At 69.2% G+C, this 100,754-nt stretch carries 104 protein-coding genes, 1 tRNA gene and 1 pseudogene; 58 read left to right on the top strand and 48 right to left on the bottom strand.

The annotated features are described in order from the left end of the window. The 13 genes and pseudogenes from AB7E83_RS11625 to AB7E83_RS11565 all read right to left on the bottom strand — a co-directional run. A pseudogene (locus AB7E83_RS11625) lies at window positions 1-4,328 on the bottom strand (hypothetical protein); the annotation flags it as partial. Window positions 4,329-4,359: 31 nt separating this feature from the next. Continuing rightward, window positions 4,360-5,010 carry a hypothetical protein gene (locus tag AB7E83_RS11620; protein WP_428569379.1) on the bottom strand — a complete coding sequence of 217 codons (651 nt, stop codon included), beginning with the start codon at window positions 5,008-5,010 and terminating at the stop codon, window positions 4,360-4,362. Window positions 5,011-5,143: 133 nt separating this feature from the next. Further along, the gene (ccmI, locus tag AB7E83_RS11615; RefSeq protein ID WP_428569376.1) at window positions 5,144-6,409 is read right to left on the bottom strand and encodes a c-type cytochrome biogenesis protein CcmI; all 1,266 of its coding nucleotides are present in this window, start codon (window positions 6,407-6,409) and stop codon (window positions 5,144-5,146) included. Beyond that, window positions 6,406-6,879, bottom strand: a complete 474-nt coding sequence (locus tag AB7E83_RS11610; RefSeq protein ID WP_428569375.1) for a cytochrome c-type biogenesis protein — start codon at window positions 6,877-6,879, stop codon at window positions 6,406-6,408. Before AB7E83_RS11610 ends, ccmI begins: the two co-directional genes overlap by 4 nt. Beyond that, window positions 6,876-7,406, bottom strand: coding sequence for a DsbE family thiol:disulfide interchange protein (locus AB7E83_RS11605; RefSeq protein WP_428569372.1), 531 nt, complete (start codon window positions 7,404-7,406; stop codon window positions 6,876-6,878). Before AB7E83_RS11605 ends, AB7E83_RS11610 begins: the two co-directional genes overlap by 4 nt. Before the next feature lie 7 nt (window positions 7,407-7,413). Further along, complete coding sequence (locus AB7E83_RS11600; protein WP_428569369.1) at window positions 7,414-9,357, bottom strand: heme lyase CcmF/NrfE family subunit; 1,944 nt, start codon at window positions 9,355-9,357, stop codon at window positions 7,414-7,416. Further along, on the bottom strand, window positions 9,354-9,839 hold the full coding sequence (gene ccmE / locus AB7E83_RS11595) for a cytochrome c maturation protein CcmE (RefSeq protein ID WP_428569367.1): 486 nt from the start codon (window positions 9,837-9,839) through the stop codon (window positions 9,354-9,356). The genes AB7E83_RS11600 and ccmE overlap by 4 nt, the downstream gene beginning before the upstream one ends. Then, on the bottom strand, window positions 9,836-10,024 hold the full coding sequence (ccmD, locus tag AB7E83_RS11590) for a heme exporter protein CcmD (RefSeq protein WP_428569390.1): 189 nt from the start codon (window positions 10,022-10,024) through the stop codon (window positions 9,836-9,838). Before ccmD ends, ccmE begins: the two co-directional genes overlap by 4 nt. A 5-nt stretch (window positions 10,025-10,029) precedes the next feature. After that, window positions 10,030-10,794, bottom strand: a complete 765-nt coding sequence (ccmC, locus tag AB7E83_RS11585) for a heme ABC transporter permease CcmC (RefSeq protein WP_428569364.1) — start codon at window positions 10,792-10,794, stop codon at window positions 10,030-10,032. After that, a complete protein-coding gene (gene ccmB, locus AB7E83_RS11580; RefSeq protein WP_428569361.1) occupies window positions 10,791-11,444 on the bottom strand; it encodes a heme exporter protein CcmB in 654 nt (217 codons plus the stop codon). Before ccmB ends, ccmC begins: the two co-directional genes overlap by 4 nt. An 8-nt stretch (window positions 11,445-11,452) precedes the next feature. Further along, entirely contained in the window at window positions 11,453-12,058 is a 606-nt protein-coding gene (ccmA, locus tag AB7E83_RS11575; RefSeq protein WP_428569359.1) for a cytochrome c biogenesis heme-transporting ATPase CcmA, read from the bottom strand. A gap of 75 nt (window positions 12,059-12,133) precedes the next feature. After that, complete coding sequence (locus AB7E83_RS11570) at window positions 12,134-12,481, bottom strand: VanZ family protein (protein ID WP_428569356.1); 348 nt, start codon at window positions 12,479-12,481, stop codon at window positions 12,134-12,136. Continuing rightward, entirely contained in the window at window positions 12,478-12,720 is a 243-nt protein-coding gene (locus AB7E83_RS11565; protein WP_428569354.1) for a hypothetical protein, read from the bottom strand. The genes AB7E83_RS11570 and AB7E83_RS11565 overlap by 4 nt, the downstream gene beginning before the upstream one ends. A 43-nt stretch (window positions 12,721-12,763) precedes the next feature. Here AB7E83_RS11565 and AB7E83_RS11560 point away from each other — a divergent pair, with 43 nt between their 5' ends. Continuing rightward, complete coding sequence (locus AB7E83_RS11560) at window positions 12,764-13,366, top strand: DedA family protein (RefSeq protein WP_428569351.1); 603 nt, start codon at window positions 12,764-12,766, stop codon at window positions 13,364-13,366. A 30-nt stretch (window positions 13,367-13,396) separates the two neighbouring features. On the opposite strand, the gene AB7E83_RS11555 is transcribed toward AB7E83_RS11560, so the two are convergent. After that, a complete protein-coding gene (locus tag AB7E83_RS11555) occupies window positions 13,397-13,702 on the bottom strand; it encodes a PilZ domain-containing protein (protein WP_428569349.1) in 306 nt (101 codons plus the stop codon). 157 nt (window positions 13,703-13,859) lie between these two features. Between AB7E83_RS11555 and AB7E83_RS11550 the strand changes: the two genes are divergently transcribed. From AB7E83_RS11550 to AB7E83_RS11500, 11 genes are all read left to right on the top strand, one after another. Further along, window positions 13,860-16,265, top strand: coding sequence for an ATP-binding protein (locus tag AB7E83_RS11550; protein WP_428569346.1), 2,406 nt, complete (start codon window positions 13,860-13,862; stop codon window positions 16,263-16,265). Window positions 16,266-16,327: 62 nt separating this feature from the next. Further along, the gene (locus tag AB7E83_RS11545; RefSeq protein ID WP_428569343.1) at window positions 16,328-17,434 is read left to right on the top strand and encodes an S-(hydroxymethyl)glutathione dehydrogenase/class III alcohol dehydrogenase; all 1,107 of its coding nucleotides are present in this window, start codon (window positions 16,328-16,330) and stop codon (window positions 17,432-17,434) included. 2 nt (window positions 17,435-17,436) lie between these two features. Beyond that, entirely contained in the window at window positions 17,437-18,282 is an 846-nt protein-coding gene (gene fghA / locus AB7E83_RS11540; protein WP_428569340.1) for an S-formylglutathione hydrolase, read from the top strand. Window positions 18,283-18,376: 94 nt separating this feature from the next. Further along, entirely contained in the window at window positions 18,377-18,994 is a 618-nt protein-coding gene (locus AB7E83_RS11535) for a hemerythrin domain-containing protein (protein WP_428569338.1), read from the top strand. A gap of 103 nt (window positions 18,995-19,097) precedes the next feature. Continuing rightward, window positions 19,098-20,297 carry an FAS1-like dehydratase domain-containing protein gene (locus AB7E83_RS11530; RefSeq protein ID WP_428569337.1) on the top strand — a complete coding sequence of 400 codons (1,200 nt, stop codon included), beginning with the start codon at window positions 19,098-19,100 and terminating at the stop codon, window positions 20,295-20,297. Between the two features lie 37 nt (window positions 20,298-20,334). Beyond that, window positions 20,335-21,543, top strand: a complete 1,209-nt coding sequence (locus tag AB7E83_RS11525) for a CaiB/BaiF CoA transferase family protein (RefSeq protein WP_428569334.1) — start codon at window positions 20,335-20,337, stop codon at window positions 21,541-21,543. Further along, the gene (locus tag AB7E83_RS11520) at window positions 21,543-23,612 is read left to right on the top strand and encodes an acetate--CoA ligase family protein (protein ID WP_428569331.1); all 2,070 of its coding nucleotides are present in this window, start codon (window positions 21,543-21,545) and stop codon (window positions 23,610-23,612) included. Before AB7E83_RS11525 ends, AB7E83_RS11520 begins: the two co-directional genes overlap by 1 nt. After that, a complete protein-coding gene (locus AB7E83_RS11515) occupies window positions 23,609-24,385 on the top strand; it encodes an SDR family NAD(P)-dependent oxidoreductase (RefSeq protein WP_428569328.1) in 777 nt (258 codons plus the stop codon). Before AB7E83_RS11520 ends, AB7E83_RS11515 begins: the two co-directional genes overlap by 4 nt. A gap of 16 nt (window positions 24,386-24,401) precedes the next feature. Beyond that, entirely contained in the window at window positions 24,402-25,796 is a 1,395-nt protein-coding gene (locus AB7E83_RS11510) for an MmgE/PrpD family protein (RefSeq protein ID WP_428569325.1), read from the top strand. Between the two features lie 64 nt (window positions 25,797-25,860). After that, entirely contained in the window at window positions 25,861-26,829 is a 969-nt protein-coding gene (locus AB7E83_RS11505; RefSeq protein ID WP_428569322.1) for a Bug family tripartite tricarboxylate transporter substrate binding protein, read from the top strand. A gap of 10 nt (window positions 26,830-26,839) precedes the next feature. Continuing rightward, window positions 26,840-27,574: a GntR family transcriptional regulator gene (locus AB7E83_RS11500; RefSeq protein ID WP_428569319.1), complete on the top strand. Its 735-nt coding sequence runs from the start codon at window positions 26,840-26,842 to the stop codon at window positions 27,572-27,574. A 31-nt stretch (window positions 27,575-27,605) separates the two neighbouring features. Here AB7E83_RS11500 and AB7E83_RS11495 read toward each other — a convergent pair whose 3' ends face one another. Both AB7E83_RS11495 and AB7E83_RS11490 read right to left on the bottom strand, forming a co-directional pair. Then, window positions 27,606-29,021, bottom strand: coding sequence for a 3-oxoacid CoA-transferase (locus AB7E83_RS11495; protein WP_428569317.1), 1,416 nt, complete (start codon window positions 29,019-29,021; stop codon window positions 27,606-27,608). 16 nt (window positions 29,022-29,037) lie between these two features. Further along, entirely contained in the window at window positions 29,038-30,222 is a 1,185-nt protein-coding gene (locus AB7E83_RS11490) for an acyl-CoA dehydrogenase family protein (RefSeq protein WP_428569315.1), read from the bottom strand. Between the two features lie 97 nt (window positions 30,223-30,319). Here AB7E83_RS11490 and AB7E83_RS11485 point away from each other — a divergent pair, with 97 nt between their 5' ends. Beyond that, window positions 30,320-31,453, top strand: a complete 1,134-nt coding sequence (locus tag AB7E83_RS11485; RefSeq protein WP_428569312.1) for a CaiB/BaiF CoA transferase family protein — start codon at window positions 30,320-30,322, stop codon at window positions 31,451-31,453. A 64-nt stretch (window positions 31,454-31,517) separates the two neighbouring features. After that, a complete protein-coding gene (locus tag AB7E83_RS11480; protein WP_428569309.1) occupies window positions 31,518-33,365 on the top strand; it encodes an amidase in 1,848 nt (615 codons plus the stop codon). Window positions 33,366-33,419: 54 nt separating this feature from the next. On the opposite strand, the gene AB7E83_RS11475 is transcribed toward AB7E83_RS11480, so the two are convergent. The 8 genes from AB7E83_RS11475 to AB7E83_RS11440 all read right to left on the bottom strand — a co-directional run bounded on the left by AB7E83_RS11475 (window position 33,420) and on the right by AB7E83_RS11440 (window position 39,976). Next, window positions 33,420-33,495, bottom strand: a tRNA-Lys gene (locus tag AB7E83_RS11475). Between the two features lie 39 nt (window positions 33,496-33,534). After that, window positions 33,535-34,266, bottom strand: a complete 732-nt coding sequence (locus AB7E83_RS11470; RefSeq protein WP_428569387.1) for a tRNA threonylcarbamoyladenosine dehydratase — start codon at window positions 34,264-34,266, stop codon at window positions 33,535-33,537. Between the two features lie 148 nt (window positions 34,267-34,414). Further along, a complete protein-coding gene (locus AB7E83_RS11465; RefSeq protein WP_428569306.1) occupies window positions 34,415-35,518 on the bottom strand; it encodes a YeeE/YedE family protein in 1,104 nt (367 codons plus the stop codon). A 93-nt stretch (window positions 35,519-35,611) separates the two neighbouring features. Then, window positions 35,612-36,412, bottom strand: a complete 801-nt coding sequence (gene ybgF, locus AB7E83_RS11460; RefSeq protein ID WP_428569304.1) for a tol-pal system protein YbgF — start codon at window positions 36,410-36,412, stop codon at window positions 35,612-35,614. Beyond that, the gene (gene pal / locus AB7E83_RS11455) at window positions 36,409-36,963 is read right to left on the bottom strand and encodes a peptidoglycan-associated lipoprotein Pal (RefSeq protein WP_428569302.1); all 555 of its coding nucleotides are present in this window, start codon (window positions 36,961-36,963) and stop codon (window positions 36,409-36,411) included. The genes ybgF and pal overlap by 4 nt, the downstream gene beginning before the upstream one ends. 37 nt (window positions 36,964-37,000) lie before the next feature. After that, window positions 37,001-38,299 carry a Tol-Pal system beta propeller repeat protein TolB gene (gene tolB, locus AB7E83_RS11450; RefSeq protein WP_428569299.1) on the bottom strand — a complete coding sequence of 433 codons (1,299 nt, stop codon included), beginning with the start codon at window positions 38,297-38,299 and terminating at the stop codon, window positions 37,001-37,003. A gap of 5 nt (window positions 38,300-38,304) precedes the next feature. Then, complete coding sequence (locus AB7E83_RS11445; RefSeq protein ID WP_428569296.1) at window positions 38,305-39,162, bottom strand: glycosyltransferase family 2 protein; 858 nt, start codon at window positions 39,160-39,162, stop codon at window positions 38,305-38,307. Window positions 39,163-39,172: 10 nt separating this feature from the next. Continuing rightward, window positions 39,173-39,976: a glycosyltransferase family 2 protein gene (locus AB7E83_RS11440; RefSeq protein WP_428569294.1), complete on the bottom strand. Its 804-nt coding sequence runs from the start codon at window positions 39,974-39,976 to the stop codon at window positions 39,173-39,175. Between the two features lie 11 nt (window positions 39,977-39,987). On the opposite strand from AB7E83_RS11440, the gene msbA reads away from it, so the two are divergent. The 3 genes from msbA to AB7E83_RS11425 are packed head-to-tail and all read left to right on the top strand — an operon-like array spanning window position 39,988 to window position 43,978. Next, entirely contained in the window at window positions 39,988-41,745 is a 1,758-nt protein-coding gene (gene msbA, locus AB7E83_RS11435) for a lipid A export permease/ATP-binding protein MsbA (protein ID WP_428569291.1), read from the top strand. Beyond that, window positions 41,745-42,917, top strand: coding sequence for an O-antigen ligase family protein (locus AB7E83_RS11430; RefSeq protein ID WP_428569288.1), 1,173 nt, complete (start codon window positions 41,745-41,747; stop codon window positions 42,915-42,917). The genes msbA and AB7E83_RS11430 overlap by 1 nt, the downstream gene beginning before the upstream one ends. Next, entirely contained in the window at window positions 42,914-43,978 is a 1,065-nt protein-coding gene (locus AB7E83_RS11425) for a glycosyltransferase family 9 protein (protein ID WP_428569285.1), read from the top strand. The genes AB7E83_RS11430 and AB7E83_RS11425 overlap by 4 nt, the downstream gene beginning before the upstream one ends. Here AB7E83_RS11425 and AB7E83_RS11420 read toward each other — a convergent pair. The 3 genes from AB7E83_RS11420 to rng all read right to left on the bottom strand — a co-directional run bounded on the left by AB7E83_RS11420 (window position 43,972) and on the right by rng (window position 46,169). After that, window positions 43,972-44,388 (bottom strand): type II toxin-antitoxin system VapC family toxin, encoded by a 417-nt coding sequence (locus tag AB7E83_RS11420; RefSeq protein ID WP_428569282.1) that lies wholly within the window; start codon window positions 44,386-44,388, stop codon window positions 43,972-43,974. The two genes, AB7E83_RS11425 and AB7E83_RS11420, sit on opposite strands and share 7 nt — an antisense overlap. Beyond that, on the bottom strand, window positions 44,385-44,636 hold the full coding sequence (locus AB7E83_RS11415) for a type II toxin-antitoxin system Phd/YefM family antitoxin (protein WP_428569384.1): 252 nt from the start codon (window positions 44,634-44,636) through the stop codon (window positions 44,385-44,387). Before AB7E83_RS11415 ends, AB7E83_RS11420 begins: the two co-directional genes overlap by 4 nt. 63 nt (window positions 44,637-44,699) lie before the next feature. Next, complete coding sequence (gene rng / locus AB7E83_RS11410; protein WP_428569279.1) at window positions 44,700-46,169, bottom strand: ribonuclease G; 1,470 nt, start codon at window positions 46,167-46,169, stop codon at window positions 44,700-44,702. A gap of 96 nt (window positions 46,170-46,265) precedes the next feature. Between rng and AB7E83_RS11405 the strand changes: the two genes are divergently transcribed. Beyond that, the gene (locus tag AB7E83_RS11405; RefSeq protein WP_428569277.1) at window positions 46,266-47,699 is read left to right on the top strand and encodes a PAS domain-containing protein; all 1,434 of its coding nucleotides are present in this window, start codon (window positions 46,266-46,268) and stop codon (window positions 47,697-47,699) included. Here the strand turns inward: AB7E83_RS11405 and AB7E83_RS11400 are convergent. The 7 genes from AB7E83_RS11400 to AB7E83_RS11370 are packed head-to-tail and all read right to left on the bottom strand — an operon-like array spanning window position 47,647 to window position 52,910. Further along, complete coding sequence (locus AB7E83_RS11400; protein WP_428569275.1) at window positions 47,647-48,237, bottom strand: Maf family protein; 591 nt, start codon at window positions 48,235-48,237, stop codon at window positions 47,647-47,649. The genes AB7E83_RS11405 and AB7E83_RS11400 overlap by 53 nt on opposite strands. 36 nt (window positions 48,238-48,273) lie before the next feature. Continuing rightward, complete coding sequence (gene rlmH, locus AB7E83_RS11395; protein WP_428569272.1) at window positions 48,274-48,741, bottom strand: 23S rRNA (pseudouridine(1915)-N(3))-methyltransferase RlmH; 468 nt, start codon at window positions 48,739-48,741, stop codon at window positions 48,274-48,276. Then, window positions 48,738-49,397, bottom strand: coding sequence for a ribosome silencing factor (rsfS, locus tag AB7E83_RS11390; RefSeq protein WP_428569270.1), 660 nt, complete (start codon window positions 49,395-49,397; stop codon window positions 48,738-48,740). Before rsfS ends, rlmH begins: the two co-directional genes overlap by 4 nt. Beyond that, complete coding sequence (nadD, locus tag AB7E83_RS11385; protein ID WP_428569267.1) at window positions 49,398-49,991, bottom strand: nicotinate (nicotinamide) nucleotide adenylyltransferase; 594 nt, start codon at window positions 49,989-49,991, stop codon at window positions 49,398-49,400. It abuts the gene before it with no gap. After that, window positions 49,982-50,899 (bottom strand): oxygen-dependent coproporphyrinogen oxidase, encoded by a 918-nt coding sequence (gene hemF, locus AB7E83_RS11380; RefSeq protein WP_428569265.1) that lies wholly within the window; start codon window positions 50,897-50,899, stop codon window positions 49,982-49,984. The genes nadD and hemF overlap by 10 nt, the downstream gene beginning before the upstream one ends. Before the next feature lie 2 nt (window positions 50,900-50,901). Then, window positions 50,902-52,188, bottom strand: a complete 1,287-nt coding sequence (gene purD / locus AB7E83_RS11375) for a phosphoribosylamine--glycine ligase (RefSeq protein WP_428569262.1) — start codon at window positions 52,186-52,188, stop codon at window positions 50,902-50,904. Then, on the bottom strand, window positions 52,185-52,910 hold the full coding sequence (locus tag AB7E83_RS11370; RefSeq protein ID WP_428569260.1) for a YebC/PmpR family DNA-binding transcriptional regulator: 726 nt from the start codon (window positions 52,908-52,910) through the stop codon (window positions 52,185-52,187). Before AB7E83_RS11370 ends, purD begins: the two co-directional genes overlap by 4 nt. 120 nt (window positions 52,911-53,030) lie before the next feature. On the opposite strand from AB7E83_RS11370, the gene AB7E83_RS11365 reads away from it, so the two are divergent. The 9 genes from AB7E83_RS11365 (at window position 53,031) to AB7E83_RS11325 (ending at window position 62,677) form a co-directional block, all read left to right on the top strand. Next, window positions 53,031-54,536, top strand: a complete 1,506-nt coding sequence (locus AB7E83_RS11365; protein ID WP_428569257.1) for a helicase HerA-like C-terminal domain-containing protein — start codon at window positions 53,031-53,033, stop codon at window positions 54,534-54,536. Continuing rightward, window positions 54,533-55,495 carry a threo-3-hydroxy-L-aspartate ammonia-lyase gene (locus AB7E83_RS11360; protein ID WP_428569255.1) on the top strand — a complete coding sequence of 321 codons (963 nt, stop codon included), beginning with the start codon at window positions 54,533-54,535 and terminating at the stop codon, window positions 55,493-55,495. Before AB7E83_RS11365 ends, AB7E83_RS11360 begins: the two co-directional genes overlap by 4 nt. A 48-nt stretch (window positions 55,496-55,543) precedes the next feature. After that, complete coding sequence (upp, locus tag AB7E83_RS11355) at window positions 55,544-56,173, top strand: uracil phosphoribosyltransferase (RefSeq protein ID WP_428569253.1); 630 nt, start codon at window positions 55,544-55,546, stop codon at window positions 56,171-56,173. After that, on the top strand, window positions 56,173-57,330 hold the full coding sequence (locus AB7E83_RS11350; RefSeq protein ID WP_428569251.1) for a tetratricopeptide repeat protein: 1,158 nt from the start codon (window positions 56,173-56,175) through the stop codon (window positions 57,328-57,330). Before upp ends, AB7E83_RS11350 begins: the two co-directional genes overlap by 1 nt. Then, window positions 57,327-58,475: a HupE/UreJ family protein gene (locus AB7E83_RS11345; RefSeq protein ID WP_428569249.1), complete on the top strand. Its 1,149-nt coding sequence runs from the start codon at window positions 57,327-57,329 to the stop codon at window positions 58,473-58,475. The genes AB7E83_RS11350 and AB7E83_RS11345 overlap by 4 nt, the downstream gene beginning before the upstream one ends. Window positions 58,476-58,598: 123 nt before the next feature. Further along, on the top strand, window positions 58,599-59,867 hold the full coding sequence (locus AB7E83_RS11340) for a phospholipase D-like domain-containing protein (RefSeq protein ID WP_428569246.1): 1,269 nt from the start codon (window positions 58,599-58,601) through the stop codon (window positions 59,865-59,867). Between the two features lie 55 nt (window positions 59,868-59,922). Next, on the top strand, window positions 59,923-61,041 hold the full coding sequence (locus AB7E83_RS11335; protein ID WP_428569243.1) for an adenylate/guanylate cyclase domain-containing protein: 1,119 nt from the start codon (window positions 59,923-59,925) through the stop codon (window positions 61,039-61,041). Next, window positions 60,950-61,240: a hypothetical protein gene (locus AB7E83_RS11330; protein WP_428569240.1), complete on the top strand. Its 291-nt coding sequence runs from the start codon at window positions 60,950-60,952 to the stop codon at window positions 61,238-61,240. The genes AB7E83_RS11335 and AB7E83_RS11330 overlap by 92 nt, the downstream gene beginning before the upstream one ends. A gap of 69 nt (window positions 61,241-61,309) precedes the next feature. After that, window positions 61,310-62,677, top strand: coding sequence for an MATE family efflux transporter (locus AB7E83_RS11325; RefSeq protein ID WP_428569237.1), 1,368 nt, complete (start codon window positions 61,310-61,312; stop codon window positions 62,675-62,677). Here AB7E83_RS11325 and AB7E83_RS11320 read toward each other — a convergent pair. Beyond that, window positions 62,637-63,341, bottom strand: a complete 705-nt coding sequence (locus AB7E83_RS11320) for an aspartate/glutamate racemase family protein (protein WP_428569235.1) — start codon at window positions 63,339-63,341, stop codon at window positions 62,637-62,639. The genes AB7E83_RS11325 and AB7E83_RS11320 overlap by 41 nt on opposite strands. A 58-nt stretch (window positions 63,342-63,399) precedes the next feature. Here AB7E83_RS11320 and AB7E83_RS11315 point away from each other — a divergent pair, with 58 nt between their 5' ends. Next, window positions 63,400-63,873, top strand: coding sequence for a hypothetical protein (locus AB7E83_RS11315; RefSeq protein WP_428569232.1), 474 nt, complete (start codon window positions 63,400-63,402; stop codon window positions 63,871-63,873). 129 nt (window positions 63,874-64,002) lie between these two features. Continuing rightward, window positions 64,003-64,290, top strand: a complete 288-nt coding sequence (locus AB7E83_RS11310) for a hypothetical protein (protein WP_428569229.1) — start codon at window positions 64,003-64,005, stop codon at window positions 64,288-64,290. On the opposite strand, the gene AB7E83_RS11305 is transcribed toward AB7E83_RS11310, so the two are convergent. After that, on the bottom strand, window positions 64,273-65,442 hold the full coding sequence (locus AB7E83_RS11305; protein WP_428569226.1) for a Bcr/CflA family efflux MFS transporter: 1,170 nt from the start codon (window positions 65,440-65,442) through the stop codon (window positions 64,273-64,275). The genes AB7E83_RS11310 and AB7E83_RS11305 overlap by 18 nt on opposite strands. Before the next feature lie 152 nt (window positions 65,443-65,594). On the opposite strand from AB7E83_RS11305, the gene AB7E83_RS11300 reads away from it, so the two are divergent. The 10 genes from AB7E83_RS11300 to AB7E83_RS11255 all read left to right on the top strand — a co-directional run bounded on the left by AB7E83_RS11300 (window position 65,595) and on the right by AB7E83_RS11255 (window position 74,000). After that, window positions 65,595-66,095 (top strand): hypothetical protein, encoded by a 501-nt coding sequence (locus AB7E83_RS11300; protein ID WP_428569224.1) that lies wholly within the window; start codon window positions 65,595-65,597, stop codon window positions 66,093-66,095. A gap of 82 nt (window positions 66,096-66,177) precedes the next feature. Then, window positions 66,178-66,657 carry an EVE domain-containing protein gene (locus tag AB7E83_RS11295; RefSeq protein WP_428569221.1) on the top strand — a complete coding sequence of 160 codons (480 nt, stop codon included), beginning with the start codon at window positions 66,178-66,180 and terminating at the stop codon, window positions 66,655-66,657. A 97-nt stretch (window positions 66,658-66,754) separates the two neighbouring features. After that, complete coding sequence (locus AB7E83_RS11290; RefSeq protein ID WP_428569218.1) at window positions 66,755-67,237, top strand: YidB family protein; 483 nt, start codon at window positions 66,755-66,757, stop codon at window positions 67,235-67,237. 10 nt (window positions 67,238-67,247) lie between these two features. Continuing rightward, the gene (locus AB7E83_RS11285; protein WP_428569215.1) at window positions 67,248-68,315 is read left to right on the top strand and encodes a flavodoxin family protein; all 1,068 of its coding nucleotides are present in this window, start codon (window positions 67,248-67,250) and stop codon (window positions 68,313-68,315) included. A 133-nt stretch (window positions 68,316-68,448) separates the two neighbouring features. Beyond that, complete coding sequence (locus AB7E83_RS11280; RefSeq protein WP_428569212.1) at window positions 68,449-69,309, top strand: STAS domain-containing protein; 861 nt, start codon at window positions 68,449-68,451, stop codon at window positions 69,307-69,309. A 7-nt stretch (window positions 69,310-69,316) separates the two neighbouring features. Beyond that, window positions 69,317-69,691, top strand: coding sequence for an STAS domain-containing protein (locus AB7E83_RS11275; RefSeq protein WP_428569210.1), 375 nt, complete (start codon window positions 69,317-69,319; stop codon window positions 69,689-69,691). After that, a complete protein-coding gene (locus tag AB7E83_RS11270; RefSeq protein ID WP_428569207.1) occupies window positions 69,681-70,085 on the top strand; it encodes an anti-sigma regulatory factor in 405 nt (134 codons plus the stop codon). Before AB7E83_RS11275 ends, AB7E83_RS11270 begins: the two co-directional genes overlap by 11 nt. Beyond that, the gene (locus AB7E83_RS11265; RefSeq protein ID WP_428569205.1) at window positions 70,076-71,119 is read left to right on the top strand and encodes an ATP-binding protein; all 1,044 of its coding nucleotides are present in this window, start codon (window positions 70,076-70,078) and stop codon (window positions 71,117-71,119) included. Before AB7E83_RS11270 ends, AB7E83_RS11265 begins: the two co-directional genes overlap by 10 nt. A 2-nt stretch (window positions 71,120-71,121) precedes the next feature. Further along, the gene (locus tag AB7E83_RS11260) at window positions 71,122-71,985 is read left to right on the top strand and encodes a sensor histidine kinase (RefSeq protein WP_428569203.1); all 864 of its coding nucleotides are present in this window, start codon (window positions 71,122-71,124) and stop codon (window positions 71,983-71,985) included. Then, a complete protein-coding gene (locus tag AB7E83_RS11255) occupies window positions 71,982-74,000 on the top strand; it encodes a response regulator (RefSeq protein WP_428569200.1) in 2,019 nt (672 codons plus the stop codon). Before AB7E83_RS11260 ends, AB7E83_RS11255 begins: the two co-directional genes overlap by 4 nt. 67 nt (window positions 74,001-74,067) lie before the next feature. Here the strand turns inward: AB7E83_RS11255 and clpA are convergent, their stop codons facing one another. Beyond that, window positions 74,068-76,389, bottom strand: a complete 2,322-nt coding sequence (gene clpA, locus AB7E83_RS11250) for an ATP-dependent Clp protease ATP-binding subunit ClpA (protein WP_428569197.1) — start codon at window positions 76,387-76,389, stop codon at window positions 74,068-74,070. A 51-nt stretch (window positions 76,390-76,440) separates the two neighbouring features. After that, window positions 76,441-76,797 carry an ATP-dependent Clp protease adapter ClpS gene (gene clpS, locus AB7E83_RS11245; RefSeq protein ID WP_428569194.1) on the bottom strand — a complete coding sequence of 119 codons (357 nt, stop codon included), beginning with the start codon at window positions 76,795-76,797 and terminating at the stop codon, window positions 76,441-76,443. 210 nt (window positions 76,798-77,007) lie between these two features. Here clpS and AB7E83_RS11240 point away from each other — a divergent pair, with 210 nt between their 5' ends. Beyond that, entirely contained in the window at window positions 77,008-77,343 is a 336-nt protein-coding gene (locus AB7E83_RS11240) for a cold-shock protein (RefSeq protein ID WP_428569191.1), read from the top strand. Window positions 77,344-77,417: 74 nt separating this feature from the next. Here the strand turns inward: AB7E83_RS11240 and icd are convergent, their stop codons facing one another. Beyond that, a complete protein-coding gene (icd, locus tag AB7E83_RS11235) occupies window positions 77,418-78,671 on the bottom strand; it encodes an NADP-dependent isocitrate dehydrogenase (protein ID WP_428569188.1) in 1,254 nt (417 codons plus the stop codon). Between the two features lie 117 nt (window positions 78,672-78,788). Here icd and AB7E83_RS11230 point away from each other — a divergent pair, with 117 nt between their 5' ends. From AB7E83_RS11230 to AB7E83_RS11220, 3 genes are all read left to right on the top strand, one after another. Then, window positions 78,789-79,088, top strand: coding sequence for a hypothetical protein (locus AB7E83_RS11230; RefSeq protein ID WP_428569185.1), 300 nt, complete (start codon window positions 78,789-78,791; stop codon window positions 79,086-79,088). A gap of 173 nt (window positions 79,089-79,261) precedes the next feature. Beyond that, on the top strand, window positions 79,262-79,471 hold the full coding sequence (locus tag AB7E83_RS11225) for a hypothetical protein (protein ID WP_428569182.1): 210 nt from the start codon (window positions 79,262-79,264) through the stop codon (window positions 79,469-79,471). Between the two features lie 91 nt (window positions 79,472-79,562). Further along, window positions 79,563-80,009, top strand: a complete 447-nt coding sequence (locus AB7E83_RS11220; protein ID WP_428569179.1) for a DUF192 domain-containing protein — start codon at window positions 79,563-79,565, stop codon at window positions 80,007-80,009. 40 nt (window positions 80,010-80,049) lie between these two features. Here the strand turns inward: AB7E83_RS11220 and AB7E83_RS11215 are convergent, their stop codons facing one another. Both AB7E83_RS11215 and xseA read right to left on the bottom strand, forming a co-directional pair. Further along, window positions 80,050-80,631 (bottom strand): superoxide dismutase, encoded by a 582-nt coding sequence (locus AB7E83_RS11215; protein WP_428569177.1) that lies wholly within the window; start codon window positions 80,629-80,631, stop codon window positions 80,050-80,052. A gap of 64 nt (window positions 80,632-80,695) precedes the next feature. Further along, window positions 80,696-81,931: an exodeoxyribonuclease VII large subunit gene (gene xseA, locus AB7E83_RS11210; protein ID WP_428569174.1), complete on the bottom strand. Its 1,236-nt coding sequence runs from the start codon at window positions 81,929-81,931 to the stop codon at window positions 80,696-80,698. 351 nt (window positions 81,932-82,282) lie between these two features. Here xseA and AB7E83_RS11205 point away from each other — a divergent pair, with 351 nt between their 5' ends. The 6 genes from AB7E83_RS11205 to adk all read left to right on the top strand — a co-directional run bounded on the left by AB7E83_RS11205 (window position 82,283) and on the right by adk (window position 86,072). Further along, window positions 82,283-82,912 carry a MotA/TolQ/ExbB proton channel family protein gene (locus AB7E83_RS11205; protein ID WP_428569171.1) on the top strand — a complete coding sequence of 210 codons (630 nt, stop codon included), beginning with the start codon at window positions 82,283-82,285 and terminating at the stop codon, window positions 82,910-82,912. A gap of 7 nt (window positions 82,913-82,919) precedes the next feature. Next, window positions 82,920-83,348: an ExbD/TolR family protein gene (locus tag AB7E83_RS11200; protein ID WP_428569168.1), complete on the top strand. Its 429-nt coding sequence runs from the start codon at window positions 82,920-82,922 to the stop codon at window positions 83,346-83,348. 2 nt (window positions 83,349-83,350) lie between these two features. Beyond that, window positions 83,351-84,334 (top strand): tetraacyldisaccharide 4'-kinase, encoded by a 984-nt coding sequence (lpxK, locus tag AB7E83_RS11195; RefSeq protein WP_428569165.1) that lies wholly within the window; start codon window positions 83,351-83,353, stop codon window positions 84,332-84,334. 34 nt (window positions 84,335-84,368) lie between these two features. Beyond that, complete coding sequence (locus AB7E83_RS11190; protein WP_428569163.1) at window positions 84,369-84,575, top strand: Trm112 family protein; 207 nt, start codon at window positions 84,369-84,371, stop codon at window positions 84,573-84,575. Then, complete coding sequence (gene kdsB / locus AB7E83_RS11185) at window positions 84,575-85,333, top strand: 3-deoxy-manno-octulosonate cytidylyltransferase (protein ID WP_428569160.1); 759 nt, start codon at window positions 84,575-84,577, stop codon at window positions 85,331-85,333. Before AB7E83_RS11190 ends, kdsB begins: the two co-directional genes overlap by 1 nt. Before the next feature lie 82 nt (window positions 85,334-85,415). After that, window positions 85,416-86,072: an adenylate kinase gene (gene adk / locus AB7E83_RS11180; protein WP_428569158.1), complete on the top strand. Its 657-nt coding sequence runs from the start codon at window positions 85,416-85,418 to the stop codon at window positions 86,070-86,072. Window positions 86,073-86,100: 28 nt separating this feature from the next. Here adk and AB7E83_RS11175 read toward each other — a convergent pair whose 3' ends face one another. The 3 genes from AB7E83_RS11175 to AB7E83_RS11165 are packed head-to-tail and all read right to left on the bottom strand — an operon-like array spanning window position 86,101 to window position 87,967. Then, window positions 86,101-86,571, bottom strand: a complete 471-nt coding sequence (locus AB7E83_RS11175) for a DUF6152 family protein (RefSeq protein ID WP_428569155.1) — start codon at window positions 86,569-86,571, stop codon at window positions 86,101-86,103. A gap of 38 nt (window positions 86,572-86,609) precedes the next feature. After that, on the bottom strand, window positions 86,610-87,029 hold the full coding sequence (locus AB7E83_RS11170) for a hypothetical protein (RefSeq protein ID WP_428569154.1): 420 nt from the start codon (window positions 87,027-87,029) through the stop codon (window positions 86,610-86,612). Next, on the bottom strand, window positions 87,029-87,967 hold the full coding sequence (locus AB7E83_RS11165) for an asparaginase (RefSeq protein ID WP_428569151.1): 939 nt from the start codon (window positions 87,965-87,967) through the stop codon (window positions 87,029-87,031). The genes AB7E83_RS11170 and AB7E83_RS11165 overlap by 1 nt, the downstream gene beginning before the upstream one ends. A 50-nt stretch (window positions 87,968-88,017) precedes the next feature. On the opposite strand from AB7E83_RS11165, the gene lexA reads away from it, so the two are divergent. Both lexA and AB7E83_RS11155 read left to right on the top strand, forming a co-directional pair. After that, window positions 88,018-88,692, top strand: coding sequence for a transcriptional repressor LexA (lexA, locus tag AB7E83_RS11160; RefSeq protein ID WP_428569148.1), 675 nt, complete (start codon window positions 88,018-88,020; stop codon window positions 88,690-88,692). 124 nt (window positions 88,693-88,816) lie between these two features. After that, window positions 88,817-89,038, top strand: a complete 222-nt coding sequence (locus AB7E83_RS11155; RefSeq protein WP_428569146.1) for a hypothetical protein — start codon at window positions 88,817-88,819, stop codon at window positions 89,036-89,038. Here AB7E83_RS11155 and AB7E83_RS11150 read toward each other — a convergent pair. Next, on the bottom strand, window positions 89,011-89,529 hold the full coding sequence (locus AB7E83_RS11150; protein ID WP_428569143.1) for a DUF1993 domain-containing protein: 519 nt from the start codon (window positions 89,527-89,529) through the stop codon (window positions 89,011-89,013). The two genes, AB7E83_RS11155 and AB7E83_RS11150, sit on opposite strands and share 28 nt — an antisense overlap. A 58-nt stretch (window positions 89,530-89,587) precedes the next feature. On the opposite strand from AB7E83_RS11150, the gene AB7E83_RS11145 reads away from it, so the two are divergent. Continuing rightward, complete coding sequence (locus AB7E83_RS11145) at window positions 89,588-90,595, top strand: D-2-hydroxyacid dehydrogenase family protein (protein WP_428569140.1); 1,008 nt, start codon at window positions 89,588-89,590, stop codon at window positions 90,593-90,595. Next, window positions 90,592-91,764 carry an MFS transporter gene (locus tag AB7E83_RS11140; protein ID WP_428569382.1) on the top strand — a complete coding sequence of 391 codons (1,173 nt, stop codon included), beginning with the start codon at window positions 90,592-90,594 and terminating at the stop codon, window positions 91,762-91,764. Before AB7E83_RS11145 ends, AB7E83_RS11140 begins: the two co-directional genes overlap by 4 nt. 3 nt (window positions 91,765-91,767) lie before the next feature. Here AB7E83_RS11140 and AB7E83_RS11135 read toward each other — a convergent pair whose 3' ends face one another. Continuing rightward, complete coding sequence (locus AB7E83_RS11135; protein ID WP_428569137.1) at window positions 91,768-93,864, bottom strand: type IV pilus assembly protein FimV; 2,097 nt, start codon at window positions 93,862-93,864, stop codon at window positions 91,768-91,770. A gap of 68 nt (window positions 93,865-93,932) precedes the next feature. Between AB7E83_RS11135 and AB7E83_RS11130 the strand changes: the two genes are divergently transcribed. From AB7E83_RS11130 to AB7E83_RS11110, 5 genes are all read left to right on the top strand, one after another. Continuing rightward, the gene (locus tag AB7E83_RS11130) at window positions 93,933-95,453 is read left to right on the top strand and encodes a 3-hydroxyacyl-CoA dehydrogenase (protein ID WP_428569135.1); all 1,521 of its coding nucleotides are present in this window, start codon (window positions 93,933-93,935) and stop codon (window positions 95,451-95,453) included. A 4-nt stretch (window positions 95,454-95,457) separates the two neighbouring features. Further along, the gene (locus AB7E83_RS11125) at window positions 95,458-96,237 is read left to right on the top strand and encodes an oxepin-CoA hydrolase, alternative type (protein WP_428569133.1); all 780 of its coding nucleotides are present in this window, start codon (window positions 95,458-95,460) and stop codon (window positions 96,235-96,237) included. 19 nt (window positions 96,238-96,256) lie between these two features. Beyond that, the gene (locus AB7E83_RS11120; RefSeq protein ID WP_428569131.1) at window positions 96,257-96,976 is read left to right on the top strand and encodes a Crp/Fnr family transcriptional regulator; all 720 of its coding nucleotides are present in this window, start codon (window positions 96,257-96,259) and stop codon (window positions 96,974-96,976) included. A gap of 4 nt (window positions 96,977-96,980) precedes the next feature. Next, window positions 96,981-98,093: a phosphotransferase gene (locus AB7E83_RS11115; protein WP_428569128.1), complete on the top strand. Its 1,113-nt coding sequence runs from the start codon at window positions 96,981-96,983 to the stop codon at window positions 98,091-98,093. Window positions 98,094-98,218: 125 nt separating this feature from the next. After that, entirely contained in the window at window positions 98,219-99,493 is a 1,275-nt protein-coding gene (locus AB7E83_RS11110) for an acyl-CoA dehydrogenase family protein (protein ID WP_428569125.1), read from the top strand. A 10-nt stretch (window positions 99,494-99,503) separates the two neighbouring features. On the opposite strand, the gene AB7E83_RS11105 is transcribed toward AB7E83_RS11110, so the two are convergent. Together AB7E83_RS11105 and AB7E83_RS11100 are read right to left on the bottom strand one after the other, a co-directional pair. Beyond that, window positions 99,504-100,214: a hypothetical protein gene (locus tag AB7E83_RS11105; protein WP_428569122.1), complete on the bottom strand. Its 711-nt coding sequence runs from the start codon at window positions 100,212-100,214 to the stop codon at window positions 99,504-99,506. Between the two features lie 70 nt (window positions 100,215-100,284). Then, window positions 100,285-100,754 (bottom strand): MFS transporter (locus tag AB7E83_RS11100; RefSeq protein WP_428569119.1); only part of this gene is annotated, 470 nt, incomplete at its 5' end.

Raw genomic sequence — 100,754 nt, 5'->3', positions numbered from 1 at the left:
CTGCCCGCTGCCTCTCCGCCCGCTGCGACCTCGCCCGCTGCATCCCCGCCCGCAGCGTCCTCGCCCGCTGCCTCGCCACCCGCTGCGACCTGGCCCGCTGCCTCGCCGCCAGCTGCGTCCTGGCCCGCTGCCTCGCCGCCCGCTGCGTCCTTGCCCGCTGCATCGCCACCCGCTGCGTCCTGGCCCGCTGCATCGCCACCTGCTGCGTCCTGACCCGCTGCATCGCCGCCTGCTGCTTCCTGGCCGCCCGATGCATCGCCGCCCGCTGCGTCCTTGCCCGCTGCATCGCCACCCGCTGCGTCCTGACCCGCCGCATCGCCGCCTGCTGGTTCCTGACCCGCTGCATCTCCACCCGCTGCGTCCTGGCCTGCCGCATCGCCGCCCGCTGCGTCCTGGCCCGCCGCATCGCCACCCGCCGCGTCGCCACTCGCCGCGCCCTTGCCGGCCGGATCGCCGCCTGCGGCATCCGCTCCCGCGGCGTCGCCGCCCGCAGCGCCCTGCTCCGTGGCGCCCGCGCCTGGCGCGGCGACACTCCCAGTTCCCGGTGCAGGCGCGCCCGCGGCATTGCCGCCGGCGGCCTCCGGGGCTTTCGGCAGATCGCCGGGCGGCGCCATGTCGGTCAGGCCCTTCGCCGCACCGCGCAGGGCCGTCTGAGCCGCACCTGCCGCCGCACCGGCCAGCATCGAGGTCACGGCGTCGGCACCCACGGTCTCGCGCTCCTTGTCCTCGCCATCCTTCTTGCCGACCACGTCGGCCGTCTTCTTTTCGGAGGAAGCCTCGTCCACCTGCACGTCTTCGCGCTTCTTCGGTGCGGCGTCGCCAGCAAGCGCTTCGTCGCGCTTCGCCGCATCGCGATCCGACGCGCTGCCCGCATCCGCATCGGCCGCGACACGGTCGCGATCGGAAGGCCTGTCGCGATCGCTCGCATCGACATCGCCGACACCTTCACCGCGATCCGATCTGCTCTCGGGCGTGCCGCCGTCCCTTGCGCCACTCGGCGCACTCGCATCGGCGGTCGCGCCGACACCGCGCGAGTTCGAGCCATCGGTGTCGCGGCCCGCACCCGATGCGCCGGCCGTGGCGCCCGTCGCGCCCGCGCCGGCAGAGGTCGTGTCCGCCGACGAGCTGCCCGCGCCGGCCGCATTCGTCGATGCCGTGTCGGCGGCGGCGCCCGTCCCTTGCGAGCCGGCGCCCGCGCTCCCGCCAGTCCCCGCCGTCGCATCCGAACCCGCGGCGGCGCCCGCCGCTGAGCCCGTTCCAGCCGTCGCATCCGCACCGGCGGTGGCGCCCGACCCCGACCCCGACGTTGCGCCCGCGCCGGTTGCCGACGTCGAATCCGCACCAGCGCTTGCGCCCGCGCTTCCCCCCGCACCTGACGCATTCGCATCGGAACCCGCGCCCGCGCCCGCGCCCGCGCCCGCGCCTGCGCCTGCACCCGCACCCGCACCCGCACCCGCAGCCGCTGCCTCCGCCACAGGCTCCTCGACCTTCGGCCGGATCGTCTCGCCACCGAGCCGCACGACTTCGGCATCGAGGATCGTCTCCGCGCGGATCACGTCCACGCGCGTGGAATTCACCTGCGCCTGCGCCGCCACGACATCGGCCTTGGCCTCCTCGATGCCCGCCTGCGCGCGATCCGTCAGCGTACGCGTGTCGGCGCTCGCGGCCTCGGACGCCGCCGACACCTGGTCGCGCGACGCGATCATCTCGACCTTCAAGGCCTCCTCGGCGGCCTTGGCCTCCGCGGCGCTCGCCTGCGCTTCGTCGGTGCAGGTGCGCGCCTGCGCCGCCAGCGACTCCGACTGCGCCTTGACTTCGTCGGCGACGCCCGCGGCGCGCGCGTTCACGGCCTCGAGCTCCTGCTCGAGCTGCGCCTTCACCGCCTCGACTTCGGCCACGGCGCTCTCGACCTGCGCCTTCATCGCGTCGTACTGCGCCTGCACGTCCGCCGCGATCGCCTCCGCATCCATCACCGCCTGCTCCGCCGCTTGATTGACCTCGGCGACGGCTTCCTCGACCGTCGCCTTCAGATCTTCCGCCGCGGCCTTGACCGACTCGATGCGCGAACTCGCCTGCTCCTGCGCCGCCTCGAGCGTGGACTGCGCCTCGGCGCGGAACTGCGAGAGCTTGCCGCCCGAAGCGTCGTCGGCCTGCGCGAGCAACTGCGGCAACAGCGCCTGGCCCTCGGCCAGCAGCGCCTTCTGCGGATCGGCCAGCACGGCCTCCACGCGCGACTGCACCATGCCGACCTTCTCGCGCACCTGCGCCTCGAACGCATCGACATGCACCATCGCCTCGGAGAACGCAGCGTCAAGTTCGCCGACCTTCTCCTCCACCATGAGGATCAGGTCCGCCGCCTTGCCGACCCAGGTCTCGATCTCGCTCGCGCACATGGCGCCGAGCTCGCGCCATGCATTCGAGATCTTCGACACCAGCGCCTCGAGCGTGGAGGTCGCCTGCTGCCGCGCGGACTCGATGGCGGCGGTCAGGGCCTTCAACTGCCCGTCGAGCAGCGCGAGCGCCTGCTGCAAGCCCTCGGTGGCGCGCTGCACCGCGGCCTTCAGCGGCGCGAACGCAGCGTCGAGCTGCGTGTTCAGCGTCGTGAAGATCTGGTCGATGGCCGCGTGCAGCTGCTCCAGCAGCTGCTGCATCAGCGCCTCGACGCCCAACTGCTCCAGCGCCTGGCGCGCCGCCGCCTTCGCGTCGGCCATCGCCTGCTTCAGCGCCTCCGCCGCCTGGTCGAGCGCGCCCTCCAGGGTCTCGATCAGCGTGTCGATGGTGGCCGAGGCGGTGCGGATGCCGTCCTGCATCGTGCGCAGCAGCCCAATCAGCACATCCGCTGCCGCCTTGACCTGCGCGATCGCGGCGTCGAGCACCGGCTCGAGCGCGCGCACGAGCGCCTGGCCCTGCAGCAGCAGCGCATCGGCCGTCGTGCCGGCCTTCTGCACCGTCACCTTGGCCGAAGCGATCGCCGCGCGGACGGTTGGAATGCGGCCTTTCACGCCCATGAACAGCGTGCGCGCCGCCGCGAGCGCGGGCACCTTGACCTGGTGCTTCGTGCAGACCTCGATGGCGTTGTCGCACAACACGTCCGCCTGGTCCATCTCGGCCGAGGCCTGCGTGAGCGTGGCTTCGCATCGGGCAACGAAGGGCGGGATGGTCGCGCGGATGGTCTCGATCTGCGCGATCGCCGCGTTGATCTGGTCGCGCACGGGCTCGAACTGCAGCGGCAGGTTCTCGAGCATGACGACGGCGTCGTCGGCGTCGGCGATCAGCGCATCGAGCACGTCCTGCACGTCGCGCGCGGAGAGCTTCACCTGCGCGAGCGCCTCGCGCACGATCTCCAGGCAGCGGTTCAGCGTGGCTTCGAGCACGTCGAGCACGCCCAGCGCGTGCTCGATCATCTCCTGGACTTTCTTGAAGGCCGATTCGAGGACCTCCACGACCGCCTCGCACTTCGCGCGCGCGGCGTCGAGCAGTGCGCGCAGCTTCGCCTCGACGCTCTCGAGGATCTGCCGCAGGCTCTCCATGACCGCATTGGCCTCTTCGGCCAGCGTGTCCGAGACGCCTTGCACGGCCGCACCGAGCTCCGACAGCGGCTCGGTCGCCTTCGTGATCGCGCCGGCCGCGTTGTCCAGCGCATCCGCCGCGTCGTCGCCGATCCCCTTGAGCAGCGCGCCGACTTCCCTGGCGTCGGTCATGAGCTGCGTTCGCAGCCCGGCGAGCTGCGAGCGCGTGTCCGCCGTGACGGCGTGCGCGCGCGCGACGATCGCGGGCTTGGCGGAGAGGTCGGCGTGCGCGAGCTGCCGCACGAGCGTGCCGAGTTCGTTGCCGTGCGTGACGAACATCCGCTGCGCGTCTTCGCCCCGCTTGATGTAGCCGCGGGCGCGCTGCTCCAGGTCGCCGAGCAGCGAGGTGAAGGTGTCGAGGTTGGGCAGCTCGCTCGCGAGCGTCGCCGGCAGGTCCAGGAGCGAGGCGAGCGAGGTGGCCGTGCGTTCGGCCACGTCGAGCACGTTCTCGGCCTGCGTCGCGAGCTTGCCCGGCGCTTCGGCGGCGCTCAGGGCCGCCGCCTTGATCTCGGCCACGACCTCCTCGGCCGCCGTCTTCGCCTGCTCGATCAGCGGCATGGGGTCGAGCAGGCCGGGGATCGTGGCGAGCTCTTCGCCGATGGCGATCACGTCGTTCTTGAGCGTCTCGCCGGTCTCGACCAGCGCCTCGGAGAAGGTGACCGCTTCGGCGGCGGCGGCTTCGCCGGCTGCGACGACGGCATCCGCCACGCGCGTGGCGGCGGTGGGCAGGACTTCGGTCGCCTTGTCGATGACTTTCAAATCGGTACTTCCCTGAGACGCGACGCGGAGTTCAGGCGTCGTCGATCGATTGCTGCGCCTTGGCGACCGCCGCCTGCATGGCCGTCGTGATGTCGGGCACCTTGTTCGGCGCGGGCTCGACGTTCGCCGCGGCGGCGTCGATCTGGTCGATGGTGGCCTGAACCTGCGCGAGCGACTGCTCGATCTCGGGCAGGACTTCCGCGCCTTCGATGCGCACGTCCTCGACCAGGGGCAGAAGCGGCGCGGCAACGACCACCGCCGGCACGCTCGCGAGCGGCGGCAGCGCGCTCAAGGCCGCCGCCGCCGCGGCGGCACCCGCCGCCGGCGCGGGCGACAGCCGGGCCGGCCGCGCCTTGCGCGCCGACTCCTCGACCACCATCACCACGCCCTGCTGGATGAGCGAGGCGAGCGAATGCATCCAGCGCTCGGCCGTGGCGCCGGCGAGCGGCGCGGGGGAACTCTTCTTGAGCAGCCAGCGCAGCTCGGCCGAGGCCGACGGATCGGCGATCCAGTAGCGCAGGTAGCCGACGGCCTCGTCGGAGGTGCGGAAGCTGCGCTTCACGGACAGGGGCGGCAGCGCCTCGTCCATCCAGTCGCCGCCACCGAAGGCCGCGCCGATGCCCCGGTCGTAGAACGTGACGCGGCACGTGGGCCGCCAGAGACTGACGAGAGGGTGAAGCATGACCGTGCAACTCTGCTTGCGTTCGCGCGCGCGGTCAAGGGAAGTCGCCCTCGTGGGCCGCCTCATGCCGATGCAGGATGCGACGATGCGTGGCCTACGCCACAGTCGGGCGGACGATCCCCGGGCTTCGCGCTCAGCGCACCACCGTATCCACCTTCAGCGCCACGGCTCTCGCGCCGACCTTCACCGTCTGCGGCGGGGACGCCAGATCGCCGGGTTCGGCCCTGGCCTGGCCGGTCTTCGAGATGCGGGCTTCGACCTGCACCTCGGTGAGGCCCGAGATCCGCGCCTGCGGGCTCATGGCCAGCGAATCGTCGAGCGTGAATTGCATCGGCAGCTTGTCCGCCGGGACCTTCAGCACGGCCACCGGCATGCGCTGGCCGACCGGACGCGCGATCACCATCAGCACGTCGTTCGGCTGCATCTTCGACTTGACCGAAGCGTCGATGTCGACGGTGCCGGAGACCGTCGCGCCCGCTGCGGCAGGACTCAATGCCGCCGACTTCGCCGAGGTGGCGGGTGCTCCGCTGCCGGTGCCAGCCGCCGACGCGGGGCCCGCCGCCTTCTGCGCCCCCCTCTCCTTCGCCAGCGCGATCAGCTTGGTGAGCTCCGTCGCGGAGGTCGACTCCGGCGGCACCTGCTTCAGCAGCGTGCCCCACGCGGCCGTCGCGGTCTCGGCATCGCTGCGCCCAAGCGCCGCCACGCCCGTGAGCCATAGCGCGGTCTGGTGCGCCGGATCGGCCTTCAGGGCCTTCTGCAGCAGCAGGGTCGGCTTGCCCTCGAAGCTGTTGCCGCTCGACGAGGCCAGCACCTCGGCGTACGTGGCCAGGTCGCCCGCGCTGTTGTCGATGGAATTGCCCGCGCGTTCGAACGCCTTCGCGGATTCCGCGAGTTGCCCCATCTGCCGGTAGGTGTGCGCGAGCAGGACCCAGCCCTTGTAGTCGGTCGGGTTGGCTTCGAGCTGCGCCCGGAACTGCCCGATGGCCTGTGCGACCATCTCCTGCTGCCGCGACGCGCTCATCGCGTCGCCGCCCAGCCCGCGCGGCTCGCCGAGGACCATGTACAGCGCCGCCGCGCCGATGGGCACGGCCACGAGGATGGTCGCGAGCGTCGCCTTCGCGGCACGCGCCTTCGGCGCGGCTCCCGCAGGCTCGTCGCGCACTTCCTCCAGCGCCCGCTTCTGCAGCTCGGCGCGCGACTGCGCATGGTCCTCGGCCGAGATCGTCCCTTCGGCCAGGTCGCGGTCCAGCCGCGCCAGCGCTTCGCGGTACGCGTCCGCGTTGATCTGCCGGGCCGACACCGCCGCGGCCTCGGGCGACGGCTTGCGCAGCAGCGGGCGCAGCAGCAATGCCAGCACGACGAGCACCGCGACGACGGCGCCGATCACGAAACCGGTCATCGCCCGTCCTCCCGCAGCAGCGCCTGCGCGCGAAGGGCTTCTTCTTCGGTGAGTTCGACGTTTTCCACGACTTCCAGGCGCCGTCGGCGCAAATAGACGATGAGCACGGCGACGGCCCCGAGCAGGATGGCGAAGGGGCCGAGCCACAGCAGCAGGGTCGTGCCCTTGACCGGCGGGCGGTACAGGACGAAGTCGCCGTAACGCGCGACCATGTACTCGCGAATTTCGTTGTCGGTCTTGCCCTGCTTGATGAGCTCGCGCAACTGGCGCCGCAGGTCGTTCGCGAGGTCGGAGCGCGAGCCGGCCAGCGATTCGTTCTGGCAGACGAGGCAGCGCATCTCTTCCGAGATCGCGATGAGGCGCTGCTCGACCTTCGGGTCTTCCGCGAGCGGCGGCGCTTCCTTCGCGGCGACGGCGAAGGACAAGGAGAAGGCCGCGAAGGCCAGCAGCAGGGCGACGATGCGCTTCATGACTTCTTCAGGTCCGCGATCAGCGGCAGGATCGTTTCCTTCAGCGCATCGGGCGTGATCGGCCCGATGTGCTTGTGCCGGATCACGCCGCTCTTGTCGATGACGAAGGTCTCCGGCACGCCGTAGACGCCGTAGTCGATGCCGATGCGGCCGTCGAGGTCGACCGCGGACAGCGTGTACGGATTGCCGTGCTGCTCCAGGAACTTCAGCGCATCGGCCCGCTGGTCCTTGTAGTCGAGGCCGATCACGGGCACGACACCTGCCTTGTGGATTTCCACCAGCAGGGGATGCTCGACGCGGCAGGCCACGCACCAGGAGGCCCAGACGTTGAGCATCCAGACCTGGCCCTTCATGTCGGCCGGCGAGAAGGTCTTGTCGGCGGCATGCAGCTGCGGCACCTGGAACGCGGGCGCCGCCTTGTTCACGAGCGGCGACGGCACTTCGCTCGGGTCGCGCTGCAGGCCCACGGCCAGGAAGCCCGCGAGCACGACGAAGAGGACGAGGGGAACGAGGAAGCGGACTTTCATGCGGCCCTCACGCGGCGGCCGCGGTGACGGCCGGGGCCACGGGGGCGCGCGCCCGCACGCGCACGCGCCGCTCGAGCACGGCGCACAGCCCGCCCAGCGCCATGAGCACGCAGCCGCCCCAGATCCAGTCGACGAAGGGCTTGTGATAGACGCGCACCGCCCAGGCGCTGCCTTCGAGCGGCTCGCCGAGCGACACGTACACGTCGCGCGTGAAGCCGGTGTCGATGGCGGCTTCGGTCATCGGCATCTCGGAGGAGTCGTAGCGGCGCTTCTCGGGCCGCAGTTTGCGCAGCACCTTGCCGTCCTTCAACAACTCGAACTCGCCGCGTTGCGCCGCATAGTTGGGCCCGCGCACTTCCTTCACGCCCAGGAACCTGAACTCGTAGCCGCCCACCGTGACCGTGCTGCCGGGCTCCATGCGCACGTCTTTTTCCTGCTGCCAGCCGCCGACCATCGTGACGCCAACCACGAACACGGCCACGCCGAAGTGGCCGAGCTGCATCGCCCACCAGCCGATGGGCGGACGGCCGACGCGCAGCCGCTGGATGACCTGCAGCACCGTGGAGCCGCCGACCCAGAAAGCGAGGCCCATGCCCAGCGCGGTGAGGAAGGTCCAGTCGCCCATGACGAAGGGAATGGCGACACCCGCCACGGCGGCGATCAGCGCGACCCATTGCAGCCGCTTCGCCATCTCCTTCGCGTCCGCATGCTTCCAGCGCGCGAACGGCGCCACCGCCATCAGCAGCAGCGCGGGCACCATCACGGGCACGAAAACCGCGTTGAAGTACGGCGGTCCGACCGAGATCTTGCCGGCGCGCAGCGCGTCGATCAGCAACGGATACAGCGTGCCGAGCAGCACGGAGGCGCACGCGACCACCAGCAGCACATTGCCGAGCAGCAGCAGCGTCTCGCGCGACATGAGCGCGAACGAGCCGCCCAGCGACACCTTGGGCGCGCGCCAGGCGAAGAGCACCAGCGACGTGCCGATGACGAGCACCAGCAACACGAGGATGAAGACGCCGCGCTTCGGATCGGTCGCGAACGCATGCACCGAGGTCAGCACGCCGGAGCGGACGAGGAAGGTGCCCAGCAGCGACAGCGAGAACGCGGCGATGGCGAGCAGCACCGTCCAGTTCTTGAAGCTGCCGCGTTTTTCGGTCACCGCGAGCGAGTGGATCAGCGCGGTGCCGACGATCCAGGGCATGAACGATGCGTTCTCCACCGGGTCCCAGAACCACCAGCCGCCCCAGCCGAGTTCGTAATACGCCCACCACGAGCCGAGGGCGATGCCGAGCGTGAGGAAGATCCACGCCGCCGTGGTCCACGGACGCGACCAGCGCGCCCATGCCGCGTCGAGCCGGCCCGCGAGCAGAGCGGCGATGGCGAAGGCGAAGGCCACCGAGAAGCCGACATAGCCCATGTAGAGCATGGGCGGATGGAAGATCAGCCCTGGGTCCTGCAGCAGCGGGTTGAGGTCCCGCCCGTCCTCGGCGGCGGGCAGCAGGCGCTCGAACGGATTCGACGTGAGCAGCACGAACAGCAGCAGGCTCGCGGCCACGAGGCCGAGCACGCCGAGCACGCGCGCGACCATCGGCTCGTCGAGCGACTTCGAGAAGTACGACACCGCGTACGACCAGCCCGCGAGCATGAAGACCCACAGCAGCAGCGAGCCTTCGTGGCCGCCCCATACCGCCGAGAGCCGGTACTGCACCGGCAGCTTCGAGTTGGAATTGGTCGCCACGTACTTCACGCTGAAGTCGTTGACGTAGAAGCACCACGCGAGCGCGGCGAACGAGACCGCGACGAGCAGGAACACGGCCTGCGCCGACGGCCGTGCGAGCGAGGTCCATTCGCTGCGGCCGGTGTGCGCGCCGGCCAGGGGCAGCACGCCCTGGATCAGCGTCACGACGAGCGCGAGGATGAGCGCGAAGTGTCCGAGTTCGGCGATCATGGTTTCGCTCCGTAGGCGCCGGCCTTGCCGGGCGTGCCGCTTGTGCCGCCCGCGCCGCCGCCCGCGTTCTTCTTCGCCTGGTCGAGCGCGTGCTGCGCCTCAGGCGGCATGTAGTTCTCGTCGTGTTTCGCCAGCACTTCGGAGGCCTTGAAGTGCCCGCCCGACTCGAGCTTGCCCTGCACCACGGCGCCCTTCCCTTCCTTGAAGAGGTCGGGCAGGATGCCCGTGTACGACACCGGCACGTCGCGCGCCATGTCGGTCACGATGAAATGCACGGTGAGGTTGTCGCGCTTCACCGACCCCTCCTTCACCATGCCGCCGATGCGGAAGGTGCCCTGCGGCGTCTTGCCGGCGGCGACTTCGCTGGGCGTGACGTACAGCGCGATGTTGCTGTTCAGGGCATTGAGCACCAGCGCCGAGGCGATGCCCACCGCGGCGAGGCCCGCCACGATGATCGCGCCGCGCTTCTTCCAGTTCTTCATGGGTTCTCCCGCTCGTACTGTTCGGCGCGAGCGCGCCGTTGAATGCCTTGCACGGCGGCGGCGCGGCGGCGGCGCACGAGCAGCGGCTCGGCGACCATCGCGAGCGCGCAAACGCCGAAGCTGCCCCACACGTAGAGGCCGTAGCCGCCCATGGCGACGAAATCCGAAAAACTCGACCAGTGCATCGCCGTCACCCCCTTGAACCCTTGCCGTCATCCCCGCGAATGACGAGGTCTCTCACCCACTGCGTGTGCGCTTCGCGCTCGACGATGATCGCCCGAACGCGCATCAGCGCGACGGCGATCGAATACATCCAGAACGCCACCGCCATCAGCGCCATGCCGGCGAACATCGTGATGGCCATCGATGGCGCGCGCGTGATCGACACGGACGCGCCCTGGTGCAGCGTGTTCCACCATTTCACCGAGAAATAGATGATGGGGATGTTGACCACCCCCACGAGCGCGAGGATCGCCCCCGCCTTGTCGGCCCGCCGCGGATCGTCGATGGCCGACTGCAGGGCGATGAAGCCGAGGTAGAGGAAGAAGAGGATGAGTTCCGAGGTGAGTCGCGCATCCCACACCCACCACGTGCCCCACATCGGCTTGCCCCACAGCGCGCCGGTCCACAGCGACAGGAAGGCCATGAGCGCGCCGGTGGGCGCGAGCGCCTGCGCCATCATCGACGACAGCCGCGTGTTGAAGGCGAGGCCGAGGCCGGCCCACATCGCCATCACGAGGTAGATGAACATGGACATCCACGAGACCGGCACGTGGACGAAGATGATCCGGTAGCCCTCCCCCTGCGTCGCATCGGTGGGCGCGACGAAGAAGCCGACCCAGAGTCCGGCCACGGTAAAGATGGCCGTAAGCACCCAGAAGACGGGGATGAGTTTCCCCGCCACGGGATAAAAGGTCGCGGGGCTGGACAGCCGGAACGCGTTGAAGAGGCTCATTCGAGTGCGATCCGAAGCGCGGCCGTCGTGGCCCACGGCGCGAAGAAAAGCGAGAGCGCCAGCAGCGCCCCCAGCAGGGAAAGATGGCCGCCCGCGCCGGTGCCCGACGCCTGCGCCTGCACCGCGCCGGCGCCGAAGATCAGCGTGGGAATATAGAGCGGCAGCACGAGCAGACTGAGCAGCGCCCCGCCCCCGCGCACGCCCAGCGTGAGCGCGGCGCCGACGGAGCCGACGAGGGACAGCACCGGCGTACCGATCAGCAGGCCGGCGACGAGCACGAGCAGGGACGCGCCGTCCAGGTCGAATTGCAGTCCGAGCACGGGGGCAAGCACGACGAGCGGCAAGCCGGCCACGAGCCAGTGCGCCACCGTCTTGCCGAGCACCATGAGGGTCAGGGACGACGGCGACAGCGCCATCTGCTCCAGCGTGCCGTCGGCATGGTCCGCGGCGAACATGCGTTGCAGGCCCAGCAGGGTCGCCAGCAGCGCGCCGACCCACAGCACGCCGGGGCCGATGGTGCGCAGCAGCGTCGGCTCGGGTCCGATGCCGAGCGGGAATAGCGAGGTCACCACGACGAAGAAGAACATCGCGGTCAGTACCTCGGCCTTGCGGCGCACGGCGACGAGCAGGTCGCGCCTGACAACGGCCACCAAAGCACTCACAGTTCCACCACCGTCCCGCCTTCGAGCGGCACGGCCTGGTGGCTGGTGATCACCGCCATTCCTCCTCCATCGAGATGTCGAGACACGAGCCCCGTGAGCATGTCCACCGCGCGCGCGTCGAGCGCCGTGAACGGTTCGTCGAGGATCCAGACGCCGTGCGGCCGCGTGACGGTGCGCGCCAGCAGCACGCGGCGCTTCTGCCCCGCCGACAGCACACGCACCGGCAGGTCTTCGCGGCCGGCCAGCCCGAACCGGGCGAGCGCGGCGAGAGCCCGATCATACGGAAGCGCGCAGCCGTCCAGCTGAGCCGCAAATTGGAGGTTCTCCAGGCCGGTTAGTTCCTCCTTCAGCGCGGAATGGTGGCCCAGGTAGAGCATGTCGCGCCGCCACGCCTCGGCATCCTCGCCGATCGGCGTGCCGTTCCAGAGGACCTCGCCCTCGTCCGCCGGCGACAGGCCGGCCAGGATGCGCAGCAGGCTCGTCTTGCCCGAGCCGTTGGCGCCGCGCACATGGGCCCATTCGCCGGGCTGCAGGGTGAAGCCGACACCGGCGAACAGGGGCCGTTCGCCCCGGACGCAGGCGAGGCGTTGAACGGAGAGCATCCCCCGATTGTCCGCAAAACGAAAGACCTCCTCCGACGCGGCGCATCGCACCGCTCGACGGCAGTCAATTTCGCGTCAGGCTGCGCGGCGTCGCAGCGACTTCCACGCCGTCCACGCGAGCCAGCCGACGACGATGCCGCACGAGTCCGCGACGACGTCCACCCAGTCGCCGCTGCGATGCGGCGTGAGCGCCTGAAGCAGTTCGATGAGGACGCCGTAACCCACGAGCGCCGCAGCCACCGCACGGACCCGCTCGGGCCAGCTCGCGAGGCCCAGCACGGCCAGGGTGCCGAAGGCGAGAAGGTGATTCGCCTTGTCCCAGCCGGTGGTGGGCTGGCGCTCGTTGGGCATGAGCGCGAGGACGAGGACGGCGGCGATGCAGATCCAGAATGCCCGCCTTGCCCAGACCGGCGGGACCGTCATGCGCTGTGGCGCCAGCCGCCTTCGCCCGGGCCCGAGTTGGTGCCGGCCGTGCGGATGTACTTGTCGAGCAGTTCGGTCGCGCGGGCGCGCTTGAGTTTGACTTCGAGCACGCGCGAGATGCGCGGCTGGGGCTCGCGCCCCTCCTCGAAGGCGGCGAGCCGCTCCTTGAGTTCCGCCTCGGCACGGCGGGCCTCTTCGTCGGCGATTTTCCAGGTGTCGAACAAGGCGCGGTCCGGCATGGGTGTCGAGGATATCAGCACCGGCTTCCGGTAAGGTGCAGGCATGACGGAATGGATCATCGAACTCATCCAGCGCGGCGGCTACTTCGGCGTCGCGATGCTCATGCTGCTGGAGAACGTCTTTCCGCCGATTCCGTCGGAGCTCGTGCTGCCCTTCGCGGGATACGTCGCCGCCACGGGCGAGCTGCATCCCGCGGGCGTATGGGCCGCCGCCATCGCGGGCTCGCTGGCGGGCGCGCTGCCCTGGTACTGGGCCGGCCGCCTGCTGGGCGTGAACGGCCTGCGCGAATTCGCGCGCCGTCACGGCCGCTGGCTCACGCTGGAGCCGCACCACGTCGATGCCGCGAACGCGTGGTTCCGTCGCCACGGCCCCGCATCGGTCGGGTTCGGCCGCCTGGTGCCGACGGTGCGCAGCGTCATCTCGTTGCCGGCGGGCGTGGCGAAGATGCGGATTCACGCTTTCCTGTTCTGGTCCACCCTCGGCACCGCGGCCTGGAGCGCGCTGCTGCTGGGCGCCGGCTACATGCTGCAGTCGCGCTACGAGTCCGTGCAGGACGCGGTGGAGTGGATCGCGCGCGGCGTGCTCGTGCTGCTGGTCGGCGCGTATCTGTGGCGGGTCGCGCGGTTCGGGAAGCGGAAGGCGTAGGGAATGGCCCTGCGCTGATCGGACCCGATTTCAGATCTGAATTCTCACCGTCTCTTCCTCGAACAGCGGCGTCGCCAGTTCCGCCGCCACGCCGGTTCGCCAGCCCTGCTGCTCCACGCGCACCACGCGGCCGGTGGACGCGACCTCGTGCCGCGCCCCGTTGCTCGTGAAGCGGACGACCACGCGGACTTCGCTGCCCACTTCCATCGGGAAATGGGTCTCGAAGTAGACGCCTCTCGCACTGATGTTCGTCGCCTCGGCCCAGGACGAGTCGACCACGACGGACTGCCTGACGTCGAATCGGGGTGCAACGCGTTGGTCGACCGAGGTTTGCATGCGCGGACCCTACTCACTCGTCGGGCCGCAGGTCGCTCGAACTGTGACATTCGTGAAAACGCCACCGTTTGCGGCGTGGTGGTAACCGGTGGTTACACGCGTCACACCCTACACTTTGTCGGCACAACAACCGGAAAGCCTTGCGGGCATCAATCCGATGAAGATCGTCTGGTCCCCAAGGCTCCTCGCTGCGGCGGTCGCCGCGGCCTATCTGGTCGTCGGCGCCGGCTGGATTGTCTTTTCCGACCGTCTCGGCGAAATGCTGTTCGCCTCGGCGGCCGCGCTCGGCCGCTACCAGACGCTGAAGGGCTGGTTCTTCATCGGCGTCACGGCGCTCGTGCTCTTCTACGCGCTGGACCGGCGCGAACGGAATGACTCTCGCGATGGCGGTGGCATCCTCGCGAGCCGCCTGCGTGGCGTTCCCATCTCGATGCTGCTCGCCGGCCTCGTCGTCGCAACCGCCGTGCCCACGCTCGGACTGCTCGCCCACACGCTCATCCGGCAGACCGCCGCGTCCATCGAGTCGTCCAACCAGCTGGTGCGGCGCGTGGCCGAGAGCACGGCGCTCGACATCCGCCACCAGTTGCAGGTCCATCAGCGCCTCTTCGCGGCCGTGATGGCCGAAGGCGGCGAGGCGCCCGACTGCAGCGACATCATCAACACGACGGCGCGCCTGGAGCCGCAGATCGTGAACGTGGTGCTGTTCGCCGGCGACCGCGTCACCTGCGCGATGAGCGGCGACGAGTATCAGCCCCTGCCCGCCGGGTGGACGGGCGAGGCCCCGATCGTGAGCGCGCCATTCCGTTCGCGCCACGGGGGCGCGTGGCTCGTGGCCGTGACCCATGGCCCGCGCAGCGGCCTCACGGGCTCGATCGCCGTGCAACTCGTGCTGCCCGCGGCCACGTTCATGCCCGCGCTGCGCGGCCCGCTCGCCGACGGCAGCGCGACGACGCTGGTGCATGACTCCGGGGTGATCCTGGCCCGCTGGCCCGAAGGCGGCGCCACCGGCTCGCCGGTGCGCGACCTGGCCGCCTTCGAGCAGATGCGCAGCGGGCGCGCGACCGTGGCCATGGGGTTCGACCGGATCGAGCGCGTCTATGCGATGCGCGCCGTCGACAACGCGCCGCTCCATGTGATCGCGGGCCTGCCTTCCGATCACGTCTACGGCGCGGCGCGCGAACTCGCCCTGCGGGGCGCCGTGGTCGCGGGGGTGGTGCTGTTGCTGAGCGGCCTGCTCATCGCCTGCATCGTGCGGGCGCTGGCGGGGCCGCTGCGCGCGCTGAGCGCCACCGCGCGCCGGGTCGCGGCCGGCGACTTCACGCAACGCGCGCCGGTGGCCGGCGCCACCGAAGTGGCCGCCGTCGCGGAACAGTTCAACGCCCTCGTGGAAACGCTGCCCAAGCTGCGCAAGGAGATTGCGCTGCACGAAACGCGGCAGCGCGAGCTTCTAGCGAATCTCTCCCGCAACGTCCCCGGCGTGATCTTCCAGTTCCGCATGATGCCGGACGGCGGCAGCACGGTGCCATGGGTCAGCGGGGGGATCGTGCGCATGTTCGAGATCAGCGCCGACGATGCGGCGAAGTCGTCCGCGGCGGTGCTGGAGCGCGTTCATCCAGCCGACCGGGACCGGCTGCTGGGCGAGATGACGCGGCAAGGCGCGCTTCTCGCGCCCTGCGAATCGGTCTTCCGCGTCAACCTGCCGATGGCGGGCGAGCGGCACTACATGATGCGCGCCAACCCCGAGCCCGAGCCGGACGGCGTGGTCCTCTGGTACGGTTACACGGTCGACGTGACCGACGACGAGCATGCGCGCGAGGCGCTGCTGCAGGCCAAGCAGACGCTGGAGCAGCGCGTGGAAGAGCGCACGCGCGAACTGAAGGCCGCCAACGACGCGCTGGAGAGCTTTTCCTCTTCGGCGGCGCACGACCTGCGCGCGCCGCTCGGCGCGATCAAGGGCTTCACCACCGCCGTCGAGGAGTCGCTCGCGCGCGGCAAGTCCGACAAGGTGGGGCACTACCTCGCGCGCACCCGCGCCAATGTCGACAAGATGGAAGCGCTCGTCGAGGGCCTGCTCTCGCTCGCCCGCATCGCGAAGCCCTTGCAGGAGTCGCAGGTCGACCTGGGCCGGATGGTGGGCGAGATCGTCGCGGACATGCCTTCGGCCGCCGAGACCGTGGTGGAGCCTTTGCCGCGGGTGAATGTCGACCCCGTGCTGATGCGGCAGGTCTTCCACAACCTGCTGGCGAACGCGGTGAAGTTCACGGCAGCCGTTCCCGAGCCGCGAATCCGCGTGCATGCGACGCTCGCCCCGGGCGAAATCGCGATCGCGATCGAGGACAACGGCATCGGTTTCGACGCCGCCTTCGCCCACCGCCTGTTCGAGCCGCTCGCCCGCCTGCACAGCCACGTCGAGGGCTCGGGCCTGGGACTGTCCATCGTCCGCCGCATCGTCGAGCGTCACGGCGGCGGTGTTCGCGCCGCCGGGGAGACGGGGCGCGGCGCGGTCTTCACGTTCACGCTGCCGCTCGCGCGCGTCGTGGACGCCGACGCCGGCTCGGTGTAATCGGAGCACGAAACCGGAAATCACGCTGCCGCGTCGCGCGCGAATGCGTTAGCCTCGGGCCCATGAAAACTCGCGCAGCCGTCGCCTGGAAAGCGGGCGAACCCCTCACCGTGGAAGAACTCGACCTCGACGGCCCGCGCGCCGGCGAAGTGCTGATCGAGGTCAAGGCCACGGGCATCTGCCACACCGACTACTACACGCTCTCCGGCGCGGACCCCGAGGGACTGTTCCCCGCCGTGCTCGGCCATGAAGGCGCGGGCGTCGTCGTGGACGTCGGGCCGGGCGTGTCCACGCTGAAGCCCGGCGACCACGTCATCCCGCTCTACACGCCCGAGTGCCGTCAGTGCAAGTTCTGCCTGTCGCGCAAGACGAACCTGTGCCAGTCGATCCGCGGCACGCAGGGCAAGGGGCTCATGCCGGACGGCACCTCGCGCTTCTCGCTGAACGGAAAGCCGATCCTGCACTACATGGGCACGTCGACCTTCAGCAACTACATCGTCGCGCCCGAAATTGCGGTGGCGAAGATCCGCCCCGACGCGCCCTTCGACATGGTGTGCTACATCGGCTGCGGCGTCACCACAGGCGTCGGCGCGGTGATCTGGACGGCGAAGGTCGAGGCCGGCGCGAACGTCGCCGTGTTCGGCCTCGGGGGCATCGGCCTCAACGTGATCCAGGGCGCGAAGATGGTCGGGGCCGACAAGATCATCGGCATCGACCTCAACCCCGAGCGCGAGGCGATGGCGCGCAAGTTCGGCATGACGCACTTCCTGAATCCGAAGGACCATCCGAACATCGTCGACGCGATCGTGCAACTCACCGACGGCGGGGTCGACTACTCCTTCGAATGCATCGGCAACACCACCACCATGCGGCAGGCGCTCGAGTGCTGCCACAAGGGCTGGGGCCAGAGCGTCGTCATCGGCGTGGCCGAAGCGGGCAAGGAGATCTCGACCCGCCCGTTCCAGCTCGTGACGGGGCGCGTCTGGAAGGGCTCGGCGTTCGGCGGCGCGCGCGGGCGCACCGACGTGCCCAAGATCGTCGACTGGTACATGGAGGGCAAGCTCAATATCGACGACCTCATCACGCACAGGCTGCCGCTCGAGGACATCAACAAGGGCTTCGATCTCATGAAGTCGGGCGAGTCGATCCGCTCCGTGGTCGTGTTCTGAGGATGCCTTCGATCGCGACGCTCGAGGAGCACGCCAGCTTCGGCGGCGTGCAGGGCTTCTACGAGCATGCGTCCACGGCCTGCGGCCTGCCCATGCGCTTCGGCGTGTACCTGCCGCCCCAGTCGCGCGATGCGCCCTGCCCCGTGCTTTACTGCCTGGCCGGGCTGACCTGCAACGAGCAAACGTTCGCGATCAAGGCGGGCGCGCAGCAGTACGCCGCGCGCCACGGCCTCGCCCTCGTCACGCCGGACACCAGCCCGCGCACGAGCGGGATTGCCGGCGCCGACGCCGATTGGGACTTCGGCACGGCGGCGGGCTTCTACCTCGACGCGACCGAGGCGCCGTTCGCGGCGCACTGGCGGATGGAGACCTGGATCGTCGATGAGTTGCCCGGCTTGCTTGCCTCGAACTTCCCGCTGCGCACCGACGTCGCGGGCGTGCTCGGCCACTCGATGGGCGGTCACGGCGCGCTGACGCTCGCGCTGCGGCATCCGGGGGTGTTCCGTTCGGTCTCCGCATTCGCGCCGATCTGCGCGCCCATGCAGGTGCCGTGGGGCCGCAAGGCGTTCACGGGGTATCTGGGGTCCGACACGACCACGTGGGAAGCGCACGACGCGGTGGCCCTGATCCGAGGCGGCCGGCGCGCGCCGATGCTCCTGGTGGACCAGGGCAGCGACGACGCCTTCCTCGCCCCGCAACTGCGCCCCGACCTGCTCGAAGCCGCCTGCGCTGCGACGGGCCAGCCCCTGACCCTCGCGCGCCACGCCGGCTACGACCACGGCTACTTCTTCATCGCGAGCTTCGTCGAAAAGCACATCGCGCATCATGCGCAGGCGTTGAACTGCTGATCTGCTGATCTGCTGATCTGCTCGACTTGCGCTGGATCAACCCGCATCTAGCGGGCGCCCGCTAGATTTGGAGGCACACGGCCAAGGAAATGCCATGAGCCCCAGCACATCGAGGAGCGCCGAAGCGAGCAGGCCGCGCGGCGCGCTGCAGATCATCCGCGACGAACACACGTCGCTCGCGGCCATGCTGCGGTCGCTGCAGCAGATGATCGCGCGCGGCCCGCAGGACAAGTCGGAGCAATTCTTCGACGTCGTGCGCGCGATGCTCTTCTACATCGACGAGTTTCCCGAGAAGCAGCACCACCCGAAGGAGTCGAGCCTCCTGTTCCCGATGCTCGTGCGGGCCGCGCCGCAACTGCGGCCGGTGATCGACGGGCTCGACCAGGACCATGCGCGCGGAGAAGCGCGCGTGCGGGAGTTGCAGCACGAACTGGTCGCGTGGGAACTCCTCGGCGAGAGTCGGCGCGCAGCTTTCGAGGCCGCCGTCGGCGTCTACGTTGCCGAGTACCTGGGCCATATGAGACTCGAGGAAACGCAGCTGCTCCCGGTCGCGGAGCAGGCGCTCGATGCGAAGCAGCACGCGGAACTCGACGCCGCGTTCCGTGCGAACGCCGACCCGCTCGGGCCGGCCGGCCCGCAGCCGCGCTACGACCGCCTGTTCACGCGCATCGTCCTGCGGGCGCCGGCGCCGATCGGCCTGGGTCCGGGGTAACGAAACACTGCGCACCGCGTACTGGACGAAAGCCGTTCGTCGCCGGGACGTCTTGCTTTATGCATTTTTGCATGCAAAAATGCATAAAAGGAAATCGAGCCTCATGAACGTGAAGAATCAGGAACAGCCCCCGGCGAAACGCATGCTCAAGGCCGGCGAGGAATCCCCCGGCCTCAGCGACCAGCAGATCGAGGACGCGCGCAAGCTCATTGGCGTCTGGCTGCGCCGCGACGTCCACATGCCCGCGGTGTACGAAGCGCTCTCGCTCCACGACATCCGCCGCTGGTCGCAATACAGCGTGGGCGACGACAACCCCCTTTTCGCCGAGGCCGACTACGCCAAGCGCACGCTCTGGGGCACGGTCATCGCGCCGCCGACCTTCCTGTACACGATCGATTCCGGCATCGTCGCGCCGGGGCTGCCGGGCATCCAGTGGATCTTCGCGGGCTCGCGCTTCGAGCACTTCAAGCCGGTCCACGCCGGCGACACGATCACGGCGCGCGCGCGCCTGATCGACGTGCAGGTGAAGGAAGGCCGCAGCGTCGCGCGCTACGTGAACCAGGTGGGCGAGGTGCTGTACTACAACCAGCACGGCGACCTCGTCACGCGCTATGAAGGCGACATCTACCGCATCCCGCGCAAGCGCAGCGGCGGCGGCTTCAAGTTCGCGGTGAAGGACGCGACGGAAGCGCCCAAGCCCTACAAGTACACGCAGGAACAGATCGAGGAAATCGCGCACGGCTACCGCACCGAGGAGCGCCGCGGCGGCAACACGCGCTACTTCGAAGACGTGCAGATCGGCGACGACCTTCCCGTCGTGCAGAAGGGCCCGCTCACGCTGGTCGACATCGTCGGCTTCTACTCGGGCCGCCGCACGGTCTACAACGTGATGAAGCTCGCCTTCCTCGAGCGCGACAAGCATCCCAACAACGTCTACTACTCGCCCACGCGCAACATCCCCATGCATCCGGCCGCCGGCCATTTCGACGTGGAGATCGCGCACGAGATCGGCATGCCCAGCGCCTACGACCAGGGCTGGCAACGCCTTGGCTGGGCCGGCCACCTGCTCACCAACTGGCAGGGCGACAGCGGCTTCACGCGCAAGCTGGACGGCCGCGTGACCAAGCCCAACCTCGTGGGCGACCTCACGAAGATGCATGGCGAAGTGACCGGCAAGCGCAAGGAAAACGGCGAGGCGCTGGTCGACATCCGCTGGTGGGGCGAGAACCAGAAGGGCGAGCGCAACTGCGACGGCTCCGCGGTCGTGCGCCTGCCGAGCCGCGACGTGAGCCTGCGCAGCTGACCCCGACCGACGAACCCCCGCAATGACAAGGAAAGAAATGCGACGCCCGCTCGACGGCATCAAGGTCCTGGACCTCACGCACGGCGTGGCCGGCCCCTACTGCACGATGATCCTCGGCGATCTCGGCTGCGAAATCGTCAAGGTCGAGAAGCCCGGCCGGGGCGACGCGACGCGCTACATGAACGTGAGCGACAAGTTCCACGCCGAGATTCCGCGCGTGGGCGGCGACTACTTCCTCGCGATCAACCGCAACAAGCGCGCGATCACGCTCGAGATGAAGTCCCCCGAGGGCCGCAAGGTGTGCGAGGAACTCGCCGCCTGGGCCGACGTCGTGGTGCAGAACTTCCGCCCCGGCGTGACGAAGCGCCTGGGACTCGACTACGAGAGCCTGCGCAAGTTCAACCCGCGACTGATCTACGGCAACATCTCCGCCTACGGCACCGAGGGCGACATGGCCGAGAAGGCCGGCATGGACATCGCCGTGCAGGCGCGCTCGGGCCTGCTCAGCATCACCGGCGCGCACGGCTCGAAGGAGCCGGTGCGGCCCGGCGCCTCCATCGCCGACTTCGGCGGCGGCATCTACCTCACCACCGCGATCGTCACCGCGTTGTTCGACCGCGAACGCACGGGCGAAGGCCAGGAGGTGAGCGTGTCGCTGCTCGACGCGACCATGAGCATGCTGATCAACTACTCGGTCGCGGTGATGGACGGCAAGGCGCAGCTCGCGCCGCTCGGCTCCGGCCACCCGCAGCTCGTGCCCTACCAGGCACTGCCCACGGCCGACGGGCACGTGGTCGTCGCGACCGGCACGAACAAGACCTATCGCGAGTTCTGCGTCGCCATCGGCGAGCCGGGCCTCGCGGACGATCCGATGTTCGCCTCGAACCAGAGCCGCGTGAAGAACCGCGAGGCGCTGATCGAGAAGCTCTCCGTCGTCTTCCGCCGCAAGACCACGGCCCAGTGGATCGAGGTGCTCGAAGCGGCCGACGTGCCCTGCGCGCCGGTCAACGACCTGCAGACCGCGTTCGACGATCTCGAGGCGACTTCGCCCGGCATGACGTCGACCATCGACCACGCCGGCGTGGGCAAGTTGTCGCAGCTCGGCGTGCCCTTCCGCTTCAGCAATTGCGCGGGCGAGCTGCGCACGCCGCCGCCCATGCTGGGCGAACACACCGAGCAGGTGCTGCGCGAGCTGGGCCGCACCGACGCGCAGATCGAGGCGATGCGCGCGGCCAGGGTCATCTGATGCAGGGGCTGGACGCACTGTTCGGCGCGCGCTCCGTCGCGCTCATCGGCATCTCGGCCGATGCGCGGAAGATGACGGGCGCACCGGTCACGATCCTGAAGCAGACCGGTTTTCCCGGCGCGATCTATCCGATCAACCCGAAGTACAAGGAAATCGGCGGCCTGGCCTGCTGGCCGGACGTGGAGTCGCTGCCCGAGACGCCGGACGTCGCGATGGTCATGCTCGCCGCCGCGCGCGTGCCCGACGCGGTTCGGGCCTGCGCGCGCAAGGGCGTGCGCGCGGTGGTCGTGCTCAGCTCCGGTTTCGAGGAAACCGAGGAAGGCCACGCGCATGCGCGCGAACTCGCGGAGGTGGCGCGCGAAGCCGGCATCGCCGTGGTCGGGCCGAACTGCGAAGGCGTGTGGTCGGTGCCGCAGCGGGCCTGCCTCACGTTCGGATCGGCGGCGCGGCGCGAGGTGCTGCACGATGCGCCCATCGCCATCCTGAGCCAGAGCGGCGCGATGGCCGGCGCGCTCGCGCGTCACCTGCAGGACAGCGCCGTGGGCTGCGCCTACGTCGTGAGCGTGGGCAACGAGACCGTGCTGACCATCGCCGATTATCTGGAGTGGATGGTCGAGCGCACCGAGGTGCGCGTGGTGCTGCTGTTCATCGAGGGGCTGCGCGATGGGCAGCGGCTGCTGCGCCTCGTCGAGCGTGCGACGGCGAAGGACATGCGGGTCGTGGCCCTGAAGTCCGGCAACTCCGTGAAGGGGCTCGAGGCCGCGGCGTCGCATACCGGGAAGATGGCATCGCCTTACGCGGTGTATCGCGACTTGCTGCACGAGGCCGGCGCGATCCGGGTCGAGAGCCTGACGGAGTTGATCGAGGCGGCGGAGGTGCTGTCGGTGCTGGGCGCCCCGCCCGTACGCGGCGCGGACGGCGGCGTGTCGGTGTTCAGCATTCCCGGCGGCACGCGCGCGATGACCGCGGACGCGCTGGAGGCCCATGGCGTGCCGCTCGCGACCTTCTCGCGCGAGACCGTGGCCGCGCTCGTCGAGGCGCTGCCCGAATTCGGCGGCACCGAGAACCCGACGGATCTCACGGGACAGGTGCTCTCGCATCCCGGCCTCTTCGACAAGTGCCTGAACCTCATCGCCGACGACCCGAACACCGAGGCGCTGATCGTGCAGGTCGCCAACCGCGGCCCGCGCGACGTGATGGAGCGCGTGGAACTGCTGCGCGACGTGGCGAAGCGCAGCGGCGTGCCGCTCGTGGTGAGCTTCCTCGGCGACTCGCTGCCGGCCGCGCAGCGCACCGAGTTGCGCAAGACCGGCGTGAGCTGCGCACGCGACCCCGTGGAGGCGTCCCGCTTCCTCGGCTGGCTGTGGCGCGCGCGTGCGGCCGCGTCGCACGACGCGTTGCCGGATCGCGCCGATGCCGGCTCGTCCTCGGTGCCCGCCACCTGGCGCGAAACCGTCTCGCTGCTCGAAGACTGCGGCATGAAGGTGCCCGCGTGGCGCGTGGTCGCCGCCGGCGAAGATGCGGCCACGGCCTGCGAAGGCCTCGCCTTCCCGGTCGCCGTCAAGGCGCTGCCCGAACATGCGGATCACAAGACCGAACTGGATCTGGTGCGGCTGAACGTCGGCGAATCGCGACTCGCGGCGGAAGTCGAGGGCATCCGCAAGCGCCTCGGCCAGGCCGACGCGGGCGTGCTGGTGCAGTCCATGGATGCGGGCGGCGTCGAGGTGCTGCTGTCCGCGCTGAACAACCCGGACTTCGGCGCCATTCTCGCCATCGGCATGGGCGGCACGGCCACGGAGCTGCACGCCGACGTGGCCTACGTCGCCCTGCCGACGACGCCGGCGCGCGTGCGCAACGCGATCGAGCGGCTCAAGCTGCGCACGCTGCTCGACGGCTTCCGGGGCCGCCCGCCCGCCGACACCGAAGCCCTGCTGAAGGCGGCCGCCGCCTTCGGCGACCGCTTCGTCGCGATGGGCGATGCGGTGCGCGAACTCGAAATCAACCCGCTCTTCGTGCATGCGCGCGGCACCGGCGAAGTCGTTGCCGTCGACGCACTGGTGAAAACATGACCCACGACAACAAGCCGCTTCGAGGCCGCACCGCCATCGTCACCGGCTCCGGCCGCAACATCGGCCGCGCCATCGCGCTCGACTTCGCCCGCCAGGGCGCCAACGTCGTCATCAATGGCCACAGCAACGCGGCGGCGCTGGAAGAAGTTGCGGCCGAGGCGCGCGCGCTCGGGGTCGAAGCCATGACTGCCATCGTCGACGTGGGGGACGCCGCGGCCGTGCAGGGCATGGTGGATGCGGCGGCGCAGCGCTTCGGCAGCGTGGACATCGCCGTCTCCAACGTCTCGGTGCGCGAGCACACGCCCTTCCTCGACATCTCCGTCGACGACTGGCAGCGCGTGCTCAACACCAACCTCAGCTCGGCCTTCTACCTGGCGCGCGCCTGCCTGCCGCACATGAAGGCGAAGCGCTGGGGCCGCATCATCCACATCTCGGGCCGCGACGGCTTCTCGCCGAAGGCGAACCGCGCGCACAACGTGACGTGCAAGGCCGGCACCTTCGCGCTGGCCAAGGCCATCGCCATCGAGTTCGGCGAATTCGGCATCACCGCCAACGCCGTCGCGCCCGGCATCATCGACACCGTGCGCGACGCCGCGCACTACCCGGCAGCGGGCGACGTCAACGGCTTCGAGGCGCGCCGCCTCGCCATGCCGTTGCGCCGCCTCGGCGACGCGAACGACATCGCGGGCGCCTGCAGCTACCTCTGTTCGACGGCGGGAGGCTACGTCACGGGCCAGATCCTGCACGTCAACGGCGGCGAATTCATGTTCTGAACGCGGAGTACGCACCATGAACGCGGTCCTGAAACAAGCCTCCGAAGACAACGCCGCCGTGACGAACGCGATGGCGGCCTTCGCCCTCGCCGACGCGCGGTTTCCCGCCCTCGCGCGGTCGCGCGCGCGCGACGCGATCATCGACTGCGTGGGCTGCATGCTCGCGGGCAGCCGCGAGGCACTCGCCGCGCCGCTGCTGGCCGTGCTGCCCTCGTTCGACCAAGCGAACGAGCAGGCGACCGCGCAGCTGCTCGGCACCGAGCGCTGGGCCTCGCCCGCCGATGCCGCACTCTTCAACGGCACGATCGCGCACGCGCTCGACTACGACGACACCAACCATCCCGCGTACGCGCACCCCAGCGCGGTGATCGTGCCCGCCCTCCTCGCGCTCGCGCCACAGTGCGCGCCGAGCGGCGCGGACCTGATCGATGCGTACATCGTCGGCTTCGAAGCCTTCGGCAAGCTGGGCCGCGCGCTGAACAAGCAGCACTACAAGCGCGGCTGGCATGCGACGGGCACGTTCGGCGCACTCGCCGCCGCCCTGGCCGCGGGCCGACTGCTGAAGCTCGATCATCACCAGATGGTGATGTGCATCGGCATCGCCGCGTCGTCGGCCGCGGGCCTGCGCGCGAACTTCGGCAGCATGACCAAGCCCTTCCACGCGGGCCAGTCCGCGCGCGCCGGCCTGCTGGCCGCGCTGCTCGCGAAGCACGGCTTCGACGCGAGCGGCGAGGCGATGGACCACGCCTACGGCTTCGTGCGCGTGTTCAACGACGGCATCGGCCACGACACCGCGCACCTGCTGCGAATGGGCGAGGACCTCGAGATCCTCACCGAGCACGGACTGGCGCTGAAGCCCTTCCCCGCCTGCGGCGCGACGCACCCCGGCATCGAGGCCGCGATGCTGCTGCACAAGGACAGCGCCGGCGAGCCGCTGAAGGAGGTGCGCGCGGGTGTCTGCGAAATGGCCTTCGCGCCCTTGATCCACGTCATGCCGCATGCGCCGCTCGAAGGCAAGTTCAGCCTGCACTACTGCGTGGCCGCGGCGCTCGTCGAAGGCGACGTGGGCCTGCACAGCTTCACGCCGGAGAAGATCGCCGACCCGCGCATCCGCGCGCTGATTCCGCGCATCCGGATGGAGGTGGACGAGGACCTGCGCCACGACTCCGAGTTCGCGACGCGCATCGTCGCCGTCACCGAATCGGGCAAGCGCTTCGAGCGCTTCGTGCCGCTCGCGATGGGCAAGCCCGCGCGCTGGTTCGACGTCGAGCGCATCCGGGCGAAGTTCCGCGATTGCGCGGCGGACGTGCTGGGGAGTGCGCGGTGCGATTCCGCCTTCGCGGCCCTGCTCGACCTGGACTCCGCCGCCCCGGCGACCGCGACGCTCGCCGCGCTGCGGACCGCACGTTGAATCGAAGTTGTAGTTGAAGATGAAGTTGTAGTTGTAGTTGAAGATGACAATGAGGAACATCGACATGAACCTGAAGTCCCTACTCCTGGCCTGTGCCTCGGCCGTCGCCCTGCTCGTCCCCGCGGCGAGCGTCCTCGCGCAGGACTATCCCGCCAAGCCCGTGAAGCTGGTGAGTCCCTACGCGCCGGGCGGCTCCACGGGCGTCGTCGCGCGCCTCCTCGCGAAGAAGTTCGGCGACCAGACCGGCGGCAGCATGATCGTGGAGAACAAGCCGGGCGCCGCCAGCAACATCGGCAGCGACATGGTCGCCAAGTCGCCGCCCGACGGCTACACGCTGCTCATGGGCACCAGCAGCCTCGCGATCAATCCGACGCTGTACAAGTCGATGTCCTTCGACCCGCTGAAAGACCTCGCGCCCGTCACCGCCCTGATCAGCTCGCCCAACGTGCTGGCCGTCGATGCGTCGCTGCCGATCCGCTCGGTGAAAGAGCTGATCGACTACGCGCGGGCGAACCCCGGCAAGCTCAACTACGGCTCGTCCGGCAACGGCGCGACCAACCACATGGCGATGGAGATGCTCAAGACCATGGCCGGCGTGCAGCTCACGCACGTGCCGTTCAAGGGCGGCGGCGAAGCGCTCGCTGCGCTGCTCGGCGGACAGATCCAGGTCATGTTCAATCCCGCATCGACGCTGCAGCAGCACCACAACTCGGGCCGCATCCGCATGCTCGCGGTGACCAGCGAGAAGCGCATGGAAGGCCTCGCCCTGCCGGCGGTGTCGGAGACGCTGCCCGGCTTCGAGTCGAGCGTGTGGTTCGCGCTCTTCGCGCCGGCCGGCACGCCCGCGCCCATCATCCAGAAGCTGTCCGCCGAGACGAACAAGGCGCTCGCCGACAAGGAGTCGCTCGCGCTGCTGAAGGAGCACGGCATGCTGCCGCTGGGCGGCACGCCGGAGCAACTGCGCGCGCTGCTGCTGAAGGACACCGCGCGCTGGGCGCCGATCGTCAAGGCGTCGGGCGCCAAGGTGGACTGAGGACGCGACGATGGCGAAGGCGAAGTCGGCGGTGAGCAGCGAAGCCGAAGGCATGGAGGAAGACCTCGTCCAGAGCGTCTACCACCAGATCAAGGACTCGATCCTCGGCAATCGCCTGCGCCCCGGCAACAAGCTCACGCACCAGGCGCTGGCCGAGATGCTGGGCGTTTCGCGCACGCCGGTGCGCGAGTCGCTCGAGCGGCTCTACCAGGAAGGCTACGTCACGCGCATCCCCAACCGCGGCCATTTCGTCGCGGAGATCGACGCGCGCGAAGTGCGGGAGCTGTACGAGACGCGCGAGGCCCTCGAGTCCTACGCGGTGCAGCTGATCTTCCGCAAGGGCATCGCACCCGCGGCCGGCAAGCGGCTTGGCGCGCTCAACGAGCGCTACAAGCTGCTGTGCCAGGACAAGCTCACGCGCGAGCGGCTGCTGATGGACCGCGAGTTCCACATGGCGCTCGCCGAGGAAGCGGGCAACCAGTACCTGAGCAAGACCCTGGGCAGCGTGTTCGACCGCCTGATCCTCAAGCGCCGCGTCGAGGGCTTCCAGGACCTGCGCGGCGTCGATCCGTACAACGAGCACGTGGCGCTGCTCGCGGCCCTCGACAGCAACGACGAAGCCGCCGCGCAGAACGTGCTGCGCGACCACGTGGGCAATGCGTCGCTGCGCTTCGCGAACTATCTCGAAGTCGAGCAGGGGCCGGCGATGGCGGCGCAGCTCGAACGCCTGCACCTGCGGGCCTGAGACGCCCCGCGCGGCGGACGCGGTAACACGGCTACGCGGCGTCCGGCCCGAAGGCGTCCTGCATGACGCCCACGCGATCGGGCACGTCCACCTTCATCGGCGTCATCGCCAGCACCTCCTCGACCGTGAAGCCGCGCGCGATCTCCTGCAGCCGCAGCCGTCCGTCCACGCGCTCGAGCAGCGCGAGGTCGGTCACCACGAAGTTCACCCGCCGCGCCGCGGTCAGCGGATAGGTGCATTTCGCCACCAGCTTCGCTTCGCCGCGCCCGTCGACGTGCTCCATCGTCACGATCAGCGGCGTGCTGCCGGCCACGAGGTCCATCGCGCCGCCGATGCCGCCGCCCACCATCTGCGGCGTCGACCAGTTGGCGACGTTCGCTTCCTCGTCCACCTGATAGGCGCCGAGCACCACGGCGTCGAGCTTGCCCGAGCGCGCCATCTCGAACGACTCGATGCTGTCGAAGAACGCCGCGCCCGGGCGGATGCTCACGAACTCGCCGCTCGCGTTGTAATGGTCGCGGTCGAAGCGGGCTTCGTCTTCCAGCGGGCCGTAGCCCAGCACGCCGTTCTCGGCATGCAGCACGACGTCGCGATTCGCGACATGGTTCGCCAGCAGCGTCGGAATGCCGGTGCCGAGATTGACGTAGCTGCCGTCCGCGATGAGATGCGCGGCGCGGCGCGCGATGTCGTTGCGCGACAGGGCCGGCTTGCCGTTGTAGGTGCGAAAGGAGTCGCCGCCGCGCCGGTTCTTCTTCAAGGCCGCGATCGGCTCCGCTTCCACGGTGCGCTTCACCACGCGCGTGATGAAGATACCGGCCAAGCCGACGTCCTGCGGCGCGATCTCGCCGACCTCGACGATCTCGTCGACTTCGGCGATGGCGATGCGCGCGGCCTTCGCGAACGAGGGATTGAAGCTGATGCTGCCGCCCCGGAACTGCAGGTTGCCCGCGCGGTCGGCGCGCTGCGCGCGTACGAAGGCGTAGTCGACCGAGAGGCCCGTTTCGAACACGTAGGTTTCGCCATTGAACTCGCGCGTCTCCTTGCCTGCCGCGACGTCCGTGCCCGCGCTCGCGCGCGTGTAGAAGCCCGCGATGCCCGCGCCGCCCGCGCGCAGCCGCTCGACGAGCGTGCCTTGCGGCACGAGTTCGAGCGCGATGTCGCCGGCGGCGATCTGCCGCTCGGCCTCGGTCGGCTGGCCGGGACGCGCGGAGAACGACGCGATGAGGCGGCTCACCTGCCGGCTCTCGCACAGCGTCACGGGACGCAGCTCGCCGGGTCCGCCCAGCGAATTGCACACGAGCGTGAGGCCGCGCGTTCCCTTCTCCTTCAGCGCGGTGATCAGGCTCGACGCGAAGCCGTGGCCGACGCTGAACCCCGCCAGCGCGATGCTCGCGCCCTCGCGAATGTCGGCGATGGCCGCCTGCGGCGATGCGACAACCTTGTCCATGAGGCCTCCTTCACGCTCATTCCAGATGCCGCGTCTCCCCGCGATCCGCGTCCTTCAGCCCCAGCCGGTGCTGGCCGATCAGCAGCTTCTGCACGTGCGGCGAGCCCTCGCCGATCTCGAACAGGTTCGCGTGGGCGCGGAGGTCGCAGATGCGATATTCCTCGGCGAGCGAGTAGCCGCCGAACATCGGCCCGATCAGCTCGGCCGCCTGTTTCGCGGCCCTGCCGCAGACGTACTTCGCGATGGCCATCGCGCGGTTGGCCGGCTGGCGCGCGTTGAGCAGATCGATGGCGCTGTAGAGCGCGGCTTCGGCCGCGAACACGGACGCATCGACCTCGCCGAATTCCATCTGGATCGCCTGGAACTTGGACAGCGGCTCGCCCTTCAGCATGCGGTTGTTGACGTAGGCGGCGCCCTCTTCCAGCACGCCCTTGGCCACGCCGAGCGCCCGCGCGCCGACCGACAGGCGCCCGTACACCAGGCCCTGCATCGCGATCTTGAAACCGTCGCCTTCCTCGCCGAGCAGCATGTCCTTGTGGACGCGCAGGTCCTCGATGGAGACCTCGCAGGTGTTGAACACGCGGCTCAATCCCTGAAAGCGGATGGGCTCCGCGCGCCAGCCCGGGCACTTGCGCGGCTCGACGATGAACGCGCTCAGCGAACGATGGCCCGGCTCGCTGGAGGTGCGCGCGAACAGCACGCCGACGTCGCAACGGTTGGCGCCCGTCGCGAACATCTTCGAGCCGTTGATGACATAGTGGTCACCATCGCGCACGGCGCGCGTCTTCACGGTGTTCGCGGGGTCCGAGCCGCCGCCGGACTCGGTGAGCGACCACATGCCGATCTTGCGGCCGGCGAGCAGGTCGCGCACGAACGGCTCGGCGATGTCTTTCCGGCCGAACTCCAGGATCGTGTAGGGGCACGACATGCCCTGCTGGTTGAGCGCGACGGACAACTGCGGCGTGAGGTTGCCCATCTCGTCGGCGACGATGGCCGGTGCGCGGTAGTCCATCGCGGAGCCGCCCACGCGCTCCGGGAACCACGTGCCGAAGAAGCCGGCCGCGCCCACTTCCTCGATCAATCCTTCCGGGTAGATGCCGGTGCGCTCGGCCTCGCGCAGGCGGGGCGCGATGCGCTCCTGCAGAAAGCGACGCAGCTGCGTCCGCAGTTCGGTGTATTCGTCAGAGATCGGATGTGTCATGGGGTGATGCTTGCCCGGCGACATCTGTGCATGCCATGGGCCATGGGTTGCGTCCGGCACAATCTAGCATGCCCCGCAACCCACCGAACGACCCATCATGAAACTCGAAGGCCTGCGCGTCCTCGACCTCTCGCGCTTCCTGCCCGGTCCCTACGTGACCCTGATGATGAGCGACCACGGCGCCGAGGTCATCGCCATCGAAGCCCCCGGAGAGGGCGAACCCGCGCGCCACATCGGGCCGCGCGTCGGCGAGCACACCGTCTGGTTCCGCAACACGAACCGCGGCAAGAAAAGCCTCACGCTCGACCTGAAGAACGCCGAGGACCGGCAGTTCTTCCTCGACCTCGCGAAGGATGCCGACGTCATCGTCGAGAGCTTCCGTCCCGGCGTCGCCGCGCGGCTGGGCGTCGACTACAAGACCATCTCGGCCTTCAATCCGCGGATCGTCTATCTCTCCATCGCCGCCTTCGGCCAGACCGGCCCGCTCGCCAACGTCGCGGGGCACGACGTCGTGATCGGCGCGATCGCGGGCGTGCTGAGCCTCAACGTCGACCGCGACTCGCGGCCCGTGCTGCCGCACATGCCGGTGTCCGACATCACCGTGTCGTCGCTGGGCCTCTCGGGCGTGCTCATGGCGCTCTACCGGCGCGAGAAGACCGGCCGCGGCGACTACATCGACATGTCGATGCACGACGCGACGCTGTCGTGGGTGCCGCACACGATCGGCCCCGTGTTCGCCTGGCAGAAGCCGCCCGAGCCGAAGCTCGAACGTTCGTGGGGCGGCCATGCGTTCATCCAGATCTACGAGACGAAGGACAAGCGCTTTGTCGCGCTGTGCGGCGCCGAGAAGAAGTTCGTCGTGAATCTGCTCGAGCCCCTGGGCCGCCCCGACCTCATCGCCGCCACGCTGGAGGCGCCGGGCGCCGCGCACGAACCCGTGAAGGCATTCCTGCGCGAAGAGTTCGCGAAGCGCACGCGGGACGAATGGACCGAGTGGTTCAAGGGCCGCGACGTCGCTTTCGCGCCGGTGCTGAACCTGGTCGAAGGGGTCGCGCATCCGCAGGTGGCGGCGCGCGAGATGGTGCTGAAGGATGCGGACGGATTGCCGCAACTGGGCAACCCCATCAAGTTCCTGCACGACCCGGCGGTGATCGATACGCGGGTGCCGGGGATGGGGGAGCACGACGAGGAGTTGGGGAAGCGCCCCGCTGCGCGCGTCAGCAGTGCCTGAGGTTGCCGGGCTGGCCTGATTCTTCTGCCCAGGTGCGGCTCCACCGAGTCCCATGGGTCAGCGAATGTTCAGCGGTCGCGCGAATGAACAGGCGATCCGCAGTGTCCTTCGCGGCGCGCCTGCGCTCAGCAAGATCGTCGCTGACGCGTCGCCCCTGGAGTTGCGCGCCCAAGGCCTCCAGCTCCAGCCTCACCAATTCATTGTGGGCCGCCACCCACTGCGCGAACAGATCCTTGACTGCGTCGTTCGACACCGCACCCCTCCATGCGCTGTGAAGAAGTTGAATGACGCCAACAATATAGCTCAGGCGTTCGCGGCTTCTCTTTCGGTATTTTTCCTACTCGCGTCATCGTCGCAACAGTTCCGGCTCGCGCGTCGCGTTCGGTCCGTGAAGTGCCTAAACTCCGTGCTCATGACGAGCAAGGCAGTACCCCTCCATCGCGGCCGCCCCTGTGAACTGGATGCCGTCGACGCGCGCGCGTTGATCGGTTCGCGCGAACTGTCGCCCGTTGAACTGCTCGACGATTGCCTCGCGCGCATCGAGGAGGTCAATGGGCAGCTCAATGCCGTCGTCGCCGTGGACCACGAACGCGCGCGCCGTGAAGCTGCGGCGGCGGAGGCCGCCGTTCGGCGCGGCGACCCGCTCGGGCCCCTGCACGGATTGCCCATCGGCATCAAGGACATGATCGACACAGCCGGACTGCGCACGACTTACGGGTCGCGCGTGTACGCCGATCACGTGCCTGCGGCCGACGATCCCATCGTGGCGGCGCTGCGCGCGGCCGGCGGCATCGTCTGCTTCAAGACGAACACGCCCGAATGGGCGGCGGGCGGCAACACGTTCAATCCCGTGTATGGCGTGTCGGGCAACCCGTTCGCGCCGGAACTCACCTGCGGCGGCTCCTCGGGCGGGTCGGCGGTGGCGCTGTCCACCGGCATGCTACCGCTGGCGCATGGCTCCGACAACGCCGGGTCGCTGCGGATTCCGGCGTCCCTGTGCGGCGTCACCGGCATGCGTCCCACGGCCGGTCTCGTGCCCTCCGCCAGCCGCGCTTTCGGCCCGCTCCATTTCGCCGTCGAGGGTCCGATGGCGCGCACCGCGCGAGACACGGCCCTGCTGCTCTCCGCAATGGCACGGTTCGACCCCCTCGATCCGCTCTCCGCCCCTGTCGATCCCGCCTTGCAGAAGGCACCCCTGCCGCTGGACCTGTGCGGCCTGCGCGTTGCGTTCACGCCGGATCTGGGCGGGTTCGCCCCCATCGAGCCCGACCTCGCGGAGTTGTTCGGCCGCCGCACACGCCGGCTGCGCAGCGTGTTCCTCGAATGCGCGGACGCGTCGCCGGACTTCACCGGAGCGGACATTCTCTACGAGACGCTCCGGGCGGCAGCGTTCGTCGGAACCTGGCACGCGCGCATGCACGAGCACGGCGGCCGGTGGGGACGTCTGGTCACCGGGAACTACGAGGCGGGGCTGCGACTTTCGCAAGTCGATGTGTCCGTGGCGAATGTGGAGTGGACACGGATGTATCGGGCGGCACAGCGGTTCTTCGAGGGCTTCGACCTGCTGGTGCTGCCGACGGTGTCGGTGCGACCCTGGCCGAAGCATGAGATCTATCCCGCGCGGGTCGCGGCGCGTCCGACTTCCAATTACCTGGATTGGGTGCGCATGACCTATGCGATCACCTTGCTGAACCAGCCGTGCATCTCCATCCCCTGTGGCGTCGATGCGCAGGGGTTCCCGTTCGGCCTGCAACTGGTGGCGCGCCGCGGCCAGGATGCGTTCCTGATGCGCGCCGCGGTGGCGATCGAAAGTCTGCTGCTGCGCGATCCCGAGACGGCGCGTCCGCTCGTCGACATCGGCTGGCTCGCCGCGCAGCCGGCCTCGAACCCGTTGGCAACGCCGGTCACCTGAGCGCGGCTGCGAATGAAGAGGCGATCCGTGCCGGCGACTCCGGCGGCAAGAATCTGGTAGGACGTGGCGGGCTCGAACCGCCGACCAACGGATTAAAAGTCCGCTGCTCTACCAACTGAGCTAACGTCCCAACCTGTTTGCTGCGCATTGCACGCAGCAAAGCCCACGATTATAGCGGTGTCCCGGCGACTTTCCGCGCGGACGCCGAAGCAATGCGGTCCATCACCCATCCGGCCGCGCATTGGCCGAAGGTGGCGGTGACGCTGACCACCGATCCGTAGCCGTGGCAATTGAGCGATCCGTCGCCCTCGATCGCGCACGACGCATCGGGCGGCGCCACCGCTTCGCGACTGAAGACGCAGGCGAGGCCGATGCGCTTGCCCTCCTTCGGCGCGCCGTGGAACTTGCGCAGGCGATAGCGCAATTGCGCGAGCAAGGGGTCGTGCGTCGTGAGTGCCAGGTCGTCGATGTCGACCCGATGCGCGAGGCGCTTGCCGCCCGCCGCGCCGCATGCAATGAACATCGCGCGCGTCCTCAGCGCCCACTCGGCCATCGCCACCTTCGCCTTCACTGCATCGCACGCATCGATGACCGCGTCGACGCCCGCGGGCAGCAGGGCGGGCCAGTTCTCCGGCTCGACGAAATCCTCGACCGTCGTCACGCGGCATGCCGGATGGATCTGCGCGATGCGCTCGCGCATGGCCTGCACCTTCGCCTGCCCCACGGTGGACGCGAGCGCATGGATCTGCCGGTTGATGTTCGACTCGGCGATGTGATCGAGGTCGATCAGCGTCAGCGCGCCCACGCCGCTGCGCGCGAGCGCCTCGGCCGCCCACGAGCCGACGCCGCCGATGCCCACCACCGCGACGTGCGACGCGCGAATGGCGGCCGCACCCTGCATGCCGTACAAGCGCTCCAGTCCGCCGAAGCGGCGCCGCAGGTCGGCGGTCTCGTCGAGGTGCGTCACGCCGGGCCTCCGCCGAGCCGCCTCAAGGCGGCCCGCGCCCCCTCGGGGGGCAGCGACGACACGAAGTGCGTGGCGTGGGGGCTCACGATTTCTCCAGGCGCCACATCTGATAACGGAACGCGCCGAGCGCGCCCAGCAGGATCGCGCCCACCGCCACGAAACTCGTCGCGCTCAAGGTCGACAGTCCCGACAGGCCCTGCCCGATCGTGCAGCCCATCGCGGTGACGCCGCCCACGCCCATCAGCACGGCGCCGACGAGATGATTCGCCAGGTCCTCGGTGCCGCCGAAGCCTTCCCAGCGAAAACTCCGCATGGCGAGCGCCACGGCCGCGGACCCCGCGATCACGCCGACCACCGAGACGATGCCGACGGTCAGCACCTTGCTCTTGTCGCTGAAGAACAGGAGCCAGTCGACGGTGTACGCGACGGGCGCGACGAAGCTCAGGGCCTCGGCGCGGCCGGAGTTGGTGGCCAGGAAGGTCTCCTGCAAGGTCTCCGGATGCTCGGCCAGGTAGCCCACATGCCCGGTCGTCCACCACACGGCCGCGATGATCGCGCCGATGCCGAGACCGGCCAACAGGTTGTCGAACGTGATGAAGCCGGGACCGCGCAGCGCCCAGGCCACGAGCGCACCGCCCAGCAACACGGCAACGAGCAGACCCCCGAGCGCGGGCTGCAACCCCGTCAAGGCGGCAGCGGCCGTGGACAGCGATGCGTTCGCCCCGAAGTCCACCGCCACGCGATCCACCGTCGCCACCCGCGCCACGGCGGTGATGCCCTTGAGCGTGGCGAATGCCGAGATCGCGAGCACGACGAACACGACCACCGACTTGAGGTTTCCTCCGCCGATGCGCACGAGCGTCTTGCTGCCGCAGCCCGACGCCAGCACCATGCCGAAGCCGAAGAGCGATCCGCCGACAAGCGCCGACAGCCAGATCCAGCGGCTGGAGGCATACAGCGTCTTCGCGGGGTCCACGAGACCCGCATACGCGAGCAGCCAGAAGCCGAGCATGGCCACGCCCGCGGCCATGGCCCACTGGCGCAGGCGCGTGTAGTCGCCCATGGTGACGGCGTCGCTCACCGCGCCCATCGTGCAGAAGTGCGTGCGCTGCGCGATGGCGCCGAAAAGGAAGGAGAAAGCGAAAGCCAGTGCAAGGACTTTGCTGGCTGCAGAGGCGATGTCCATGGTCTGGATTCTGGCATCGCCCGCGAAAGGGGGCGCCGCGCACGCGCCCTCACCCCTGCCCTCTCCCGCAGGCGGGAGAGGGAGGAAGACAGGTCAGCTGCGCAGGCGGGCCAGCCGCTCCTTCGCCGCCACCGCCGCCTCGGAGTGCGGATACGCCTTCACCAGCTCGTCGAGCGTGCGGCGCGCCTGCGCGTTCTCCTTCAGTTCGATCTGGCAGTTCGCGATCGACAGCACGGCCTCGGGCGCGCGTGGATGGTCCGGCGCCTGCGAGAGCAGCGCGCGGAAGTTCAGGATGGCGCCGCGGTAGTCGCGGTTCGCATACTGCGCGTTGCCCAGCCAGAACAAGGCCACGGCGCGATAGCCGCTGCCCGGATAGCGCTGCACGAAGGAAGCGAAGGCCGTCTGCGCCGCCGGGAACTCGCCCTTGCGGAAGCTCGCCAGCGCCGCGTCGAATTCGCGCTGCTCGTTGGGGTCGGCCGTGAACTCGCGGCCGTCCACGCTCACCTTCGCGGGCTCGAACTTGCGCAGCCGGTCTTCCAGGCCCACGGCCAGGTCCTTCTGGCTGCGCTGGACGTCGGACAGCGCGCGCGTCACCGTCTCGTTCTCGCCGCGCACGCGCGCGAGGTCGCCGCGCAGCGTCTCGATTTCGCGCTGCAGGTCGAGGATGCTGCGACGCAGGGTCGCCGTGTCCTCGTTCGCGCGGCGCAGCTCCTCGGCGGAGCGGCGCAGTTCCTCGGCATGCATCGCGCGGTTCTGCTCGACGCGCTGGCGAAGTTCCAGGATCGCGCGGCGCGCCTCGTCGTCCTCGAACAGCGCGGCCGACGCGCCCGATGCGGCCGCGAGCGATGCGCAGGCCAGCACGGCCGCGCGCAGCGTCATGGCGACGGTCTTCATTGCCGGTACGCGATTTCCGCGCGGCGGTTCTGCGCCCAGGCCTGCTCGTTGCTGGCCGGGTTGGCGGGCTTTTCCTTGCCGAAGCTCACGGCCTCGACCTGCTGCTCGGCCACGCCCAGCAGGCCGAGCGAGCGCCGCACGGCCTCGGCGCGGCGCTGGCCGAGCGCGAGGTTGTATTCGCGCCCACCGCGCTCGTCGGTGTGGCCCTCGACCACGACGCGCCGGCCGTTGTTCGACTTCAGGAAGCGCGCATGCGCCTCGATGAGGTTCTGGTACTCGGGCTTGATGACGTAGCTGTCATAGTCGAACAGCACGATGCGCGCGACGTTCTGCGGCCCCTGCGCCGTCCCCGCGAGCGGATCGGCCTGCACGGGGGCGACGCGGCTTTGCGTCTGTCCGCCGGGCTGGCCGCTGCCGGTGCCGGTGCCCGCATCGGGCGCGATGGTGGCGCCACGGCGGTCCTCGACCGGGACGTCATCGAGTTTCACGCCGCTGGCGCAGCCGGCGAGCACTGCGGCCGCGAGCGCGGCGACGATCATGCGTGGATTCATCGTGTGGTTCTCCAGGATGGGGTGGATGGGAAGGCAATCACTTCTGGAACGGGCCCCAGTCGGGCTCGCGGATGTCGCCCTCGCGGCCGGCCAGGCGGGCCTTGATCTTGCCGTCGAGCGTGGTGGTCATCAGCGCCTCGCGCCCGCCCTGTCGGGTCGCGTAGACGATGAGCTTGCCGTTGGGCGCGAAGCTCGGGCTTTCGTCGGCCGTCGTGTCGGTGACCGACTGGACGTTGCCGCTCGCGAGCTCCATCACCTGCAGCTTGAAGGCGCCGCCGATGCGGGAAATATAGGCCAGCCATCGCCCGTCCGGGCTCAGTGCCGGCGAGATGTTGTAACTGCCGGTGAAGGTGACGCGCTGCGGCTCCCCGCCCGACGCGCCCATGCGGTAGATCTGGGGCGCGCCGCCGCGGTCGCTCACGAACAGGATGCTGCGGCCGTCTGCCGAGTACACGGGCTCGGTGTCGATGCCGCTCGACTGCGTGAGCCGGCGCGGCTCGCCGCCTTCGCTGCTGATCGTGTAGAGCTGCGAGCCCCCGTCGCGCGTCAGCGTGACCGCGAGCGTGCGGCCGTCGGGCGACCATGCCGGCGCGCTGTTGGAGCCGCGGAAATTCGCGATGAGCCGGCGGCGCCCGGATTGCACGTCGTGCACGTACACGACGGGCTTGCGCGATTCGAACGACACGTAGGCGAGCTGCGCGCCGTTGGCGGACCACGCGGGCGAGATGATCGGCTCGGGACTCGCGAGCGCCGATTGCGCGTTCTCGCCGTCGGCATCGGCCACCCACAGGTTGTAGCGGCTGCCGGCCTTGGTGACGTAGGAGATGCGCGTGGAGAACACGCCCTTGTCGCCGGTGAGCTTCTCGTAGATGGCGTCGGCGATGCGGTGCGCGGCCAGGCGCAGGTCGCCCGCCGTGACGGCGTAGCTCTGGCCCGTGAGCTCCTGCCCTCGCACGACGTCCCAGAGGCGGAAGCGCACGTCGAAGCGGCCGTCGGCCAGGCGCGCCACGCTGCCGACCGCGAGCGAATCGGCGCCCTTCTGGCGCCACGGGCTCACGTCGGGACGGCTCGCTTCGTCGAGCGGGCCCGCGCCGGACGGGTCGACCGCGCGGAACTGGCCGCTGCGCTCGAGGTCGGCCTGCACGATGGCGGCGATCTTCTGCGGGGCATCCGCGTCGCCGCGGAAGGGCACGACGGCGATGGGCAACTGCGTGAGGCCGATGCCGGTGACCTCGACGCGGAATTGCGCGCGGGCCGGCAGTGCGTGGAGCGCCGCGAGGCCGCCGAGCAGGCCCAGGGCCTCGCGGCGGCGGGGACGGTGTGCGGGAGGATTCATGCTGCTTAGTCTCTCGTCGGTCGATGGAGTTCAGTCACCACCGCATCCGGGGTGCGAATCGCCTCGGCCAGGCCGGCCTCGGCACGGATGATGTCGCTGCCCGTGCGCTCGCGCACGCGCTCGCGGTTCACGCTTTCGTTCGCGCGGGAATGCTCCGGGTGCCACAGATGGAACACTTCGGTCGCGAGGAAACCATTGCAGCGCGACAGGCCGAGGCGATGCAGCCGCAGCACCAGGTCGGCATCTTCATGGCCCCAGCCGGCGAAGCTTTCGTCGAAACCGTTCACTTTCTCGAAGTCGGATTTGAAGACGCCGAAATTGCAGCTGCGAATGCCCTTCCACGCGAAGCGATTCTGCATGCGCGCGGGCGCGCCCGGCCAGCGCAACAGGTGCGTCAGCTTGTTCACGTCGCCGGCCGCCCGGCGGCGCAGCCACTCGGCCGTGGACAGTCGCGACAGCGCGACCTCGCCCGCGATCACGCGCCGCGTGAAGGCCTCGCCGAGCAGCACGCGGCTGCCGTTGACGAAGCGCCCTTGCGCGGCCAGGCGTTCATGCATGGCCGCGAATCTTAGCGCGGGCACGCAGTCGCCATCGAGGAAGACGAGATAGTCGCTGCGCGCCGCGTGGGCGCCGAGGTTGCGCGCGCGCGAGGCGGTGAAGCCCGAGTCGGGGTGCCACACATGGCGCACGGGGCAGGCGAAACGCGGCAGGCCGGTGACCACTTCCTCGACCTGCTGCGGCCGCGAGCCGTCGTCGGCGATGATCACTTCATGTTGCGGACCGCACTGCCGGGCGAGCTCGCGCAGCACCGCGAGCAGTGCATCCGCGCGGTTGTACGTGAGCACGACGAAGGCGGTTTTCATGGCTGCGCCTTCAACCCCTGCGCTGCATCAGCCAGAGCTTGACGTAGCGGTAGTACGTGCCCTCGGCATTGGACACCGCGAGCAGGAAGCCCATGCGCCCGTCGAGAAAGCCGCGACGCAGGACATAGGTACGCACGAAGGCCCACAGCCCGTGCAGCACCGCCCGGCCCACCGAGCCCTTGCGCCCCTGCGCATGCAGGCGCAGCGCGCCGGCCGTGGAATAGCGGTCGAGCTTGTCGAGCACCGATTCGAAGTCGGGGAAGCTGCGATGCACGAGGTCGTGATTCAGGTGCGCGGGCGGGGCATCGGTCACGAGTCTTTCGTGGACGAGGTCGTCGGAGAAGCGCGCGGTTCCACGCTTGAACAGTCGCGTGACGCGGTCCGGGTACCAGCCCGAGTGCGCGATGAACTGCCCGCAATAGCTGGAGCGGCGCGGCATGTCCCACGCCTCGGCGGCGGGCGACTGCAAGGTGCGCAGGATCTCGTCGCGCAGTTCGGGGGTGACGCGCTCGTCGGCATCGAGCGACAACACCCACGGCTCGGTGGCGAGCGCGAGCGCGCGGTTCTTCTGCGCGCCGAAGCCGGGCCAGTCCGCGGTGACGACGACGCGCGCGCCGGCGGCGGTGGCAAGCGCGACCGTGTCGTCGGTGCTGCCGTTGTCGACGACGATGCGCTCGCGCGCGAAGGCCACCGAGGCGAGGCATTCGACGATGTTCGATGCTTCGTTGCGGGTGATGAGGATGGCGCTGAGGGGTGCGCCGGTCGGAGCGGTCGCCTCCGGAGCGGTACCGGAATCGCTGGATAATCCGCGCATGAAGCCCGATTATGCCCGCCGTGACTGAAGCCTCCGCGGGCAGCCTCGCCTTCCGCATCCGCCGCGTCTTTCCCTACATCCGGCACGTGCGCCGCTACTGGCTCGTGGTGCTGCTCGCGACGATCGTCGGCGCGGCCACGGAGCCCGCCGTGCCCGCCCTGCTGAAGCCTCTGCTGGACGAAGGATTCAACCGGCAATCGTTCAGCCCGTGGCTCGTCCCCGCCGCACTGCTCGGACTCTTCGCGATCCGCGGCGTCTCGGGCTTCATCGCCGACATCGCGCTGGCGAAGATCGCCAACGAGGGCATGGTGACGCTGCGGCGCGCTCTGTTCGGCCGGCTGCTCGATGCGCGCATGACGCTTTTTTCGCGCGAGACGGCCAGCTCGCTCTCCAACGGCATCGTGGCGGAGGTGCAGACCGGCTTCAGCCTGCTCGTGAATGCGCTCACGGCGCTGGTCAAGGACAGCCTCGCGCTGGTCGCCCTGCTCGGCTACCTGCTGTACATCAACTGGCAGCTGACCCTGGTGGTGGGCCTGATGGCGCCGGCCGTCGCGTGGCTGATGCGGACCGTGTCGCGCCGCCTGTATGGGCTGGCGAAAAGCAGCCAGGCCGCGACCATCGAGCTCACCTATGCGGTCGAGGAGAACGTGCTCGCCAACCGCGTGGTGCGGCTGCACGGCGCGCAGGAAGCGCAGGCCGGTCGCTTCGAGACGCTCAGCCAGCGGTTGCGGCGGCTCGCCATGAAGTCCGCCGTCGCGCAGGCGCTCATCACGCCGACGATGCACATGCTTTCGGCGGCGGCGCTGTCGGTGGTGATCTGCATCGCGCTCTGGCAAAGCGGCAACGCGATGACCGTGGGCGCATTCGCCTCGTTCGTCACGGCGATGCTCATGCTGATCGCACCGGTGAAGCGCCTGTCGGAGGTGACGAGTCCCATCGCGCGCGGCCTCGCGGCGCTCGAGCGTTCGCTCGACCTCGTGGAGCATTCGCCCGTCGAAGCCGGCGGCGCGTACGAGGCGGCGCGCGCGCAGGGCCGCATCGAGCTGCGGGACGTGACGGTGCAGTATCCCGATGCCGCGCGCCCCGCGCTCGCCGACTTCAGCCTCGACATCGCGCCGGGCGAAACGGTGGCCCTCGTCGGTCCCTCGGGCTCCGGCAAGACGACCCTGGCCAACCTGCTGCCGCGCTTCGTGGAACCCGCGTGCGGCGGCATCTTCGTCGACGGGCATGCGCTGCACGAATGGAATCTGGCTTCCCTGCGCCGCCAGTTCGCGATGGTGAGCCAGGACGTCGTGATGTTCAACGACACGCTCGCGGTCAACGTGGCGCTGGGCCGTGACGTCGACCGCGCGCGCGTCATGCACGCGCTGGAGGCGGCGAACCTCGGCGCGCTCGTCGCGCAGTTGCCGCAGGGCATCGATTCGCCGGTGGGCCACAATGCGGCCTCGCTGTCCGGCGGGCAGCGGCAGCGCCTGGCCATCGCCCGCGCGCTCTACAAGGACGCTCCCATCCTGATCCTCGACGAAGCCACGTCCGCCCTCGACAACGAGTCCGAGCGCATGGTGCAGGAGGCGCTGCGCCGCCTGATGACCGGCCGCACGACGCTCGTGATCGCGCACCGCCTGTCCACCATCGAGCATGCCGACCGCGTGGCCGTGCTCGACCAGGGCCGGCTTGCCGAAGTCGGCACGCATGCGCAACTGCTCGCGAGCGGCGGACTCTATGCGCGCCTGCACGCGCTGCACGACGCCGAGGGCGTGCTGCCATGATGAATTCCTCTTCCATGACGCTGGATGCGCCACCGACACCCCTCCCCGAACGCGCGCTGCAGGCGACGCTGACCGGCGGACTCGCGGCGCTCGGCGTGTTCCTGCCCTACTCCACCGCCGGCACGAGCATCGCGCTCGGGATGCTGATGCTGGTGGCGCTGGCGATGGCGCCGCGCGTGTGGCGGCTGCGGCCCTGGCGCGAGCCGATGTTCGCGATCGGCCTCGCGCTGTTGGCCTACATTGCCGCGCGCAGCATCGCGGCAGGGTGGGACCGCTCCGCCGCCGGCGTCGTGAACCACTACCACGAGCTTCTGCTGATGCCGGTGCTGTGGGCACTTTTCACGCTGTGCCCGCGACGCGACGCGTTCGTCTGGGGCCTGCTCGCGGGCTCGGTGGGGCTCGCGGTCGCGCACTGGATTCCGCTGTCGGCGGAGGTCACGACCAAGGTCGAATTGCGGCGCATCTCGGCGGGCTTCGGCCTCTCGGTGGCCGCCTTCATCCTTTTCGAGCAAGGGCGGCTCGGCCGCATGGCCAAGGTCATTGCGTACCCGGCCGCCGCGTTTCTCGCGTTCACCGTCGTGGCAGCGGTCGGCGCGCGGACGGGCTACGTCGCCGTGGCCCTGTTCGGCGCATTCGCGGCATGGCGCGCGGCGCCGGGGCGTTGGCGCTGGGCTGCCGTCGTCGGCGTCCTGGTGTCGGCCGTCGTCGTCGCGTCGCTGCTGTCGTCCATGCGCGAAAAGCGGGGCGACATCGCCAACTCCAACAAGATCCGCACGGAGCTTCTGCGGAACACGACCGAGGTGATCCGCGACCACTGGCTCGTCGGCACGGGCTGGGTCGGTTACGCGGGCGCCTACGAGGCCGTGGCGGCAGCGCGCGGCGCGCCGCCCGATGCGTACTACGCGAAGAGCGCCAACCCGCATAACGAATACCTGATGCAGTGGGCGGCGGGCGGCCTGCCGGCGTTGGCGCTCTACGCCGCGTGGCTCGCTGCGCCGCTCGTTCGCGGATGGCGGCGTCGCGGCGAGGCCGGCGCGTATGCCTCCTCCGCGGCCTGCGTCGCCGTCGCCTTCGCCGTCGCGTCGGCGCTCAACTCGATGCTGCTCGACTTCACGGAGGCGCATTTCTACGCCGCCGCGATGGCGTGGCTGCTCGCGCGGCGCGATCCATGAAGTCGGTGCTGGTCGTGGTCACGCGCCAGATCGGCGACGTGCTGCTCACGACGCCGCTGATCCGCGAAGTGCGGAGCCTGTGGCCTGAAGCGGCGGTCGACGTGCTCGGGTTCGAGGGCACGCTGGGCATGCTGGAGGGCAACCCGGACGTGCGCGAGCGGATCGCGACGCCGGCGCAACTGGGCTTCGGCGGCGCGTGGCGCCTGCTGCGGCGTCTGTGGCGGCGCTACGACCTCGTGCTCGTGGCGGACCCGGGAGATCGAGCGCATCTGTTCGGGTGGGCGGCATCGCGCGTGCGCGCGGGCGTGCTGCCCGAACGCAGCAGCAGCAACTGGTGGAAGCGGGCCTTGCTGACGCACGCCGTGGAGAGTGGCGGCGATCCTTCCGGGGTGCATATCGTCGCGGAACGCCTGTCCTTGCTCGCGCCGTGGACGTCGGCATCCCATGTCTCGAATGCCTCGCTGGTCGCGCCGGAAGGTTCGGCGTTGCCGGCCCCGCTGCAATCGCGCCTGCACGCCGGCTACATCGTCATGCACACGCCGTCGATGTGGCCGTACAAGCAGTGGCCCCTGTCCCACTTCCGCGAGCTGGCCTCCTTGCTGACCGCGGACGGTCGCCAGGTCGTGCTCACGGGCGGCCCGGGCGCGCATGACCGCGCGTGCGTCGACGCGATGAAGGGATGCGCGCCCGAATCGATGCTCGTCGACGCAGGAAGCCTGGACTTCCGCCAGCTGGCGAGATTGATCCGCGGTGCGGCGCTCTACATCGGCCCCGACACCTCGATCTCGCACCTCGCGGCCGCCTGCGATGTCCCCGTGCTCGCGATCTTCGGCCCGACGAATCCTCAGCGCTGGGCGCCCTGGCCCGGATCGGGCGTTGCCATTGCACGCCAAGCGTCGTCGCAAACGCTGCGCAACATCACCATCGTGCAGGCCGACCTCCCTTGCGTGCCCTGCGGGAAGGCGGGCTGCGAGGACCATCGGCAAAGCGGCACGGCGTGCCTGCCGGCGATCACGCCGCAGCGCGTCGCGGAGGCGGCGAGGCGGATCCTTCCTCAGTGAGGCGACCAGGGGTCGAGCACTTCGACCGGCAATCCCCTGAAGTCCTTCTTGTTCCGCGTCACGAGCACGAGGTCGTGCGCCAGTGCGGTCGCGGCGAGAAGGCTGTCGATGGTGGGCAGTGGACGACCCGCGCCCGCGACGAGCCGGCCCCAGCGATCGGCAACTGCGCCGTCGACATCCAGCACTCGACCTATGAAGAATCGAGGCAACTCGACTTCCAGCCAGTCGCGAAGCGTCGCCTGACGGCGCGCATCGCCGATGCCTTCGACACCTTTGCGGAGTTCGCCGAGCGTGAGCACGCTCAAGTACAAGGTCGAGGCCGGCCGTTCGGCAAACCAGTTCACAACCGAGGGCTGGGGCGACTTCTTCCGAAGCTCCGACAACACATTCGTGTCGACCAGGTAACTCACAGGCGGGGCGTCCGGCGGGTACTGCTCTGCTCGCGCTCGAAACGCGGCTCATCGTGCCCGGCGAGCGGCGATGCCTGCATGAAATCGACAAGCGACATCGAACCGCCGGACATCCTGTCGAAGGCCTCGCGCGACAACACCACGGCGACGGACTTGCCGTGCACCGTGATGCCTTGAGGTTCGTCCTGAGCACGCTTGACGAGCTCGGAGATCTGCGCCTTCGCTTCCTGAAGCTGCCATTGATTCACGGGAATCGCCTTGATCTGACCAGTCTGGTCAGACATTGTATTATTTTCGCGCCCCGGATGCCGTCAGAGCAGCACGATGTCGTACTGCTCCTGCCCCATCGCGCTTTCGCTTTGCAGCGAGATCGGCTTGCCGATGAAGTCCGACAGGCCCGCCAGGTGCTGGCTCTCCTCGTCCAGGAACAGCTCCACCACCCTCGGCGACGCCACCACGCGGTATTCGCGCGGATTGAACTGCCGCGCCTCGCGCAGGATCTCGCGCAGGATGTCGTAGCAGACCGTGCGCGCCGTGCGCACCGTGCCCTTGCCCATGCATGCCTCGCACGGCTCGCACAGCATGTGCGCGAGCGACTCGCGGGTGCGCTTGCGCGTCATCTCCACCAGGCCCAGCTGCGAGAAGTTGCCCGCCATCGTCTTCACGCGGTCGCGCGTGAGCTGCTTGCGGAACTCGCCGAGCACCGAGTCGCGATGGTCCTCGCGCTGCATGTCGATGAAGTCGACGATGATGATCCCGCCCAGGTTGCGCAGGCGCAGCTGGCGCGCGATGGCGTGCGCGGCCTCCAGGTTCGTCTTGAAGATCGTGTCGTCGAAGTTGCGCGAGCCGACGTAGCCGCCGGTGTTCACGTCGACCGTGGTCAGCGCCTCGGTCTGGTCGACGATCAGGTAGCCGCCCGACTTCAGGTCGACCCGGCGCCCGAGCGCCTTCGCGATTTCCTCGTCGATGTTGTACAGGTCGAAGATCGGCCGCTCGCCCTTGTACAGATGCAGCTTCGCCGCCGCCGAGGGCATGAACTCCTCGCCGAACTTCGCAAGCAGCGCATGCTGTTCGCGCGAATCGATGCGAATCGTCTGCGTGTCGCAGGTCACCAGGTCGCGCAGCACGCGCTGGATCAGGTTCAGGTCCTGGTGCAGCAGCGAGCCGGCGGGCAGCCGCGTCGCGGCCTCGCGGATGCGCGTCCAGGTCTTGCGCAGGTAGGCGATGTCCTCGGCAAGCTCGTCGTCCGACGCATCCTCGCCATTGGTGCGCAGGATGAAGCCGCCGCCCGGCGCGCCGACCAGCCGCGTGAGCCGTGCGCGCAGCGCCTCGCGCTGGTCGTGCGGAATCTTCTGCGAGATGCCGATGTGATCGTCCTGCGGCAGGAAGACGAGCAGCCGGCCCGCGATGCTCACCTGCGTCGACAGGCGCGCGCCCTTGGTGCCGATGGGGTCCTTGATGACCTGGACGAGCAGCGACTGGCCCTCGAACACCTGCTTCTCGATGGGCACCTGCGGCTGGCCCGGCCGGCCCGGCGGCTCGCCGTCGGGCTGGCGCTGCCACACGTCGGCGACGTGCAGGAAGGCCGCGCGCTCCAGGCCGATGTCGATGAACGCCGACTGCATGCCGGGCAGCACGCGCGCGACCTTGCCCAGGTAGACATTGCCGACGAGGCCGCGCTCCAGCGTGCGCTCGACGTGCAGCTCCTGCACGGCCCCATTTTCGACGATGGCGACGCGCGCCTCCTGCGGCGACCAGTTGATCAGGATGTCCTGTTGCATGTGCGGCCTCAGGATACACTGGCGCCGCCGCGCCGCGCCGCGCCGCGCGGCCGCAAGCAGCCCGCCGCACCACTCCGCATGACTCCCGCAGATTCCTTGTCCTTTCTTCAAGGCGGCGGCGCCATGGGCGAGCGCATCCGCGCGTTCGACTGGGCGTCGCATCCGCTCGGCCCGCCTGGGGACTGGCCCGCGGCGCTGAAGCTCGTGGTGAACCTGTGCCTCAGTTCCAGTTTCCCCACGGCGATCTACTGGGGGCAGGACCTTCACGTCCTGTACAACGACGCCTGGTCGGTGATTCCCGCCGACCGCCATCCGGCCGCCCTCGGCCAGCCCGCCCGCGAACTATGGTCGGACATCTGGCACGTCGTCGGACCGCATTTCGAGCGCGTTCTCGCCACCGGCGAAGGCGTGGCGCAGTACGAGGAAATGCTCCCCATGGTGCGCCACGGCGTCGCGCGCGAGACATGGTGGAACTACAGCCTGACGGCGGTACACCTGCCGGACCACACGATCGGCGGGCTCTTCAACCAGGGCAACGAAATCACCGAGACGGTCCTCGCACGCCGCCTGCGCCAGAAGGAGGTCGAACGCTGGCGCGACCTGTTCCGGCAGGCGCCCGCGGCCGTCGCGCTGCTGCGCGGGCCGGACCATGTCTTCGAGGTCGCGAACGAGGCCTACCTCCGGCTCGTCGGCCGGCCCGACGTGGTCGGCCAAGCGGTGCGCCAGGCCCTCCCCGAAGTCGTCGAGCAAGGCTTCATCGAACTCCTGGACCGCGTCTACCGCACCGGCGAGCCCTACGTCGGCGCATCCATCAAGGTGACCCTGCAGGCGCCCGGCGCGCCGAAGCCGCAGGAACACATCCTCGATTTCGTCTACCAGCCGGTGCGCGACCTGGAAGGCGCCGTGGACGGGATCTTCGTGCTCGTGACCGACGTCACGGCGCGCTCGCACGCGGAGGCGGCGCTGCGCATCAGCAACTGGCAACTCGGCGAGGAGCGCGCGCGGCTCGCCTCCATCGTCGAGGCGGAACAGCGCGCGCAGCAGGCGCTGCGCAGGTTCAACGACACGCTCGAGAAGCACGTGGCCAGCCGCACGGCGCAGCTGACGCGCACGCTCGAGACGCAAGGCGTCATGGCCGACCGCCTGCGCGCGACCTTCGAGACGAGCCTGATCTACCAGGCCTTCCTCGATCCGCAGGGCAAGCTGCTCGAGGCGAACCTGGCGTCGCTGCAGGGGATCCAGGCCCGGCTGAACGACGTCGTGGGCCTGCCGTTCTGGGAGACACCCTGGTTCGCTTCGACCGACGGCTTGCAGGAGCGCGTGCGCGCGGGCGTCGAAGCCGCCGCCTCGGGACGCAGCGTGGTGCAGGAAATCGAGCTCGACCTGCCCATCGGGCGGCGCCGCTTCGATTTCTCGCTGCGGCCGGTGCTCAACGCGAAGGGCGCGGTCGTCGGGATCGTGCCGCAGGCGGTGGACATCACCGAACGTCGGCCAACAGGGCCGCCGTCTCGAACAGGGGAAGCCCCATGATGCCGGTGAACGAGCCGTCGATGCGCGCGATGAACGCCGCGGCGCGCCCCTGCACGGCATAGGCCCCGGCCTTTCCCATCGGCTCGCCGCTCGCGACGTAGGCGCGGATCTTCGCGGGCGTGAGCGCGGCGAAGGTCACGCGCGAGATGCTCAAAGCTTCGCGCCGCGCGCCGCCCGGCCTCTGGATGGCCACGGCGGTCAGCACGCGGTGCGTCGCGCCCGAGAGCTCGCCCAGCATGCGCGCGGCGTCTTTCTCGTCGGCGGGCTTGCCGTAGATCGCGCGGCCCCGGGCGACCGTCGTGTCCGAGCAGAGAATGGGCGCGCGGGGCAGCTTGCGGCGCTTCAGCCGATCCAGCGCCGCGTCGAGCTTCAGCCGCGTGACCCGCTGCACGTAAGTGGCGGGCGATTCGCCCGGCTCCACCGCTTCGAGGCCTTCGCTGTCTTCGTCGTCGTCCGGCAGCAGCAACCTGTGCTCGATGCCCAGCTGCTCCAGCAACTGCCGGCGCCGTGGACTTCGAGAGGCGAGGTAGATGAACATCAGGCGTCATTCCCGCGGCCAAGGGGCGCGGAGGGCTTATTCACGGTGATAGGGATGGTTCGCATTGATCGACCACGCGCGGTACAACTGCTCGGCAAGCAGCACGCGCACCATCGCGTGCGGCAGCGTGAGATCGGACAGCCGGATGCGCTCGTGCGCGGCCTGCTTGAACTGCGGATCGAGCCCGTCCGGCCCGCCGATGACGATGGCGACGGTGTCGTTCTCCAGCGCCCAGTCCTTCACTTTCCGCGCGAGCGCAACGGTCGTGAGCGCGCTGCCACGCTCGTCGAGCGCGACGACGCGCGCGCCCTTCGGGATCGCGGCCTCGATGCGCTCCCGTTCGGCGGACAGCAGGGTCTGCAGCGTCTTCGAGCCGCGCGGCTCGGTCTTCACCGCCTTCAATTCGAGCCGCGACTCGGGCGGGAAGCGCTTCGCATAGTCGTCCCACGCGGTCTGCGCCCAGTCGGGAACGCGCTGGCCGACCGCGACGACGAGGAGCTTCACGAAGACTTCTTGGCGGGCGCCTTCTTCGCTGCGGGCTTCTTCGCGGGCGCTGCCGACTTCTTCGCCGGTGCCGCGGCGGACTTCCTCGCGCCCGACGCTGTTCCGCCCGGCCGCGGCGTGCCGCTCTTCTTCGCGGGCGCGCTCTTCTTCGCCGCCACTTTCGCCGCCTTCTTCGCAGCCGTCTCGGCACGCTGGATCGTCTTGACCGCCGTGCTGCGGCGCAGCGAGCCCGGCTCGGTCGATTTCTTCGCAGCCGGTTCCTTCGCTGCGGGCTTCGCCGGCTGGGGCGCGCCCAGGCGCAGGCGAATCGGCTTCTCGCCCCAGATCTCTTCGAGGTTGTAGTACTGGCGGATCGCCGGCTGCATGATGTGCGCCACGGCCGCGCCGCAGTCGACGATGATCCACTCGCCGTTGTCCTGCCCCTCCGTGCGCGGCTTGGGAAAGCCCGCCTCGCGCACCGCATCGGACACGCTCGAGGCGAGCGCCTTGGTCTGGCGGTTCGAGGTGCCCGACGCGACGATCACCCGCTCGAACAAGGGGGACAGGTGCTCGGTGTTGAACACGACGATGTCCTGTCCTTTCACATCCTCCAGGCCATCGACGATGGCGCGCTGCAGGCGTTGGGTATCTTTTTTCGCGGCGGCTTCCGTGGTCATTCAGTCAGGTTGGTAGAGGTGATGGTGGTCAATATAACTGGCTACACGGGGGTCGACCAGTACGTCGATGGCCTGCCCGGCCGCAAGACGCCTCCGTACGTCGGATGCGCTGCCCGGCAGCAGCGGCAGGCGCAGCTCGACGTGGCGCACCCCGGGAGGCAGGGCGAGCGGCGGCTGGGTCGCGCCCGCGTAGTCGCGCCGGGCGATGGCCAGCGTCGCGATTTCCGCGATGGCGGTCCACTCGCGCCACGTGGCGAACGCCGCCGCCTGGTCCTCGCCCATCACCAGGTAGAGCTCGGCGGCGGGCTCCTCGAGCCGCAGTTCGCGCAGCGTGTCGATGGTGTAGCTGGGGCCGGCGCGGCGCATCTCGCGGTCGTCCACGCGCGCCTGGGGCACGGCCGCGAAGGCGATTCGCGTCATTTCGAGGCGATGCGCCGCGTCGGTGAGCTGACGCGGCTTGTACCATGCGTCGCCGGTGGGCAGGACGTGCAACGCGTCCAGCGGCACCTGCTGCACCGCCGCGGTGGCGAGCGCCACGTGCGCGTGATGCGGCGGATCGAACGAGCCGCCGAACAGGCCGAGCTTCAAACCCACTCCCGGCGCACGATGAACTTGTCGTAGAGCTCGCGCTCGGGCGTGCCCGGCGCTTCCTCGCGGCGGTACGACCAGTTCGCCTGCGGCGGCATCGACAGCAGGATCGACTCGGTGCGGCCGCCCGACTGCAGGCCGAAGTGCGTGCCGCGGTCCCAGACGAGGTTGAACTCGACGTAGCGCCCGCGCCGGTACAGCTGGAAGTCGCGTTCGCGCTCGCCGTGCGGAATGTTCATGCGCCGCTCGACGATGGGAAGGTAGGCGCCCAGGAAGGCATCGCCCACCGAACGCTGCATCGCGAAGCTGGCCTCGAAGCCGCCTTCGGAGTGATCGTCGAAGAAGATGCCGCCGATGCCGCGCTGCTCCGCGCGATGCTTCAGGAAGAAATAATCGTCGCACCAGGCCTTGAAGCGCGGGTACAGGCCGCTGCCGTGCGGCTCCAGGGCCGACTTGCAGGCGCGATGGAAGTGAACCGCGTCCTCCTCGAAGCCGTAGTACGGCGTGAGGTCCATGCCGCCGCCGAACCAGAACACCGGCTCGCCCTCGGCAGGCAGCGCGGCGAGCATGCGCACGTTCATGTGGACCGTGGGCACGTAGGGATTGCGGGGGTGGAAAACCAGCGACACGCCCATCGCCTCGAAAGGCGCGCCGACGAGCTGCGGGCGGTGCTGCGTGGCCGAGGGCGGCAGCTTCATGCCCTGCACGTCGGAGAAACCGCAGCCGGCGCGCTCGAACACCGGGCCGTCCTCGAGGATCATCGTCGTGCCGCGGCCCTGCAAGGGCTCGCCGGGCGCCTTCTGCCAGCGGTCGACGGTGAATGCCGTGCCGTCCACGGCCGCAATGGCCTCGACGATCCGCGCCTGCAGCCCCTGCAGCCAGTCGCGCACCTGCGTCACGCGCGGATCCGCCATGCTCACCCCTTCACCGCACGATGGCCGATGTCGCGGCGGAACTGCGCGCCGTCGAACCGGATGGCATCGACCACTTCGTAGGCGCGCATCTGCGCGGCCTTCACCGTGTCGGCCAGCGCGGTGACGCACAGCACGCGCCCGCCCGTCACTACCGTGTCCTTGCCCTGCTTCGCCGTGCCGGCGTGGAAGACGACCACTTCATCCTCGGGCTGCGGCTTGAGCAGGCCCGTGATGACGTCGCCCTTGCGCGGGTTCATCGGATACCCCGCCGCGGCCATCACCACGCCGAGCGCGATGCGATGGTCCCAGTCGAGGTGGATCTGGTCGAGCGTGCCGCTCGTGGCATGCATCATCACCTCGTACAGGTCGCTCTTGAGGCGCAGCATGATCGGCTGCGTCTCGGGGTCGCCCATGCGGCAGTTGAATTCGAGCGTCTTGCACTGGCCCGCGGCGTCGATCATGAGGCCGGCGTAGAGGAAACCGGTGTACGGAATGCCGTCCTTCTCCATGCCCTCGATGGTGGGCAGGATGATCTCGCGCATGGCGCGCGCATGCACGTCGGGCGTGACCACCGGCGCGGGCGAATACGCGCCCATGCCGCCCGTGTTCGGGCCGGCGTCGCCGTCCTGCAGGCGCTTGTGGTCCTGGCTCGTCGCGAGCGCGGTGACGTTCCTGCCGTCGCACAGCACGATGAAGCTCGCCTCCTCGCCCTGCAGGAATTCCTCGATCACCACGCGCGCGCCGCCCGCGTTGTGCTGCACGCCGAGCTTGTTGTCGAGGAGCATGAAGTCGACCGCCTCGTGCGCTTCCTGCGACGTCATGGCGACGACGACACCCTTCCCCGCGGCCAGGCCGTCGGCCTTGACGACGATGGGCGCGCCCATGTGGTCGATGTAGGCATGCGCCTTGGCCGCATCGGTGAAGGTCTCGTAGCGCGCCGTCGGGATGCCGTGGCGCGCCATGAAGGCCTTGGAGAACGCCTTGGAGCTTTCCAGCTGCGCCGCCGCCTTCGTGGGACCGAAGATCCGCAGGCCGTGCGCCCGGAATTCGTCGACCACGCCTGCCGCCAGCGGCGCCTCGGGGCCGACCACCGTCAGCGCGATCCTTTCCTTCTGCGCCCATTCGCGCAGCGCCACCACGTCGGTGATGGGGACGTTTTCCAGGCGCGCGTCCGTCGCCGTGCCGCCGTTGCCGGGGGCGACGTACACCGCCTGGATCCTTTCGGACTGCGCGAGCTTCCACGCCAAGGCATGCTCCCGGCCGCCGCCGCCGATGACGAGGACCTTCATTCGGCGATTTCGGCGTTGTGGAAGACGTCTTGGACGTCGTCCAGGTCCTCCAGGATGTCCAGCAGCTTCTGCATGCGCTGCGCATCCTCGCCCGCGAGCTCGATCGTGTTCTCCGGTCGCATCGTGACCTCGGCCAGCTCGGGCTTCAGGCCCGCCGCCTCCAGCGCGTTCTTCACCGCCTCGAATTCCGCCGGGCCGGTGATGACCTCGATGGCCCCTTCCGCGTCGGTCAACACGTCCTCGGCGCCCGCTTCCAGGGCGACTTCCATCACCTTGTCTTCGCTCGTGCCGGGCGCCAGGATCAGCTGGCCGCAATGCTTGAACTGGAAGGACACCGAGCCTTCGGTGCCCATGTTGCCGCCGTACTTGCTGAAGGCGTGGCGCACCTCGGCGACGGTGCGGACCTTGTTGTCCGTCATGGTGTCGATGATGACGGCCGCGCCGCCGATGCCGTAGCCCTCGTAGCGGATTTCCTCGTAATGCACGCCTTCGAGGTTGCCCGTCGCCTTGTCGATGTTGCGCTTGATCGTGTCGGCCGGCATGTTCGCGGCCTTGGCCTTGTCCACCGCCAGCCGCAGCCGAGGGTTCGCCGAGAGGTCGCCGCCGCCCTGGCGCGCCGCGACCATGATTTCACGGATGACGCGCGTCCACACCTTGCCGCGCTTTTCGTCCTGGCGCCCCTTGCGGTGCTGAATATTCGCCCATTTGCTGTGACCAGCCATGGATTCGGTCCTTTAGCCTGTTTTGATTCCGGGCCCGATTTTACGGTTCGGCGGGCAAAACCGATTCCGGCGCCCCGCGGGTCGTGGTGCAATCGCCGGATCGAGGAAACCGAGGACGACATGCCCCAACCGCTTTTGATCGCGAAGAACGCCACCGCCGACTGCGTGCTGCTGCCCGCGCTCGCCAACCGCCACGGGCTCATCACGGGGGCCACCGGCACCGGCAAGACCGTGTCGCTGCAGAAGCTGGCCGAGAACTTCAGCGCCATCGGCGTGCCGGTGTTCATGGCCGACGTGAAGGGCGACCTCACCGGCATCAGCCAGGCCGGCAAGATCGGCGGCAAGATGGCCGCGGCCATCGCGGAGCGCAAGCTGCCCACCCCCGACCCCGTGGCGGTGCCCACGACGCTCTGGGACGTCTTCGGCGAACAGGGCCATCCCGTGCGCGCCACGATCAGCGACATGGGGCCGCTGCTGTTGTCCCGCATGCTGAACCTCAACGAGACGCAGGCGGGCGTGCTGCAGATCCTGTTCAAGATCGCCGACGCGCAAGGCATGCTGCTGCTCGACATGAAGGACCTGCGCGCGATGCTGCAGCACGTGGGCGAGAACGCGAAGGAGTTCACCACCGAGTACGGCAACATCAGCGCCGCGAGCGTGGGTGCGATCCAGCGCGGCCTGTTGCAGATCGAGGCGCAGGGCGGCGACAGATTCTTCGGCGAGCCCATGCTGAACATCCAGGACATGATCCAGACGGATGCGTCCGGCAAGGGCGTCGTCAACATCCTCGCCGCCGACAGGCTGCTCAACTCCCCTCGCCTGTACGCCACTTTCCTGCTGTGGATGCTGTCGGAACTGTTCGAGCAGCTGCCCGAGGTGGGTGACCTCGACAAGCCCAAGCTCGTGTTCTTCTTCGACGAGGCGCACCTGCTGTTCGACGAAGCGCCCAAGGTGCTGGTCGAGCGCATCGAGCTCGTCGTGCGGCTCGTGCGGTCCAAGGGCGTCGGCGTGTATTTCGTGACGCAGAACCCGCTCGACATTCCCGACAGCGTGCTCGCGCAACTGGGCAACCGGGTGCAGCATGCCCTGCGCGCCTTCACTCCCCGCGACCAGAAGGCGGTGAAGGCCACGGCCGAGACGATGCGGCCGAAGAAGGGGCTCGACATCGCCGCCGCCATCACCGAACTCGCGGTGGGCGAGGCGCTGGTGAGCTTCCTCGACGAAAAGGGACGGCCCAGCGAAACGGAGCGGGCTTACGTGATCCCGCCGGGCAGCGAGATCGGGCCGATCACGCCCGAACAGCGCAAGGCGCTGATGGCCGATTCCGTCGTGGCCGGCGTGTACGAGAAGACGCAGGACCGCGAGTCGGCGTACGAGAAGCTGAAGGGGCGCGCGGCGGAGGAGCCGTCCGCTACGTCGTCCGGCGGCAAGGGCGCGACCGCCGCCGCCACGGGCTCGATGGGCGGCCTCGGCGACATCCTCTTCGGCACCACCGGCCCGCGCGGCGGTCGCAAGGAAGGCATGCTCGAAGCGGCCGCCAAGTCCGCCGTGCGCACCATCGGCAGCAGCGTCGGGCGCGAGATCGTGCGGGGGGTGCTGGGGAGCCTGCTCGGGGGCAGGCGGTGAATTCCGGCGTGCCCGGCTACGACGACGTCGACGCGGCCGCGCGGCGCATCGAAGGCCACGCCCATCGAACACCCGTGCTGACGTCGCGCACGATCGACGAGCGCACCGGCGCTCAACTTTTCTTCAAGTGCGAGAACTTCCAGCGCATGGGCGCGTTCAAGTTCCGAGGCGGCTACAACGCGCTCGCCCGCTTCACCCCCGAGCAGAAGAAGCGCGGCGTGCTCGCGTTCTCGTCGGGCAACCATGCGCAGGCCATCGCGCTGTCGGCGAAACTGCAGGGCATTCCCGCCGCGATCATCATGCCGAGCGACGCGCCCGCCGCGAAGCTCGCCGCCACGCGCGGCTACGGTGCGGAAGTGGTCGAGTACGACCGTTTCACGCAGGACCGCGAAGCCCTGAGCCGCGAGTTGGCCGAACAGCGCGGCATGACGCTGATCCCGCCCTTCGACCATGCGGACGTGATCGCGGGCCAGGGCACGTCGGCGAAGGAACTGTTCGACGAGGTCGGCGAACTCGATGCGCTCTACGTCTGCCTCGGCGGCGGCGGGCTCACCGCGGGTTGCGCGCTCGCGGCCGAGGCGCTGTCGCCGAACTGCAAGGTCTACGGCGTCGAGCCCGAAGCCGGCAACGACGTCCAGATGTCGCTGCGGCAGGGCGAGCGCGTGAAGATCGAGGTGCCCCGCACCATCGCCGACGGCGCGCAGACGCAACAGGTGGGCGTGCTCACCTTCGACATCATCCGCCGGCGCGTGGCCGACGTCCTGACCGCGAGCGATGCCGAGCTCGTCGAGTGCATGAAGTTCTATGCCGGGCGCATGAAGATGGTCGTGGAGCCGACCGGCGCGCTGTCGCTCGCGGGCGCGCTGAAGCAGGACCTGAAGGGGCAGCGCGTCGGCATCCTCGTGAGCGGCGGCAACGTCGACATGCGGCGCTTCGCGGAGTTGCTCGCGAAACATTAGGAAGCGAGCCGTCCCAGCGTCGCCGCCGAAGCGCTCACAATGGCGGCCATGCCCACCGTCCACGTCGTCCAGCATCCCCTCGTGCAGCACAAGCTTTCGCTGATGCGCAACAAGGAGGCCAGCACCAGCAGCTTCCGCCGGCTGCTCGATGAGCTGTCGATGCTCATGGCCTACGAGGTCACGCGCGACATGCCCATGCAGGAGATCGAGATCGAGACGCCGCTCGAGACGATGAAGACCCAGGTGATCGACGGCAAGAAGCTCGTCTTCGTCTCCATCCTGCGCGCGGGCACGGGCATCCTCGACGGCATGCTCTCCGTCGTCCCCGGCGCGCGCGTTGGCCACATCGGCCTGTACCGCGACCCGAAGACGCTGAAAGCGGTGGAGTACTACTTCAAAATGCCGCAGGCCATGCAGGAGCGCGACGTGATCGTGGTCGATCCGATGCTCGCCACCGGAAATTCGGCCATTGCCGCCGTGGAGCGCCTCAAGGCGCTGCGGCCGAAGTCGATCAAGTTCGTCTGCCTGCTCACCTGCCCCGAGGGCCTGGCGGCGATGGGCAAGGCACATCCGGACGTGCCCATCTACACCGCGGCAGTGGACCGCGAGCTCAACGACCACGGCTACATCCTGCCCGGCCTCGGTGACGCCGGCGACCGCATGTTCGGGACGAAGTGATGCGCAAGGCCGCGCTCGTACTGCTCCTCGCCCTGGCAACCGCCCTCCACGCCGCCCCCTTCACGCCCGCCAACGACAACGAGGTCGTCGAGAAGCTCCCGGCGACGACCGACCCGGCCGTGCGCAACGTGCTGTCGCTGCGCCGCCAGTTGGAAGCACGGCCCGACGACGGTGCGCTGCGACTGGAGATCGCGCGCCGCTATTTCGACCTCGCCATGGCGCAGGGCGATCCGCGATACGTGGGCTATGCGCAGGCGGCGCTGGTCCCGGTCGCGCAGTCTTCGGCGGGGGACGCGCGCTACTGGCTGCTGCAAGGCATGGTGCAGCAGTACGGCCACGATTTCGACGGTGCGCTGCAGAGCCTGGCGAAGTCGGCGAGCCTCGATCCGCGTTCGGCCGAGCCGCTTGCCTGGCGTGCCGCCATCTTCATGGTGCAGGCCCGCTATGCGGAGGCGAAAGCCGAATGCGACAAGCTGGTGCCCCTGGCCGACCCGCTCTACACCCAGGGCTGCCGGGCCTACGTCCAGGCGACCACGGGCGGGCTGCGAGCAGCGTACGAGGCGCTCGACGCCGCGATGCGAGCGCGCCCCGACGTCGCGCCCGAACTCGAGCTGTGGCTGCGCACGCGCCTGGCCGAGATGGCCGTGCGGCTGCAGCAGCCGGATGCGGCGGAGGCGCATTTCCGTGCCGCGCTTCGCACGGGCGTGACCGACCAGTTCCTGCTGGGCGCCTATGCCGATTTCCTGATTGCGCGCGGGCGCGCGGGCCATGCCATCACGCTGCTGAACAACTGGGAGCGTTCGGACATCCTCCTGCTGCGCATGGCGACCGCGGGCCGCATGGCCGGCGACCCGCGCGCCCGCGACTGGGCGAAGCAGTTGCGCGAGCGCTTCGACGATGCGGCCCGCCGCGGCGACCGTCTGCACGAGCAGGAGGCGGCGCGATTCACGCTCGAGATCGAGGGCAGGCCCGACGCGGCGCTGGCGCTCGCGAAGCGCAACTACGAAAAACAGAAGGAGCCGCGCGACGCCGAGATCCTGCTTCGCGCCGCAGTGGCGGCGCGGCAGTCGCAGGCCGCGCAGGCCGCCATCGAATGGCTCCGCGCTTCGCGGTACGAGGACCCCGCGCTGGCGAAACTCGCGGAGGCGCTGAAATGAAGCGGATGTTTCTCGCCGCGATGAAACTGTCGCTCGTCCTCGTGTTCCTCGCCGCCGGCGTCCTGCCTGCCCATGCGCACAAGCCCAGCGACAGTTACCTCACCATCCAGGCGCGCGATGGCAACCGTATCGAAGTGCGTTGGGATCTGTCGCTGCGCGACCTCGACTTCGCGCTGCAGCTCGACCGCAACGGCAACGGCGAGCTCACCTGGGGCGAAGTGCGCCAGCGCACGGCGGACATTCATCGGTACGCGACCGAGCGACTCGCACTGGCCGCCGGCGACAAGCCCTGCCCGCTGCAGCCGTCGCCGAACCTGCAACTCGACCGCCACAGCGACGGCACCTACGCCGTCCTTGCCTTCGTTGCCGACTGCCCGAACCTGGTCAACGGGCTGAAGCTGCGCTATGGCGCGTTCTTCGACGTGGACGCGAGCCACCGCGGCCTGGTGCAGTGGATCGCGCCCGGCGCCCCCTCCGCGCAGGCGCTCATATTCGCGCAGACCTCGGCCGAGCAGGCGCTCGCCCTCGAAGCGCCGAGCGCGTGGGACACGCTGCGGCAATACGTCGTCGAGGGCGTGTGGCACATCTGGATCGGCTTCGACCACATCCTGTTCCTGCTGTCGCTGCTCTTGCCGGCCGTGCTCGTCCGCGCGGCGGGCCGCTGGGAGCCGGCCGCAAGCCTGCGCTCGTCCAGCCTCGAAGTGCTGAAGGTCGTGACCGCGTTCACCCTCGCCCACTCGGTGACGCTCAGCCTCGCCGCGCTCGGCGTCGTCAGCCTGCCCTCGCGCATCGTCGAGTCCGTGATCGCGGCCTCGGTCGTGCTTGCCGCGCTCAACAACCTGCGCGGCACGATCGAGCGGCGGCGCTGGGTGATGGCCTTCGCCTTCGGACTCGTCCACGGCTTCGGCTTCGCCTCGGTGCTCGCCGATCTCGGCCTGCCGCAGAACGCGCTGACGCTCGCGCTCGTCGGCTTCAACGTCGGCGTGGAGCTCGGCCAGCTCGCCATCGTGCTCGTGTTCCTGCCTCTCGCGTACGTGTTGCGCCGCACGCTGTTCTACCGGATCGGCGTGCTCGGCTTCGGCTCGCTGGCGGTGGCCGCCATCGCGGCGTGGTGGTTCGTGCAGCGGGCTTTCGACCTGGGGTAAGGCGGCGGAAGAATTCCTGTCGCGTCCAGCGCGCCACTGGGCGGGCTGAAACCGCCGGGGGCCTCGCGCCGTCGTCCTACGAAGCTCTGCCGCAGGCCGGTTTAGCCTTTCGGCAGAGCCGTCATGAAAAAGAAAATGGTCTTTCTCCTCGTCGCCGTCGTCGTCCTCGTGGGACTGCTCATCGTGAATTTTGCGTCCGGCGAAAAGAAGGTGGAGACGGACATCACCCACCTCTACACGGTGGACGATCCGCAGTTCTTCCGCTCCATGGGCCTGCTGGTCGGGCCGTCCATCCTCGACGGCAACAAGGCCACCGAACTCATCAACGGCGACGCGATCTTCTCGGCCATGCTCGAGGAAATCCGCAACGCGAAGAAGACGATCCTCTTCGAAACCTACATCTACTGGTCGGGCGGCATCGGCGAGAAATTCGCCGATGCGCTCTCCGAGCGCGCACGCGCCGGCGTGAAGGTGCATGTGCTGCTCGACTGGGTCGGCAGCGCGCGGATGAAGGACGACCTGATGCAGAAAATGAAGGACGCGGGCGTGGAGGTCGAGAAATACCATCCGCTGCGCTGGTACAACCTCGCGCGCCTGAACAACCGCACGCACCGCAAGCTGCTCATCGTGGACGGCCGCGTCGGCTTCACGGGCGGCGTAGGCATCGCCGAGGAATGGACCGGGCATGCCCAGGACCCCGAGCACTGGCGCGATTCGCACTTCCGCGTGGAGGGTCCCGTCGTGGCGCAGATGCAGAGCGTGATGCTCGACAACTGGGTCAAGACCACCGGCCGGGTGCCGCACGGCGCCGAATACTTCCCGCCACTCGTGCCCGTGGGCACGCAGAAAGCGCAGATGTTCGCAAGCTCGCCCTCGGGCGGCAGCGAGTCGATGCTGATGATGTACCTGCTGGCCATCACGGCGTCGACGCGGACCATCGATCTCTCGAGCGCGTACTTCGTGCCCGACGGCATCACGCGCCGCGCGCTCGTCGCCGCCATGAAGCGGGGCGTGCGCGTGCGCATCATCACGCCCGGCCCGAACATCGACGCGGAGACCGTGCGGCGTGCCTCGCGCGGACTCTGGGGTGAACTGCTGGAGGCCGGCGCGCAGATGTACGAGTACCAGCCGACCATGTACCATTGCAAGGTGATGATCGTCGACGGCCTGCTCACCTCCGTCGGCTCCACCAACTTCGACGTGCGCTCGTTCCGCCTCAACGACGAGGCGAACCTCAACGTCTACGACAAGGAGTTTGCCGCGCGTCAGACGCAGGTGTTCGAGGAAGACCTGAAGCACGCAAAGCGCATCACCTTCGAGCAGTGGCGCCATCGCCCCTGGAACGAGAAGCTGCACGAACACACCGTGGCCCTCCTGCAGCCTTTCCTGTGAGGCCCGTCGCGGGCTCGCGCGTCGCCGCACGAACTTGAGACCGGCAGTGCAACGGATGGATGAAGCAGTACTCGTCGTCGACAGCGATCCGGCCGCGGCCGCGCAGCTTGCCGGCGAGCTGACGCGCCACGGCCTGCGCGTGCGGACGACCCCCGGCGGCCTGGCCCTGCCCGAGGCGCTCGCTGCCTCGCAGCCCGCCGTGGTCCTCTTCAGCTACCACTTCGACCGGCCGAACGAACTGCTCGCCTGCAGCGCGGCGCGACTCGCCGTGCCGAACGCACGCATCCTCGCGGTGGGCACCATCGGCCCCGCGATGAAGTTCCTGCGCGAGTGGAACCGCACGAACCGCGTGCTCGACCGGATTCTCGAGCGGCCCATGCCCGAAGGCCAGCTGGTCGCGACCGTCGAGGAACTGCTGCGGGCGTTGCGGCTGGAGCGGGAGTCGGCATCCCGCGCCGAGCGTTTGCGCCAGTTGCTGCCCGAGGGCGCCCTGCGCGCGCTCGAGCACGAAGCGGCGGCCGACGAAGAGCTGTTCGACGCGGCGGTCGTGTTCACCGACGTCCGCCGCTCATCCGAGCTCATCGTGCGCCATGCGCCGCGCGAATTCTTCCGCCTGCTCAACGAATCCCTCACCCTGCAGAGCGCGCGAGTCCGGGCTTTCCGCGGCGCGGTGGTGAAATACACCGGAGACGGCATGATGGCGGTGTTTCGCGGCATGGGGCGCTCGCACCTCGCACTGCGCTGCGCGGCCGCCCTGGCGCAGCCGCAAGTGCAATCCGCCATGCCGTTCGGCGTGGGCGTGGCGCAGGGCCTGGTGCTGGCGGGCTTCGTCGGCGATTCGGCGGCGGCCGGGCAGCGGCGGCAGTACGACGTGATCGGCGCCACCGTCCACCTGGCCGCGCGCCTGTGTTCGCATGCGGACGCGGGCGAGGTGGTGGCAACGCAGTCGGCCCTGGCCGCGTCGGGGCTGAAGTGGAGAGGAAGGGAGATCGGACAGTTGCAGGTGCGCGGGTTCGACGCGCCGATCGACTGCGTGGCAATCCGGATGGACGAGGGGAATAACGATGGAACAACGATTCAGCGTGGACGAGGTCAGCCGGGTGCTGGACCAGGCGCTGGTGTACCAGTGCGCATGTCCGGCCCAGGTCTGCCGGGCGATCTTCGAACTGCGTGAGCTGTACGACTACCAGCGCCGCTGCGGCGAGGACACGGCGAACGACCGCGCCGTGCATGAATCGATCGCGCTGGCAACCGCGCGGTCGCACGAAGCGATGGAGGCCTGCCTGGCGGAGGTGCTGAAGCTCGAAGGCTGGGACCTGGCCACGCTGCAGATGCCCGAGGCGCTGCAGAAGAAGGTCGCCAGGCCGCTGTAGCAGCCCGCCGCGCAGGGTCGATGCCGCGCGCGGGAGCGCCGGCAGCGCGGCGGTGCCAGAATGCCGCGCATGGACGCTTCCTCCCGCGAGCACCGGCTGCTGCACGGACCGGTGCTGCCGGTCCTTTCGCGCCTCGCGCTGCCCAATATCCTGGCGATGGTCGCGACCGCCGCCGTGAGCATCGCCGAGACGGTGTACGTCGGCAGCCTCGGGCGCGATCCGCTCGCGGCAATGGCGCTCGTGTTCCCGCTCGTGATGCTGATGCAGACTTTCTCGGCCGGGGCCATGGGCGGGGGCATCTCGTCGGCCATCGCACGCGCGCTCGGGCGCGGGGACGTGGAGGCCGCGCAGTCGCTCGCGCGCCACGCGGTGGCCATCGCGGTGGTCGCCGGCCTCTCGTTCATGGTGCTGTTCCTCGTCGGCGGCGACGCGCTCTACCGCCTGCTCGGCGCGCGCGACGGCGTGCTCGAGCAGGCGCACCGCTACGCGGCGGTGTTCTTCGGCGGCATCGTCTTCACCTGGCTCGCGAATTCGCTCGTCTCGGTGATCCGCGGCACGGGCAATATGCACGTGCCCTCGCTCACCCTGGTCGCCGCCGCCGCGTTGCAGATCACGCTGGGCGCGGCCTTCGGCCTCGGGCTCGGCCCCTTCCCGCGCTGGGGCATGGCGGGCGTGGCCCTGGGCCAGACGATTGCCTTCGGCGCGGCGACGGTCTGGCTGCTCGTCTACCTGGCGCACCCGCAGCGCCGCGTGCGGCTGTCGCGCGAAGGGTGGCGCTTCCGCGCGGACCGATTCCGCGAAATCCTGCGCGTCGGCCTCGTGGCCTGCCTGTCGCCGCTGCAGACGATCCTGTGCGTGCTCGTGCTCACCGGCCTCGTGGCGCGCCTCGGCACGGACGCGCTCGCGGGCTACGGCATCGGCGCGCGCCTGGAGTTGCTCGCGATTCCCATCGCCTTCGGCGTCGGCGTCGCGACGCTGCCCATGGTGGGCATGGCTATCGGCAAGGGCAACGTCGCCCGGGCGCGCCGCGTGGCATGGGTGGGCGGCGCGCTCTCCGCCGCGCTCGTCGGCACGATGGGGCTGGTGGCCGCCGTCTGGCCGCAGCTGTGGTCGACCGCGTTCACGAGCCAGCCGGCGGTGCTGGAATCCACGGCCTCGTACCTTCGCAACGCGGGTCCCGCCTATGCCTTCATGGGCCTGGGCCTCACGATGTATTTCGCGTCGCAGGGCGCCGGCAAGGTGCTGGGCCCCGTGCTGGCCATGACGCTGCGCCTGATCGTCGTTGCCGCCGGAGGCGCGTGGCTGCTGTCGCGCGGCGCCCCGGCCTCGAGCTATTTCGCGCTCGCGGGCGTCGCGATGGTTGCGTACGGCGCCGGGGCGGCGCTTGCGGTGGCCATCACGCGCTGGGGGCCGGCGGCGCGCCAACCCGCGACTTGAGCGCGAGGACCGCGCAGTCGGGGCTGGTGAGCACGGGGCAGACCAGCTTCGCGCGCACGCGCGCGGCCGCATCGGCCATCGAGAACTGGGCGAGCAGCACGGCGTCGCGGTCGCCGCAGTCCTTCGCGGCCTCGGCGATGCGGCTGTGGTGCTCCTCCACGCGCCCCGCGCCGAGGGCGTGCATGGCCTCGGGCACGAACACGGTCCGCAGGTCGAGCGCGATGCCGCGCGCGGCCGCGAGCGCCTCGATTTCGGCCGCCATCGATGGCAGGGAGGCCTGGAAGGTCGCGACGAGCGCGAGCCTCGCGCTGCGCCCGTCGCGGCTTGCCGCCAGCGCCGCTTCGAACATCGCCTCGTTCGGCTTGAGCGTGGGCAGGCCGACGTGCGCGGCCGCCGCATCAATGGCGTCGCCGAAGGCGGAACAGGTGAAGAGGATGCCCGCGCAGCCGGTCGACGCCGCGTACCCGGCGAGCTGGCGGAACCGATCGACCATCGCGGGGCTGAGTTCGCCCGCCTCCGCCCGATCGGCGGCCAGGCTGTCGTCCAGCAGGTTCATGCGGCGGGCCTGGGGCCAGTGGCGGTCGAATGCGATCTCTACCGGGGCCACGGCCAGGGGCGTGGCATGGATGAGCGCGATGCGCGGTGCGGGACTGCTTGGATTCATGGAAGCTGCCGATCATCCGCGAAAAGACGCGCGCGCGGCAAGCTGGCATCATGGCCGCATGTTCGTCGTGCCTCCCTCGGTATCGGTGGCTTGCGCACTGGTCGCGGTCGCGGTGCTGATATCGAACGTCGCCGAGCCGCAGACGCCTTCGGACGGCTCCACGAACGTCCGCGCCGAACACGAGACCGCGACGATGCTCGAGGGCACCTGGCTGCGCGAGTACAGCGAAGCCGACGTGCGGGTCCGCCGCCTCCTGCGCCTCGCGCCCGGCGGCGAGTTCCGCGAGTCGGTGCGGGTGGTCGACGCCGCCGGGCAAGTCCACCGCATGGAGCACGAAGGCCAGTGGCTCTATGACGGCACGAACCTCAAGCGCAAATACACCCTCATGGACGGCAAGCCGCCCTCGCGGCTGAACGTGCCGTTCGCCACCTTCGAGGTCAGTTTCGCGACGCGGGACGAGTTCACGGGCGTCAATCACGTGTACCGGAATACCGTGCGCTACCGGCGGGTGGAAGCGGACCTGAGCTTTTGATGTTCACAAGCGCGAGGCTGACCGCGCCGATTTTCGCGGGTGCCCCCGAGCCGCCCAGCCACCACAACGACAGCGAATCGCGCGGCTCGTACATTCAGCTGCCCTTGCGAGTGCCGCGCGCGCGGGCCTGTGCCACGTCCGCTTCGAGCGCGGCGCGAGCGCGGCAACGAATCGTCGCTCGACAACGCGCTTTCGGCGGCGGCGGAGTTCGGCCTCTCGCGGGACGCTGGCGCCCGCATCGTCACCGAGGTCGCCGAAGGCATCGCGGGATGGAAGGACGCATTCCGCGCCTGCGGCGTCGAAGCGAAAGACATCGATTACGTCGCGCGTTTCGTCGACCGCGACGCGCTGCGCGCGCAACGGGATGCGCACGCCGCACCGAAGCCGCGCCGCGCGAAGTCACGGCCTGCGCCGTAGCGCCGCCAGCGCCGCCTGCCCGCCCAGGGTCCACATCAGCATCAGCAGGCCGACCCCCAGGTTGCCGTTGTGCGGCACGAGGCCGACCAGGAAGCCGCCGAGCGCCCCGCCCACCTGCTGCATGAGACCCGCGACGGCCGCGGCCGTGCCGGCGACGGCCGGCACGAGCCCGACGGTGCCCGTGAGCGCGGGCGGCACCACCATGCCATGGCCCACGCCGAGGATCAGCAGCGGCAGCGACAGCGCGAGCCCGGTGTTCACGCCACCCAGCGACAGGCCGACGACGAGCAGGATGCTCGACAGCGCGGTGAGCTGGCCGACCATCAACAGCCACCGCTCGCCGTGGGTGCGGATCAGCCGCGAGGTGAGCATGTTGCCGACGATGTACGAGATGCCGGGCGTCATCATGTACCAGCCCAGCATGTCCGGCTTCACGCCGTAGCCCGCGAACACCGCGGGCGCGCCCGCGAGGAAGGTATAGAACCCGCCGCTCGTGCAGGCGAGCAGCACGACGTACGGAACGAAGCCGCGGGTGCGGGCGAGCTCGAGATAGTCCAGCGAGAGCCGGCGACGCACGGTGCCCGGCGCCTTCGCCGGCGTCGACGCGAGCCCCCGCCATGCCGCGAGGAAGAGCGCCGCCGACACCGCCACGAGCAGGATGAAATTTGCCTGCCAGCCGTACTGCACGTGCAGGTGGCCGCCCACGAGCGTCGCCGTCACCGGAATCACGCCCATGCTCGCGCCGACCAGCGCCATCACCCGCGTGCGATCGTGACCCGTGTAGAGGTCCTGCACCAGCGCACGGCCCACAACCATGTTGGCCGCCGTGCCCGCGCCCTGCAGGGCCCGCGCCGCGATCAGCAGGCCGATGTTCGGCGCGAGCGCAGCGAGCAGCGCGCCGACCGCGCTCAGCACGAGCCCGAAAAGCAGCACGGGCTTGCGACCGATGCGGTCGGACCACGCGCCATGCACGAGCTGCATGCCGCCGAAGGTGACGATGTAGGCGCTGAAGGTGAGCTGCACGGCGGCCTGGCTCGCGCCGAAGATGGCGGGCCACTCCTGCATCGACGGCAGGCAGATCGTCATGGCGAGCAGGCCGAGAGAGATCTGGGCGACGAGAAGGGCGACTTGCCCGGGACGGAAATTCGGCACCGGGCGATTCTGCCCTTTGTAGGCCGGCGTCCGACAAAGGTCATCGGCAAACGCGCTACATCCGAAGGTCAGCGGTGGGCGCACTGTCGTCATTGCGCCGGCACAGCGTTGCGCCGGACTCGCTCCAATCCAATCAACAGGAGAACGAACCCATGACTGCGAAGAACCCCAACAACCGCGACCCCATCTCCGGCGAGCCCGGCGCGCACCCGGCCGGCACGGGCGCCGGCGCCGCCGCCGGCGCGGCCGCAGGCGCGGCAATTGGCTCGGTGGCGGGCCCGGTGGGCACGATGATCGGCGGCGTCGCCGGTGCGGTCGCCGGCGGCCTGGCCGGAAAGGGTGCGGCCGAGAAGGTGAACCCGACAGCCGAGGACACATACTGGCGTGACAATTACACGAAGTCGTCGACCTACAGGTCCGACTACACCTGGGACGACTACGGCCCCGCCTACCGCGCCGGCTACGACGGCTGGGGCCGCGCGGGCGCCGCGGGCGGCGACTTCGACAAGTACGAACCCACCTTGCGCAGCGAGTGGGAGCGCACCAAGGGCAAGTCGCGCATGAACTGGGAAGAAGCCAAGGCCTCGGCACGCGACGCGTGGCACCGCGTGGAGCGCGCAATCCCCGGCGACGCCGACAAGGACGGTCGCTAAGCCGTTTGCGAGGGGAACGGATGGGGGTAGGATCGCTCGCGACTCCGACCCCTTCCGACGCCCTTCGATGAAATACTGGCTGATGAAATCCGAGCCCTCCGAGGTCTCGGTCGACGATGCGCTCGCGGCGCCGAAATCCACCGTGCCGTGGACCGGCGTGCGCAACTACCAGGCGCGCAACTACATGCGCGACGAGATGCGCGTCGGCGATGGCGTGTTCTTCTACCACTCCAGCTGCGCCGAACCCGGCATCGTGGGCATCGGCAAGGTCGCTTCGACGCCCTACCCCGACCCCACCCAGTTCGACAAGAAATCGCACTACCACGACCCGAAGGCGACGAAGGAAACGCCGCGCTGGATGCTGGTCGACGTGCAGGTGCAGAAGAAGACGCGCACCCTGGGCATCGCGGAGCTGCGCGAGACGCCGGGGCTCGAAGACCTCGTCGTGCTACGCAAGGGCAACCGCCTGTCGATCACGCCGGTGGAGGCGAAGCACTGGAAGCAGATCGTGAAGCTGCTGGAGGCGAAGGCCTCCGGCACGGCCGACCCGGTCCGCGCCTGAGCTGACGGACAACCCGGCCGCGCGCGCAGGCACCGCGCCTACGCCGAAGGCACGCAGTTGCGCTTAGGGTGTCGTGAGGACACTCAGGAGCGCAATCATGAACAAACTCATTCTCGGTCCCCTGCTGGGCGCCATCCTGCGCCGTCGCATGGGCGGCACCGCGCTGGGCCGCGTCGGAGGCCTGGCCGGCGGACGCGGCGCCCTCATCGCGATGCTGCTGCCCTATGCCATGCAGTGGGTCCAGCGCAACGGCGGACTCGGCGCGGTGCTCAAGCGCTTCAAGGACAAGGGCTACGGCACGCCGACGCGCTCCTGGGTCGGCACGGGCGACAACCAGCCTGTGGACGTGGAGGCCGTCGACAACGTGGTCGGCCGCGAAGAGCTCTCGCGCCTGTCGCGCCAGCTCGGCGTGCCCGAGTCCGAGGTGAAGCAGGGCTTCGCCGAAATCCTGCCCGAGATGGTGGACCAGCTGACGCCCGAGGGCGACCTGCGGCCCGACGTGGACCGCGTGATCGAGGACAGCTTGCCCGGCCTCGAAGAGGTAGCGAAGCAGGTTCGCGCCGAGCCCGCCAACCACTGACCGGCCGCGGATGACCAGCGTCCGAAAGGGGCAGGCGCCCACGCCGCTCGACCGCGCCGCATTCGGCGAGAAATTCCGCGAGGCGTTCCGCGACCCGGCGTTCCAGCGCGAACGCGCCGCGCTCGACCGCATCGAGGTCATCGCCTGGGAAGCCTATGACGAGGGCCGCAAGGCGCCCGTCACCCGCAAGGCGGGGCCGGGCTTCCATGATCCCGACTACGACCTGTCTGTCGACTGGATCGAGGCGCGCGACCGCCTGCTCGCCGCGCAAGCGAAATGGGAGCGGCCCGAGACGCGATCGCGCGTGCTGCTGGTGTGCGCTTCGTCGCGCAACGACGGCACCTGCCCCGGCGAGATGTCGAAGACGTTCCGGCTCACGCAACTCGCGCGCGAGATCGTGGAGTCCGCGGACGCGGAGGCCGACGTGCTCGACCTGAGCCGCGTGACCTCCGACTACGACCTGAACATCCATCCGTGCAAGGGCTGCGTGTCGACGGCCATGCCCCTGTGTCATTGGCCCTGCAGCTGCTATCCCAACCATGCGCTGCGGCAGACCGGCGACTGGATGAACGAGATCTACGAGCGCTGGGTGGCGGCCCACGGCGTGATCCTGCTCACGCCGACCTATTGGTACCAGGCGCCCGGTCCCCTGAAATCGATGATCGATCGCCTGGTGTGCGCCGACGGCGGCAACCCCGACCCGACGAGCACGCACGGCAAGAAGGCCGAGGAAGCCAAGGCGCTCGACAAGGACTGGCACTTTCCCAAGCACCTCGCAGGACGCGCCTACGGCGTCATGGTGCATGGCGATGTCGCGGGCATCGAGGGCACGCGGCGCGCGCTCTGCGACTGGCTCGACTGGATGGGCCTCGTGGATGCGGGCCAGAAGTCCCGGCTCGACCGGTACATCGGCTACTACGAGCCCTACGCGACCAGCCACGACACGCTGGACCGCGACGAAGCCGTGCAGGAGGAAGTCCGCAACGTCGCGCGCGCGGTGATGGAAGCGGTGCGCCGGCTGCGCGAGGGCCGGCTCGCTCCGCCCGATGCGGACTTGGGGGCGCCCCGCCCGAAGTGAGCTCGCCGGCTGACGTCGCGCACATGACACGCCTTGCGCGCGTCGTCCTTGTCCTACAAGGACGAACTCATCCTGAAACCTAGAATGAGGTGCGCCCTTCATGGGCATTTCATTACAACGAGAGGTTGAACGGATGTCGAAGGAATCGAATGCGGTGTCGGCCCTCCTGGCCGAGGAGGAATCGCAACTCGTACCCGCCTGGATCCAGCAGGTCGCGGGCAATGCGGGCGAAGGCCAGCGCCGCGCGATGCACACGGAAGCCGGCGAGCTGCTCGCCGCCGTGCGCGCCGCACTCAAGGGCGGCGCGGCGCCGGAGACGTTCGCGACGAACGCCGCCTGGTCGCCGCTGCGCGAGGCGCTTGCCGCGCTCTCGCGCTCGCGGGCCGCGCTGGGCCAGTCGGCCGGCGACACCAGCGCCTTCGTGCTCGGCTTCAAGCGGCCGCTGTTCGACGCCCTGCAGCGCCGCCATTCGACGGACCCCGCGCTGATCGTCTCGGCGCTGTGGACGATCTCGGTGCTCGTCGACGAGATGGCGCAGTGGACCGTGTCGACCTACCAGCAGACGCGCGAGGAACTGATCAAGCGCCAGCAAGACGAACTGCTGGAGCTGTCCACCCCCGTCATCAAGCTGTGGGAAGGCGTGCTCGCCGTGCCGATGATCGGCACGCTCGACTCCGCGCGGACGCAGCTCGTCATGGAGACGCTGCTGCAGCGCATCGTGGATACCGGCTCGCAGCTCGCGATCATCGACATCACCGGCGTGCCCACCGTCGACACGCTCGTCGCCCAGCATCTGCTGAAGACCGTGAGCGCGATCCGCCTCATGGGCGCCGACTGCATCATCAGCGGCATCCGGCCGCAGATCGCGCAGACCATCGTGCATCTCGGCATCGACCTGCAGGGCATCGCGTCCAAGGCGAGCCTGGCCGATGCGCTGGCGCTCGCGCTGCAGCGCAGCGGGTACGCGTTCACGCGCACCGGCGCCGCGGGCTGATCGCGCGATGACGCGAATCCCGATCCTGCGAATGGGCGACTGCCTGCTCGTGACCATCCAGGTCGACATGCAGGACCAGACCGCCCTCGCCCTGCAGGACGACCTCGCCAACAGGATCGTCGACTCCGGCGCCCGCGGCGTGCTGATCGACATCTCGGCGCTCGAGATCGTCGACTCCTTCGTCGGCCGCATGCTGGCGAGCATTTCCGGCATCGCCCGCATTCTGGATGCCAGCACCGTGGTCGTCGGCATGCAGCCCGCGGTGGCGATCACGCTCGTCGAGCTCGGTCTTTCGCTCGAAGGCGTGCGCACCGCGCTCAACGTGGAGCGCGGCATGGAACTGTTGCGCTCGTCCCTCCGGGAGAGCGTACGTGGCCGCTGAAACACAGGGCGAAACCCCGCTTCGCAACGAAGCCGACATCGTCGCCTGCCGCCAGCTCGTGCGGCAGCTGTGCCAGCAGATCAAGTTATCGCTCGTCGACCAGACCAAGATGATCACGGCCGCGAGCGAGCTCTCCCGCAACACGCTCGTGCATGGCGGCGGCGGCCGGATGCGCTGGGAACTGGTCACGCAGGGCGTGCGCAACGGACTGCGCCTGCACTTCGAGGACACCGGACCCGGCATCGCGGACCATTCGCTGGCGATGAAGGACGGCTGGACGTCCGGCGGCGGCATGGGGCTGGGCCTGCCGGGCAGCAAGCGCCTCGTCAACGAATTCGAACTGCAGTCCGCGCCGGGCGAAGGAACCCGCGTGACGATCGCGCGATGGAAATGACCGCCTCCGCCTACGCCTTCGTGCGCGGGTTCACGCACGCGGCGTTCCCGATGGAGGACACGACGCGCGTGGGCGAGGCGCGCCGGCATGCCGCATGGACCGCGAGCGCGGCGGGCCTCGACGCGACCGCGGCGGGGCGCCTCGCGATCGTCGTCACCGAGCTGGGCGCGAACCTCGTGCGCCATGCGCGAGGCGGCCAGCTGCTGATCGGCGCGGGCGCCGGAAGCGGCGAGGTGGAGGTGATCTCCATCGACCGCGGCCCCGGCATCGCCGACGTCGGCCGCTCGATGGCCGACGGCTTCTCGACCGGAGGCACGCCGGGCACCGGCCTGGGCGCGGTGCGCCGGCTCGCGCAGGATTTCGACCTCCATACGCGCGTGCCCGAGGGCACCGTGATGGTGGCGCGCGTGCGCAACGACGCCGCGCCGCGCGCGGCCCGTGGACTGCCCTGCGCCGGCATCTCCCTCTGCGCGCCCGGCGAGACCGAATGCGGCGACGCCTGGGCCGCCTGGGTGGAGGGCGACCGCGCGACCGTCATGGTGGCCGATGGATTGGGCCACGGCCCCGAGGCCGCGGAGGCCTCGCGCGCGGCCATCGACCTTTTCGAACAACGCCGCGATGATGTCGAGCGCGGCGCGCTGGGCGACCTCGTCGAGCGCTCGCACGATGCGCTGCGCGGCACGCGGGGCGCTGCGCTGGCCGTGGTCCGCGCCGATGCGGGCGCCGGCACGCTGCGCTACTGCGGGGCCGGCAACGTCCTGGGCCGCGCCGTCTCGGGCACCTCGGACCGCTCGCTGGTCACCCAGCACGGCACCGTGGGCGTGCAGCTGCGACGCCCGGAGGAGGCTGCCGTGGCCTGGCCCGAGCATGCGCTGGTCGCGATGCACAGCGACGGCATCGAGTCGCGCTGGAACCCGATGCTGATCGCGCCCGTGCTGCGACAGGACCCGGCGCTCGCGGCGGCGCTGCTGCTGCGAGACCACTGCCGCGGTCGCGACGACGCGACGGTCGTCGTCGTGCGGCGCAAGGACTGACCATGGCCGACGCCGACACGAACACCGAACTGCAGGCGAAGCTCGAGGCGGCGCAGGCGGAGATCGAGGCGCTTCGCGCCGAGCTCGAGGAAACCAACCGCGGCGTGCTCGCGCTCTACGCGGAGCTCGACACCCAGGCCGACCATCTGCGCCAGGCGACCGAGCTCAAGAGCCGCTTCCTGGCGTACATGAGCCACGAGTTCCGCACGCCCATCGGCGCGATCCGCAGCATCGCGCGGCTGCTGATGGACCGCGTGGACGGCCCGCTCACCGAGGAGCAGGAGCGCCAGGTCGCCTTCATCCAGCGCAACGCAGCCGAGTTCGCCGACATGGTGGACGACCTGCTGGACCTCGCGAAGGTGGAAGCCGGCCGGGTGGAAATCTCGGTGGAATGGTTCGAGATGGTCGACCTGTTCTCGGCGCTGCGCGGCATGTTCAAGCCGGTGCTGACGAATCCCGAGGTCACGCTGGTGTTCGAGGAAGTTCCCGCGGACATCCCGCGCCTCTTCACGGACGACCGCAAGCTCTCCCAGATCCTGCGCAACTTCGTTTCGAACGCGCTCAAGTTCACCCCGCGCGGCGAGGTCCGCGTGAGCACGCAGCGGGTGGGCGACGGCCTCATCCGCTTCTCGGTCGCCGACACGGGCATCGGCATCGCGCCCGAGTTCCACGAGACGATCTTCAACGACTTCACGCAGGTCGCGAGCCCGCTGCAGAAGCGGCTCACGGGCACCGGCCTCGGCCTGTCGCTCAGCAAGCGCCTCGCCCACCTGCTCGGCGGCTCGGTCGCGCTCGAAAGCGAACTCGGCAAGGGCTCGACCTTCTCGGTGACGATCCCCGTGGAGCTCAAGGCCGACGCGACATGATCGACACCGAAGTCATCCACCAGACCGTCGACCGGGGCGCGCACACCGTCCTGGTGGTGGACGACAACCCGGCCACCCGCTACTCCACGAGCCGCGTGCTGCGCGCGGGCGGCTTCCGGGTCGCCGAAGCGGCGAGCGGTCAGGAGGCGATTCACAAGGCCGACACCAGCGTCTCCGCCGTGGTGCTCGACGTGCATCTGCCCGACGTCGACGGCTTCGAGGTCTGCCGCCGCATCCGCGCGGACGGCCGCACCGAGCTGCTGCCCGTCATGCACCTGTCGGCCACGCACGTGCGTGCCGAGGACCGCGTCGCGGGGCTGAATGCCGGGGCGGACGCCTACCTCGTCCACCCCGTCGAGCCGGCCGTGCTCATCGCCACCGTGCAGGCGCTGATCCGCGCGCGCCTCGCCGAGCAGCAGCAGCGGCAGAGCGAACAGCGCTTCCGTGCGATCTACGACCAGGCGCAGGGCGGCATCTGCATGCTCGACGCGCAGGGCCGCTTCGAGGACGCGAATCCGTCGATGCTGCGCATGCTTGCGCGCGAACGCGCGGACGTGCTCGGCCGGACCGTGCGCGACTTCATCGCCGCCGATTCGCCCGATGCGCTGGCCGCAGCGCTCGAATTCGAAAGCGCGGGCGCCCGGCCCTGGCACGGCGAGTTTCCCCTGCTTGCCGCGGACGGCCGGCGCCTGTATCTCGAATGGAACGTGTCCGCGGCGATGGAGCGCGGCTCGCGCATCGCGACCGTCGTCGATGCGTCCGAGCGCCACGAGCTGGAGGAGCGCCGCCGCGAGCTGCTCGAGCGCGAGCAGTCCGCCCGCGCCGCCGCCGAACGGCACAGCCGCACCAAGGACGACTTCATCGCGGTGCTGTCGCACGAGCTGCGCAACCCGCTGAACTCGATCGCGGGCTGGGTCGCGGTGCTGATGCGCAGGCAGCCCACGCCCGAGACGCTGAAGGGACTCGAGGCGATCGACCGCAACGTGAAGACGCAGGCGCGGATCATCTCGGACATCCTCGACGTCTCGCGCATCAACTCCGGCAAGATGCGCCTGGAGATCGAGGAGGTCGATCCGGTCGAGCTGGTGAGGAATTCCCTGAGTTCCCTCACGGCCGCCATCGACGAAAAAGCCCTCGACGTCGTGCAGGACTTCGAATCCGCGGGCGGCGCGGCCTGGCTCGACCCGTCGCGCTTCCAGCAGATCTTCTGGAACCTGATGACGAACGCCATCAAGTTCTCGCAGCGCGGGGGCAAGGTCCTCGTCATGCTGCGGCGCGACGGGGAGCGGCTGCGCCTGGTCGTGCGCGATCACGGCCAGGGCATCGACGCGGATTTCCTGCCGCACCTGTTCGACCGGTTCACGCAGAGCGACGCGCCCGACAACCGCCGCCATGGCGGACTCGGCCTCGGACTGTCGATCGTGAAGCAGCTCGCCGAACTGCATGGCGGCAGCGTCGCCGCGCAGAGCGGGGGCGCCGGCCAGGGCACCACGATGGCCGTCGAACTCCCCGTCGAACTCCCCGTCGGACTCCGCGCCGGCACGCGCGGCGAGCCGGGCGCGGACGCCGATGGCGATGACACCGGCCCCGGCGAGCTCGAGGCCGAGGCCGTGCCGCTGCCGCTCGAGGGCCTGAACGTGCTGGTCGTCGAAGACGATGCGGGCGCGCGCGAGATGCTGGAGGTCGTGCTGAGCGATCGCGGCGCAAAGGTGACGGCCGCGCACGACTTCGATTCGGCCGTGGCCGAGGCCGCGAGCCGCTGGCCCCACGTGCTCGTGAGCGACATCGGCCTGCCCCAGCGCGACGGCTACGAGCTCATCCGCCGCCTGCGCACGATGCAGCCGCCCGGCCAGCCGCTGGCGGCCGTGGCGCTCACCGCTTTCGCCCGCGAGACGGACCGCGAAAAAGCCCTGTCCGCGGGCTTCGACGCGCACGTCGAGAAGCCGCTGAAGCCCCACGCGCTGGTGAAGGCGATCCTCGAAGTGACGGTCGGCTGGCGGCAGTCGCAGCGGTAGGGGCCTGGGCCGCATGAAAAAAAGCCGCCTCGCGGCGGCTTTTTCGTTGTCCCGGCACACGGGGGCCTCACGGCCCCTCGGACGAGATCTCCTCCGGCTCCGGCTTCTGCTTGCCTTCCTTCTTCGGCAGCGGCTGGATGTCGAGCAGCACTTCGTCCTTCTCGTCGAGATCGACCGTCAGCCGTCCGCCCTCGGTGAGCCGGCCGAACAGCAGCTCGTCGGCGAGCGCCTTGCGGATCGTGTCCTGGATCAGGCGCTGCATCGGCCGCGCGCCCATCAGCGGATCGAAACCCTTCTTCGCCAGGAACTTGCGCAGGTTGTCGGTGAACGTGACCTCGACCTTCTTCTCGGCGAGCTGGGTCTCGAGCTGCAGTAGGAACTTGTCGACCACGCGCAGGATGATCTGCTCGTCGAGCGCCTTGAACGACACGATGGCGTCGAGGCGGTTGCGGAACTCCGGCGTGAAGAGGCGCTTGATGTCGTTCATCTCGTCGCCGGCTTCCTTCACGTTGGTGAAGCCCATCACCGTCTTGTTGAGCGCCTCCGCGCCCGCGTTCGTGGTCATGATGATGATCACGTTGCGGAAGTCGGCCTTGCGCCCGTTGTTGTCCGTCAGCGTGCCGTGGTCCATGACCTGCAGCAGCACGTTGAAGATGTCGGGGTGCGCCTTCTCGATCTCGTCGAGCAGCAGCACGCAGTGCGGCTTCTTCGTCACGGCTTCGGTCAGCAGGCCGCCCTGGTCGAAGCCGACGTAGCCCGGAGGCGCGCCGATCAGCCGCGACACCGCATGGCGCTCCATGTACTCCGACATGTCGAAGCGGATCAGCTCGATGCCCATGATGAACGCGAGCTGCTTCGCGGCTTCCGTCTTGCCGACGCCCGTGGGTCCGGAGAAGAGGAAGCTGCCGATCGGCTTGTCGGCCTTGCCGAGGCCCGAGCGCGCCATCTTCACGGCGGCGGCGAGCACGTCGAGCGCCTTGTCCTGGCCGAACACGACCGACTTGAGGTCGCGCTCCAGCGTCTGCAGCTTGCCGCGGTCGTCGTTGGACACGCTCGCGGGCGGAATGCGCGCGATCTTGGCCACGATCTCCTCGACCTCGGCCTTCGAGATCGTCTTCTTGCGCTTGTTCGGCGGCAGGATCCGCTGGGCGGCGCCGGCCTCGTCGATCACGTCGATCGCCTTGTCGGGCAGATGGCGGTCGTTGATGTACTTCGCCGAGAGCTCGGCCGCGGCCTGGAGCGCCGTGGTGGCGTACTTCACGTTGTGATGCTCCTCGAAGCGGCTCTTGAGCCCCTTCAGGATCTCGATCGTCTGCTCCACCGTCGGCTCGACCACGTCGACCTTCTGGAACCGGCGGGACAGCGCGGCGTCCTTCTCGAAGATGCCGCGGTACTCGGTGAAGGTCGTCGCGCCGATGCACTTGAGGTTGCCCGACGAGAGCGCCGGCTTGAGCAGGTTCGACGCGTCCAGCGTGCCGCCCGAGGCCGCGCCCGCGCCGATGAGCGTGTGGATCTCGTCGATGAACAACACCGCGTTCGGCTTGTCCTTCAGCGCCCGCAGCACGCCCTTGAGCCGCTGCTCGAAGTCGCCGCGGTACTTGGTGCCCGCCAGCAGCGCGCCCATGTCGAGCGAGTACACGATGGACTCCGCGAGGATCTCGGGGACGTCCTTCTGCACGATGCGCCAGGCGAGGCCCTCGGCGATGGCGGTCTTGCCGACCCCGGCCTCGCCGACCAGCAGCGGATTGTTCTTCCGGCGGCGGCAGAGGATCTGGATCACGCGCTCGACCTCGTACTCCCGGCCGATCAGCGGATCGATCTTGCCGTCCTTGGCCGACTGGTTGAGGTTTTGCGTGAACTGCTCGAGCGGCGAGGCCTTCTCGTTCTTCTCGCCGCCCTCTTCCTGCTCGCCCTGGGCGTTCTCGCCGGACTTCGCGGGCTCGGGCGGGTCGCTCTTCTTGATGCCGTGGGCGATGTAGTTCACCACGTCGAGGCGCGTCACGCCCTGCTGGTGGAGGTAGTAGACGGCGTGCGAGTCCTTCTCGCCGAAGATGGCGACCAGCACGTTGGCGCCGGTGACCTCCTTCTTGCCGTTGCCCGTGCTCTGCACGTGCATGATGGCGCGCTGGATGACGCGCTGGAACCCGAGCGTGGGCTGCGTGTCCACGTCGTCGGTGCCGGCCACCTGCGGGGTGTTGTCCTTGATGAAGTTGGACAGCGACTTGCGCAGGTCGTCGATGTTCGCCGAGCAGGCGCGAAGCACCTCGGCCGCGCTGGGGTTGTCCAGCAGGGCCAGCAGCAAATGCTCGACGGTGATGAATTCGTGGCGCTGCTGGCGCGCCTCGACGAACGCCATGTGGAGGCTGACTTCCAGTTCCTGGGCAATCATGAAAATTCCTTTTGCCTTCGTTCGTTCAACTTTACTGCTTCCGGGCCGACTTCACTCGATCGGCTCGCTCAGACATTGCAGGGGATGGCCCGCCTGGCGGGCCGCCTCCTGCACCTGCTGCACTTTGGTGGCCGCCACGTCCCTTGAATAGACGCCGCACACCGCTTTTCCGTCCAGGTGGATCTTCAGCATGATCTGCGTAGCCGTTTCGCGGTCCTTGTTGAAGAATTCCTGGATCACCACCACCACGAATTCCATGGGCGTGTAGTCGTCGTTCAACATGACGACCTGGAACATCTGGGGGGGCTCGGTCTTCTGGAGCTTCTTCTCGGCGACCACGGAGCCGCCGTCGTCGTCGGACGGCGTCCTTGGCGCCACCGGCGGCGGTTGGGGTATCTGGCTGGCCATGAATTTCATTCTAGCGACGCGGCCAGCGGCTGCGGCGCAATGCTGAATTGGTGACGCTCGCGCCACATTCAAGCCGCCGCACTCCGCAGGCCTGCCGGCGCGCAGGCGCCGCGCGAAATGCGTGAAAATTTCGTAAGTGAAAATGTTGACACACTTTCATCGATCCGGGACACTACTTAATAGGTTTGAGGGAACGAGAAGGGGCCGCACATGGCGACCGGTACAGTGAAATGGTTCAACGATGCCAAAGGCTTCGGGTTCATCGAACCCGATGGCGGCGGCGCTGACGTCTTCGCCCACTTTTCGGCGATCACCATGGAGGGATTCAAGACCTTGAGGCAGGGCTCTCGCGTCACCTACGACGTGCAGGACGGTCCCAAGGGGCAGCTGGCGCAGAACATCCAGGCGCTGCCCGGGCCGATACGCACGCTGGAGCCCGACCCCCTGCAGCACCGCCACCACTTTCGCGACCGGCCGCCCCGGCAGCCCAAGGTGCGTGCGCCCCAGTTCCATGCGGTCGTCCACAGCGACCAGGGTTTCAAGTAAACGAACGCGCTCCCTCGACCGCAAAAGAAAAGAAAGCCGCCCTCGGGCGGCTTTCTTCATGGAAGGCCGCAGCCTTACATGTTCTCGATCATCACCTGGCCGAAACCGGAGCAGCTGACCTGCGTGGCGCCCTCCATGAGTCGGGCGAAGTCGTACGTGACCTTCTTCGACTGGATGGACTTCTCCATCGAGCTGATGATCAGGTCGGCCGCCTCGGTCCAGCCCATGTGGCGCAGCATCATCTCGGCCGAGAGGATCTCGGAGCCCGGGTTGACGTAGTCCTTGCCGGCGTACTTGGGCGCCGTGCCGTGCGTGGCCTCGAACATCGCGACCGTGTCGCTCAGGTTCGCGCCGGGGGCGATGCCGATGCCGCCCACCTGCGCGGCCAGGGCGTCGGACACATAGTCGCCGTTGAGGTTGAGCGTGGCGATCACGCTGTACTCGGCCGGGCGCAGCAGGATCTGCTGCAGGAAGGCGTCGGCGATCGAGTCCTTGACGATGATGTCCTTGCCCGTCTTGGGGTTCTTGAACTTGCACCACGGGCCGCCGTCGATCTCGACCGCGCCGAACTCGCGCTTGACCAGCTCGTAGCCCCAGTCGCGGAAGCCACCTTCGGTGAACTTCATGATGTTGCCCTTGTGGACGAGCGTCAGGCTGGGCTTGTCGTTGTCGATCGTGTACTGCACCGCCTTGCGCACCAGGCGCTCGGTGCCCTCGACCGACACCGGCTTCACGCCGATGGCCGACGTGCCGGGGAAGCGGATCTTCTTCACGCCCATCTCGTCGGTCAGGAACTTGATGATCTTCTTCGCCTTGTCGGTGTTGGCTTCCCACTCGATGCCGGCGTAGATGTCCTCGGAGTTCTCGCGGAAGATGACCATGTTGGTCTTCTCCGGGTTCTTCAGCGGCGAGGGAACGCCGGCAAAGTACTGGATGGGGCGCAGGCAGACGTAGAGGTCGAGTTCCTGGCGCAGCGCGACGTTGAGCGAGCGGATGCCGCCGCCCACGGGCGTCGTGAGCGGTCCCTTGATCGACACGACGTACTCGCGCGCGACCTTCAGGGTCTCGTCGGGCAGCCACACGTCGGGACCGTAGATCCGGGTCGACTTCTCGCCGGCGTAGATCTCCATCCAGTGGATCTTCTTCTTGCCGCCGTAGGCCTTGGCCACCGCGGCGTCCACCACCTTGAGCATGACCGGCGTGATGTCGAAGCCGGTGCCGTCGCCCTCGATGTAGGGGATGATGGGCTCGTCGGGCACGTTGAGCGACGTGTCGGCGTTGACGGTGATCTTCTGGCCCTGGGCGGGCACCTTGATGTGCTGGTACATGGGGGAAATCGTCTCCGAAGGGGAAGTGCGTGGCTTTGCCGCACGGCAAACCCGTCGATTCTAGCGGCGAATGCCGGGGTATCCCGCACCATGTCAACCGTTGCCACGGATGGGCCGTTGCGTCTGGACCTGCAGTTCATCAACCGCCGGTGCTTTTCGAAAAACTCCGTTCATCATCCAAAGGAATTCAAAATGACCAAGCTCCTCGCCACCCTCGTCGCCGCTTTCTTCTCCGTCGGCGTGTTCGCGCAAGCCACCCCGGCGACGCCGGCGACGCCGGCCGCGAAGGCCGAGAAGAAGGAAGAAAAGGCCGCCGCCAAGACCGAAAAGAAGGCCGACAAGAAGGCCGAAGCCAAGAAGGACGACAAGAAGCCCGTCGCCAAGGCCGAAGCCAAGAAGGAAGAAGCCAAGAAGTAATCTTCTTCGCTCGAAAGGAAAGCCCGCTTCGGCGGGCTTTCTTCTTTTTGGACGCCCGCCGAAGCGGGCTCTCTTGTTTGTCAACGCATTCCGAGCGCCGCCCGTTACGGATGGGCCTTCCTGTCTTGTCGGGGAGACGCTCCCCGAAGTCACACCCCAAAGGACCATTCGCCATGACCAAGCTCCTCGCCGCCCTGATCGCTTCCGTGTTCGCGGTTTCCACCGCCTTCGCCGCTTCGCACGCCGGCGCGCCGATGGCGGGCGCCTCCGCCCCCAAGGCCGAAGCCGCCAAGACCGAAAAGAAGGCCACCAAGAAGGCCGCCAAGAAGAAGACCGCCAAGAAGGCCGCCAAGCCGGCTGCCGCCGCCAGCGCCAAGTCCTGATCTCCCGGCCCGGCAATGCCCGCACGACGGGCATTCCCGACGGTGCCCGCCTCGGCGGGCATTTTCATTTCCGACGCGCCACAATCGCCCGATGAAGAAATATTTTCTCGCCCTGGCTGCCGCGCTGGCGGTCGCCGTGCCCCTGTTCGCTGTCGCGCAGGAGCCGCAGATGAACCTGCCGCGCGTGAAGCTCGCGGCCGGCATGCACCAGATCGACGCCCAGGTGGCCCGCGCCAGCGAGGAACGGGCGACGGGGCTCATGCACCGCAAGGAGATGCCGCAGCACGAGGGCATGCTGTTCGTGTTCGAGCAGCCCACCCAGCAGTGCTTCTGGATGAAAAACACCCTGCTGCCGCTGTCCATCGCCTTCATCGCCGACGACGGCACGATCGTCAACATCGACGAAATGAAGCCGCTCACGCTCGGCTCGCACTGCTCGCAAAAACCGGTGCGCTATGTGCTCGAGATGAACACGGGCTGGTTCGACAAGAAGGGGATCAAGGCCGGAGCGAAACTCAGCGGCCCGATGTTCCGCTGAGGGCCGTCATCCCCGCCTTCGCGGGGATGACACCCAGCGATCAGGCGTAGTTCTTTGCGGCGAAATCCCAGTTCGCGAGCTTGTCGAGGAAGGTCTCGACGAACTTCGGGCGCGCGTTGCGGTAGTCGATGTAGTAAGCGTGCTCCCAGACGTCGACGGTCAGCAGCGCCCGGTCGGCGGTGGTGAGCGGCGTGCCGGCGGCCCCGGTGTTCACGATGTCGACGCTGCCGTCGGCCTTCTTCACGAGCCAGGTCCAGCCCGAGCCGAAGTTGCCCACGGCGGACTTCACGAAGGCTTCCTTGAAGGCCGCGTAGCTGCCCCACTTCTTGTTGATCGCATCGGCCACGGCGCCGGTCGGCTCGCCGCCGCCGTTGGGCTTCATGCAGTTCCAGAAGAACGTGTGGTTCCAGATCTGCGCGGCGTTGTTGTAGATGCCGCCTTGCGACTTGCGCACGATGTCCTCGAGCGCCATGTTTTCGAACTCCGTGCCCACCTGCAGCTTGTTGAGGTTGTCGACGTAGGCCTTGTGGTGCTTGCCGTGGTGGTATTCGAGGGTTTCCTTCGAATACTCCGGAGCGAGCGCATCGATCGGGTACGGCAGGGGCGGCAGGGTGTGTTCCATGGTTTCCTCTTTTCGTGAAACGTGAATCGATCGTGACGGTGATCGGGGGTGACAGCCGCCGATTCTAGGGCGTCGCCGTCGGCCGCGTACGCGAAACGACGGCATCGGCTTCGCCGTCCGCCAGGGCGGCAGTGATCCGCTGGCCCGCCCGCAGCTGGTCGATGCCGGTCAGGGGCCGGCCCGCCTCGTCCGTGAGCAACGCGTAGCCCTTGCGCAGCATGAGGCGCGGATCGGCCGCGGCGAGGCGCAGCTGCAGCCGCTCGAGCGAATGCGTCGCCCGCGTGAGGCGATGCGTCAGGGCCGCGCGAAGGCGGTGCGAGCGGTCCTGCAAGAGCAGGTGCTGCGCGCTCGTGCGCGCCGAGGGCCGGCCCAGGCGCGCCGCCGCCTGGTCGACGCGCTGCCCCGCGCGGTCGAGGCGGCGCGAAAGCGCGTCGCGCAGCCGGCGTTGCGCATGGTCCAGCCCCTCCAGCCAGGCGAGCTGCGGCTGCGCTACAAGCTCGGCCGCCGCCGTCGGCGTCGGCGCGCGCACATCGGCGCAGAAATCGGCGATGGTGAAGTCGGTCTCGTGGCCCACGCCGCTCGCGAGCGGCACGGGACTCTCGACGATCGTGCGTGCCAGGCGCTCGTCGTTGAACGCCCAGAGATCCTCGATCGAGCCGCCGCCGCGCACGAGGAGGATCGCGTCGATCTGGCCGTCCGCGGCGCGGGCGTACAGCGCGCGCAGCGCCTCGACGAGTTCGCCCGGCGCCTGCGCGCCCTGCACCGCGGCCGGCGCGATGAGGACCTGGACGTGCGGCGCGCGGCGGCGAAGGCAGGTGACGACGTCGTGCAGCGCGGCCGCCTGCAGCGAGGTCACGATGCCGATCGCCCGCGGAAACACCGGCAGCGGCCGCTTGCGGCCGGCCTCGAAGAGCCCTTCCGCTTCGAGTTTCGCCTTCAGCCGCAGGAACTGCTCGAACAGCGCGCCCTGCCCCGCGCGGCGCAGCGACTCCACCACCAGCTGAAGCTCGCCGCGCGGCTCGTAGACGCCGATGCGGCCCGACACCTCGACCAGTTCCCCGTCGCGCGGCTGGAAGCCGAGCAGCCCCGCCGCGCGGCGGAACATCGCGCAGCGCAGCTGCCCGCCGGGATCCTTCAGCGAAAAGTAGCAGTGGCCGCTCGCGGCGCGCATGAAGCCCGAAATCTCGCCGCGCACCGCGACGGGATTGAAACGGGCCTCGAGCGAGTCCGCCACGGCGCGGCACAGCGCGCCGACCTCCCAGGTCCGCGGCTGCGCCGAGGCATCGGTTCTCTGAATCACGAGGCGTGGCGCGGGTTTGCGCGGGTCTGAGGGGTTTGCCCGGCGTCCGCGGGCCGGAATTTAGTCCACAGAAGCATAGGTGCGGCGCAGCATCCGAGGGTTTCCCCCGCCAACGACGATTTCTCCGAGCAAGTGCTTGATTTCACAGGGTTTTTTCCTGCTCATTTTGTCATCGATCTGTCACGATGAAGGATTGGCGCGGGTCCGCGGCCGGTGAGGGGAGGTTTCTGCACAAAGTTATCCACAAGATTTGTGGGCTGCGTCCTACGAGGCCGGGTCTTTGTCCTACGCGGGCCGCGTGCTGGATAATCGCGCGCGCAGTCCCCCATCCCTTGCGTGGAGAGCTCCCTCTTGTTTTCGATCATACAAGCCGCCGGCTGGCCGATCTGGCCCCTGATTGCAGCGTCCATCCTCGCGCTGGCGCTCGTGATCGAGCGTTTCCTGAGCCTCAAGACCGCGCGCATCGCGCCGCCGCGCCTGCTCGACGAAGCGCTGGCCGTGTCGCGCACGGCCGTGCCGATGCCCGAGGTGGTGAGGCAGCTCGAGCAGAACTCCGCGCTGGGCGAGGTGCTGGCCAGCGGCTTCCGGGCGCTCAACGCCGACCCGCGCTGCAGCGAAGCCGACTTGCGCGCGGCGATGGAACAGACCGGCCGCGCGGTCGCGCACCGGCTGGAGCGCTACCTCAACGCGCTGGCGACGATCGCGTCGGCCGCCCCGCTCATGGGGCTGCTGGGCACCGTGATCGGCATGATCGAGATCTTCGGTTCGCAGTCGCCCGCGGGCGGCGCCACCGGCGGCAACCCGGCGCAGCTCGCGCACGGCATCTCCATCGCGCTGTACAACACGGCGTTCGGCCTGATCGTGGCGATTCCCGCGCTCATCTTCTGGCGCTATTTCCGCGGGCGCGTCGACGGCTACCTGCTGACCATGGAAATCGCGGCCGAACGCTTCGCGAGGCACCTGCAGAATCTGCGCCGATGAATACACCATGAATTTCCGACCCCGCCCGAAGGAGGCGCCCGAGATCAACCTGATCCCGTTCATCGACGTGCTGCTCGTGGTGCTGATCTTCCTCATGCTGTCGACCACCTACAGCAAGTTCACCGAGATGCAGCTGAAGCTGCCGGTGGCCGACGCGGACCGCCAGCGCGATCACCCGAAGGAGCTGATCGTGTCGGTCGCGAGCGATGGCCGCTACATGGTCAACAAGGTCGCGGTGCAGGGGCGCGGCCCCGAGGCGGTGGCCGCGGCGATGGCCGACATCGCGCGCGGCGCGAAGGACACCGTCGTCGTCATCAGCGCCGATGCGACGGCCACGCACCAGGCCGTCATCACGGTGATGGAGGCCGCGCGGCGCGCCGGCCTGTCGCAGATCACCTTCGCCACGCAGTCGTCGGCCCAGGCCGGCGCGAAGTAGGCGTGCGGGCCGCGCTGCAGCGCGCCTGGCTGCGCCGCGGCGCGGCGGCCCGGCTGTTGTGGCCGCTGTCGCTGCCGTTCGCGCTGCTCGCCGCGCTGCGCCAGGGCGCCTATCGCATTGGCCTGCTCGCGACCTATCGCGCACCGATCCCCGTCGTCGTCGTGGGCAACGTCGTGGCCGGCGGCGCGGGCAAGACGCCGCTGGTGGTGGCGGTGGCGCAGCACCTGCGCGAGCGTGGGTTGCGGCCGGGCATCGTCTCCCGCGGCTACGGCCGCGACACGGCGGACTGCCGCGAGGTCCACGCCGAGAGCGCGGCGGCCGACGTCGGCGACGAGCCGCTGCTCGTGAAGCGCCACACCGCGCTGCCGGTGTTCGTATCGCGCGACCGCCCCGAGGCCGTGCGCGCCCTGCTGGCGGCGCACCCCGGCACGCAGGCGATCGTGAGCGACGACGGGCTGCAGCACTTCGCGCTCGCGCGCGACATCGAGATCGTCGTGTTCGACGAGGGCGGCATCGGCAACGGCCTGCGCCTGCCGGCGGGGCCGTTACGCGAAGCGTGGCCGCGGCACGCGGACCTCGTGGTCTGCCACGGCGGACCCAAGGGCATCGAGGGTCACCGGATGGCGCGCATGCTGGCCGACTGGGCGGTGCGTGCGGACGGCACGCAGTTCCTGTTGAACGACCTGCAGGGACCGCTGAAGGCCGTGGCCGGCATCGCCAATCCCGAGGTGTTCTTCCGCATGCTGCGCGAGCGCGGGGTGCCGCTCGCGGCCACGCAGGCGCTGCCGGACCACTTCGATTTCGACGCCGGCATCGACGCCGAGGGTTGCACCCTGCTGTGTACGGAGAAGGACGCCGTGAAGCTCTGGCGCACCCATCCGCGCGCGCTGGCCGTGCCGCTGCTCGTCGACGTCGAGCCCGCCTTCTGGCGGGAACTCGATCGGCTGCTCGATGCGAAGCTATCATCCGTGCGATCGCGCACCTGACAACGCAATCGCATTCGCAAACGCAAAAGCCCCCATGGATCCCAAACTCCTCGAGCTGCTGGTCTGCCCCGTGACGAAGGGCCCGCTCGACTACGACCGCGACCGGCAGGAGCTGCTGTCGCGCAGCGCCCGGCTCGCCTACCCGATCCGCGACGGCATTCCCGTCATGCTCGAGGAGGAGGCGCGCACGCTCTCCGACGACGAGCTCGAGAAGCTGCCGCCGCGCACGCCGCTCGTCTGATGCGCTTCACCGTCCTCGTGCCGGCCCGCATGGCGTCGACGCGCCTTCCCGGCAAGCCGCTGGCCGACATCGCCGGCAAGCCGATGATCGTGCGCGTGGCCGAACGCGCGCGCATGAGCGGCGCCGCGCGGGTGGTCGTCGCGACCGACAGCCCGGCGGTGATCGAAGCGTGCGGTGCGCACGGCGTGGACACCGTGATGACCCGCGCCGACCATCCTTCCGGCAGCGACCGGCTCGCCGAAGCGTGCGAGCTGCTCGCGCTCGCGGGCGACGACGTCGTGGTCAACGTCCAGGGCGACGAGCCGCTGATCGACCCCGCGCTGATCGACGCGGTCGCGCGGCAGCTCGTCGTGCGCTCCGAAGCGAGCATGAGCACGGCCGCCCATGCGATCGATTCGGTCGATGAATTCCGCAACCCCAACGTGGTGAAGGTCGTGACGGACGCGCAAGGGCTCGCGCTCTACTTCAGCCGCGCGCCCATCGCGTGGTGGCGCGACGGCTTCGCGGACGGCATCGAGCGCCTGCCCGAGCCGCCGCCCCTGCGCCACATCGGCATCTACGGCTACCGTGCGGGCTTCCTGCGCGAGTTTCCGCGCCTGGCGCAGGCGCCCATCGAAACCACCGAAGCGCTGGAACAGCTGCGCGCGATGTGGCACGGCCACCGCATCGCGGTCCACGTGAGCGAAAGCGCACCGGGCCCCGGCGTCGACACGCCCGAGGACCTGGAGCGCGTGCGCCGGCGCTTCGCCGAGGGGTGACGCGGGTGCCTGTCGACGGTGCGCGTCAGGAGCGCGCGAGGACGCGCGTGCTATGCTTTTGGGCGATACAAGAGGGACCTCCATGAGACTGATCCTGCTGGGCGCGCCCGGCGCCGGCAAAGGCACGCAAGCGGCTTTCATCTGCCAGAAATACGGCATTCCGCAGATCTCCACGGGCGACATGCTGCGCGCCGCGGTGAAGGCCGGCACGCCCCTGGGCCTGGCCGCGAAGAAGGTCATGGATTCCGGCGCCCTCGTGTCCGACGAGATCATCATCGGCCTGGTCAAGGAACGCCTCGCGCAGCCCGATTGCGCGAGGGGCTTCCTGTTCGACGGTTTCCCCCGCACGATTCCCCAGGCCGACGCGATGAAGAACGCGGGCGTGCCGCTCGACTACGTGCTCGAGATCGACGTGCCCTTCGCCTCCATCGTCGAACGCATGAGCGGCCGCCGCTCGCACCCGGGCTCGGGCCGCATCTATCACCTGAAGTTCAATCCGCCGAAGAACGAGGGCCTCGACGACGTCACCGGCGAGCCGCTGATCCAGCGCGATGACGACAAGGAAGAGACCGTGAAGAAGCGGCTCGAGGTGTACGAGGCGCAGACGCGCCCGCTCGTGGGCTACTACTCCGAGTGGGCGAAGAACGACCCGACGAACGCGCCGCGCTACCGCAGGATCGACGGGCTGGGGACGGTCGACGAGATCACCGGCCGGGCGCTGGAAGCGTTGCAGGCCTGAGAGCGGGGCTTCCCGCTCCCCTTTTCGCTCACACGGGGCTCGACCGCAGCCCGTACACCTTGCCGTCCGCCCACAGGTACTCGACGCGCAGGACCGCGGGCCCCTTCTCGTCCTTCAGCGTGTAGCCGAGCACGCCGACGTTCGCGCCGGCCTTGATCTCGGCGACCTTCCACGCCTCCAGGCGCGTGAGCGGCGCGAGCTCGATCTCCCAGCGGCGGTCCTTGCGCCTCGGCAGGCCCGTCTTCGCGAGGAGCGCCTTGCCGTCGAGCGGCGCGCTCTGCGCGGGCACCTGCCGCGCCTGCAGGTCCGCGGGCAGCTTCAGGTCGGCCGGCACTTCGAGGATCAGTTCCACATGCGGGTTCTGCCACTTCGCGCGCGCGACGCGGCCTTCGAGCCAGATCGGCCTGTCCTGGTCGAAGCTGCTCCAGCCGTGGTGTGCGCGCGCCGCCAGTGGCAGGCCGAGGGCGGCGAGAAGAAAGGGACGGCGTTGCATCGTCATCGGGTATCGCTCCGTATCGAGGGAGTGCGGGGAAGAACCTACGAGTAGGCGATCCAGCGGCCGCAGGCGATCGCGGCCAGCCAGAGCAGCGAGGATAGAACCATCTGCGCCCGCGCGGCGGCGTCGAGCTTCGCGAGCGACCCGCGCGCATGGAAGAACGCGGCGTTGAGGCCCGAGACGCCGACGATCCCCATCTTGAGCATGAAGGCCTCGTTGGCCAGCAGCTCCTGCGGCTGCGCGGCGAACATCAGCAGGCCCGAGGCCGCCACGAGCGCGAAGCCCGCGACGGCGAGGCCCAGGCTCAGGCGCGCCATCGCCATGACCGGCAAGGCCGCCGCAGCGCCGAAGACGCGCAGCTCGAACGCGACGAGGTTGCCGAGCAGCAGCGCGATGCCCACGATATGCACGATCTCCAGCGCGGGATAGGCCCAGGGGTGCGAAAGGAGCCCGCCGAACATCAGGGCAGCAAGTCCAGCAGCAGCGCGATGCGCGCCTTGACCGGAGGCAGCGGCGACGCGGGCAGCCGGTCGTCGTCGCGCGAGATCGCCTGCCCCCCGGGGCAGCGCGTCGAGCGGACCACCTTCAACCCCGCGCCCTGCGCGCGGATCAGGGCGACTTCGAGCGAATGATGAACGGTGCCGCTGCCGGTGCCGGCGACGACGATGCCATCGACGCCGCCTTGCACGAGCCCATCGACGATCGCGCCCGATGCGCCGGCGTGGTTGAGCACGATCTCCACGCGCGGCCAGCGTGTGCAGGCGACGAGCTTCTCGAGGCGCAAGGCGCTTCCGGCTTCAGCTTCAAGATCGTCGCGCGTCCGGCGAAAGACACCCTGCTCGACCCGCCCGAGCGGCGCTGCATCGCCCGGGCCGAACGCGTCGAGCCGCGACGCATGCACCTTCATCACGCTGCGCGCATCGAACACCTGCCCCGCGAACGCGACGGCCACGCCTCGCATGCCCTCGGTGGCGGCGACGCGAATCGCGTCGGCCAGATTGCCCGGCCCGTCGGCCGACGCCGAGGTCGCGGGACGCATCGCGCCGGTCAACACCACGGGCTTGTGCGCGTCGAGCACCGAATGAAGCAGCCACGCCGTCTCTTCCATCGTGTCGGTCCCGTGCGTGACGACGATGCCGGCGACGTCGGCCTGCGCCAACCGCTGCGCGCACCGCTGGGCGAGCGCACGCCACACCTCATGGTCCATGTCCTTGCTGTCGATCTGGGCGACCTGCTCGCTCTCGATGGCGATGCCTTCGAGGCCGCCCAAGCCCTCGACGAGCTGTGCCACACCCACCTGTGCCGCCGTGTAGCCGAGGTCGTCCCCGGCGGAAGCCGCCGTGCCCGCGATCGTGCCGCCGGTGCCCAGAACAACGATTTTTCGAGGAGCCACTTGCATTCCTTGCAAAACTGTTCTTAAATACAGGTACTGGATAGGAAAACAGTGCCATGATGGACACGCCGAAGCTCACCGCCCGCCAGCAACAGATTCTGGACCTGATCCAGAGCGCCATCGCCCGCACCGGCGCGCCGCCAACGCGCGCCGAAATCGCGGCCGAACTCGGCTTCAAGTCCGCCAACGCGGCCGAGGAGCACTTGCAGGCGCTCGCGCGCAAGGGCGTCATCGAACTCGTGAGCGGCACCTCCCGCGGCATCCGCCTGCGAAGCGAGGCGCTGCGCTCCATCAACGAGTCGCGCAACAAGCAGTTCTCCCTCGCCCTGCCCAACCTCGCGCAGCTGGCCCTGCCCCTTGTCGGCCGCGTGGCCGCGGGCTCGCCCATCCTCGCGCAGGAGCACGTCGACCAGACCTACTACGTCGAGAGCGGCCTGTTCCAGCGCAAGCCCGACTACCTGCTCAAGGTGCGCGGCATGTCCATGCGCGATGCCGGCATCATGGATGGCGACCTGCTCGCCGTGCAGTCCACGCGCGACGCGAAGAACGGCCAGATCATCGTTGCGCGCCTCGGCGACGACGTGACGGTCAAGCGCTTCCGCCGCAACAAGCACCTCATCGAGCTCCACGCCGAAAACCCCGACTACCCCACCATCGTGGTCGAGCCCGGCGAGCCGTTCGAGGTCGAAGGCATCGCCGTCGGCCTCATACGCAACACGATGCTCATGTAGCGTCGTCGCGACCCCGCTTTTCCTTCCCCCGGTCCACCGCAGGTGGCAGGCGTAGACATCTCTACCCTGCGATGGATCGGCTCGTGTCAATCCTGCCTGTGTTTCTCGCCGTACGGAGCATCACATGGCCATCGCATTCATCGCATTCCTTCGCAACCTCTTCGGCTTTGGCGCGACGCCGCCGGTCGTTCAGCGCATGCAGGTTGCCGCACCGCGCAGCGTGCGCGTCGTCCACAAGGGCCCGGGCCGCATGGTGATCTCCGGCCGGCTCGCCGACGTATGCGCCGAGCTCGACCGTCTTGCAGCTTTAGAAGCTTCTCAGCCTGCGTTCGCGCCCACCAGGTAATCGGCCTTGCCGAGCTCCACGCCGTTGTGCCGCAGCAGGGCATAGGCCGTGGTGACGTGGAAGTAGAAGTTCGCCTGTGCCCAGAAGCGCAGGAAATCCTCGCCACGCATGATGCGTGTCTTGTCGCGGCCGATGGGGACGGTGATTTCCTTGTCGTCGGTGCCTTCGAATTTCGCGGCCGGCACCGAGCCCAGGTAATCCAGCGTCTTCTGGATGCGCGCCTGCAGTTCGGCAAACGTCTGCTCGTTGTCCTCGAACTTCGGCGCTTCCACGCCGGAGATGCGTGCGACGCCGTTCTTGGCGGCGTCGCACGCGATGATGATCTGCCGCGTGAAAGGCAGCATGTCGGGGAACAGGCGCGACTGCGTGAGCGCCACGGGGTCGATCTTGCGCGCCTCGACGTGGGCCGCAGCCTTGCCGAGCACATGGGACAGGTTGCGCAGCACGTGCTGGAACACCGGCACGCTCGCCGAGTACATCGAAATGGTCATTGCGTAAGACTCCTCGTTATCGAAAGCGGGCATCGTACGTCAGGGCACAATCCCGTGCATGAACATCGTGATCCTCGACGATTACCAGGACGCGGTGCGCAAGCTGCAGTGCGCCGCCAAGCTCGAAGCGTATCCCGCCAAGGTCTACACCAACACCGTCAAGGGCATCGGCCAGCTTTCCGTGCGGCTGCGCGATGCCGATGTCATCGTCCTCATCCGCGAACGCTCGCATATTCCTCGGCAGCTCGTCGAGAAGCTGCCGCGGCTGAAGCTCATCTCGCAGACCGGGCGCGTCGGCGCGCACATCGACATCGAGGCCTGCACCGAGCGCGGCATCGCGGTCGCCGAGGGCGTGAGCTCGCCGGTCGCGCCCGCCGAGCTCACCTGGGCCCTCACCATGGCGGCCACGCGCCGCCTGCCCCAGTACATCAGCAACCTGAAGCACGGCGCCTGGCAGCAGTCGGGGATGAAGTCGGCATCCATGCCGCCCAACTTCTGCATGGGCACCGTGCTGCGCGGCAAGATATTCGGCATCTGGGGCTACGGCAAGATCGGCCAGCTCGTTGCGGGCTATGCCAAGGCGTTCGGCATGCGCGTGGTGGTGTGGGGCAGCGACGCCTCGCGCGAGAAGGCGCTCGCGCATGGCTATGAAGCGGCGTCGAGCCGGGAGTCGCTCTTCGCCGAAAGCGACGTGCTCTCGCTGCACCTGCGGCTGAACGAGGACACCTTCGGCATCGTGCGGCTCGAGGACCTCAATCGCATGAAGCCCACGTCGCTGCTCGTGAACACCTCGCGCGCGGAGCTGATCGAGTCCGACGCCCTGATCGCGGGGCTGAACCGAGGCCGTCCCGGCATGGCCGCCGTCGACGTGTTCGAGAGCGAGCCGATCCTGCAGGGGCATGCGCTGCTGCGGCTGGAGAACTGCATCTGCACGCCGCACATCGGCTACGTGGAGCAGGAGAACTACGAGATCTTCTTCGGCGCCGCGTTCGACAACGTGGTGAACTTCATCCGGGGCACGCCGACCAACATCGTGAACCCCGGCGCGTTGCAGGTGCGCCGCTGACCGCCCTGCCCCGCGTCCTCTGGCCGCTCCTGTTCGGCAACTTCGTCATCGGCACAGGCGTGATGGCCGTGCCGGGCACGCTCAACGAGATCGGCGAGTCGCTGGCCATCACACCCGCGGCGGCCGGCCAGCTCATCAGCGCGGGTGCGATCCTCATGTGCATCGGCGCGCCGCTGTGCGCGGCCTTCGTCGCGGGCTGGGACCGACGGCGCCTGCTCGCGTACTCGATGGTGTGGTTCGCCGTCTTCCATCTCGCGTGCGCTGCGGCGCCCGACTTCGGCACGCTGCTGCCGCTGCGCGTGCTCGCGCTCCTGCCGCCCGCCGTGTTCACGCCGCAGGCCGCGGCCTGCATCGGGCTGCTCGTGCCGCCGCAGCAGCGCGGCCGCGCCGTCACCTTCGTCTTTCTCGGCTGGTCGGTCGCCTCCGTGCTCGGCATGCCGCTCGCGGCGCTCGTCGGCGGCACCTTCGGCTGGCGCACCGTGTTCGCCTGCGTCGCGGTCCTCGCCGCGATCGCCGCCGCCTGGGTGTGGCGCGCGATGCCGGATGGCGTGAAACCGCCCGCCTTGTCGCTGGCCTCGTGGAAGCAGACCTTCCGCTCGCGGCCGCTGATGCTCTGCGTGCTCGTCACCGTGCTGTGCGGCGCGGGGCAGTTCACCGTCTTCGCCTACTTCGCGCCGTATATGCGCCAGCGGCTCGGCGCGTCGGCGGCGGAGCTGAGCGCGATCTTTCTCTGGTACGGCGTCTTCGGCTTCCTCGGCAACGTGCTGGTGTCGCGCTACATCGAGCGCTGGGGCGTCCACCGGGCCGTCATGGTGACCACGGGGCTGATGGGTGTGTCGATGCTGCTGCTGCCGCTCGGCACCAGCATCGTCCTCATGGCGGTCGTGATCGTGCCGTGGGCGCTCGGCTGCTTCTCGATGAACTCGGCGCAGCAGGCGCGCCTGATCGGCATCGCGCCATCGCTGGCGGCCGGGTCGGTGGCGTTGAACACCTCGGCGATCTACGCGGGCCAGGCCATCGGCGCCGGCGGCGGCGGCTGGCTGATCACCCACATGGGCATGGGCGCGCTGGGTTGGGCGGCGGCGGCATGGATCGCGCTCGCGATGATCGCGAGCGCGATGGCGACGCGGGCTGCATTCGCTTCCGCTCCCTCGCCCGCCGGCGCATGAAATCTACTTCTGCCCCGGCTTCTTCAGCGAATCGAGGTCGAACTCCAGCGGCGGCAGTTCCACGGACTCGGGTTCCGGCGGCGGCAGCGCCTCGAGGTCGATGTCGAGGCCGACGCTCGCCGACGTCGGCGGCTGCTGCAGGAATTCGAGCGGCGCATCGAGCCGCGCCTCGGCGATCGAGCCGGACAGCGGCTGCAGCGAGGTCGCGCCGAAGCCGGACACCGGCTGCGAGTCGCCGAAATTGCGCGGCGCCTCGCTCACCGGCGCCATCGAATCGCCGGTCGTGACCTCTTTCGCCACGTTGTAGAGCAGCAGCAGGTCGCGGTAGGCCTCGAGGTCGAACGGCTCCGCGCCCGGCGAATTGGGCCGGCGGAAGATCGACTCCTCGATCACCTCGAGCACGCGCGGCGAGGGCCACAGCGCGATGATGCGCGACATCGCGCGGCGATAGTCCTCGAGGCCCGACGACGTGGCGCCGAACTCCTCGAACGTCGGCACCTGGGCGTTGAAAAGCGCCAGGAATTCGGAGCGGATGCGCTCGTAGTCCGCACGCCGGCCGAGCCCGTGGTAGATCTCGAGCAGGTCCATCCATGCGGCCGGACTGGTCTCCACGTGATCGTGGACGTGCGCCTCGAGCACCGCGGCCGCCTGGTCGTGCTGGCCGATGGACGCGAAGAATTCGGCCTGCTGCTGGATGTCGATCAGCTCCTCGGCCTTGATCATCCGCGTGCTCATGGTCTGGCTGTGCGCGAAGTCCGGCGGACGGGATGGCGAGCTGTCGAACGACGACGCGCGCGAGCCGGGGCGCGAGTCGAGCGAGGAGAGCTGGACCGAGCGCGAGACGGTCTCGCGCGGCGACTGTGTCGCGCGCGGCTGCGCCGGCCCCGCCGCCACGGGCGCGGTCACGGCCGGCTTGTCGTGCGACCCGGAGCTGGACTCGGGCGTGAAGACGCTGTCGGCCGAGAGGCCGCGATCGCTGTCCTGCCACCAGCGGCGCGACGAGTTGCGCGACGGCCGGCGGCGCCAGAACCACGCGGCCAGCGCGACGGCGCTCACCACGCCGAGCGCCACGAGCGCGAGCGACAGCGTGTTGCGTTCGCCGCGCGCCTTCTCGAGCTGCTGCGCCAGCTGGTTCATCGCCAACGTGTTCTGCTGCATCGAGTCGCGCAGGCCCTTGACCTGCGCCTCCATGGCCGCGATGCGCTGGTGCTGGCGCAGGAATTCGTCGGGAGTGGTGTTGAGCGCCTGCCACATCGCCAGCGCCTCGGCGCGCTTCTGCGGCGAACCCGTGGGCGTGCTGAGCGTGAGCGAGGGGCGCAGGCCGGTGTTGGGCACCGGGGACAGGTCGAGCGGCTCCACGCGCAGCCGCGAACGCGCGGCTTCGGCCGACGAGGTCGGGGGCGCGACGCGAGGGGAACGGGAGATGTTGTTTTCGCGCCGCAGATTGGGCGAAGCGACGGCGGCCGGCGTGTCGACGCGCGGGGACCGCGAGGCTTGCGCGCGCGACGCGCGTTCGGCGCGCGGCGCGCGCTCGGTTCGCGGCGCAGGCGCGGCAGGCGCGGTTGCAGCGTCGATGGACGATGGGGGACGGATGCGCGGCGAGGTCGACGCACGCGGCTCGGCCGCCGCGGACGCCGTGCCGGCAACGCGCGGCGCAACCGGCGACGCCTGGGCATCGACGGACTGCGCAGGCACGGCAACCGTCGCCGGCCCGCTCAACGGCGCCACGTCCTCCTGCTCGGCCAGCAGCACGAAGCGGCGCGTCATCTTCTCGCCGCAGCCCACGCGCAGATACAGGGTGACGATGGGCTCGTCGACCGGGACGGGCGACGTGAGGCGGATCTGGTGGCCGCCTCCGGGAGCGCGCTCCTGGGCGAGGCTCATGCGGCTCACGCGGGTGTCGCCATGGAACAGGTCGCCGGCGATGCAGGGCTCGGGCTCGTCCGCGTCGAGCACGAGAGGCAGCGTCAGGTTGAGCGGGCGGCCCATCAGCACCGCGCCGCGGACCCGGCCGATCGACAGCGCATGAGCGGTGGAAATGGCCGCGAAGATCGCGAGACCGAGGAATGCGCCGGTACTGAGCCGTCTTATTTGAATCATGGTCGGGTCAGCTACTGTACCCGCCCGGCAGGACCGACCGATACGGAGGCTTCACGGATAATCGTGCGATGCAAGCTCGTTACTCAACGGTGGGCGTCGCGGGTGCCGGCGCCATGGGCCGCGGCATCGCGCAGATCGCGGCTCAGGCCGGCAGCACGGTCCGCCTCTTCGATACGCAGGCGCAGGCCGTGGCGCGTGCGCGCGACGAGATTTTCGCGCAATGGGACCGTCTGCGGGAGAAAGGCCGGATGGACGCCGCGGCCGTGGATGCCTGCAAGGGCCGACTCGTCGCCGCCGGCAGCCTGCAGGACCTGCGCGACTGCGAACTCGTGATCGAGGCCATCGTCGAGCGCCTCGACGTGAAGAAGTCGCTCTTCGGGGAACTCGAAGGCATCGTCGCGCCCGGCGCCGTGCTCGCCACGAATACTTCCTCGCTCTCCGTCACGGCCATCGCCGCCGGCATGAAGCACCCGGGTCGCTTCGCGGGCTATCACTTCTTCAACCCCGTGCCACTGATGAAGGTGGTCGAGGTGATCGCCGGGCTCAAGACCGACCCCGCCGTCTGCGAGGGCCTCACGGCCTACGCGCGCGACATGGGCCACACGCCGGTCGCCGCACAGGACACGCCGGGCTTCATCGTCAACCATGCGGGGCGCGGCTTCGGCACCGAGGCCCTGCGCATCGTCGGGGAGGGCATCGCCGACTTCGCGACCATCGACCGCATCCTCAAGGACCAGGTCGGCTTCAAGCTCGGCCCGTTCGAACTGCTCGACCTCACCGGGCTGGACGTCTCGCACGTGGTGATGGAGTCGATCTACACGCAGTACTACGACGAGCCGCGATTCCGCCCCAGCGTGATCGCCGCGCAGCGGCTCGCGGCCGGCGTCGTCGGGCGCAAGGTCGGCGAAGGCTTCTACCGCTACGTCGACGGGAAGGCGCAGGTCGCACCGGAGCCCGCCGTGCCCACCGTCGAGGAAATGCCCCCCGTGTGGGTCTCCACGCGCGCGGCGCGGCGCGCCGAGCTCTACCAGCTGCTGAAGGACCTCGGCGCGAAGATCGAGACGGGCCAGTCGGCCTCGCCGAACGCGCTGACGCTCGTCGCGCCGCTCGGTTTCGACGTGACCACGGTCGCCGTGGTCGAACGGCTCGACCCGGCGCGCACCGTCGGCATCGACATGCTGTTCGACGATGCCGCGACGAAGCGGCGCGTGCTCGCCACCAACCCGGCCACCCGGCGCGACATGCTCGACGCCGCGCACGCCCTCTTCGCGAGCGACGGCAAGCCGGTGAGCGTGATCCGCGACTCGGGCGGCTTCGTCACGCAGCGCGTGGTCGCCACCATCGTCAACATCGCGGCGGACATCTGCCAGCAGCGCATCTGCACGCCCAAGGACCTGGAGACCGCGGTCACGCTCGGGCTCGGTTATCCGGCCGGGCCGCTCGCGCTCGGCGACAGGCTCGGGCCGACCAACGTGCTCGAGGTGCTGTTCAACATGCAGACGGTGTACGGCGATCCGCGCTACCGCCCGAGCCCGTGGCTGCGGCGCCGCGGCGCGCTCGGCGTTTCCCTCCTTCACGAAGAGGCCTAGCGTCATGCCCGCCGAACTCCAGAGCGCCAGCCACGGCCGCACGATGGTCCTCACCATCAGCAACCCCGAGCAACGCAATGCGCTCGGACCCGACATCTACGCCGCCGGCGTCGAGGCGCTGATCGCGGCCGACAGCAACCCGGAAGTGCGCAGCGTCGTCATCACCGGCGCGGGCGGCATGTTCTGCGCGGGCGGCAACCTGCAGCGGCTGCAGGCGATGCGAACGGGGCCGAAGGAAATCCTGGACCAGGGGCCGGCCGGCCTGCACGCCTGGATCGAGGAAATCCGCAGCTTCCCGAAGCCCGTGATCGCCGCCGTCGAAGGCGCGGCGGCGGGCGCGGGCTTCTCGCTCGCGCTGGCGTGCGACTTCATCGTCGCCGCCGAGAACGCGACCTTCGTCATGGCCTACGCCAACATCGCGCTGTCGCCGGATGCGGGCGGCAGCTGGTTCCTCTCGCGCGCGATGCCGCGCCAGCTCGCCAGCGAATTGCTCATGTGCGCCGAGCGCATCGCGCCCGCGCGGCTGAAGGAGCTGGGCCTCGTCAACCGCGTGACGCCCGCGGGCGGCGCGCTCGACGAAGCGCTCGCTTTCGCGGAACGCCTGAACGACCGCGCACCGAATGCGGTGGCGAGCGTGAAGGAGCTGCTCAACGATGCGCCCGCGCAGCCGCTGCTGAAGCACCTCGACGCCGAGCGCACGCATTTCGTCGACAACCTGCGCCACGCGAACGCCGGCATCGGCATCGACGCCTTCCTCGCGAAGAAGCCCCCGCGCTTCGAGTAGCCGCACTGCCCCTCGCGCCATGGACGACCCCATCCTCACCATCGAAGAACGCGCCGCGATCAACGCGGGGCGCTGGTTCTCGTCCCTCTCGCCTTCGCTGCGCCACGACATCCTGCGCTGCGCGTATGTGAAGCGCTTCAGGGACGGCGAGCTCATCGCGGCGCGCGGCGACCCGCCCGAGGACTGGGTCGCGTGCGCGCGCGGCGCGGTGCGCGTGAGCTCGACCTCGATCACCGGCAAGCAGGTCACGCTGACCTACGTGGAGCCCGGCGTGTGGTTCGGCGACGTCGCGATCTTCGACGGCGAACGCCGCACGCACGACGCCTACGCGCACGGTGAAACCACCATCGTATGCGTCTCCCGTGCGGACCTGCGCAAGATCCTCTCGCAGCACACCGAGCTGTACGAAGCGATGCTGCGGCTGCACGCGCGCCGTATCCGCCAGCTCTTCGGGCTGGTGGAGGACCTCAACACCCTGCCCCTGCGCGCGCGACTGGCCAAGCAGCTCCTGCACCTCATCCGCAGCTACGGCGTGCCCTCGCTCGCCGACGGGCGCGAGGTGCGCATCGGCCTGCAGCTCGCGCAGGAAGAGCTCGCACAACTGCTTGGCGCATCGCGCCAGCGCGTCAATCAGGAGCTGAAGGCGATGGAGCGCGACGAGGCGATCCGCATCGAACCGGGCGGCCTGGTCGTGCGCAACCGCGAAGCCCTGATGCGCATCATCGAATCGGATGACTGAACCCATGACGACCAACGGATTCGACCACTTCATCGGCACCCGCGAGGTGTCCGGCACGCACGCCTTCGACGTCGCGGCGCTGACGGCCTGGATGGAGAAGAACATCGAGGGCTTCCGAGGCCCGGTGACGGTGGAGATGTTCAAGGGCGGGCAGTCCAACCCGACCTACAAGCTCGTGACGCCGTCGCGCAGCTACGTGATGCGCTCCAAGCCGGGCCCGGTGGCGAAGCTGCTGCCGTCGGCGCATGCGATCGAGCGGGAGTTCGCGGTGATGCGCGGCCTCGCCGGCACCGACGTTCCCGTGCCGGTGATGTACGGCCTGTGCGACGACGAATCGGTGATCGGCCGGGCCTTCTACATCATGGAGTTCATGCAGGGCCGCGTGCTTTGGGACCAGTCGCTGCCGGGCCTGTCGAACGCCGAGCGCGCCGCGCACTACGACGAGATGAACCGCGTCATCGCGGCGCTGCACACGGTGAAGTTCGCGGAGCGGGGCCTTGCGAGCTACGGCAAGCCAGGAAACTATTTCGACCGGCAGATCGGCCGCTGGAGCAAGCAGTACAAGGCGTCGACCGACGGGGCAGGCCCGGCTTCGCAACCGATCCCGGAGATGGAGAAGCTGCTCGAATGGCTGCCGGCGCACATTCCGCTGGCCGCGCGCGACGAGAGCAAGGTCTCGATCGTCCACGGCGACTTCCGCCTCGACAACCTCATGTTCCACGCCACCGAGCCGCGCGTGATCGCCGTGCTCGACTGGGAGCTGTCGACGCTCGGCCATCCGCTCGCGGACTTCGCGTATCACTGCATGGCCTGGCACATTCCGCATGGACCGGGCTCGCGCGGCATCGGCGGGCTCGACCTCGCGTCGCTCGGCATTCCGTCGGAAGATGAGTACATGCGCCGTTATTGCGAGCGCACGGGCTTCGCGACCGTCGCGGAGCTGAAGGCCGACTGGAACTTCTACATGGCCTACAACCTGTTCCGCATCGCGGCCATCCTGCAAGGCATCGCCAAGCGGGCCGAGATGGGAACGGCGTCGAGCGCGCAGGCCGCAGCCTCGGGCGCCGGCGCGAAACCCATGGCGGTGCTGGCGTGGGGGTTCGCGCAGCGGGCCTGAGACGGCCGGGCCATGCGGCGTCAGTCGCCCAACGGACAGCGCATGCGGCGCGGGCTTCTTAACATCGATCCATCGCGAGGCGCGTCGCACGCTCCCCGACGAAGAGAAGACAAAGGAAGACGTCCATGGATTTCGAGTACTCCGCCAAGACCCGTGAACTCCAGCAGCGCCTGATGGCGTTCATGGACGCGCATGTCTATCCGGCCGAGAAGGACTACGACGACGAACTCGCGGCCAACACCGCCGCGGGCAAGCGCTGGTCGGCATTGCAGACGGTCGAGCGCCTGAAGAAGAAGGCGCGCGAGGCGGGCCTCTGGAACCTGTTCCTGCCTGTCGACACCTCGCATCATTCGGGCTACTCGGGCGCGGGCCTCACCAATGCCGAGTACGCGCCGCTCGCCGAGATCATGGGACGCGTGCCGTGGTCGCCCGAGGTCTTCAACTGCTCCGCGCCCGACACGGGCAACATGGAAACGATCGCGCGCTACGGCTCCGAAGCGATCAAGGCGCAGTGGCTCAAGCCGCTGCTCGAAGGCCAGATCCGCTCCGCCTTCGCGATGACGGAGCCCGAGGTCGCGTCGTCCGATGCCACCAACATCGCCACGCGCATCGAGCGCCAGGGCGACGAGTACGTGATCAACGGCCACAAATGGTGGATCTCGGGCGCGGGCGATCCGCGCTGCCAGGTCTTCATCACCATGGGCAAGACCGATCCCGAGGCGCCGAAGCATTCGCAGCAGAGCATGATCATCGTTCCGCGCGACACGCCCGGCGTGCGCATCGTGCGGCCGCTCAGCGTGTTCGGCTACGACGACGCGCCGCACGGCCACGTGGAGATGTATTTCGAGAACGTGCGCGTGCCGGTGGGCAACATGCTGCTGGGCGAAGGCCGCGGCTTCGAGATCGCGCAGGGGCGGCTCGGCCCCGGCCGCATCCACCACTGCATGCGCCTCATCGGCCTGGCCGAGCGCTCGCTCGAACTGATGTGCCGCCGCGTGCTGTCGCGCGTCGCCTTCGGCAAGAGCGTCGCGCAGCAGGGCGTGACGCAGGAGCGCATCGCCGAGGCGCGCTGCCGCATCGACATGGCGCGCCTGCTCACGCTCAAGGCCGCCTGGATGATGGACAAGGCCGGCAACAAGGTCGCCCGCAGCGAGATCGCGATGATCAAGGTCGTCGCGCCCAACATGGCCTGCCAGGTGATCGACTGGGCGATCCAGGCGCACGGCGGCGGCGGCATGAGCGACGACTTCCCGCTCGCCGGCTTCTATGCCGGTGCGCGCACGCTGCGCTTCGCCGACGGCCCGGACGAGGTCCACCGCAATGCGATCGCGAAGTGGGAGCTGGGCAAGTACGGCAGCTATGGCCGCGACATGGAAGCGGCCATCACCCGGGGTTCCTGAGCGATTCGGCCTAGATCGCCAGATCCGTCGACAGCCCGCCAATAGCCGACTCGCATGCGCTCGCGAACAGCTCCGCAACGTGTTCCACGAGCGCGGGGCTCGCGGGCCGGAACTCCATGCGCAGATACGCCTTGCCGCGCAGCACGAGCATCATGAAGGGCACGTCCGCCGGAACGCCCTTGCCCGGCCAGTCGAGCAACTGCTGCGCGAGTTGCGGGTCGATCCAGGCGAGCGCGTTGTCCTTGCGGTCGGCAAGCACCGCATAGCGGTCCCAGAATGCGCGCGGCAGGCTGTCCCAGCCCACCTCCTCGTACATCGCGAGCCAGCGCATCTCCTCGGGCAGGTTGGGGTCCGCCGTCGTCCGGAGATCGTTGGTGATCATGTCGTAGGCCTTGCGCTCGAGCGCCTCCTTGAGCGGCCGGTTGATCACGAGCACCGCCGCGTCTTCGTTGAGACCCAGTTCGGCGCGCGCCCGCAGCTCTTCGCCCTGGATGTAGTTGCGGCTCGGCTTGCCGAGCTCGAGGGTCCAGCGCTTGCCCTCGACGCGGCCCTGCATCGACAGGGTCTGCCCCTTGCCCTGAAGCGTGACGGCAAATCCGTGCGCCTGCGCCCAGCGCGACACCGGCGCGTGGAACTGCGAGACGGGGTTGTCCGCGTCGGCGCCCGCCGAAGGCTCGCGACCCGCGTCGCGTGAAAACACCTTCCTGAGCTTGTCGAACATGCGTCCTCGGCCGTGACGAAAGCGACGATTATCCGGCGATTCGCCGCAAACGCCAGCGCCGACGCCAGTGCTACCGCTGGCGCAGGCGCATCGCGCTGAAGCCCGCCGCCACCAGCGCCATCGCGGCGCCGAGCACGAAGGCGACGTCAGCGCCCCGCGCCCCTTCGAAGAACGCGAACACGATGGCCACCATCGCCGCCCCGATCGACTGGCCCGTGAGCCGCGCCGTCCCCAGCATGCCGCTCGCGGCGCCCGCGCGGCTCAGGGGCGCGCTCATCACCAGCGTGTGATTGTTCGGCGACTGGAAGAGCGCGAAGCCCGCGCCGCACAGCGCGAGCCGCCACGCGATGTCGACGCTGCCCGCGCGGTCCGGCAGCAGCGCCAGCAGCAGCAGGCCCAGCGACAGCATCACCAGCCCGATGCTGCCCAGGATGCCGGCCGGGTAGCGCGAGATCAGACGCCCGGCGATGGGGGCCACGACGACGACGGCGGCCGGCCAGGCCGCGATCAGCAGGCCGGCGTGGCCGTGCGAAAAGCCCT

The organism is Ramlibacter sp., from assembly GCF_050250995.1.
Taxonomy (GTDB): Bacteria; Pseudomonadota; Gammaproteobacteria; order Burkholderiales; family Burkholderiaceae_C; genus Ramlibacter.
This window is presented reverse-complemented; position numbering and strand designations above follow the sequence as displayed.

Coding starts and splice junctions, on each gene's coding strand:
- AB7E83_RS11620 (WP_428569379.1), bottom strand. CDS start 5,010: ATGCTTCACCCTCTCGTCAGTCTCTGGCGGCCCACGTGCCGCGTCACG.
- ccmI (WP_428569376.1), bottom strand. CDS start 6,409: ATGACCGGTTTCGTGATCGGCGCCGTCGTCGCGGTGCTCGTCGTGCTG.
- AB7E83_RS11610 (WP_428569375.1), bottom strand. CDS start 6,879: ATGAAGCGCATCGTCGCCCTGCTGCTGGCCTTCGCGGCCTTCTCCTTG.
- AB7E83_RS11605 (WP_428569372.1), bottom strand. CDS start 7,406: ATGAAAGTCCGCTTCCTCGTTCCCCTCGTCCTCTTCGTCGTGCTCGCG.
- AB7E83_RS11600 (WP_428569369.1), bottom strand. CDS start 9,357: ATGATCGCCGAACTCGGACACTTCGCGCTCATCCTCGCGCTCGTCGTG.
- ccmE (WP_428569367.1), bottom strand. CDS start 9,839: ATGAAGAACTGGAAGAAGCGCGGCGCGATCATCGTGGCGGGCCTCGCC.
- ccmD (WP_428569390.1), bottom strand. CDS start 10,024: ATGCACTGGTCGAGTTTTTCGGATTTCGTCGCCATGGGCGGCTACGGC.
- ccmC (WP_428569364.1), bottom strand. CDS start 10,794: ATGAGCCTCTTCAACGCGTTCCGGCTGTCCAGCCCCGCGACCTTTTAT.
- ccmA (WP_428569359.1), bottom strand. CDS start 12,058: ATGCTCTCCGTTCAACGCCTCGCCTGCGTCCGGGGCGAACGGCCCCTG.
- AB7E83_RS11570 (WP_428569356.1), bottom strand. CDS start 12,481: ATGACGGTCCCGCCGGTCTGGGCAAGGCGGGCATTCTGGATCTGCATC.
- AB7E83_RS11565 (WP_428569354.1), bottom strand. CDS start 12,720: ATGCCGGACCGCGCCTTGTTCGACACCTGGAAAATCGCCGACGAAGAG.
- AB7E83_RS11560 (WP_428569351.1), top strand. CDS start 12,764: ATGACGGAATGGATCATCGAACTCATCCAGCGCGGCGGCTACTTCGGC.
- AB7E83_RS11555 (WP_428569349.1), bottom strand. CDS start 13,702: ATGCAAACCTCGGTCGACCAACGCGTTGCACCCCGATTCGACGTCAGG.
- AB7E83_RS11550 (WP_428569346.1), top strand. CDS start 13,860: ATGAAGATCGTCTGGTCCCCAAGGCTCCTCGCTGCGGCGGTCGCCGCG.
- AB7E83_RS11545 (WP_428569343.1), top strand. CDS start 16,328: ATGAAAACTCGCGCAGCCGTCGCCTGGAAAGCGGGCGAACCCCTCACC.
- fghA (WP_428569340.1), top strand. CDS start 17,437: ATGCCTTCGATCGCGACGCTCGAGGAGCACGCCAGCTTCGGCGGCGTG.
- AB7E83_RS11535 (WP_428569338.1), top strand. CDS start 18,377: ATGAGCCCCAGCACATCGAGGAGCGCCGAAGCGAGCAGGCCGCGCGGC.
- AB7E83_RS11530 (WP_428569337.1), top strand. CDS start 19,098: ATGAACGTGAAGAATCAGGAACAGCCCCCGGCGAAACGCATGCTCAAG.
- AB7E83_RS11525 (WP_428569334.1), top strand. CDS start 20,335: ATGCGACGCCCGCTCGACGGCATCAAGGTCCTGGACCTCACGCACGGC.
- AB7E83_RS11520 (WP_428569331.1), top strand. CDS start 21,543: ATGCAGGGGCTGGACGCACTGTTCGGCGCGCGCTCCGTCGCGCTCATC.
- AB7E83_RS11515 (WP_428569328.1), top strand. CDS start 23,609: ATGACCCACGACAACAAGCCGCTTCGAGGCCGCACCGCCATCGTCACC.
- AB7E83_RS11510 (WP_428569325.1), top strand. CDS start 24,402: ATGAACGCGGTCCTGAAACAAGCCTCCGAAGACAACGCCGCCGTGACG.
- AB7E83_RS11505 (WP_428569322.1), top strand. CDS start 25,861: ATGAACCTGAAGTCCCTACTCCTGGCCTGTGCCTCGGCCGTCGCCCTG.
- AB7E83_RS11500 (WP_428569319.1), top strand. CDS start 26,840: ATGGCGAAGGCGAAGTCGGCGGTGAGCAGCGAAGCCGAAGGCATGGAG.
- AB7E83_RS11495 (WP_428569317.1), bottom strand. CDS start 29,021: ATGGACAAGGTTGTCGCATCGCCGCAGGCGGCCATCGCCGACATTCGC.
- AB7E83_RS11490 (WP_428569315.1), bottom strand. CDS start 30,222: ATGACACATCCGATCTCTGACGAATACACCGAACTGCGGACGCAGCTG.
- AB7E83_RS11485 (WP_428569312.1), top strand. CDS start 30,320: ATGAAACTCGAAGGCCTGCGCGTCCTCGACCTCTCGCGCTTCCTGCCC.
- AB7E83_RS11480 (WP_428569309.1), top strand. CDS start 31,518: ATGTTCAGCGGTCGCGCGAATGAACAGGCGATCCGCAGTGTCCTTCGC.
- AB7E83_RS11470 (WP_428569387.1), bottom strand. CDS start 34,266: ATGCAGGGTGCGGCCGCCATTCGCGCGTCGCACGTCGCGGTGGTGGGC.
- AB7E83_RS11465 (WP_428569306.1), bottom strand. CDS start 35,518: ATGGACATCGCCTCTGCAGCCAGCAAAGTCCTTGCACTGGCTTTCGCT.
- ybgF (WP_428569304.1), bottom strand. CDS start 36,412: ATGAAGACCGTCGCCATGACGCTGCGCGCGGCCGTGCTGGCCTGCGCA.
- pal (WP_428569302.1), bottom strand. CDS start 36,963: ATGAATCCACGCATGATCGTCGCCGCGCTCGCGGCCGCAGTGCTCGCC.
- tolB (WP_428569299.1), bottom strand. CDS start 38,299: ATGAATCCTCCCGCACACCGTCCCCGCCGCCGCGAGGCCCTGGGCCTG.
- AB7E83_RS11445 (WP_428569296.1), bottom strand. CDS start 39,162: ATGAAAACCGCCTTCGTCGTGCTCACGTACAACCGCGCGGATGCACTG.
- AB7E83_RS11440 (WP_428569294.1), bottom strand. CDS start 39,976: ATGCGCGGATTATCCAGCGATTCCGGTACCGCTCCGGAGGCGACCGCT.
- msbA (WP_428569291.1), top strand. CDS start 39,988: ATGCCCGCCGTGACTGAAGCCTCCGCGGGCAGCCTCGCCTTCCGCATC.
- AB7E83_RS11430 (WP_428569288.1), top strand. CDS start 41,745: ATGAATTCCTCTTCCATGACGCTGGATGCGCCACCGACACCCCTCCCC.
- AB7E83_RS11425 (WP_428569285.1), top strand. CDS start 42,914: ATGAAGTCGGTGCTGGTCGTGGTCACGCGCCAGATCGGCGACGTGCTG.
- rng (WP_428569279.1), bottom strand. CDS start 46,169: ATGCAACAGGACATCCTGATCAACTGGTCGCCGCAGGAGGCGCGCGTC.
- AB7E83_RS11400 (WP_428569275.1), bottom strand. CDS start 48,237: ATGTTCATCTACCTCGCCTCTCGAAGTCCACGGCGCCGGCAGTTGCTG.
- rsfS (WP_428569270.1), bottom strand. CDS start 49,397: ATGACCACGGAAGCCGCCGCGAAAAAAGATACCCAACGCCTGCAGCGC.
- hemF (WP_428569265.1), bottom strand. CDS start 50,899: ATGGCGGATCCGCGCGTGACGCAGGTGCGCGACTGGCTGCAGGGGCTG.
- purD (WP_428569262.1), bottom strand. CDS start 52,188: ATGAAGGTCCTCGTCATCGGCGGCGGCGGCCGGGAGCATGCCTTGGCG.
- AB7E83_RS11370 (WP_428569260.1), bottom strand. CDS start 52,910: ATGGCTGGTCACAGCAAATGGGCGAATATTCAGCACCGCAAGGGGCGC.
- AB7E83_RS11365 (WP_428569257.1), top strand. CDS start 53,031: ATGCCCCAACCGCTTTTGATCGCGAAGAACGCCACCGCCGACTGCGTG.
- upp (WP_428569253.1), top strand. CDS start 55,544: ATGCCCACCGTCCACGTCGTCCAGCATCCCCTCGTGCAGCACAAGCTT.
- AB7E83_RS11350 (WP_428569251.1), top strand. CDS start 56,173: ATGCGCAAGGCCGCGCTCGTACTGCTCCTCGCCCTGGCAACCGCCCTC.
- AB7E83_RS11345 (WP_428569249.1), top strand. CDS start 57,327: ATGAAGCGGATGTTTCTCGCCGCGATGAAACTGTCGCTCGTCCTCGTG.
- AB7E83_RS11340 (WP_428569246.1), top strand. CDS start 58,599: ATGAAAAAGAAAATGGTCTTTCTCCTCGTCGCCGTCGTCGTCCTCGTG.
- AB7E83_RS11335 (WP_428569243.1), top strand. CDS start 59,923: ATGGATGAAGCAGTACTCGTCGTCGACAGCGATCCGGCCGCGGCCGCG.
- AB7E83_RS11325 (WP_428569237.1), top strand. CDS start 61,310: ATGGACGCTTCCTCCCGCGAGCACCGGCTGCTGCACGGACCGGTGCTG.
- AB7E83_RS11320 (WP_428569235.1), bottom strand. CDS start 63,341: ATGAATCCAAGCAGTCCCGCACCGCGCATCGCGCTCATCCATGCCACG.
- AB7E83_RS11315 (WP_428569232.1), top strand. CDS start 63,400: ATGTTCGTCGTGCCTCCCTCGGTATCGGTGGCTTGCGCACTGGTCGCG.
- AB7E83_RS11300 (WP_428569224.1), top strand. CDS start 65,595: ATGACTGCGAAGAACCCCAACAACCGCGACCCCATCTCCGGCGAGCCC.
- AB7E83_RS11295 (WP_428569221.1), top strand. CDS start 66,178: ATGAAATCCGAGCCCTCCGAGGTCTCGGTCGACGATGCGCTCGCGGCG.
- AB7E83_RS11290 (WP_428569218.1), top strand. CDS start 66,755: ATGAACAAACTCATTCTCGGTCCCCTGCTGGGCGCCATCCTGCGCCGT.
- AB7E83_RS11285 (WP_428569215.1), top strand. CDS start 67,248: ATGACCAGCGTCCGAAAGGGGCAGGCGCCCACGCCGCTCGACCGCGCC.
- AB7E83_RS11280 (WP_428569212.1), top strand. CDS start 68,449: ATGTCGAAGGAATCGAATGCGGTGTCGGCCCTCCTGGCCGAGGAGGAA.
- AB7E83_RS11275 (WP_428569210.1), top strand. CDS start 69,317: ATGACGCGAATCCCGATCCTGCGAATGGGCGACTGCCTGCTCGTGACC.
- AB7E83_RS11265 (WP_428569205.1), top strand. CDS start 70,076: ATGGAAATGACCGCCTCCGCCTACGCCTTCGTGCGCGGGTTCACGCAC.
- AB7E83_RS11260 (WP_428569203.1), top strand. CDS start 71,122: ATGGCCGACGCCGACACGAACACCGAACTGCAGGCGAAGCTCGAGGCG.
- AB7E83_RS11255 (WP_428569200.1), top strand. CDS start 71,982: ATGATCGACACCGAAGTCATCCACCAGACCGTCGACCGGGGCGCGCAC.
- clpA (WP_428569197.1), bottom strand. CDS start 76,389: ATGATTGCCCAGGAACTGGAAGTCAGCCTCCACATGGCGTTCGTCGAG.
- clpS (WP_428569194.1), bottom strand. CDS start 76,797: ATGGCCAGCCAGATACCCCAACCGCCGCCGGTGGCGCCAAGGACGCCG.
- AB7E83_RS11240 (WP_428569191.1), top strand. CDS start 77,008: ATGGCGACCGGTACAGTGAAATGGTTCAACGATGCCAAAGGCTTCGGG.
- icd (WP_428569188.1), bottom strand. CDS start 78,671: ATGTACCAGCACATCAAGGTGCCCGCCCAGGGCCAGAAGATCACCGTC.
- AB7E83_RS11225 (WP_428569182.1), top strand. CDS start 79,262: ATGACCAAGCTCCTCGCCGCCCTGATCGCTTCCGTGTTCGCGGTTTCC.
- AB7E83_RS11220 (WP_428569179.1), top strand. CDS start 79,563: ATGAAGAAATATTTTCTCGCCCTGGCTGCCGCGCTGGCGGTCGCCGTG.
- AB7E83_RS11215 (WP_428569177.1), bottom strand. CDS start 80,631: ATGGAACACACCCTGCCGCCCCTGCCGTACCCGATCGATGCGCTCGCT.
- AB7E83_RS11200 (WP_428569168.1), top strand. CDS start 82,920: ATGAATTTCCGACCCCGCCCGAAGGAGGCGCCCGAGATCAACCTGATC.
- AB7E83_RS11190 (WP_428569163.1), top strand. CDS start 84,369: ATGGATCCCAAACTCCTCGAGCTGCTGGTCTGCCCCGTGACGAAGGGC.
- kdsB (WP_428569160.1), top strand. CDS start 84,575: ATGCGCTTCACCGTCCTCGTGCCGGCCCGCATGGCGTCGACGCGCCTT.
- adk (WP_428569158.1), top strand. CDS start 85,416: ATGAGACTGATCCTGCTGGGCGCGCCCGGCGCCGGCAAAGGCACGCAA.
- AB7E83_RS11175 (WP_428569155.1), bottom strand. CDS start 86,571: ATGACGATGCAACGCCGTCCCTTTCTTCTCGCCGCCCTCGGCCTGCCA.
- AB7E83_RS11170 (WP_428569154.1), bottom strand. CDS start 87,029: ATGTTCGGCGGGCTCCTTTCGCACCCCTGGGCCTATCCCGCGCTGGAG.
- AB7E83_RS11165 (WP_428569151.1), bottom strand. CDS start 87,967: ATGCAAGTGGCTCCTCGAAAAATCGTTGTTCTGGGCACCGGCGGCACG.
- lexA (WP_428569148.1), top strand. CDS start 88,018: ATGATGGACACGCCGAAGCTCACCGCCCGCCAGCAACAGATTCTGGAC.
- AB7E83_RS11155 (WP_428569146.1), top strand. CDS start 88,817: ATGGCCATCGCATTCATCGCATTCCTTCGCAACCTCTTCGGCTTTGGC.
- AB7E83_RS11150 (WP_428569143.1), bottom strand. CDS start 89,529: ATGACCATTTCGATGTACTCGGCGAGCGTGCCGGTGTTCCAGCACGTG.
- AB7E83_RS11145 (WP_428569140.1), top strand. CDS start 89,588: ATGAACATCGTGATCCTCGACGATTACCAGGACGCGGTGCGCAAGCTG.
- AB7E83_RS11135 (WP_428569137.1), bottom strand. CDS start 93,864: ATGATTCAAATAAGACGGCTCAGTACCGGCGCATTCCTCGGTCTCGCG.
- AB7E83_RS11130 (WP_428569135.1), top strand. CDS start 93,933: ATGCAAGCTCGTTACTCAACGGTGGGCGTCGCGGGTGCCGGCGCCATG.
- AB7E83_RS11125 (WP_428569133.1), top strand. CDS start 95,458: ATGCCCGCCGAACTCCAGAGCGCCAGCCACGGCCGCACGATGGTCCTC.
- AB7E83_RS11120 (WP_428569131.1), top strand. CDS start 96,257: ATGGACGACCCCATCCTCACCATCGAAGAACGCGCCGCGATCAACGCG.
- AB7E83_RS11115 (WP_428569128.1), top strand. CDS start 96,981: ATGACGACCAACGGATTCGACCACTTCATCGGCACCCGCGAGGTGTCC.
- AB7E83_RS11110 (WP_428569125.1), top strand. CDS start 98,219: ATGGATTTCGAGTACTCCGCCAAGACCCGTGAACTCCAGCAGCGCCTG.
- AB7E83_RS11105 (WP_428569122.1), bottom strand. CDS start 100,214: ATGTTCGACAAGCTCAGGAAGGTGTTTTCACGCGACGCGGGTCGCGAG.